Source organism: Clostridium neuense (assembly GCF_045310695.1).
Lineage (GTDB): Bacteria > Bacillota > Clostridia > Clostridiales > Clostridiaceae > Clostridium_S > Clostridium_S neuense.
On record NZ_JBJIAA010000003.1, the window covers coordinates 179239 to 294581 of the forward strand.

General features: G+C 30.7%; 89 protein-coding genes, 1 tRNA gene, 1 other RNA gene, 1 pseudogene, 1 riboswitch and 1 other annotated feature (1 of these 94 running past the window's edge). Of the genes and pseudogenes, 84 read left to right on the top strand and 8 right to left on the bottom strand.

Annotated elements, in window-relative coordinates:
- Positions 1–245: 245 nt before the first annotated feature.
- Complete coding sequence (locus ACJDT4_RS04655) at positions 246–968, top strand: lysophospholipid acyltransferase family protein (RefSeq protein ID WP_406786371.1); 723 nt, start codon at positions 246–248, stop codon at positions 966–968.
- A gap of 313 nt (positions 969–1281) precedes the next feature.
- Complete coding sequence (nth, locus tag ACJDT4_RS04660) at positions 1282–1914, top strand: endonuclease III (RefSeq protein ID WP_406786372.1); 633 nt, start codon at positions 1282–1284, stop codon at positions 1912–1914.
- 86 nt (positions 1915–2000) lie between these two features.
- On the opposite strand, the gene ACJDT4_RS04665 is transcribed toward nth, so the two are convergent.
- Positions 2001–2453, bottom strand: coding sequence for a GNAT family N-acetyltransferase (locus tag ACJDT4_RS04665; RefSeq protein ID WP_406786373.1), 453 nt, complete (start codon positions 2451–2453; stop codon positions 2001–2003).
- A 356-nt stretch (positions 2454–2809) separates the two neighbouring features.
- Between ACJDT4_RS04665 and ACJDT4_RS04670 the strand changes: the two genes are divergently transcribed.
- From ACJDT4_RS04670 to ACJDT4_RS04680, 3 genes are read left to right on the top strand one after another with little or no spacing between them, the layout of a single operon-like run.
- Complete coding sequence (locus tag ACJDT4_RS04670) at positions 2810–3454, top strand: TetR/AcrR family transcriptional regulator (RefSeq protein WP_406786374.1); 645 nt, start codon at positions 2810–2812, stop codon at positions 3452–3454.
- A 6-nt stretch (positions 3455–3460) separates the two neighbouring features.
- Complete coding sequence (locus tag ACJDT4_RS04675; protein WP_406786375.1) at positions 3461–3862, top strand: FMN-binding protein; 402 nt, start codon at positions 3461–3463, stop codon at positions 3860–3862.
- A complete protein-coding gene (locus ACJDT4_RS04680) occupies positions 3859–4830 on the top strand; it encodes an FAD:protein FMN transferase (RefSeq protein ID WP_406786376.1) in 972 nt (323 codons plus the stop codon). The genes ACJDT4_RS04675 and ACJDT4_RS04680 overlap by 4 nt, the downstream gene beginning before the upstream one ends.
- Positions 4831–5488: 658 nt before the next feature.
- On the opposite strand, the gene ACJDT4_RS04685 is transcribed toward ACJDT4_RS04680, so the two are convergent.
- Positions 5489–6520 carry a M42 family metallopeptidase gene (locus tag ACJDT4_RS04685; RefSeq protein ID WP_406786377.1) on the bottom strand — a complete coding sequence of 344 codons (1032 nt, stop codon included), beginning with the start codon at positions 6518–6520 and terminating at the stop codon, positions 5489–5491.
- A 203-nt stretch (positions 6521–6723) separates the two neighbouring features.
- Here ACJDT4_RS04685 and ACJDT4_RS04690 point away from each other — a divergent pair, with 203 nt between their 5' ends.
- From ACJDT4_RS04690 to ACJDT4_RS04865, 36 genes are all read left to right on the top strand, one after another.
- Positions 6724–7668, top strand: a complete 945-nt coding sequence (locus ACJDT4_RS04690) for an AAA family ATPase (RefSeq protein ID WP_406786378.1) — start codon at positions 6724–6726, stop codon at positions 7666–7668.
- Positions 7668–8807: a DUF58 domain-containing protein gene (locus ACJDT4_RS04695; RefSeq protein WP_406786379.1), complete on the top strand. Its 1140-nt coding sequence runs from the start codon at positions 7668–7670 to the stop codon at positions 8805–8807. The genes ACJDT4_RS04690 and ACJDT4_RS04695 overlap by 1 nt, the downstream gene beginning before the upstream one ends.
- Before the next feature lie 4 nt (positions 8808–8811).
- Positions 8812–11097 (top strand): transglutaminase domain-containing protein, encoded by a 2286-nt coding sequence (locus tag ACJDT4_RS04700; RefSeq protein WP_406786380.1) that lies wholly within the window; start codon positions 8812–8814, stop codon positions 11095–11097.
- A gap of 136 nt (positions 11098–11233) precedes the next feature.
- Positions 11234–11315: transfer RNA gene (locus tag ACJDT4_RS04705), tRNA-Leu, on the top strand.
- 284 nt (positions 11316–11599) lie between these two features.
- Positions 11600–13624 (top strand): FAD-dependent oxidoreductase, encoded by a 2025-nt coding sequence (locus ACJDT4_RS04710; protein ID WP_406786381.1) that lies wholly within the window; start codon positions 11600–11602, stop codon positions 13622–13624.
- A 295-nt stretch (positions 13625–13919) separates the two neighbouring features.
- Positions 13920–14945: a branched-chain amino acid aminotransferase gene (locus tag ACJDT4_RS04715; protein ID WP_406786382.1), complete on the top strand. Its 1026-nt coding sequence runs from the start codon at positions 13920–13922 to the stop codon at positions 14943–14945.
- A 293-nt stretch (positions 14946–15238) separates the two neighbouring features.
- Positions 15239–16945 (top strand): methyl-accepting chemotaxis protein, encoded by a 1707-nt coding sequence (locus ACJDT4_RS04720; RefSeq protein ID WP_406786383.1) that lies wholly within the window; start codon positions 15239–15241, stop codon positions 16943–16945.
- 218 nt (positions 16946–17163) lie between these two features.
- Positions 17164–18570 carry a glucuronate isomerase gene (gene uxaC / locus ACJDT4_RS04725; RefSeq protein ID WP_406786384.1) on the top strand — a complete coding sequence of 469 codons (1407 nt, stop codon included), beginning with the start codon at positions 17164–17166 and terminating at the stop codon, positions 18568–18570.
- An 81-nt stretch (positions 18571–18651) separates the two neighbouring features.
- Complete coding sequence (locus tag ACJDT4_RS04730) at positions 18652–19656, top strand: LacI family DNA-binding transcriptional regulator (RefSeq protein WP_406786385.1); 1005 nt, start codon at positions 18652–18654, stop codon at positions 19654–19656.
- A gap of 84 nt (positions 19657–19740) precedes the next feature.
- Positions 19741–21102 (top strand): glycoside-pentoside-hexuronide (GPH):cation symporter, encoded by a 1362-nt coding sequence (locus ACJDT4_RS04735; protein WP_406786386.1) that lies wholly within the window; start codon positions 19741–19743, stop codon positions 21100–21102.
- Positions 21103–21188: 86 nt separating this feature from the next.
- Entirely contained in the window at positions 21189–22637 is a 1449-nt protein-coding gene (locus ACJDT4_RS04740) for a tagaturonate reductase (RefSeq protein WP_406786387.1), read from the top strand.
- Between the two features lie 495 nt (positions 22638–23132).
- The gene (locus ACJDT4_RS04745; RefSeq protein ID WP_406786388.1) at positions 23133–24611 is read left to right on the top strand and encodes a UxaA family hydrolase; all 1479 of its coding nucleotides are present in this window, start codon (positions 23133–23135) and stop codon (positions 24609–24611) included.
- 54 nt (positions 24612–24665) lie between these two features.
- Complete coding sequence (locus tag ACJDT4_RS04750) at positions 24666–25700, top strand: aldose 1-epimerase (RefSeq protein ID WP_406786474.1); 1035 nt, start codon at positions 24666–24668, stop codon at positions 25698–25700.
- 279 nt (positions 25701–25979) lie between these two features.
- Complete coding sequence (locus ACJDT4_RS04755) at positions 25980–26828, top strand: Cof-type HAD-IIB family hydrolase (protein WP_406786389.1); 849 nt, start codon at positions 25980–25982, stop codon at positions 26826–26828.
- A gap of 156 nt (positions 26829–26984) precedes the next feature.
- Positions 26985–27467, top strand: coding sequence for a tRNA (cytidine(34)-2'-O)-methyltransferase (locus ACJDT4_RS04760; RefSeq protein WP_406786390.1), 483 nt, complete (start codon positions 26985–26987; stop codon positions 27465–27467).
- Positions 27468–27481: 14 nt separating this feature from the next.
- A complete protein-coding gene (locus tag ACJDT4_RS04765; protein ID WP_406786391.1) occupies positions 27482–28321 on the top strand; it encodes a DegV family protein in 840 nt (279 codons plus the stop codon).
- A gap of 185 nt (positions 28322–28506) precedes the next feature.
- The gene (rpoN, locus tag ACJDT4_RS04770; RefSeq protein WP_406786475.1) at positions 28507–29898 is read left to right on the top strand and encodes an RNA polymerase factor sigma-54; all 1392 of its coding nucleotides are present in this window, start codon (positions 28507–28509) and stop codon (positions 29896–29898) included.
- A gap of 194 nt (positions 29899–30092) precedes the next feature.
- Positions 30093–31124 (top strand): sugar-binding transcriptional regulator, encoded by a 1032-nt coding sequence (locus ACJDT4_RS04775; RefSeq protein WP_406786392.1) that lies wholly within the window; start codon positions 30093–30095, stop codon positions 31122–31124.
- 72 nt (positions 31125–31196) lie between these two features.
- Entirely contained in the window at positions 31197–32201 is a 1005-nt protein-coding gene (gene gap, locus ACJDT4_RS04780; protein WP_406786393.1) for a type I glyceraldehyde-3-phosphate dehydrogenase, read from the top strand.
- A 125-nt stretch (positions 32202–32326) separates the two neighbouring features.
- Positions 32327–33520, top strand: a complete 1194-nt coding sequence (locus tag ACJDT4_RS04785) for a phosphoglycerate kinase (RefSeq protein ID WP_406786394.1) — start codon at positions 32327–32329, stop codon at positions 33518–33520.
- A gap of 101 nt (positions 33521–33621) precedes the next feature.
- The gene (tpiA, locus tag ACJDT4_RS04790; protein WP_406786395.1) at positions 33622–34368 is read left to right on the top strand and encodes a triose-phosphate isomerase; all 747 of its coding nucleotides are present in this window, start codon (positions 33622–33624) and stop codon (positions 34366–34368) included.
- 195 nt (positions 34369–34563) lie between these two features.
- A complete protein-coding gene (gpmI, locus tag ACJDT4_RS04795; RefSeq protein ID WP_406786396.1) occupies positions 34564–36093 on the top strand; it encodes a 2,3-bisphosphoglycerate-independent phosphoglycerate mutase in 1530 nt (509 codons plus the stop codon).
- Between the two features lie 165 nt (positions 36094–36258).
- Positions 36259–37554 carry a phosphopyruvate hydratase gene (gene eno, locus ACJDT4_RS04800; RefSeq protein WP_406786397.1) on the top strand — a complete coding sequence of 432 codons (1296 nt, stop codon included), beginning with the start codon at positions 36259–36261 and terminating at the stop codon, positions 37552–37554.
- A 149-nt stretch (positions 37555–37703) separates the two neighbouring features.
- Positions 37704–37940 (top strand): preprotein translocase subunit SecG, encoded by a 237-nt coding sequence (gene secG / locus ACJDT4_RS04805; RefSeq protein ID WP_406786398.1) that lies wholly within the window; start codon positions 37704–37706, stop codon positions 37938–37940.
- A 117-nt stretch (positions 37941–38057) separates the two neighbouring features.
- Positions 38058–40301 (top strand): ribonuclease R, encoded by a 2244-nt coding sequence (gene rnr, locus ACJDT4_RS04810; RefSeq protein WP_406786399.1) that lies wholly within the window; start codon positions 38058–38060, stop codon positions 40299–40301.
- A gap of 269 nt (positions 40302–40570) precedes the next feature.
- The gene (gene smpB, locus ACJDT4_RS04815) at positions 40571–41035 is read left to right on the top strand and encodes an SsrA-binding protein SmpB (protein WP_406786400.1); all 465 of its coding nucleotides are present in this window, start codon (positions 40571–40573) and stop codon (positions 41033–41035) included.
- 294 nt (positions 41036–41329) lie between these two features.
- Positions 41330–41687: a transfer-messenger RNA gene (ssrA, locus tag ACJDT4_RS04820) on the top strand.
- A 547-nt stretch (positions 41688–42234) separates the two neighbouring features.
- On the top strand, positions 42235–43668 hold the full coding sequence (locus ACJDT4_RS04825; RefSeq protein WP_479723302.1) for a 6-phospho-beta-glucosidase: 1434 nt from the start codon (positions 42235–42237) through the stop codon (positions 43666–43668).
- A gap of 86 nt (positions 43669–43754) precedes the next feature.
- The gene (locus ACJDT4_RS04830; protein ID WP_406786401.1) at positions 43755–44072 is read left to right on the top strand and encodes a PTS cellobiose transporter subunit IIB; all 318 of its coding nucleotides are present in this window, start codon (positions 43755–43757) and stop codon (positions 44070–44072) included.
- Positions 44073–44100: 28 nt separating this feature from the next.
- A complete protein-coding gene (locus tag ACJDT4_RS04835; RefSeq protein ID WP_406786402.1) occupies positions 44101–46095 on the top strand; it encodes a BglG family transcription antiterminator in 1995 nt (664 codons plus the stop codon).
- 21 nt (positions 46096–46116) lie between these two features.
- Complete coding sequence (locus tag ACJDT4_RS04840) at positions 46117–46458, top strand: PTS cellobiose transporter subunit IIA (RefSeq protein ID WP_406786403.1); 342 nt, start codon at positions 46117–46119, stop codon at positions 46456–46458.
- On the top strand, positions 46451–46951 hold the full coding sequence (locus ACJDT4_RS04845) for a hypothetical protein (RefSeq protein ID WP_406786404.1): 501 nt from the start codon (positions 46451–46453) through the stop codon (positions 46949–46951). Before ACJDT4_RS04840 ends, ACJDT4_RS04845 begins: the two co-directional genes overlap by 8 nt.
- Before the next feature lie 18 nt (positions 46952–46969).
- Positions 46970–48352: a PTS cellobiose transporter subunit IIC gene (celB, locus tag ACJDT4_RS04850; protein WP_406786405.1), complete on the top strand. Its 1383-nt coding sequence runs from the start codon at positions 46970–46972 to the stop codon at positions 48350–48352.
- Positions 48353–48636: 284 nt separating this feature from the next.
- The gene (locus tag ACJDT4_RS04855) at positions 48637–49986 is read left to right on the top strand and encodes an MATE family efflux transporter (protein WP_406786406.1); all 1350 of its coding nucleotides are present in this window, start codon (positions 48637–48639) and stop codon (positions 49984–49986) included.
- Between the two features lie 393 nt (positions 49987–50379).
- Positions 50380–51783 carry an amino acid permease gene (locus ACJDT4_RS04860; protein ID WP_406786407.1) on the top strand — a complete coding sequence of 468 codons (1404 nt, stop codon included), beginning with the start codon at positions 50380–50382 and terminating at the stop codon, positions 51781–51783.
- A 133-nt stretch (positions 51784–51916) separates the two neighbouring features.
- Positions 51917–52348, top strand: coding sequence for a hypothetical protein (locus ACJDT4_RS04865; protein WP_406786408.1), 432 nt, complete (start codon positions 51917–51919; stop codon positions 52346–52348).
- 68 nt (positions 52349–52416) lie between these two features.
- Here ACJDT4_RS04865 and ACJDT4_RS04870 read toward each other — a convergent pair whose 3' ends face one another.
- On the bottom strand, positions 52417–53223 hold the full coding sequence (locus ACJDT4_RS04870; protein ID WP_406786409.1) for an AraC family transcriptional regulator: 807 nt from the start codon (positions 53221–53223) through the stop codon (positions 52417–52419).
- Between the two features lie 209 nt (positions 53224–53432).
- Here ACJDT4_RS04870 and ACJDT4_RS04875 point away from each other — a divergent pair, with 209 nt between their 5' ends.
- From ACJDT4_RS04875 to ACJDT4_RS04925, 11 genes are all read left to right on the top strand, one after another.
- A complete protein-coding gene (locus tag ACJDT4_RS04875) occupies positions 53433–54791 on the top strand; it encodes an MATE family efflux transporter (RefSeq protein WP_406786410.1) in 1359 nt (452 codons plus the stop codon).
- A gap of 28 nt (positions 54792–54819) precedes the next feature.
- Positions 54820–57693, top strand: coding sequence for a glycosyl hydrolase 115 family protein (locus tag ACJDT4_RS04880; protein ID WP_406786477.1), 2874 nt, complete (start codon positions 54820–54822; stop codon positions 57691–57693).
- Positions 57694–58121: 428 nt separating this feature from the next.
- A complete protein-coding gene (locus ACJDT4_RS04885; RefSeq protein WP_406786411.1) occupies positions 58122–58637 on the top strand; it encodes a QueT transporter family protein in 516 nt (171 codons plus the stop codon).
- 301 nt (positions 58638–58938) lie between these two features.
- A complete protein-coding gene (locus tag ACJDT4_RS04890; protein ID WP_406786412.1) occupies positions 58939–60090 on the top strand; it encodes an AI-2E family transporter in 1152 nt (383 codons plus the stop codon).
- A gap of 167 nt (positions 60091–60257) precedes the next feature.
- Complete coding sequence (locus ACJDT4_RS04895) at positions 60258–60689, top strand: MarR family winged helix-turn-helix transcriptional regulator (protein ID WP_406786413.1); 432 nt, start codon at positions 60258–60260, stop codon at positions 60687–60689.
- Positions 60690–60784: 95 nt separating this feature from the next.
- The gene (locus ACJDT4_RS04900) at positions 60785–61258 is read left to right on the top strand and encodes a glutathione peroxidase (protein ID WP_406786414.1); all 474 of its coding nucleotides are present in this window, start codon (positions 60785–60787) and stop codon (positions 61256–61258) included.
- 19 nt (positions 61259–61277) lie between these two features.
- Entirely contained in the window at positions 61278–61829 is a 552-nt protein-coding gene (locus tag ACJDT4_RS04905) for a glutathione peroxidase (protein WP_406786415.1), read from the top strand.
- Positions 61830–62194: 365 nt separating this feature from the next.
- On the top strand, positions 62195–62722 hold the full coding sequence (locus ACJDT4_RS04910; protein WP_406786416.1) for a sigma-70 family RNA polymerase sigma factor: 528 nt from the start codon (positions 62195–62197) through the stop codon (positions 62720–62722).
- Between the two features lies 1 nt (position 62723).
- Positions 62724–64130 (top strand): DUF4179 domain-containing protein, encoded by a 1407-nt coding sequence (locus ACJDT4_RS04915; RefSeq protein ID WP_406786417.1) that lies wholly within the window; start codon positions 62724–62726, stop codon positions 64128–64130.
- A gap of 108 nt (positions 64131–64238) precedes the next feature.
- Positions 64239–65204, top strand: coding sequence for a tRNA dihydrouridine synthase (locus ACJDT4_RS04920; RefSeq protein ID WP_406786418.1), 966 nt, complete (start codon positions 64239–64241; stop codon positions 65202–65204).
- Between the two features lie 74 nt (positions 65205–65278).
- On the top strand, positions 65279–66007 hold the full coding sequence (locus tag ACJDT4_RS04925; protein ID WP_406786419.1) for a VCBS repeat-containing protein: 729 nt from the start codon (positions 65279–65281) through the stop codon (positions 66005–66007).
- 164 nt (positions 66008–66171) lie between these two features.
- On the opposite strand, the gene ACJDT4_RS04930 is transcribed toward ACJDT4_RS04925, so the two are convergent.
- Positions 66172–67770, bottom strand: a complete 1599-nt coding sequence (locus ACJDT4_RS04930) for a xylulokinase (protein ID WP_406786420.1) — start codon at positions 67768–67770, stop codon at positions 66172–66174.
- Between the two features lie 669 nt (positions 67771–68439).
- On the opposite strand from ACJDT4_RS04930, the gene ACJDT4_RS04935 reads away from it, so the two are divergent.
- The 8 genes and pseudogenes from ACJDT4_RS04935 to ACJDT4_RS04970 all read left to right on the top strand — a co-directional run bounded on the left by ACJDT4_RS04935 (position 68440) and on the right by ACJDT4_RS04970 (position 79516).
- Positions 68440–68667 carry a hypothetical protein gene (locus tag ACJDT4_RS04935; RefSeq protein WP_406786421.1) on the top strand — a complete coding sequence of 76 codons (228 nt, stop codon included), beginning with the start codon at positions 68440–68442 and terminating at the stop codon, positions 68665–68667.
- 12 nt (positions 68668–68679) lie between these two features.
- Positions 68680–69678: pseudogene (locus ACJDT4_RS04940) on the top strand (ABC transporter substrate-binding protein); the annotation flags it as partial.
- Position 69679: 1 nt separating this feature from the next.
- On the top strand, positions 69680–71446 hold the full coding sequence (locus tag ACJDT4_RS04945; RefSeq protein WP_406786422.1) for a sensor histidine kinase: 1767 nt from the start codon (positions 69680–69682) through the stop codon (positions 71444–71446).
- The gene (locus ACJDT4_RS04950; protein WP_406786423.1) at positions 71443–72984 is read left to right on the top strand and encodes a response regulator transcription factor; all 1542 of its coding nucleotides are present in this window, start codon (positions 71443–71445) and stop codon (positions 72982–72984) included. The genes ACJDT4_RS04945 and ACJDT4_RS04950 overlap by 4 nt, the downstream gene beginning before the upstream one ends.
- Positions 72985–73180: 196 nt before the next feature.
- Positions 73181–74548 (top strand): sugar porter family MFS transporter, encoded by a 1368-nt coding sequence (locus ACJDT4_RS04955; protein ID WP_406786424.1) that lies wholly within the window; start codon positions 73181–73183, stop codon positions 74546–74548.
- Between the two features lie 195 nt (positions 74549–74743).
- Positions 74744–76777: a Na+/H+ antiporter gene (locus ACJDT4_RS04960; protein WP_406786425.1), complete on the top strand. Its 2034-nt coding sequence runs from the start codon at positions 74744–74746 to the stop codon at positions 76775–76777.
- A gap of 148 nt (positions 76778–76925) precedes the next feature.
- A complete protein-coding gene (locus ACJDT4_RS04965; RefSeq protein ID WP_406786426.1) occupies positions 76926–78059 on the top strand; it encodes a hypothetical protein in 1134 nt (377 codons plus the stop codon).
- A 308-nt stretch (positions 78060–78367) separates the two neighbouring features.
- Positions 78368–79516, top strand: coding sequence for a methyl-accepting chemotaxis protein (locus ACJDT4_RS04970; RefSeq protein WP_406786427.1), 1149 nt, complete (start codon positions 78368–78370; stop codon positions 79514–79516).
- Between the two features lie 238 nt (positions 79517–79754).
- Here the strand turns inward: ACJDT4_RS04970 and ACJDT4_RS04975 are convergent, their stop codons facing one another.
- Positions 79755–80438, bottom strand: coding sequence for a phosphatase PAP2 family protein (locus ACJDT4_RS04975; protein ID WP_406786428.1), 684 nt, complete (start codon positions 80436–80438; stop codon positions 79755–79757).
- An 84-nt stretch (positions 80439–80522) separates the two neighbouring features.
- Positions 80523–80987 carry a transcription elongation factor GreA gene (greA, locus tag ACJDT4_RS04980; RefSeq protein WP_406786429.1) on the bottom strand — a complete coding sequence of 155 codons (465 nt, stop codon included), beginning with the start codon at positions 80985–80987 and terminating at the stop codon, positions 80523–80525.
- A gap of 438 nt (positions 80988–81425) precedes the next feature.
- On the opposite strand from greA, the gene ACJDT4_RS04985 reads away from it, so the two are divergent.
- The 11 genes from ACJDT4_RS04985 (at position 81426) to ACJDT4_RS05035 (ending at position 93084) form a co-directional block, all read left to right on the top strand.
- Positions 81426–82028 carry an FMN-dependent NADH-azoreductase gene (locus ACJDT4_RS04985; protein WP_406786430.1) on the top strand — a complete coding sequence of 201 codons (603 nt, stop codon included), beginning with the start codon at positions 81426–81428 and terminating at the stop codon, positions 82026–82028.
- A 52-nt stretch (positions 82029–82080) separates the two neighbouring features.
- Positions 82081–82983, top strand: coding sequence for an HD domain-containing protein (locus tag ACJDT4_RS04990; RefSeq protein WP_406786431.1), 903 nt, complete (start codon positions 82081–82083; stop codon positions 82981–82983).
- A gap of 183 nt (positions 82984–83166) precedes the next feature.
- Entirely contained in the window at positions 83167–83574 is a 408-nt protein-coding gene (locus tag ACJDT4_RS04995; RefSeq protein WP_406786432.1) for a MarR family winged helix-turn-helix transcriptional regulator, read from the top strand.
- A 12-nt stretch (positions 83575–83586) separates the two neighbouring features.
- Positions 83587–84084: a GNAT family N-acetyltransferase gene (locus tag ACJDT4_RS05000; protein WP_406786433.1), complete on the top strand. Its 498-nt coding sequence runs from the start codon at positions 83587–83589 to the stop codon at positions 84082–84084.
- A 164-nt stretch (positions 84085–84248) separates the two neighbouring features.
- Positions 84249–85970, top strand: a complete 1722-nt coding sequence (locus ACJDT4_RS05005; protein ID WP_406786434.1) for an ABC transporter ATP-binding protein — start codon at positions 84249–84251, stop codon at positions 85968–85970.
- The gene (locus ACJDT4_RS05010) at positions 85971–87809 is read left to right on the top strand and encodes an ABC transporter ATP-binding protein (protein WP_406786435.1); all 1839 of its coding nucleotides are present in this window, start codon (positions 85971–85973) and stop codon (positions 87807–87809) included. It begins immediately after the preceding gene.
- Positions 87810–87951: 142 nt separating this feature from the next.
- The gene (locus tag ACJDT4_RS05015; RefSeq protein ID WP_406786436.1) at positions 87952–88179 is read left to right on the top strand and encodes an AbrB/MazE/SpoVT family DNA-binding domain-containing protein; all 228 of its coding nucleotides are present in this window, start codon (positions 87952–87954) and stop codon (positions 88177–88179) included.
- Positions 88179–89021 (top strand): ABC transporter ATP-binding protein, encoded by an 843-nt coding sequence (locus tag ACJDT4_RS05020; protein WP_406786437.1) that lies wholly within the window; start codon positions 88179–88181, stop codon positions 89019–89021. Before ACJDT4_RS05015 ends, ACJDT4_RS05020 begins: the two co-directional genes overlap by 1 nt.
- Positions 89021–89668: an ABC-2 transporter permease gene (locus tag ACJDT4_RS05025; RefSeq protein WP_406786438.1), complete on the top strand. Its 648-nt coding sequence runs from the start codon at positions 89021–89023 to the stop codon at positions 89666–89668. Before ACJDT4_RS05020 ends, ACJDT4_RS05025 begins: the two co-directional genes overlap by 1 nt.
- 132 nt (positions 89669–89800) lie before the next feature.
- On the top strand, positions 89801–91666 hold the full coding sequence (locus ACJDT4_RS05030; protein WP_406786439.1) for an APC family permease: 1866 nt from the start codon (positions 89801–89803) through the stop codon (positions 91664–91666).
- Between the two features lie 257 nt (positions 91667–91923).
- The gene (locus tag ACJDT4_RS05035; protein WP_406786440.1) at positions 91924–93084 is read left to right on the top strand and encodes an iron-containing alcohol dehydrogenase; all 1161 of its coding nucleotides are present in this window, start codon (positions 91924–91926) and stop codon (positions 93082–93084) included.
- Positions 93085–93168: 84 nt separating this feature from the next.
- Here ACJDT4_RS05035 and ACJDT4_RS05040 read toward each other — a convergent pair whose 3' ends face one another.
- A complete protein-coding gene (locus ACJDT4_RS05040; RefSeq protein ID WP_406786441.1) occupies positions 93169–94887 on the bottom strand; it encodes a methyl-accepting chemotaxis protein in 1719 nt (572 codons plus the stop codon).
- Between the two features lie 173 nt (positions 94888–95060).
- Between ACJDT4_RS05040 and ACJDT4_RS05045 the strand changes: the two genes are divergently transcribed.
- From ACJDT4_RS05045 to ACJDT4_RS05060, 4 genes are all read left to right on the top strand, one after another.
- Positions 95061–95906: a lecithin retinol acyltransferase family protein gene (locus ACJDT4_RS05045; RefSeq protein ID WP_406786442.1), complete on the top strand. Its 846-nt coding sequence runs from the start codon at positions 95061–95063 to the stop codon at positions 95904–95906.
- A 126-nt stretch (positions 95907–96032) separates the two neighbouring features.
- Positions 96033–96288 (top strand) — a binding site (T-box leader).
- A 138-nt stretch (positions 96289–96426) separates the two neighbouring features.
- On the top strand, positions 96427–97506 hold the full coding sequence (locus tag ACJDT4_RS05050; protein WP_406786443.1) for an iron-containing alcohol dehydrogenase family protein: 1080 nt from the start codon (positions 96427–96429) through the stop codon (positions 97504–97506).
- A 138-nt stretch (positions 97507–97644) separates the two neighbouring features.
- A riboswitch (cyclic di-GMP riboswitch) is annotated at positions 97645–97729 on the top strand.
- A 198-nt stretch (positions 97730–97927) separates the two neighbouring features.
- Positions 97928–100135: a methyl-accepting chemotaxis protein gene (locus ACJDT4_RS05055; protein ID WP_406786444.1), complete on the top strand. Its 2208-nt coding sequence runs from the start codon at positions 97928–97930 to the stop codon at positions 100133–100135.
- Positions 100136–100428: 293 nt separating this feature from the next.
- Positions 100429–101085 (top strand): hypothetical protein, encoded by a 657-nt coding sequence (locus ACJDT4_RS05060; protein ID WP_406786445.1) that lies wholly within the window; start codon positions 100429–100431, stop codon positions 101083–101085.
- A gap of 413 nt (positions 101086–101498) precedes the next feature.
- Here the strand turns inward: ACJDT4_RS05060 and ACJDT4_RS05065 are convergent, their stop codons facing one another.
- Positions 101499–103514, bottom strand: a complete 2016-nt coding sequence (locus ACJDT4_RS05065; RefSeq protein ID WP_406786446.1) for a methyl-accepting chemotaxis protein — start codon at positions 103512–103514, stop codon at positions 101499–101501.
- 355 nt (positions 103515–103869) lie between these two features.
- Here ACJDT4_RS05065 and ACJDT4_RS05070 point away from each other — a divergent pair, with 355 nt between their 5' ends.
- From ACJDT4_RS05070 to ACJDT4_RS05110, 9 genes are all read left to right on the top strand, one after another.
- Positions 103870–104991, top strand: a complete 1122-nt coding sequence (locus tag ACJDT4_RS05070) for a ribose-phosphate pyrophosphokinase (RefSeq protein ID WP_406786447.1) — start codon at positions 103870–103872, stop codon at positions 104989–104991.
- 174 nt (positions 104992–105165) lie between these two features.
- Positions 105166–106134, top strand: coding sequence for a Gfo/Idh/MocA family protein (locus tag ACJDT4_RS05075; RefSeq protein ID WP_406786448.1), 969 nt, complete (start codon positions 105166–105168; stop codon positions 106132–106134).
- A gap of 148 nt (positions 106135–106282) precedes the next feature.
- The gene (locus ACJDT4_RS05080; protein WP_406786449.1) at positions 106283–107947 is read left to right on the top strand and encodes a ribonuclease J; all 1665 of its coding nucleotides are present in this window, start codon (positions 106283–106285) and stop codon (positions 107945–107947) included.
- Between the two features lie 267 nt (positions 107948–108214).
- The gene (locus tag ACJDT4_RS05085) at positions 108215–109597 is read left to right on the top strand and encodes a glycoside hydrolase family 32 protein (RefSeq protein ID WP_406786450.1); all 1383 of its coding nucleotides are present in this window, start codon (positions 108215–108217) and stop codon (positions 109595–109597) included.
- A gap of 87 nt (positions 109598–109684) precedes the next feature.
- Positions 109685–110512 (top strand): aldo/keto reductase, encoded by an 828-nt coding sequence (locus tag ACJDT4_RS05090; protein WP_406786451.1) that lies wholly within the window; start codon positions 109685–109687, stop codon positions 110510–110512.
- Positions 110513–110642: 130 nt separating this feature from the next.
- Positions 110643–111503, top strand: coding sequence for a putative ABC transporter permease (locus ACJDT4_RS05095; protein WP_406786452.1), 861 nt, complete (start codon positions 110643–110645; stop codon positions 111501–111503).
- A 102-nt stretch (positions 111504–111605) separates the two neighbouring features.
- Positions 111606–112208: a TetR/AcrR family transcriptional regulator gene (locus ACJDT4_RS05100; protein ID WP_406786453.1), complete on the top strand. Its 603-nt coding sequence runs from the start codon at positions 111606–111608 to the stop codon at positions 112206–112208.
- Between the two features lie 51 nt (positions 112209–112259).
- Positions 112260–112964, top strand: a complete 705-nt coding sequence (locus tag ACJDT4_RS05105) for an ABC transporter ATP-binding protein (protein ID WP_406786454.1) — start codon at positions 112260–112262, stop codon at positions 112962–112964.
- A 2-nt stretch (positions 112965–112966) separates the two neighbouring features.
- Positions 112967–115343, top strand: the 5' portion of a protein-coding gene (locus ACJDT4_RS05110; protein ID WP_406786455.1) for an FtsX-like permease family protein. It continues 974 nt past the right edge of the window; 2377 of the gene's 3351 nt are visible here — the first part of the coding sequence; it begins with the start codon at positions 112967–112969; the stop codon falls past the right edge of the window.

Genomic DNA, 115343 nt, shown 5'->3' on the forward strand with positions numbered 1-115343 from the left:
TTGGGCGGCAGCCCATGTGGTTCTATAACCATAATGAATTGCTCTTTAATTAGAGGCAGATACTCAAGAACAAAACCAAAGTAGATATGGGGTTTGGGCTTTTTCCCAAGCCTTATTTTAATATGTAAAATACTTTACTTACAAGGTACTGATTATAAACAATTAGACTTTTGACTTTTTTTCAACTATAATAAGGTTATATTTAGCATATTTTATATTACAAAGTTTTGAAAGGTGGAATTAATGTGCTTTCTCCTAAGCTAGCTAGAATAATAGAAATATTTCCAGCATCTTTTGCCGGTTATATAGGTAAAAAAATTTTGAACTCATATTTAAATAAATATGCAAATATAAGTGTTCAAGGTATAGATGAATTAAAAAAAGTACAAAAGCCAATAATATTTATATGCAATCATTTAAGTAATTCTGATGGACTTGTATTAAATAAAATTTTAAACGTATCTGATGATTTTGATGTGACTTTTGTTGCAGGTGTTAAACTTAAACACGATGCTATAACACAACTAGGTACATATTGTGTTAAAACTACACCGATTAAACCCAATACAGCGGATAAGGAAGGACTATCAAAAATAATAAAGATTTTGAAAAGCAATCATAACATATTGATTTTTCCAGAAGGAACTAGAAGTAGAACTGGGGCCATGATAGAAGCAACAAAGGGTCTTGCTTTAATTGCAAAACTAAGTAAGGCAATAATAGTACCAATAGGTATCCATGGAAGTGAAAAGCTTCTACCAATAAACAAGGAAGGCAATATGTATAAAGAAGACTTTCAACATGCAGATGTAGAAGTGAAAATTGGAAAAGCTTTTTATTTGGATAAGAAGTACCAAGATGAGAATAGAAAAGACTATGAAAAAAGAGTTGTTGATGAAGCAATGTATAGGATTGCCGAATTATTGCCCGAGAAATACAGAGGAGTCTATAGCAAGAAAGGTATGTAATTCATACAAACTTTAGATTAGCAAGGATTTTTAGATGGCATTAAATTTTATGAAGAGTAGAGAGTACAGTTAAGGTAGATTTACCTTTTGCTTTGTTTAGGTAAATCTTAAAAAATATAAGTTCAGCTGCGCTGAGTGATATTTATGATATTATTGCGTGAGCATTAAGTTTTAGATTTTTCGCAGCGATAGCGGAGAAAATTCATCCTTTACTGTAATCTTTACTCTTAATATATAAAGATTACTTTGATAAAATATTATTAAAAGAACTTCAAAGATTTCGTGTATCCATATAATATGAGGGGTGGTAACAGTGCTAAAAGAAGATGTTGAAAAAGTTGTAGATATACTTGAAGAAACATATCCAGAAGCTGAATGTGCACTGCATTTTAATAGTCCTTATGAGCTTCTTATAGCAACCATATTAAGTGCACAATGTACGGATGAAAGAGTCAATATTGTGACAAAAGAACTTTTTAAGAAATATAATACTCCTGAAAAAATGATAACCTTGGATGAAGCAAAGCTTCAAGATATTATAAAGACTTGTGGACTTTATAAAAATAAAAGTAAAAATATACTTGAAGCATCTAAAAGTATTGTAGAAAAGTTTCATGGTATAGTTCCAAAGACATTAGAAGAATTAACTAGTCTTTCTGGAGTTGGCAGAAAAACAGCTAATGTTGTTATGGCAAATGCATTTGGAACACCTGCATTTGCAGTTGATACTCATGTTTTTAGAGTTTCTAATAGAATTGGAATAGCTAAGGGAAAAAATGTTCAAGAAGTTGAAAATAAGCTTATGGAAAACATAGAAAAAGAAAATTGGATTAAAATGCATCACTGTCTAATATGGCATGGTAGAAAGATTTGTAAGGCAAGGAATCCAAAATGTAGTGAATGTCCGGTAAATGTGGTATGTGAATTTTTTAAAGAACAGCATTGATATATTATATAATTTAAGGGGACCTATTAAAAGGTCCCTTAAATTATATTTTCAAAATTATGTTTTAATACAACTAATGGTTATGATTATTTTTCTAATGCATTTATAACATCATATTTCATTAAATAATAAGGTTCCTTTTCTTTAACTTCTTCTTCGATTGTCCAGCCTTGAGATAAATAAAAATTTAAGGCATTTTCATTTAACTTTACGCATTTCAATGTTAATGGTAATCCAACTGCTTTTACAGCTTCACTTATCAATGCTTTCCCTACTCCACACCTTTGAAAATTTGACGAAACAAATAAATTGTGAATAAATTTGTCTTCTTCCCAAATTGAAATGAACCCTGCAATCTTATTGCTTATTTTTGCTGTTAATATTAATTCTCCTTTTGTACTACTATCAAAATCGTCTAATTTTATGTTATCATATTCCATCCAATTGAAATTTTCTTGTCTTGATTTAAAAAAAATATTTCGTAGGGCATCGTATTCTTCTTTTTGAGCTTTTTCTATATAGATATAATTTTTATCCATTATATTTTCTCCTTTAAGGCAGGTTAGTTAGTATTTCTTATTATTATTATATTCCTACGGTCTCTATATTCCTATAGTTTGTATAATAAAGTATATTATTATACTCAATTTTACAGGTAGTAATCAACTTTCAACATTGTTTTTTTTAGATAAACTACCTTGAAACTTATTTGTATCAAAATCTGTCCTCTTGGCATTATGGTGCACATGAATTTCAATAGTTTCACTATATAAGAGCTTAATTTAAAATATAAAAAATATGTTAATTAATAATTTTTAATATTGACTTTGCAAAACCATAAGGTATACTTAGAGTATAGTTTGTATACTTAAAGTATAATTATGTGGAGGGAATTATGCAAATAAATAATCGTAAAGCTAGGGAAAGACTAAATAGAAAATCAGACATATTGGATGCGGCAGAAAGGATATTTTTTAAAAAAGGATTTGAAAATTCAACTATGGATGATATTGCACTGGAAGCTGAATTTACTAAAAAAACAGTATATTCATACTTTAAAAGTAAGGAGGATATATATTATGAAATAATGCTTAGGGGATATAAGATACTTAATTCTATAAGTAGGAGCATGTTAGAAGAAGCAAAAAGTGATAGTGAGATTTATAATATAAAAACTTTAGGAAAAGCATTCATTAAATTTAGTGTTGAGTACAAGGGATATTTTAAGGCTATTGTAGATTATGAAAATAAATATTATTCCAGTAATGTAAGTGAGGAATTGTATAAGGAATGTGATAAAGAAGGAGAATATACATTTAATACTCTAAAGGAAAGTATAGAAAATGGTATAAAAAAAGGTGAAATAACAGAAAAATTTGATTCATTGGATATTTCACTTACACTTTGGTCATGCGTCTTAGGTTTTGCTAACCTTATAGATAAAAAAGAAGAATATATAAATAAAGTATATGACAGAACATCACTAGATGTGCTTGAAAATGGATTCGAAATAATTTTAAATTCAATACGGAAGGATTGATTTTATATGATGAAAAAAATTTTTATAATATCAATATGTGTTTTAATTGTAGTTTGTATTGGTTTTGGTGTAAAGTATCTTGTTTCTGTAAATGAGTATAAAAAAGAAGTTAAAAACATTAGTATTAAGAATGTGGATTTAGAAAAAGTTAAAGATGGTAAGTATACAGGTTCTTGTGATGTCGGTTACATAAAAGCGGTAGTCAAGGTGCAGGTTAAAGATAATAAAATTATGTCTATAAAGCTTCTTGAGCATAAAAACGAAAGAGGTAAAAAAGCCGAAACTATTTTAGGAAAAGTTATAAAAGCTCAAAGCATTAAAGTAGATACTGTAACCGGTGCAACAAATAGCAGTAAGGTTATTTTGAGAGCTATTGAAAGTGCATTACAAAACGGTGAAAAGGCATGAGCAGTGAATACCTTGAAAGTGAAATTTTTTGCATGGGAACAAATATAATTCAGAGAGTGTACGGATCTAATGCAAGAAAAACTATAAAGAAAGTTGAAAATGAAATGAAAAGACTTGAAGCTTCAATGAACTTTTATAAAGCTTCAAGTGAAATTGGAATACTTAATAATTGTGGATTTCAAAAAAAAGTTAAACTTAGTAGAGATGTATTTAAAATAATAAAAAAAGCTAAATATTTTTCTGAAATAAGCCAGGGGGCTTTTGATATATCATTAGCACCTGTCATAGAACTATGGGGTGTTTTTACAAAACATGAGAGAGTACCACTTGAAAAAGAAATAAAAGAAACACTTTCTCTTGTTAATTATAATAATTTAATTCTAGATGAAAGTGAAAATACAGTTAAATTTTATAAGGAAAATATGCAAATAGATTTAGGAGGAATTGCTAAAGGTTATGCAGCAGATATAGCAATTAAAATCTACAAACAAAATAATATTAGAGCTGCTTTTATAAATTTGGGTGGAAATGTTATGGTTTTTGGAGAAAAGCCTGATAATAGTAATTGGAGTATAGGTGTACAAGAACCTTTTAAAAGTAGGGGTGACATAATTGGCGTTGTTAATGTGAGCAATAAGTCCGTGGTTACATCCGGAAATTATGTTAGGTATTTTGAGGACAAGGGTGTAAAGTATCATCATATAATTGATCCAAGAACAGGATATCCGGCAGATTCTAATTTGATGAGCGTTACTGTCATTTCCCAAAATTCCATGGAAGGAGATGCACTATCTACAGCTGCATTTGTGCTTGGTGATAAAGAAGGAATGCAGTTTATAAAAAATTATGGTGCAAAGGCTATATTCATAACAAAAGATAAAAAGGTGAAAATAACAAGCAATATGAGACAAGACTTTTATTTAATAGAAGATAGTGGGTTTGAGTATTGCAGTGAGGATGTATTATGAATATGAATCATTTATTAGGCATAATTGCTTTTATATTTGCAATTTTAAGTATAAGTTATTTTGTACTTAAAAGAATGAAAATAAAATTTCTTAAATTTCATTGCTATTTTGCTTTAATTGGAACTGTGTTTGCAATTATTCATGCTCACAATAGTTTATTTACATTGGATTTAACTTTTGGAAAAGCTGCTCTATTAATTTTTATTTGTCTAGACATTTCGGGATTAATGATGAAATATTTAAAAAACATAAATAAAAGATATTTAAGATATACACACATAGTCTTGTCAATATTCTTTGTTCTCATGCTAATATTCCATATAATTTACTATACTTTTTTAAATTAATATAATAAAAGAATTTAATTGGTTACAAAAATTCATGCCTAAAATTCCGTAGGTACGGAGGAATTTTTTCCTTGCACTACTGTGGGAGAGAAGTAACAATGCTGAAGGAACAGTTTAAAAAAATCCTAATAAATCTTGGTGAAAAAATTGTAAAATACTTAGATATTTCAATCTGTTTGAGCATTTTTTAAGCGAGTATAAACATACATGAGGCTTGGGCTTGCCCATTATCCTTCTTGAACTCAAAGCAAGCACTATTTTAAAATAGCCACCTTAGATTTATAGGATTCTTTTAATGTGACGAAGCATTGTTACTTAGCTTCACAATATTTAAGGAGTAAGTCTAAAGTTGCTTCTATTCCATCCATATGAGTTCTTTCATATCCATGAGAAGCAAAAACTCCAGTTCCAATAAGCGCTGTTTTTATATCCCATCCTGCACGTAGAGCTGCAGAAGCATCAGAACCATAGTGGGGATAAGTGTCTATTTTATAAGATATATCGTTAGAACGGCAAAGTTCAACAAGCTTTTTTCTAAAAGAGTAATCATAAGGACCGGACGAATCCTTAGCACATATGCACACACTGTATTCAGAAGAATTCTGTCCTGTTCCAGGAGCACCCATATCTACTGAAAGAAATTCTTTTGTATTAGGTGGAATATAGGATGCACCGTGACCTACTTCTTCATAATTACTAAAATAAAAATTAGTAGTGTAAGGTAAAGTTATATTATTTTCTTTTATGTATTTTATTGCATATAGTAATATTGCTGCACTTGCCTTGTCATCAAGATGCCTGCTTTTTACAAATCCACTTTCAGTAAAACGCGTTCTTGAATCAAGGCATATAAAATCTCCAACATCAATTCCTAGTTTTAAAACATCTTCCTTAGATGAAATCTTTTCATCTATAACAACTTCCATATTTTTAGGTTCTCTTTTTAAAGCTTTAGGATCATCGTATATATGAACAGAAGGTTCTATTGTTTGAATTGTTCCAGAGAAACTTTTGCCATCAATAGTTTCTATTGTGCAGTTTTCACCCTCAATGGAACTCATCATGTATCCTCCAAGTGGAGTGATAGCTAAAGTTCCTTTTTCTTTTATTTCTTTTACCATTGCTCCCAAAGTATCAATATGAGCTGAAATAGTCCTCTCATATTCAGTGTTTTCTCCAGGTAAGGTTATTATTAATGCACCTTTATTTGTAGTATCAAAGCTTATGTCAATAATATGTAATTCTTCACTTACATAATCAATTAAATTTTCTGTGTATCCAGTTGGACTTGCAATTTCAAGTATATTTTTTAGATAGTATTTTAATTTATCAAGATTATACATTTTATATCAGCTCCTTATAATTATTTTAACATAATATAAAAATAATTTTCAAATTAAATACATATTTAGTTACTTGTTTTTATGCTATAATTTTAAAATGTAGATATATTATAAAAAATAACAAAATTGATACTTAAAATACAGTTTGTTAGTATTAATTTGTTATTATTCTTAAACAAAATATTAGGATTAAAGGTGTTTATATGGACAATAAAAATAAATTAATAGATAGTATCATGGAGAATTGTAAAAAAGCAGTTGTAGGAAAAGACAATGAAATAAGAAATATACTCATGGGTATAATTGCGGGTGGAAATGTTTTGATAGAGGACGTGCCTGGAGTTGGAAAGACTACTATTGTAAAGGCGATTGTAAAATCTTTTGACTTGAGCTACAAGAGAATACAATTTACACCAGATATAATGCCATCAGATGTGACAGGAGTTTCAATATATAACCAAAAGAATATGGAATTTGAATTTAAAAAGGGACCTGTATTTTGTAATATTCTTCTGGCAGATGAGATAAATAGAACTTCCCCCAAAACTCAATCGGCTTTACTTCAGGCAATGGAAGAGGGACAAGTTTCTGATGGCAATGTAACCTATGATATAGAAGAACCCTTTTGTGTATTGGCTACTGAAAATCCAATAGAACAGGATGGAACCTTTGAATTGCCAGAGGCACAGTTAGACAGATTTGTAATAAAAGTAAATATAGGATATCCAGTAAAGGAGCATGAGATGAAAATATTAAAATTATACAAAGAAAGTAAGCCAATTGAAGAGCTTAGACCTATGGCATCTAAAAATGATATAATTTATCTTCAGGAAATGGTTAAAAAGGTGAATATAAAGGATGAACTTATATCTTATATTTTAGATATAGTTGAGAAAACAAGGAACAATGAAAATGTAAGCTTGGGAGTAAGTACGAGGGGAGCTCTAGCAATCCTAAGAATAGCTCAAGCGTCCGCATTTATGGATGGAAGAGATTATGTCATACCAGAAGATATAAGAAAAAATGTTTATATGGTTCTTTGTCATAGAATAAAATTATCTTATAATGCTAATATCAATAATTTAACTCCCAAAAATATTATAGAAGACATAATAAATTCAACATATGTACCAAGGATTTTTAAGTAATGAAAGTAAATAAGCTATATATAGCTTTTGCAATAATTATTTCTTTTTTATATTTTATAGAAGGAGAAATTATTTTAAATTTGGCATTTTATTGTGTGATTTTATGTTTGGTTATAGGTTTGATTTCATTAATATTTTTTTATTTTGGATTGAATATGGAATTAGAGTTTAATCAGGTTAATTATAACACTTCCTATAAGTATGAGTTTTATTTAAAGTTAAAAAATAGTCTCTACTTCTTCATTCCATATGTAGGCGTAAGTTATATAAGTAGAGATAAATTAATACACAAAGTACTTCATATGAATTTTAGTGAAACAAAAAAAATTAAAAACAAAATTGTTTTTCAATACAGAGGTGTATATGATTTTAGCAAATTTAGACTGGAAGTAAAAGATATTATGTTTATATTTACAAAATATAAGAGGTTAAAGAACAATCCAATAATAAGAGTTTATCCTAGAGTATGGAGTATAAAAGAACAGGAAATAAATAAATTGAATTATATTTTTAGGAAAAGCGTAAACAAATATTTAATTGAAAATGACTATTTAAATGTAAAGGATATAAGAAAATATAACTATAATGATAGTTATAAAAAAATACATTGGAAAGCAACATCAAAAACAGGACAGTTATATGTAAAGAATTATGAAAACTTTGACAAAGGAAAAATGAAAATTTTTGTAGATATGAATGAAGAAATACTGAATAAGGGAAAGGATATTGAAGAAAGTTATATAGAATATGTTGTATCAATATTAAATTATATAATGGATGATCATATTGAATTTGAGGTTCATTTTGCTAATGATATAGAAAAAATAATTTTTTCTAATGGTAAGGCTTCATTTGATGATATTATGGAATATTTAGTTGATAATAGTTGTGTTGCAAGACAAAAGCTATTTGATAGTATAGCAGCAATTAAAAGTTTATCTAAAAAAGATTTCTTTTGTATTATTGTATTTGAAATGAATGAAAGTGTAATTGATAAGATTATCCAATTAAAAAGGAATGGAACTGAATGTAGTGTGTTTTACTTTAAAGAAAATTTTGAAAAAAAATCTGATGGCAAGTATTTGGATGCATTGAAAATTAAATGCTTTTCTATGTCCAAGCTTGTTAGAAACGGGTGAAAATGTGAAAGCAGTTCAAATTTTAATATCATATGTTAATCTAATATTTATACTTATTATGTTAAAGCTTTGTTTTAAAATAGGTAGTACTAATGAATATTTAGTATATTCAACGCTTCTATTTGCTTCGGGTTTTATAGTCTATATTCTTTTGAAAAAGTTTTTTCTAAAAAAAGGTTTGCTTTTAACTGTAATTTTGCTTATATGCTTTATAGTAATGCTTTTTATTGGGGCAGACTTTTTTATTTATGGAGACACCTTAAGTAAATTATTTAATGAAATACCAGAACAATTTATTTATTTATATTATAACCTTGAAACTATAAGTATACATTTAGTAGTTCCATATATGATTATAATAGTTCCAATTGTGGGATTTTTATATACTCATTGTGCACTTAAAGGAAGAAATTTTATAGACGTTATTGTTAATATTATCTTAATGATAGTACTTTGGTTTTGGCACTATGAAAATATTTTGATAAAGTATGCATATATATACTGTTGTATTGGAATTTTTTCTTTTATGTTTGATGGATACTATAGGGCTTTTAAAAATTATAAGGGAAGAAGAAAAGAAAGGATAAATAGTTTTGTGTCTTTCATTATTATTAGTTTACTTGCAGCGGGCTTTTCTTATGAATTAATTAGTAGGATATCTAGTCAGCATTCAGGTGTATATTCTGATTTGATATATACAAAGTTAAATGATTTTGATGATGGACAATTTACTAGTTCATCTAATATAAATCACAAGTTTTCTGGAATAGATAGCATCACTGAGGCTAGTAAGGAAAAAATAGGTGGAAGCCTTGATGTTGATAATACTCCTCAGTTTGAAGTAAAAGCTAAAAGACCAATTTATTTGAAAGCATCTTCTAAAAATAAGTATGATGATGATAATAATACATGGGATAATGATTATAATAAACTAGTTAAAATACCAAAGAAACAATTTATATATGATGATAGATATGTAAAGGAAGATAAGTATTATCTTGAAAAAAAATTGTATTCTAGTTTAAAAAGCTTAAATATAAGTAAGTCAGATATTGAAATAAATTATGATAAAAGCATGTTATTTCATCCTTATTTGATTTATGATGTAAATAATGTAGATACATTTTTAAGCCCTCAAAATTCTATATTTAAGGATGATAATACAGGGGGTTATAATATATCTTACTATGATTATGGAGAAGATGTAACTTTGGATAAAGCGTACAGTGATGGTGATGGAGCAGGTAAGCTATTCAAGGATGATAAAGGAAAAACCACCTTTACTAATAGCGAATATAAGGACTATAAAAAATATAATGAACAATTTATCGGGGGATACAATAATATTGATGGCAGAATAATAAAGCTTGTAAATAAAATAGTAAAAGGATCTAAATCTGATGCAGAAAAAGCTTATAGAATTGAACAGTATTTAAAAAATAATTATACGTATTCTCTTGAAGTTAAAAATATAGATAGAAATTTATTATATAATTTTTTGTTTAATGAAAAAAAAGGATATTGTGTTTACTTTGCTACTGCTATGACAGTTATGTGTAAAATTGCTAACGTGCCAGCAAGATATGCAGAAGGCGTTAAAATGATAAATAGAAAAAATTCTGATGGAAATTATGTTGTTACAAATGCAGATGCTCATGCTTGGACAGAAGTGCTGATTAATCCAGAGCTTAATATGTGGTATATTGCAGATGCAACTCCATCAGCAGCACAATATCTTTATGAAAACGATAGTGAATATAATAAGAATGCTCATGCTTCAACTAGTCAAAAAATTAATCAAAATTTAAATGAAGGAAGCAAACAAGGTATAAAAAATACTAATAAAAGTTCTTATAGTAGCACTAAAAAGAAAAGTACAACCGTGAAAAAAAGTGCTTCAGGTGAAAAAAAGATAAACTATAATCTTGAATCAGTAATTAGTTTGCTTATTTTGATTTTGTTACTAAGGGTTGCCTACAAAAAGTTTTCTCAAGAGCAAGCTATAAAATATAAAAATATACTTAAGCTTTATAGCCTTTGTTTAAAGAGACTTAAAAGTATAGGTATATATAAACCTCTTAATATTGGAGAGATTGAATTTGCAGAAAATATAGAGGATGCTGAAGTTAGAGCTATTATTAAATGTCTTGCAGCTAAGGTTTATAGTGAGTATTATGGAGGAGATAATGAAGAAAAATTTGATAAAAGAAGTTTTTATGATAGATTTGAAGCAGCGATAAGAAAAAAACAGGGAGTAATAAGGTACTATTTTTTTAGGTATTTATGGTGATGTGCTTAAATAATAATGAAGTATGCTTTTGGGAAAAAGCATACTTCATTATTATTTATACAACTGCAGCATTTTTAATTTTGAGTTTCTAGGTTGAATATTTTAAACGTGGGTGGTATAATAATTTTTGTATCTTGCGGATATGGCGGAACGGCAGACGCGCTAGATTCAGGTTCTAGTGAGAAATCGTGCAGGTTCAAATCCTGTTATCCGCACCATAGAAATAAATGGTTTACGAGATTTTTATTAATTATTAATAACAAAAAACACACTAGATTTTTCATTATTTTATGATTATTCTAGTGTGTTTTTGTTTTTCAATAATAAATTGCAAGACAAGAAGCGTATGTTCAGTAACAATGCAGTATTATAAAGGATTAACAGCTATAAAAGCAGATCAATTAAGTGGAGTAATAAGGACTATGCTATTACTATTGCACTCCATTTTTAGTTGTGATAAGCTAAATTTATAAAGTAAATAATTAGAATACGAGGGATTTATATGAAAAATAAATATGAAGCATTATTTAAGCCTATGAAAATAGGAAATGTAACAATTAAAAACAGAATTGTTTTGTGTGCCATGGGGGGTACAAGCCCTTTCGGTATGAATGGCCTCTTTAATGATGGAATACGCAAATATTATTTAGAGCGTGCAAAAGCAAATGTTGGACTTATTATTCCAGGCGTAACAGGTGTAAAAAATATGATGGGTGATGGATATCTATATGAGAAAGAGGATATTTTTATGGGACCTGTTAAAAGTCTTATGGATGAACTACATGCTTATGGTTCTAAATTCTTTTTACAACTTGGTGCAGGGTTTGGACGTTCACAGCTAATTTTTCCAAACATGCCTGGAAACGATTCTAATAGTGCTCCTATTGCAGCATCTGATGGAATGCCTAATGTTTGGAATCCATCAATTAAGCATAGAGGAATGACTAAGGAAGAAATTAAAGAAACTGTTGATGCATATGCAAAAGCTGCTGTTTTGTGTAAAAGGGCAGGTATAGATGGTATTGAAATTCATGCAATTCACGAAGGGTATCTTCTTGACCAGTTTGCAATTTCAAACACTAATAATCGTACAGATGAATATGGTGGCTCACTTGAAAACCGCTTCCGTTTTGTTACTGATATTATTAAGGCAATTAAGGCTGCGTGTGGCAGCGATTATCCAATATCTGTTCGCTACAGTGTAACGAGTAAAATGCGTGGTTTTAATAAGGGGGCATTACCAGGAGAAGATTATGTGGAGTTTGGCAGAAGTATGGAGGAAAGCCCAGCAGCTGCTAGACTGCTTGAAGTGGCTGGTGCTGATATGCTTAATGCAGATAATGGTTCTTACGATGCTTGGTACTGGGCACATCCACCTGTTTATATGCCATCAGCATGTAATTTGCCAGAGGTTTCTTATATAAAGCAGTTTGTAAATATTCCAGTGGTTTGTGCAGGGCGCATGAATGATCCAGATATTGCAGAGCATGCTGTTGAGAGTGGAATGATTGACGGTATTGGGATAGCGAGACAGCTGCTTGCAGATCCTCAGTGGTGTGACAAGGTCCGTGAAGGAAGATTAGAAGATATTCGCCCTTGTATAGCTTGTCACAATGGCTGCTTCGCATTTAGTCATTTTAAAGGTCTTCCATGCGGTTTTTCAGGGAAAATGGGAAACTGTGCACTTAATCCAGTAACTTTGCATGAAGAGGAGATGGCACTTAAACCTGCAGCTATTAAAAAGAAAGTAGCTGTAATTGGCGGTGGAATTGGAGGCATGGAGGTTGCTCGTTTATGTAAAATGCGTGGACATGATGTAACACTTTATGAAAAGAGCGATAAATTAGGTGGAGTGTTTATAGCTGCTGCAGCTCCAGACTTTAAGAAAAAAGACAAAGAACTTATAAAGTGGTATATTAAGCAGCTTAGTGATCTTGGCGTTACAATCAAGTTGAATACTGAAATTACAAAAGAAATGCTTGGCACACTTAATGCAGATGAAATTGTAGTTGCTACAGGATCTATTCCTAAAAAGCTTCCTATTACAGGGTTTGATGGAGATAATACAATAGAAGCAGTAGAATACCTACTTGGTAAAAAGCAGGTTGGCGACAACGTAGTTATAATTGGTGGTGGGCTTACAGGCTGCGAGATTGCATATGATCTGTCACTAAAGGGGAAAAAGGCAAGCATAGTTGAAATGCAGGATGATATTTTAAAAATTATGGGATTAAGCTCGGCTAATTCTAATATGCTGCGTGAAATTATTCGTTACTATAAGGTTGATGTTTTTACCTCTACAGCTTTGTCTGAAATTAAGGATAATGGAGTATTAGTAAAAACGCAAGAAGGCGATAAGTTTATACCAGCCGATTCTGTTATTCTTTCTGTTGGATATGATTCTTATGTACCATTCGACAATGAAACTATTACAAATAATAAAGTCCATATAATTGGTGATGCTAGTAAGGTTGGCAATTTGCTGACGGTTATTAAAGAAGCTTACGATTTAGCTTATAAAATGTAATGATTTTTATGGGGTCAATGCAGGCTAAAATGTAATTGTTTTAATGAAAAACAATTACATTTTACTATTGTTTAATAAATGGCGCACTAAATTAACATTTTATAAAAAAATATCAATTTAATATTTATTTTAGAAATCATATATGATAGTATGTAATGTAAAGTAATTAAATTTTAAATACGCTAATAATTGTAAACATGCTTCATTTGATTAGAAGAGTTATATTAACAGTTAGCTATTAATAACACGAAGAATCAATGGAACATAATTAATATATATAAGGAGATGTAGGAGTATGGAAAAGAAAAATATAGATTGGGCAAATCTTGGCTTTGGATACATGCCAACAGATAAAAGATTTGTTGCTAACTATAAAGATGGTAAATGGGACGAGGGTGTATTAGTTTCGGATGCAGCTGTTGTAATTAGCGAATGTGCAGGTGTACTTCAATATTCTCAGTCATGCTTTGAAGGTATGAAGGCATACACAACTGAGGATGGTCATATTGTTACATTCCGTCCTGATTTAAACGGAGAACGTATGGAAGATTCTTGTAGGAGACTAGAAATGCCAGTTTTCCCAAAAGAAAAGTTTGTAGAAGCTATAGCAAAGACTATAGAAGCAAATGCAGCATGGGTACCTCCATATGGAAGCGGAGCTACTTTTTATGTTCGCCCATATATGTTTGCAACAGGACCAGTTATTGGCGTTAAGCCAGCAGATGAATATCAGTTCAGAGTATTTGGAACACCAGTTGGACCATATTTTAAAGGAGGAGTTAAGCCTTTAACTTTACGTGTTTGTGATTTTGACCGTGCTGCACCACATGGTACCGGACATATCAAAGCTGGACTTAACTATGCAATGAGCCTTCATGCAATTGTTACTGCACATGCAGAAGGATTCGATGAAAATATGTATTTGGATGCAGCAACTAGAACAAAGGTAGAAGAAACTGGAGGAGCTAACTTCTTATTTGTAACAAAGGACAATAAGGTTGTTACACCAAAATCAAGTACTATTCTTCCTTCAATTACACGTCGTTCTTTATTAACAGTTGCAAAGGACTATCTTGGCTTAGAAGTAGAAGAAAGAACTGTTTATTTTGATGAAGTAAAAGATTTTGCAGAGTGTGGACTTTGTGGAACAGCAGCTGTTATTTCACCAGTAGGAAAGATTGTAGATCACGGCAAAGAAATTTGCTTCCCAAGCGGTATGACAGAAATGGGACCTGTTATTACAAAGTTACGTGATACATTAACAGGAATTCAGATGGGAAGCATTAAAGCACCTGATGGATGGATAAAAGTAATTAAATAAATTATTTATATTAGAGTAAAAGGACTTTCAGCTTAATTGTTGAAAGTCCTTTTATAATAGTCCTGTGTCTGTTTTTATCACATAATAGAGTGTAAAGCCAGTTCATATAATTTGATTATTTGTGTGTAGATTAAAAATGTGGTAATATGTTCAAGAATTATATATAAATATTTTATATAGTGAAACTAGCTAAACTGTAAACTATATATGCACCATAGTGCTCAGAAGCTGACGTTTTGGTATAAATAAGTTTTGAGTTTCAAAGTGGTTTGTCTTTAATCTAGGAGGAGATTATGAAGATTAATTTTAAAAATTTAAAAATTACGAGGAGTATTATTATTGTATGGTTAATATCTTTAGTAGCAATGGTAACTTTTGGTGTAGTTGCTTTTATTAATACAGCTAGAATGTATAAAATAACAAATAATATTAATTCAGATACAATTCCTAAGCTTAAAAGTTGGGGCGATGTCAATGCAGATATGGGAGTTTTAAGAAATACTTTGACGAAGATAATAGATAGAAAATTCGACGAAAAAAATGAAGAGCAAATGATTGAGCTGAATAAAGATATAATGAAAAATATAAATAAAAGTATATCCATATCCAAAAATGATAAGGAAGAATTGAATTTAGCTAACAAAGCAAAAAGTTCATTTGTAAGTTATTATTCTTATATACCTAATATAATAGCTCAAAGAAAAGATGGTATTGTACCAGATCCCCAAATAACAAATGTAGAGATGGGTGCATATGGAACAGAACTTCAAAAGAAGACAGAGGCTATGCTAAACTATGAGAAAAGTCAGGCTGATAGGAAAGCGAGTATTGAAAAAGCTTTACATGAAGAGACTAATGTGGTTTTTACTGTGATTTTTTTAATATCAATAATTTTGATAAGTGGTATATCAATAGCAGTGGTTATACTTATAAAGAATTCTATTAAAGAGTTTGATAACAAACTAAAAACTATATCTAAAGGAAATTTAAAGGTGCAAAAGAACACTTTACTTACAAATGAATTTGGTGTTATGCACAACTCACTTGATAAAACTGCAGAGGCAATTTCACAGATATTAAGTATAGTTAAGAAGGAATGTTCAGAGGTTGAGAAAGAAGCTGGAAATTTGGAAGCTATATCTGGAGAGATGAATTCATCGGTAACACAATCTTCTTATGCTATTCAAACTGTTACTGAGGAAACTACAGAACAGGCGGAGGAGCTTATTTTTATAAATAAGACTATGGAATCTTTTGGACAAGCATTAGAAGAGACTGCAGCAGAAATTAAAGAGGTTGATAATAAAGCTAAAGATATAACGAGTATGTCTCAGGATGGAAATTCAAGGATATCAGAACTTGCAAAAGCTGCAGATGATATAAATGAATTGTTTTTAGCAGTAAGTGAGAAAATATCCAAGTTAGTTGAAGGTATAAATGAGATATCAAGTATGATAAATGTAATTAATGATGTGTCAGAACAGACAAATTTATTGGCATTAAATGCGGCTATTGAAGCAGCTAGAGCAGGTGAAGCTGGCAAAGGTTTTGCAGTTGTGGCAGAAGAAATAAGAAATTTATCAGAGCAGTCTAAAAAATCTTCTGAAAGCATAACTAATAAGTTAAGCGCTATTAATAGTGAAGCGTTAAAGGTAACAAATACAACGGATGATGCAAGTAGTAAACTTAAAGAACAAGTTGAGACTATATATGATACAATGGATTTGTTTAAGACAATAGTAACTTCAATTAGAAATATTTTCCCACAAATAAACAATATAAGCACTGCTGTAGGTAAAATTAATACTGATAAGAATGATATTTTGATTTCAATTGAAAAATCATCAAGATTGGCAGAGCAAAATTCAGCAGCATCGGAGGAAATTGCAGCATCTACAGAAGAAATGAGGTCATCTTCGGATAGTGTTGAAAAATCATCTAAATTATTAAAGAGCAAAACTAATAATATGGTGAAGGCAATAGGAAAATTTAAATTATAATTAAGAGGGTAAAGTTTATATTATCATTAAATACATAGGTAAACCACTGTGAAACTTAAGCTCAAACAATTAAAAACAGTATAACTCTCAGCAGTTTTGCTATATAAAATAATGTTCACGTAAACAAAAAACTATTGATAAATAATATAAAAAGTTTATAATAGAAACATAAGTATCTGTTAACGTTAACAAACATGTTTTGGAAAGAGGGATATTTTATGAAAAATTTTATGGATGAAGAATTTTTATTAAACACTGAAATGTCAAAGAAACTATTTCATAACTATGCTGAGAAAATGCCTATAATAGATTACCACTGCCACATAAGTCCTAAAGAAATATGTGAAAATAAAAAATTTAAAAACATAACAGAGGCTTGGCTTTATGGTGATCATTATAAATGGAGACTTATGAGAAGTTTTGGAGTTGATGAAAAGTACATCACTGGGGGTTCAACAGATTATGAAAAGTTCTTGGCCTATGTAAAATCACTTGAAACAGCTATAGGAAACCCATTATATCATTGGACACACTTAGAGCTTCAGAGGTATTTTGGGATTTATGATGTTGTAAATGAAAAAAATGCAAAAACTATATGGGACAAGGCAAATAAAGTACTGCAGGAAGAGGGACTTACTGTTAGAGAAATTATAAAAAAATCTAATGTTAAAGTAATTTGTACAACAGATGATCCGACGGATTCGCTGGAATATCATTTGAAGCTTAAAGAGGATAAGACTTTTAACGTAAAAGTGCTCCCAGCATTTAGACCAGATAAGGCACTTGGAATTAATAAGAATGGCTTTGCTGAATGGGCTGCTAAGCTAGGACAAGTTTCAAATAAAAAAGTAGACAGTTATGATGCATTTTTAGAAGCTATGGAAAGTAGAATTGATTTCTTCCATTCTGTTGGAGGACGAGTTTCGGATCACGCTTTAGACTATGTTCCATATATGGAAGCTTCTAAAGAAGAAGTTGAAAAAATATTTAAAAAATCTTTGCAAGGTGAAAAAGTAAGTTTTGAAGATGAAACCAAATATAGAACATATACTTTGAAGTTCTTAGCAAAAAATTATGCGAAACGCGGTTGGGCAATGGAATTTCATATGAATGCATATAGGGATAATAACAGCAGGATGTTTGAAAAAATAGGACCAGATACTGGCTTCGATTCTGTTAATGACAGCAAGGTTGCAGTACCACTTTCAAAATTACTTAATTCTTTGGAAAAAGAAAAGTCTCTTCCTAAAACAATAATATATAGCTTAAATCCTAATGATAATTATGTAATTGGATCACTTATGGGATGTTTCCAAGGAAGTGGAGCTTTAGGAAAAATTCAGTTTGGAGCTGCATGGTGGTTTAACGATAATAAAGATGGAATGCTTGAACAAATGAAGGCTTTGGCCAACCTTGGATTGTTTTCTAGTTTTATAGGAATGCTTACTGATTCAAGAAGCTTCTTATCATATACAAGACATGAATATTTTAGAAGAATACTATGTCAGTTTATTGGAAACATGGTTGAGGCAGGAGAAGTTCCTAATGATGAAGAATTACTTGGCAAAATAGTAGAAAATATATGCTATAACAATGCAAAAAATTACTTTGGGATGGATATATAATTAAATTAGTAGTTTATATGGAGCTATGTATGATATTATATGAATATATGAAGTTTGTTACTTGAAAGGTATGAGGTAAATATGAGCGTTACTATAAAAGACATAGCAAAACTAGCCAATGTTTCACATACAACTGTTTCAAGGGCACTAAATGATAGCCCCTTTATAAAAGAAAAGACAAAGAAAAGAATACTTGAAATAGCAAATCAGCTTAATTATGTTCCAAATTATAATGCTAAAAGCTTGGTTTTAAATAAATCTTACAATATAGGAGTGTTTTTTTCTACAATTAGTAGAGGTACATCGCCTAACTTTTTTCATGAAATAATAGATGGAGTAAATAGTGCAATAGACAAAAAGTATAATTTAGTTATAAAAGGAATGGATGATTGTAAAAGTTTAAACTACGTATCAAAGGATAGATTTGATGGAATTATATTAGTAAGCCAAAGTGAAAGTGATAACATATTTATATATGACATTATAGGCAAAGACATTCCAATAGTTGTACTTAATAGGAAGATTGAGATTGATAATGTTATAAATATACTTTCATCGGAAAAAGAAGGAGCTTATGAAGCAACTGATTACTTGATTAAAAATGGGCATAAAGACATTGCTATAATTGAAGGAAAAGAAAACTTTAAATCAAGCGTATTTAGACGTGAAGGATACATTAATGCGCTTATAAACAATAAGATAAAAATCAATAATGAATACATGGTAAGAGGAGAATATGATATAGAAAGCGGATTTAAGGCGATGCAGAAGCTTTTGGAACTTAAGAAGATACCAACGGCAGTATTTTGCTCCAATGATGATATGGCTGTTGGAGCTATTAGAGCAATACAAAAACACGGATTAAGGGTCCCAGATGATATTTCTTTAGTTGGATTTGATGATAGTGCATTTTGTGATTATGTTTCTCCAGCACTTACTACTGTAAGAAAGCCATCCCGCAAGATTGCTTCTGTTGGATGTGAAAAGCTGCTTGGAATAATTGAAGAGCCGGATAAAACTATAAATGAAAAGCTGTATATTAGTACTAAATTGATAATAAGAGATTCAGTAAAAAAGATAATATAATTTAAAATAACTATATTATCTTTTTAAAAGAAATGTTAACGTGTGAATTTTAAATAATACTTTAATATAAAGGAGTATATGTATATGAGTAATAGTGAAAATAAGAAATTAACGTTAAAAGAAAAAATATCTTATGGTCTCGGTGATTTTGGAAATGGTTTTATGTTTGATTTGGGTCAAGCATATCTTCTTCAGTTTTATACCGATGTTGTTGGAATAGCATCAGCAGCGGCTGGAAGTATATTTCTCGTAACGAAGTTGTTTGATGCTATTATGGATCCAATAGCTGGTACTGTAATCGATTCAAAAAAGCCAAGCAAAAATGGAAAGTTTAAATCTACAATGTTTGTATCAAGTATATTATTAGCAATAATGACAGTTATAACGTTTACTAATCCTGGTAATACGGCCGGATCAAAACTAGTTTTTGCGTATGTAACTTATATGTTATGGGGAGTGATGTATTCGTTTACTAATGTTCCATATGGATCACTTGGTTCTGTTATTACTCAGGATACGCAGGATAGAACATCTTTGTCTACATTTAGGCAAATAGGCTCATCAGGAGCATTATTAATAACAGGAGTAATTTTTATGCCACTTGTAACTTTATTTGGTAAGGGCAGAGCTGCATATGCATTTGTTACTGCAATTATGGGGGTTATTGGTGTAATATCATTTTATGCTACTTATAAAAATACAACAGAAGTTGTTGTTCATGATCCTAAAAAAGAAGAAAAAATTACAGCCCATACCATTATAAATGCCATATTTCATAATAGAGCACTGCTCGCTTTAATTCTTATGACTTTATTTTCAATATCAGCATATAATATAAAAACTCAAATAGTTGTATATTATTGCAAGTATAATTTGGGTAATACGAATTTAGTTGCATATGTTAATTTCTTTACAATAGGTTGTTCTGTAATAGGAGTTTCTTTTCTTCCTAAGTTAGTTAAATTGTTTGGGAAGAAAAAGACAGCTGTTATGGCATTTTTAGTAAGTGCTATTTCAGATGCGGTAAACTTTTTTATTCCAGGAACACATTTTCCTGTATTCATAGTGCTTGCAACAATTTCTTTCATGGGGCTTAGCATAATAAATGGTGTTACATGGGCATTTGTTTCAGATACAATTGATTATGGTGAGTGGAAAAATGGTGAAAGAAGAGAAGGAATTACTTACTCGGTATTTAATTTGTCAAGAAAAATTGCTCAAGCTATAGCAGGAAGTATAGCTGGATTTGGTTTGAATTTAGTAGGTTATGTTGCAAATGCTCATCAAAGTTCAAGCACCTTACTTGGAATAAAAGGATTATTGTTATTGTATCCTGCCTGTGCAGCCTGTATGGCAGCAGTTATGATAGGTTTTGTATATAATCTTTCAGATAATAAATTTGCTAAGGTTATTACTGAATTGCATTCAAGAAATATAAGAGGTTAACAAGTAGGCAATATGTTTTAGCAACGTTATGTTCACGTGTGCAAAAACGTGATATAATAATTTTATAATATATGGAGGAATAAACTATGAGATTAAATAAAAACAATTTTAAAGATTACAAAAGATATCCAGAAAGAATTATACAATTTGGAGAAGGAAATTTTCTTAGAGCTTTTGTTGATTGGCAAGTTCATGAGATGAATAAAAAAGCTGGTTTTAATGGAAGTGTAGTAGTTGTACAGCCTATAGAAAGAGGACTTATTGATAGGCTAAATGATCAAGACGGACTTTATACATTGTACTTACAAGGAGTAAAAGATGGAAAGCCTATCAAAAAGCATGAGGTAATAAACAGTGTAAGCAGGGGTATAAATCCCTATAGAGATTATGAAGAGTATTTAAAACTTGCAGAACAGCCTGAAATAAGATTTGTAATTTCAAATACTACTGAAGCAGGAATAGCCTTTGATGAAAATGATAAATTTGATGACAAATGTCCAAGTAGTTACCCCGCTAAATTAACGACCTTATTATATAGAAGATTTAAATTTTTTAAAGGGGATAGGAATAAAGGCCTAATTATTATACCATGTGAGCTTATTGATAGAAATGGTGAAAAGCTTGAAAAAATCATATTTAAATATGCAGAACTTTGGAATTTAGAAGCTGACTTTATAGCTTGGTTAAAAGAGGCAAATACCTTTTGTTGTACACTGGTAGATAGAATTGTTCCAGGATACCCTAAAGACACTATAGATGAAGTCATAAAGGAATTAGGGTATGAGGATAATTTAGTTGATGTTGGAGAGTATTTTCACTTGTGGGTAATTGAAGGCCCAATGTGTCTTGAAAAAGAACTACCATTTAAGGAAGCAGGCTTGAATGTAAAAATCGTCGATGATGTTACACCATATAGAACAAGAAAAGTTAGAATACTTAATGGGGCACATACAGCTCTGGTTCCAGTAGCTTATCTTTATGGATTGGATACGGTCGGTGAGTCAGTTGAGGATAAATTAATAGGAAAATATCTGCATGAAGTAGTATATGATGAAATAATTCCAACATTAGATTTACCAGAAGATGAACTTAAGTACTTTGCAGGTGCTGTTTTGGAGAGATTTACAAACCCTTTTGTAAAACATTATCTTATGAGCATAGCACTAAACTCTATGTCTAAGTTTGAAACTAGAGATTTGCCATCTTTATTAGAATATAAAAACAGAAAGGGAATACTTCCCCAAAAACTTGTATTCTCATTGGCAGCCTTAATAGAATTCTATAAAGGTAAAAGAGGGAATGAAGCTATAAAGCTTGCCGATAATGAAGATATATTAAAGTTATATTCTGATTTGTGGTCAAAATGTGATGGAACAGATAGTGGATATAAAACTTTGGTAAGCACTGTACTAAGCTATGAAAAGAATTGGAAAATGGATTTAAACAAAGTAGAAGGACTTACAGAAGCTGTAACTGAAAATCTTATAAAAATAGAGAAACAAGGAATTGCTGAAGCGATTAAAAGTGTGATGTAAAAAATTGCTAAGTAACATCATCTTGGAATATTAAATAAAATTAATAAATCTAAGCGTCAAATTGTTAAAATCTTAAGAGCTTTCAATAACTCGCTGAAAAAATGCTCAAACAGATTGAAAGCTCTAAAGCTTTTAACAATTTGCCACCAAGATTTATAGAATTTTATTTAAACTATTCCTTCAATGATCTTACTTCGCAGGGCGCAAAATCAAGGAAAATTTTTCTCCGTTTCCCTACGAAAAATTTGTTGTAAACATGCTTGATTAATAGAAATTAAGGCCAATAAATATATAGTATAAAAATTTAATTGGTTACAAAGGTTGATACTTAAAATTCCGTAGGTACGGAGGAATTTTTTCATTGCACTACCGTGGAAGAAAAGTAACAATGCTGAAGGAACGATTTAAAAAATTCTAATAGATTTTTGAACCTTAGATTTATAGAATCTTTTTAACGTGACGAAGTATTGTTACTTTATTTAAGGAGGTAAATTCATGAAAAACTTTTTTAAAATTAATGAAAAGGATAATGTTGTTATAGCTTTAAAGAATTTAAATAAATCTGATGTACTAGAAGTTGATGGCAAAAAAATCGTACTTAAGGAAGCTATTAAACGAGGGCATAAGTTTGCAATTTGTAATATAAAAAAAGGTGAAAATGTTAACAAGTATGGATTTCCGATAGGACATGCTATAAAGGAAATCAAGGAAGGCCAGTGGATTCATTCGCATAATCTTAAAACAAATCTTGATGGAATTAAGGATTATGTTTACAGTAAAAAGAAAATTTTAAATGATATTAAAGATAGAAGTCTAACCTTTAAGGGATACAAACGAGAGGATGGAAATGTTGGAATAAGAAATGAACTGTGGATAGTGCCAACCGTTGGATGTGTAAATGGAATAGCAGATTTGATTGCTAAAAAATTTCAAGAGGAAACAGCATTTAAAGATGTACATGTTTTTAAGCATAATTATGGATGTTCTCAACTTGGAGAGGATCATATTAATACTAGAACTATACTAGGAGACATAGCAAAGCATCCTAATGCTGGGGGTGTTTTGGTGCTTGGACTTGGTTGTGAAAACAATACAATGTCCGATTTCATAAAGTCATTAGGAGATTACAATAAAAGAAGAATTAGATTTCTAGTTTCACAAGAGGTAGAAGATGAAATAGAAGAGGGAAATAAACTATTAAAAGAGCTTTACGAAGTGATTAGTTTAGATAAGAGAGAAGATATACCACTATCCGAATTGAAGGTGGGACTTAAATGTGGAGGTTCAGATGGCTTTTCTGGAATAACAGCAAATCCTCTTTTGGGTAAATTCTCAGACTTTTTGGTTGCGCAAGGGGGGACAACTATATTAACTGAAGTCCCGGAAATGTTTGGAGCAGAAACTATTTTAATGAGTAGAGCTAAAAATGAAGAAGTGTTTAATAAGATAGTCAGCTTAATAAATGACTTTAAAAAATATTTTATGAACTATAACCAACCGGTATATGAAAATCCATCGCCAGGAAATAAAGAAGGCGGAATAACCACATTAGAAGATAAAGCACTTGGATGTACACAAAAGTCTGGAAGTAGTGAAGTAGTAGGTGTACTTAAATACGGAGAAACTTTAAAGGAAAAAGGGCTTAACTTATTAAGTGCACCAGGTAATGATTTGGTGGCTTCCACAGCTCTTGCTTCGGCTGGATGTCATATTATACTATTTACTACAGGTAGAGGAACGCCTTTTGGTACTTTTATTCCAACTGTTAAGGTGTCAACTAATAATGATATATTTAATAGGAAGAAACACTGGATAGATTTTAATGCAGGAAGTTTAGTTATAAACGATAATATAGATGATTTAGCAGAACAATTTATTAAATATGTGATTAGCATAGCAAATGGTGAGCTTGCTAACAATGAAAAGAATAACATAAGAGAAATAGCTATATTTAAAAACGGAGTAACTTTATAAAACTTGCTTTATGTGATAGATTCCTTTAAATTATTAGTATACTATAATTTGGAGATGATAAAATTGGCTGGTAATAAAAATACATGGATTAAGGAAGAGGCTTTATGGGAAGAATATAAATGTATTCGTTTTGCAGCAGGCGGCTATGAAGCACTTATAGTCCAGGATATTGGAGCAAATGTAATAGAACTTAAGGATAGAACTAGAGGAATAGATATTCTTAGGACTCCAAGTAAGAAAGACTCTGACCTTTTTAAAAATGTTCCTCAAGTTTTTGGACTGCCGCTTCTATTTCCACCAAATAGAATAGAAGATGGCACTTTTAAGCTTGGAAATAAGGTTTATAAATTTCCTATAAATGAACCAAATAGAAATAATTATATACATGGGTTTATAAAAAATGAAAAGTGGGATATAACTAAAAAAGAAATCTTGAATGAAGAAGTTTTAATAGAGGCAACTTTTAGTTTTGATGAAAATCATGATTTTTATAAATATTTTCCTCACAAATTTAAGTTTACTCTTCTTTATAACCTTTCTAAGGAAGGCTTAAAGCAGACTACAAGTATTGTTAATTTAAGTGATGAAGAAATGCCAATAGCAGTTGGTTTTCATACTGCATTTAATGTTCCGTTTTATACTAAGAGCAAGGAAGAAAATTATAGAGTAGTAGCTTCAATTGATAAACGTTTAGAGCAGAACGATAGACTTTTACCAACGGGTAAAATTTGTGAGCTGTCAGGGTATGAAACAGATTACCTTAATAATGGAATAATTCCTTTAGAAAGGCCTATTGAAAAGCATTACTTATTAAAACATATTAAATTCAAAGAAAATGATTTCAAAGGAGCAATTATAGAGGATATATCTAATAAAGTAAGAGTAGTGTACAGCATGGGAGAGGAATATACTCATATAGTTATATGGAATGATAATGGAGATAAAAACTATATTTGTTTAGAACCTCAAACTAGTGCAATTAATGCTCCAAATTTAAAACTTGATAAAAGTATAACAGGATTTAAAACTCTTATGCCTAAAAAAGAGTGGAGTGAGGTTTGTAAAATATTTGTTGAAAATATAAAGTAAATATAGATAAACAACCTGAAAGATTAAAATAACCAAGTCAGCTGATATATGTTCATATAACCAACATATTCCAAAATAGAATTCAGCTAATTTTAATATTCTAAGGTGTTTATCTTTAGATAGTTTTATAATACAGAAAGAAAGGTAGTTAGTTAAGATTGCTAATTACCTTTTGTTATTTTTATTTGTAGGGAATTAAACCTTTTGGATATAATTTATACGTACATACATTTTATGATAAAATGTATAAGTAACTAATGAATTTTAAGGAGCGATTTTATGAAGTATAAATTGTTATGTCTTGATATGGATGGAACAGTGCTGAGTGATGAAAAAAAGGTAACCAAAGAAAATTTAGATGCAATAAAGGCTGCACATAGTCTTGGGGTAAAGATAGCTATATGTACAGGAAGATTGTTTGCAAATGCAAGGGTTTATGCTGATATGTTTGGAATTAAAGCGCCTATTATAGCTTCTAATGGAGCATACATAAGAGATAAGGATAGTGACGAGGTTATATATAAATCAGTGCTTGGAAAGGAAAAATCTAAACAGCTTTATTCCATAGTTGAGAAATATGGTTTTTTACTATTCTTCAATGAGTGTGATTGCGTAATATCTACTAAAAAATTTGATGATAATAAAAATATATATGTAAAAATGAATAAGGAACTTCCAGAGGATAGACGTGTTAGACTTGTATATACTGAAAATATGCAGGATACCATTGAAAAAGAGGGCGATGAGATATTAAAGTGTATATGTATAGATAGGGAAGCAATTAAAAATAATAATTATGATAAGCTAAATGCAGCAAGAGAAGAAATAAAAAAAGTTGGTGGTTTTGAAATTGCAAGTTCTTTTAGAGATAACTTTGAAGTAATGTGTAGTGGAGTATCAAAGGGGAGTGCAGTTAAGGTGCTTGCAGATTTTTATGGTATAAAACAGGAAGAAGTAATGTGTATAGGTGATAATGAAAATGATTTGTCCATGATAGAGTATGCGGGCATGGGAGTAGCAATGGGAAATGCAGAAGAAAGCGTAAAAAAAGTTTCAAATTATATTACTGATACAAATAATAATTCTGGCGTTGCAAAGGCAATTAATAAATTTATTGTGAATGAGTGATTTTAAATTTATACATACAAAATCTTTTATTTAATAAGGTTATATAATTTAAAATGTAATTATAAACTTTACTGTATACATTTATTAAGGTAATATATACTTATTGGCATTTTAGAAGTTATACTTTTTATTATTTAGTTTACGGGGGTAACGTGAATGATTATAGGACAGGAAAATTTAAATATAGTATTATTTCAGCCAGAAATTCCGCAAAATACTGGAAATATAGCAAGGACATGTGTTCTTACAAATTGCAAATTGCATTTAGTTAAGCCACTAGGCTTTAGCATTGATGAAAAGCATGTAAGAAGAGCTGGACTTGATTACTGGAAGGATCTCGACATGACTTTATACGATTCCTATGAAGAACTAAGAGAAAAATATAAAGATTCTACATTTTATTTTTCAACTACTCATGGCGATAATTACTATGATGATGTAAAATTTAAAGCAGGTGATTTTATAGTCTTTGGTAGAGAATCCTGTGGACTTCCTGATTATATAAGGGAAAGCAATGCAGAAAGATGTATAAGAGTACCCATGGTAAAAACAACAACAAGGTCGCTTAACTTATCAAATACTGTTGCTATTGTTGCTTATGAAGGTATAAGACAGCTTGGATTTCCAAATATGAAATAGGAAGGAGGGATTCCATGGAAAAAATAAAAATAATAACTGACAGCACAGCGGATTTACCACAATATATTATTGATAAATACGATATAGAAGTGATGCCATTAGTAGTTAATATAAAAGGAAAAATGTATCTTGACATTGAAGAAATAAGGCTTCCAGAACTACTTAAGGTTATGGATGAAGAAAATATATTTCCAACTACTTCTCAAGTTAACCCACAAAGATTTTATGATTGTTTTAAAAAATATTTGGACAAGGGATACAAAATTATTAGTATAATAATGTCTTCTAAAATGAGTGGAACATATCAGTCAGCATGCATAGCTAAGGATATGCTTGAAAGCGATGACATAATTGTTATTGATAGTCTTAATGTAACTTCAGGACTTGGTCTTCTTGTAATAAAAGCATGTAAGCTAAGAGAACAGAAGATGAGTTTTAAAGATATAGAAGCTAAAATCATGGAAACAATACCACATGTTAAAAGTGCCTTAGCTTTTGAACGCTTAGATAATCTTGTTAAAGGTGGCAGACTTTCAAGAACAGCGGGAGCTATAGGCAATATTCTTGGGATAAAGCTTATTCTTGAAGTGAAAGACGGGGAAATGGCAATAATGGACAAGGTTCGTGGCAGTAAAAAGGCTGTAAAGGTTATTTTTGATTATTTAAATGAAAAAGGAATTTTAAATAATGAAACATCTATTTTGCTTCATGTAGGAAACAATGAAATCTTGCCTGCTTTAAGAGAAAAATTAAGAGAAGAAGAAAATGATTTTATAGAATGTGAAGTTGGTTGTGTTGTTGGAACCCATTCAGGCTCAGGAGCTTGCGGAGTATTTTTTATTGAAAATTACTAAACTATGAATAATTTAGAACTTATTTTTATTATATTTTTAGTCGTAATATTAAAGAAGAATAAATATATAACATAAAATTAGTGGGTATGATATTATATGGAATATCATACTCACTTTTGATATTTATATGTTATAATAAAATCATTGAGTTTTAAGATTAATTGATTAGGGTGAAAAATATGAATTTGGATTTTGAATTGAACTTAAGTCAACAACAAAAGCTTGTAATGACACAGCAGATGCAGATGTCTATAAAAATGCTTCAAATGTCGAGTATTGAACTAAATGAATATGTTGAAAAAGAAATGGAGGAAAATCCACTTCTTGAGAAGGAGTATGCTGAAAAAAGCCAAGAAATAAGTATCAATAAAGAAAATGACTTCACTGATAAAATCGATTATGACAAATTTATGAAATATTTAGACTTTGAAAATTATAGCCATGAAAACAATTACAAGCCAGAAGATGAAGTATCACCATTTAACTTTATAAGTAGAGAAGAGTCTCTAAGGGAATATCTTATTAATCAGCTCGGAGAAATTCAAATAAAAGCTTCTCAAAAGAAAATATGTAAGTATATAATTGAAAATTTAGATGGAAAAGGGTATTTACCAGATTCTATTTTAGATATCGCTGGTCAATTAAATGTAAGCGAGGATAAGGTTTTAAATGCCCTTAAGATAGTTCAGTCCTTTGAACCGGATGGCATAGGCGCTAGAAGTTTGGAGGAGTGCCTTAAACTGCAGCTTGAGAAGAAAAATATTCATGATGAAAATTTATTTTATATAGTAGATAAGCACCTTAATAGTATTGCGGAAAATAAGTATACTATCATAGCAAAAGACTTAAATATAACTCCTAAGCAGGCACAGGAATATGGTGACATCATAAAAAAACTTGAGCCTAAGCCATCAAGAGGCTTCTATACAGGTGATGAAACTAAATTTATAGTTCCTGATGCTTTTATTAAGAAGCTTGATGGAGAATTTTTTATAATTATGAATGATAATTCTATTCCTAGGCTTTCAATTAATAATGCCTATAAAACAATAATAAATAATGCAGAAGGCAAGGATAAAGATGCAGAAGAATACGTAAAGAATAAAATAAACAGTGCTGTATTTTTAATTAAAAGTATAGAGCAAAGAAAGAGTACACTTTATTCTGTTTTAAAGGAGATAATTGATTATCAAAAGGAGTATTTTGATAAAGGAGTAAAGTATTTAAAACCAATGACTTTAAAGGATATAGCCGATAAGATAGAAATGCATGAATCAACTGTAAGCAGAGCTATAAGAGAAAAGTATATTTATACAGATAGAGGAATCGTAAAAATTAAGGATTTATTTACCACAGGAATATCCAGTGAAAATACATCATCTGATTCAATGTCTTCTTCAAGTGTTAAAGGAAAAATTAAAGAGTTAGTTGAAAATGAAGACGCAAGAAATCCACTTTCAGATCAAAAAATTTGTGATCTTTTAAATTCACAAGGCATGAATATTTCACGCAGAACCGTAGCAAAATATAGAGAAGAAATGAATATAAAGTCTTCTAGCAAAAGAAAACGTTATTAATACTTGATGTTATAGTTAAACTCTCAAACATATTTGTAGGTTATTATAATAAATTGTGTTAATATAGTAAAATTAAATGAAAAAATAATTTTTTTTTATAAATACTATTTAAAAAAATGGATTTTTATTTTATAATACTAAGTGGGACATGAATTAAATTACTGGGACGCATTAGGACCAGTGGGGTGATTGAATTGCATGAAATTTTAAAATTACAGCAAAAGATTGTTCCCGAACTTATGACATTACTTGAAAAAAGATATAATATTCTAAGAACCATATATTACAACCAGCCTATTGGAAGAAGAATACTTGCCAAGAAGCTTGAAATAGGTGAAAGGGTTGTAAGGACTGAAATAAATTTTTTAAAAGAACAAAATTTAATCAGTATAGGTACTCCAGGAATGTTAGTGACACGTGAAGGTGAAGAAATTATAGATAAACTTAAAGGTTTCATACGTGAAATAAAGGGTTTAACTGAAGTTGAAGACTATTTACGTGAAAAGCTTAAAATAAAGAAGGTAATTATAGTTCCGGGAAGTATAGATGAGGATGAAACGGTTCTAGATGAACTGGGAAGAACCGCTGCAAAGTATTTGGAAAGTGTAATTGTAGATGGAAATACAATTGCAATTACTGGCGGAACTACTATAAAAAAGGTCATTGATAATTTTTCTACTTCCTTACGTTATAGAAATACTATTGTTGTTCCTGCAAGGGGTGGAATGTCAAGAAAAGTTGAAACAGAAGCAAATACTTTAGCTGCAAATTTTGCAGATAAACTTGGTGCTACGTATAAACTATTGCATGTTCCAGATAATTTAAGCAGCGAAATTATGAATGTAATTATAAATGAAAAAGGAATAAAGGATATTATAGATACAATAAGAAAAGCAGATATAATAATTTATGGAATAGGCAGAGCTGATGAAATGAGTAGAAGAAGAGGGTTAAGTTCTGAAGAAACTTCTCGCATACTCAAAGGAGGCTCTGTGGGCGAAGCTTTTGGTTATTTTTTTAACAATGAAGGTAAAGTTATTTGTTCAACACCTTCAGTTGGACTTAAAAGTGACGATATAAGAAATGCTAAGAAGCTTATAGCAGTAGCTGGGCAAAAGTCAAAAGCAGAAGCTATTATATCAACTCAAATTAACAATAACAATAATGTACTCATTACAGATGAAGGTGCAGCAAATGAAATTGTTAGGATTTTAAACACTAAGTAAATGTTAGTTGCTAATAATTATATGTTACATATAATTTTAGAATATTAAAAAATTTTTTTGGAGGTAGTTAGAATGGCAAAAATAGCTATTAATGGTTTTGGAAGAATAGGAAGATTAGCTTTAAGAAGAATTCTTGAAGTTCCTGGATTAGAGGTTGTTGCAATAAACGACTTAACTGATGCAAAAATGTTAGCACACTTATTCAAATATGATTCATCACAAGGAAGATTTAAAGGCGAAATCGAAGTTAAAGAAGATGCTTTCGTAGTTAACGGAAAAGAAATCAAAGTTTTCGCTGAAAAAGATCCTGAAAAATTACCTTGGGGAAAACTAGGAATAGACGTTGTTCTTGAATGTACTGGTTTCTTCACAAAGAAAGAAAAAGCAGAAGCTCATGTTAGAGCAGGTGCTAAAAAAGTTGTTATATCAGCTCCAGCTGGAAATGACTTAAAGACAATAGTATTTAATGTTAATAATGAAACTCTTGATGGAACAGAAACAGTTGTATCAGGTGCATCATGCACAACTAACTGCTTAGCTCCAATGGCTAAAGTTTTAAATGATAAATTTGGAATAGAAAAAGGATTCATGACTACAATCCATGCTTATACTAATGATCAAAACACATTAGATGGCCCACACAGAAAAGGAGACTTAAGAAGAGCTAGAGCTGCTGCTGTAAGTATCATCCCTAACTCAACTGGTGCTGCTAAAGCAATCAGCCAAGTTATCCCTGATTTAACTGGAAAATTAGACGGAAACGCTCAGAGAGTTCCAGTTCCAACTGGTTCAATCACTGAATTAGTTTCAGTTCTTAAGAAGAAAGTTACAGTTGAAGAAGTTAACGCTGCTATGAAAGAAGCTGCTAATGAATCATTTGGATACACTGAAGATCCAATCGTTTCAGCTGATGTTGTAGGAATTAACTACGGATCATTATTTGATGCAACTTTAACTAAAATAGTTGATGTTAATGGATCACAATTAGTTAAAACAGCTGCTTGGTATGATAATGAAATGTCATACACTTCACAATTAGTTAGAACTTTAGAGTACTTTGCAAAAATCGCAAAATAGTTTAAAATTCAATAATTAATTTTATTAAATAATGTGAATTAAAAACATAGTAGAAAGGTCTGGTTTTATAGTTAAGGCTATGAGGCCGGACCTTTTATAAAATATATGATTATGAGGTGAATAGTATGCAATTCAATAAAAAGACTATTGAAGATGTAGATGTAAAAGGCAAAAGAGTATTAGTTAGATGCGATTTTAACGTTCCACTAAAGGATGGCGTTATAACTGATGAAAATAGACTTAACGGAGCACTTCCAACTATAAAATACCTTTCAGAACATGGTGCAAAAGTTGTACTTTGCTCACACCTTGGAAAACCAAAGGGAGTAGATAAAAGCTTCACATTAGCTCCAGTTGCTAAAAGATTAAGTGAGATGCTTGGACGTGAAGTTAAATTTGCTGCAGATGATACAGTTGTTGGAGAAAACGCAAAGGCTGCTGCTGCTGCAATGAAAGACGGAGACGTAATACTTCTTGAAAACACAAGATTTAGAAAAGAAGAAAAGAAAAATGAAGAAGCATTTTCAAAGGAATTAGCTTCACTTGCAGATGTATATGTAAATGATGCTTTTGGAACTGCACATAGAGCACACTGCTCAACAGTTGGTGTAACTGAGTTTGTTCCTACAGCAGTATGTGGATACTTAATCCAAAAAGAATTAAAATTCTTAGGATCAGCTGTTGAAGCTCCAGTTAGACCTTTTGTTGCTATACTTGGAGGAGCAAAGGTTTCTGATAAAATTAATGTTATAAACAACTTACTTGAAAAAGTAAATACATTAATAATCGGAGGCGGAATGGCCTATACTTTCTTAAAAGCTCAAGGATATACAATAGGAACATCACTTCTTGAAGCAGATAAAGTTGATTATGCTAAAGAAATGATAGAAAAAGCAAAAGCTAAAGGAGTTAAATTACTTCTTCCTGTAGATAACATAGTTGGAGCTGAGTTTAAAGCTGATACAAAGGCAGTTACAACTGAAGATGCTAATATTCCAGAAGGATACATGGGTCTTGATATAGGACCAAAAACTCAAAAGCTTTATACAGATGCAGTAAAAGAAGCTAAGACAGTTGTTTGGAACGGACCAATGGGAGTATTCGAATTCGAAAGCTTTGCAGAAGGAACAAAAGCTGTTGCAAGAGCTATGGCTGATTCTGATGCTACAACAGTTATTGGCGGTGGAGATAGTGCTGCTGCTGTTAACCAATTAGGCTTTGGAGATAAAATGACTCACATTTCAACTGGAGGCGGAGCTTCTCTTGAATTCTTAGAAGGAAAAGAACTTCCAGGAATTGCAGCACTTAACGATAAATAATAATAATTATTATTAAATAATATTTACAAATTATAAATTAGTGCTATAATGTAATTAAAGATAAATAAAAGCTATTTATCCATAAATAAGGAGTGTATTTAATGAGAACACCAATAATCGCTGGAAACTGGAAAATGAATAACACAATTAGTGAATCTTTAAAATTAATTGAAGAACTAAAGCCACTTGTAAAAGATGCAAAGGCTGAAGTTGTAGTAGCACCAACTGCTGTTTCTTTAGAAACTGTTGTTAAGGCAGTAAAAGGAACAAACATTAAAGTTGCTGCACAAAATGCACACTTTGAAGAAAGTGGAGCTTTCACTGGAGAAATATCACTAAAAGCACTTAAAGAATTAGGTGTAAACTATGTAATATTAGGTCACAGTGAGAGAAGACAATATTTTAATGAAACAGATTGTGCTTTAAATAAAAAAGTAAAAGCAGCATTTGCTCATAACATAACTCCAATATTATGTTGTGGAGAAACTCTTGAAGAGAGAGAAGCAAACGTAACAAACGAAGTTACAGGAAAACAAATAAAATTAGATTTAGCTGGCTTAACTAAAGAAGAAGCTGCTAAAGTTGTAATAGCTTATGAACCAATTTGGGCTATAGGAACAGGAAAGACTGCTACCGATGAACAAGCAAACGAAACAATCGGAGCTATTAGAAAAACTGTAGAAGAAATCTTTGGAAAAGAAGTTTCTGAAAAAGTAAGAATTCAATACGGTGGATCAGTTAAACCAGGAACAATAAAAGCTCAAATGGCTCAGCCAGAAATAGATGGAGCATTAGTTGGAGGCGCAAGCCTTAAAGCAGCTGATTTTGCTGCAATAGTGAACTTTTAATTGTAGAAGTTTAAATTAAATGAATTTAGAGTGGACATTTTAATGAAAATGTTCATTCTAGAATTCATTAACAAATATATATTAAATTAAACTTATATGAAAAGATTGATAATTGACAATTGAGAATTGACAATGAGATAATAAAAAAGTTGTCTACTGTCAATTGTCAATTAAAGAATAAATGGAGGAAATGAAATGGCTAAGAAACCTGTAATGTTAATGATTTTGGATGGATTTGGATTAACTGATAAAACAGAAGGAAATGCAGTAGCTGCTGCATATAAACCTAATTTTGATAAATGCTTTAATAATTACCCACATACACATCTTGGTGCAAGTGGATTAAGCGTTGGTCTTCCAGATGGACAAATGGGAAACTCAGAAGTTGGACATCTAAATATTGGAGCTGGAAGGGTGGTTTACCAATCACTTACAAAAATAACTAAAGCAATACAAGATGGAGATTTTGCTGAGAATACAGCACTTAATAAAGCTGTAGATAATGCACTTAAAAATGATTCAACTCTTCACTTAATGGGACTTTTGTCACCAGGTGGAGTTCATTCACATATAGATCACTTAAAAGGATTATTAGACCTTGCAAATGAAAAAGGAGTTAAGAAAGTATTTGTTCATGCTTTCCTTGATGGAAGAGATGTTCCACCATCTTCTGCAAAAGAGTATATAGAAGATATAGAAAACTACATGGCTGAAATTGGAGTTGGAAAAATAGCTACTGTTTCAGGAAGATACTATGCAATGGATAGGGACAAGAGATGGGAAAGAGTACAGCTTGCATACAATGCTATTGTACTTGGAAAAGGTGAAACAGCAGATAGTGCTCTTGATGCTTTAAATAAATCTTATCATGATAACAAGACAGATGAATTTGTCCTTCCAACTGTTGTAATGAAAGATGGAAAACCTCTTGCAGAGGTTAAGAATAATGATTCAGTTATCTTCTTTAACTTTAGACCAGATAGAGCAAGGGAAATAACAAGAGCGATAAATGATAAAGAATTTGATGGATTTAAAAGAGAAACTTTAAAACTTCAATTTGTTACAATGACAGAATATGATTCAACTCTTGAAGGGGTAGATGTAGCTTTTGGACCAGAAGTTCTCACAAATACTTTTGGAGAATATATAAGCCAAAAAGGATTAAATCAGCTTAGAATTGCTGAAACTGAGAAATATGCTCATGTAACTTTCTTCTTTAATGGAGGAGTTGAAGAACCAAATAAAAATGAGGACAGAGCCTTAATACCTTCACCAAAGGTTGCAACTTATGATTTACAGCCAGAAATGAGTGCATATTTAGTTACAGATGAACTTTTAAAGAGACTTGATGAAGATAAATATGATGCAGTAATATTAAATTTTGCAAACCCTGATATGGTTGGACATACAGGAGTATTTGAAGCAGCTAAAAAAGCTGTTGAAGCTGTTGATGAGTGCCTTGGAAAAATCGTAAATAAAGTACTTGAACTTGATGGTACTGTATTTATAACTGCTGACCATGGAAACTCAGAACAAATGATAGAGTATTCTGATGGAAAGCCAATGACTGCACACACTACAAACCCAGTTCCTTTTGTATATGTAAGCAATCATTCAAAGGAAATGAGGGAAGATGGAGTTTTGGCAGACATAGCACCTACAATGCTTCAAGAGCTTGGCCTTGAAAAACCTAATGAAATGACAGGTAAAACTTTAGTAAAATAATGTAAAGCAATAGGATTTTAGGACAATAAATAAATTTAACATAAGCTGTTCTTCAATATTATTGCTTGGCTGATGTAAAAATCAAGGAATAATAACGCTGCTTTTAGATAAAAATAGATAGAGTTAAGTAAATTTGGTTAAAATTAAAAAGGAGAGGTGTTTTATATGAAATCATATGTTGAAATTGTTGATGTATTAGCAAGACAAATTTTAGATTCGAGGGCCAATCCTACCGTTGAAGTTGAGATAACTCTTGAAGATGGAACTGTTGGTAGAGCAGCTGTGCCTTCAGGAGCATCAACAGGTATGTTTGAAGCAGTTGAACTTAGAGATGGAGATAAGTCAAAATATAATGGAACAGGTGTATTAAAAGCTGTTGAAAATGTAAATGAAATTATAGCAGAAGAACTTATAGGAATGAATATCTTTGATCAACCGTTAATAGATAAGGTAATGCTTGAACTTGATGGAACAGAAAACAAGTCAAAGCTTGGCGCAAATGCAATGCTTGGAGTTTCACTTGCGGCAGCAAAAGCAGCGGCAGCATACCTTGGCATAAGCTTATATCAATATATAGGCGGAGTTAACGCAAAAGTTCTTCCTGTACCTATGATGAACATAATAAATGGTGGAAAACATGCAGATAACAATGTTGACCTTCAAGAGTTTATGATAATGCCAGCAGGGGCACCAAGCTTTAGTGAAGCCCTTAGAATGAGTTCAGAAGTGTACCATGCTTTGAAGTCACTTTTGAAGGAAAAAGGTCTTGATACAGCTGTTGGTGATGAGGGTGGTTTTGCACCAAACTTAAACAGCAATGAAGAGGCAATACAAATTATAGTTGAAGCTATTAAGAAAGCAAATTATGAGCCAGGAAAAGACATATTTATAGCTCTTGATCCTGCTTCATCTGAGTTTTATGAGAATGGTAAATATAACTTAAAAGGTGAAGGGAAAGTTTTAACTTCAGAAGAAATGGCAAGTTTCTATGAAAACTTAGTTAATAAATACCCTATAATTTCAATCGAAGATGGTCTTGCAGAGGAAGATTGGGAAGGTTGGAAGATACTAACTGATAAGCTTGGAGGAAAAATTCAATTAGTTGGTGATGATTTATTTGTTACTAATACTAAGAGACTTGAAAAGGGAATCCAAAAGGGTGTTGCAAATTCAATATTAATTAAGTTAAATCAAATTGGAACATTAACTGAAACATTAAATGCTATAGAAATGGCAGAAAGAGCTGGATATACAGCAGTTGTGTCCCACAGATCAGGAGAAACTGAAGATACTACTATTGCAGATCTTGTTGTAGCTGTAAATGCTGGTCAGATCAAAACAGGAGCTCCTGCAAGAACTGAAAGAGTTGCAAAGTACAATCAACTTTTAAGAATAGAAGAAGAACTTGGAGAAGTAGCAGAATTTAGAGGATTAAAGGCCTTCTATAATATAAAAAAATAGTAATTTAGCTTTACTTTAAATCAAGGTAGTCTTGTACTATCTTGATTTTTAGGTTGTAATATAATTTTGTTTATGATAAAATGAAAGCTAAGATGATATTTATGTATTTGCAGGCATAATTTTAAAATCATAGGAGGTCTAGTACTGATATGCACAATGTTTTAGTGGTATTGCAAGTAATTCTCTGTGTAATTATTATAGGAGTTGTCCTTGTACAACCAGGAAAAATGGATGGTTTCACAAATTTTTCAGCAGGCGCAACTGATACTTTCTTTGCAAAAAATAAATCTAAGACACATGAATCGTTCTTAAAAAAGGTTACAGTTGTAGCAGCATTGTTATTTGCGATAGTAACTATTTTGATGAATTTACCAGCATTCAAGTAAATAATGATTATTAAAAGATATAATTCAGTACTATTTGGATTGTATCTTTTTTATTTATAGTGTATTCTGAATAATATATGAGAAAAATGATAAAATATAGTAAGAAGGTGATTAAAAATGAGTTTAAGAGAAAACATACTTGATTTTATGAGAGAACAGGCCTATAAACCTTGTAATATACAAGAACTTGCTGAAGCTTTTGGAGTATCAAAGGTTGAATATAAATCCTTTAAAAAACTTTTAAATGAAATGGAGAAAAATGGTGATGTTGTAAAGAACAGAACAAGTCATTATGGAGTTCCAGAAAGAATGGGGCTTATAATAGGAAAGCTTCAAGGAAATGCAAAGGGCTTTGGTTTTGTAATTTGTGAAGACGATTTACCAGATATATTTATACCATCCTCCTACATGAATGGAGCCTTAAATGGAGACAGAGTTGTAGCCAAAATATCAAGAGAAGTAAAAGGTACCAAAAAATGTGAAGGTGAAATAATAAGGATACTTGAAAGAGCAAACAAAACTGTAATAGGAGTTTATGAGGACAGTAGAAATTTTGGATTTGTCGTAGCAGATGATGTTAGAATATCTCAGGACATATTTATTCCTAAAAGTCAAAAAAGCACAGCAAAATCTGGAGATGTAGTTGTTGCGGAAATAACCTTGTGGCCAGAAAAGAGAAGAAATCCAGAAGGTAAAATAATAGAAGTGCTTGGCAATAAGAGAGAAGCAGGAATTGACATATTAACTATAATCAAAAAGTTTAAGCTTCCAGAAAAGTTCCCAGAAAAAGTAGAAACTTTTGCAGCTAATATTCCAGATGAAATACCACAGGAAGAGTATGAAAGAAGAGAAGATTTAAGAAACATAAAAATGGTTACTATAGACGGGGAAGATGCTAAGGATCTTGATGATGCGGTATCAATAGAGAGGCTTCCAAATGGCAATTTTAAGCTGGGAGTTCACATAGCAGATGTTTCAAATTATGTTACTCAAAATAACCCACTGGATAAAGAAGCACTTAAGAGAGCTACTTCTGTATATTTAATAGATAGGGTTATACCAATGCTTCCAAGAAAGCTTTCCAACGGAATATGCAGCTTGAATCCAAAAGTTGATAGACTTGCATTGTCTTGCTTTATGGAAATAGATCACACAGGAAAGGTTCTTGATCACAAGATATTTGAAAGTGTAATAAAGACCAACGAAAGAATGACTTACACAGATGTTACTAAAATTCTTAGAGATAAAGATGCGGAAACCATAAAAAAATATGATTATCTCTATGAAGATTTTAAGGCTATGGAGGAACTTGAGCAAATTTTACATGACAAGAGAATCAAAAGAGGAGCAATAGATTTTGATTTTCAGGAGAGTAAAATAATACTGGATGAAAAAGGTAAGCCAATTGAGATAAAACCATATGAAAGAGCAGTAGCCAATAGGATAATAGAGGAGTTTATGCTTGTTTGTAATGAAACTATAGCAGAACATTTCTTTTGGGCAAATGTTCCTTTTGTGTATAGAATACATGAAGACCCGGATAGTGAAAAGCTTGAAAGATTTAATGATTTTGTTCATAATCTTGGATATATAGTAAGATGGAGTGCAGAGGTTCATCCAAAACAGCTTCAAGAGGTGCTTGAAAAGATAAAAGGCAAGAAAGAAGAAACTGTTGTAAGTACTCTTCTTTTGCGTTCATTAAAACAGGCAAGGTATGCACCGGAATGTTCAGGTCACTTTGGATTAGCAGCAAGATATTACTGTCATTTTACATCTCCAATAAGAAGATATCCAGATTTAATGATCCATAGAGTTATAAAAGATTATTTAAATGGCAGATTAGATGATAAATCCTGCAAGAAACTAATAGGAGTAGTAGACTATGCAGCGGTCCAATCATCAGAAATGGAAAGAGTTGCACAGGAGGCAGAAAGAGAAGTTGATGATTTAAAGAAAGCTGAGTATATGGCAGATAGAATTGGAGAAGAGTATGATGGTATAATATCATCAGTAACAAGCTTTGGAATGTTTGTTGAACTTGAAAACACCATTGAAGGTCTTGTTCATATAAGTGCTCTTACAGACGATTATTATGTTTATGATGAAAAATACCTAAGCTTAATAGGAGAAAGAACAAAGAAAATATATAAACTTGGTGATGAGGTTAGAATAAGAGTAGAAAGAGTAGATCTTGATTCTCATGAAATATATTTTCAATTATGTGCAATGAAACCAATTCTAGAGTCTGAAGAAATTGAAAATGGTGATACTGAAGTTGAAGATAGTGGTGTAGAAGCCATACACGAGATTAGAAAAAACAATGTTATAAATGAAGTGGTTTCGCCGGAACACTTGAAATAGAGTAGAGAGTAGAGAGCAAAGAGTAGAGAGAAGGATGATTTATCTTCCTACCGTCAGATAAATCTAAAATTATATAAAAATAGATGATGTTCAGAGTGTTACACAAAGGCAAGTATGCATTATCTTAAAAATGGCGTCAGCATTAAGTTTTAAAATTTTCTGCGACTAGCAGAAAATTAACCTTTGCTCTACTCTCTACTCTTTACTCTCTGCTCTAATATGTTATAATAAGTGTAGTTTAAATTTAATTACAAGCGTGGTGATATTTTATGGCTAAAAAGAATACTGCAGACAATACGTTAGCGGATAATAAAAAGGCGTGGCATGACTATTTTATAGAGGAAACTTATGAATGTGGTATAGAACTTGTTGGAACTGAGGTTAAGTCCATAAGAGGGGGAAGAGCCAACTTAAAGGACAGTTACGCTGAAGTTAGAAATAGTGAGATTTATGCCTGCAACATACACATAAGTCCCTATGAACATGGAAATATATATAATGTAGATCCTTTGAGAAAAAGAAGGCTTCTTCTTCATAAATCTGAAATATCAAAGCTTATTGGTTACACAGCACAGCAAGGATATACTCTTGTTCCTATAGCAATGTATCTTAAAAACAGACGTGTAAAGGTAAAACTTGCAGTTGCTAAAGGTAAAAAAGACTATGATAAGAGAGATTCTCTAAAGGAAAAGGCAGCAAAGCGTGATATAGAAAGAAGTATGAAAGTAAGATAATTTTTTATAAATTTCCAAAAAGTAAATATTGAAGTTATAATGCTTTTAGAGTATTATAATACATGCAGCAGGTGAGAAGGTATAAGTTTAAGCCATTTAAATTTATTGCAATTTATAAAGCTTACTTGCAAATATAAAAATTTGTGCTATAATCTTAGTACAATGTAATTTAAAAACTTAATATATTTATTTTCGTTAAAAGCACCAAACCCCTGTGTTTATACACAGATTTGTGCCATATTATTTTTAGTTTGTGGATAAGTTAACTCTTTATTTCAAACTTAACAATACTATGGGGGTGCATTTTGGTTTCGACGGGGTTGTGTTGCATTTAGGAAGCGAGTCGAGGGAACCTGTGGGCCCGCGTTAAAAAACTATAGGATAAAAATTAAACGATAACGAAAATAATTTAGCTTTAGCTGCGTAGTCAGCTAACGTCAGCCTAAGAGTCCCACGACTTAGGACCTGGCGTCGATAGTGGGGAACCGAGCCTTACAAAGCTTTGAGTAAGGAACGGAATTTATGAAGCTACTGAAGTCAGAAGCCTGTCCGTAGGCGTCTGATAGAGGGAATGTAAAACTACGGAATGCACTCGGAGATGCCTACATGTTACCAGTTTCGGACAAGGGTTCGACTCCCTTCACCTCCACTTCTGACCTGCGATGGAATATCGTGGGTTTTTATATTTTAAGGAGTTAATTAATATAGTAGTAAGAAAAAAAGTGCTAATCTTTTAGGGATGAAGCACTTTTTTATTTGCTTTTAGATACCATGATTTCTATGTTAATACTGAGAAATTTTATCTCAATAATTAGATCAGAAATAAAAAGATTAAGTTTTTTTCATTTGTATATTACCTGCAGGACATATCTTTTTGCATGAAGTACATCCTGTCACTTATTATTTATATTAAAGTTTTCTTTTATAGCAATAGAAATTAATTATTTGGAATTTATATTTTCTTTTTTAGTAGCTTTAGTATCTATGGTTTTATTATATGTGCATTATATGCACATGTTAAGAAAATGTCGAATATCTTATCTTTGCTTTTATATAATGTTTTTCCTTTGAAATACGGAAAAAGATGCTATTCAAATATATAGGAATTATATGTATTATATATGTATAAGAGATGTTGATTAACTTTTGAAAACGTATAATTAATATTTATAGAGTAAATATAAAAGGAGGAGATCACAGTGACAAAGTTACCGGATAATTTTCTTTGGGGAGGAGCAGTAGCAGCTCATCAACTTGAAGGCGCCTATAGAGAAGGGGGCAAAGGAATCAGTGTAGCTGATGTAATGACAGCAGGAGCAAATGGAGTAGATCGTAAGATTACAGAAGGAATCTTAGAAGGAGAATATTATCCTAATCATGAAGCTATTGATTTCTATCATCATTATAAAGAAGATATTGCTCTTTTTGCAGAAATGGGATTTAAGTGTTTCAGAACATCGATAGCATGGACAAGAATTTTTCCAAATGGTGATGAATTAGAGCCAAATGAGGAAGGATTGAAATTTTATGATGATTTATTTGATGAATGTCTAAAGTATGGTATAGAACCAGTTATTACTTTATCGCATTTTGAATTACCATATCATCTTGTCACAGAATACGGAGGTTTTCGTAATAGAAAATTAATTGAGTTCTTTGAAAGATTTGCTAAAGTATGCTTTGAGCGTTACAAGAACAAAGTAAAATATTGGATGACTTTTAATGAAATAAATAACCAGGCAAATTATAAGAGAGATTTTGCACCATTTACAAATTCGGGTGTTTTATATAAAGCTGGTGAAGATCGTGAAGCAATAATGTATCAAGCTGCTCACTATGAACTTGTAGCAAGTGCACGTGCAGTAAAAATTGGACATGAAATAAACCCAGATTTAAAAATTGGATGTATGATTGCAATGTGTCCTATTTATCCAGCAACATGTGCTCCAAAAGATATTTTGATGGCTCAAAAAGCAATGCAGAAGAGATACTATTTTGCAGATGTACATGTACATGGTGAATATCCAGAGCACATTAATAAATATCTTAAACGCAAGGGAATAAATTTAGATTTTACTAAGCAAGATGCAATAGATCTTAAAGAAGGATGCGTTGATTATATAGGATTTAGTTATTACATGTCATTTGCAGCTAAGTACCACGAAGGAAATGAATCATTTGAATATGATGAAACAAGAGACTTAGTGAGAAATGAATATGTAAAGGCATCTGAATGGGGATGGCAGATTGATCCAGAAGGACTTAGATATGCATTAAATTGGTTTACTGATATGTATCATCTTCCATTATTCATAGTAGAAAATGGATTTGGAGCTATAGATGAAATTGGTGAGGATGGAATGGTACATGATACTTACCGTATTGAATACCTGAAGGCTCATATAAAAGAAATGATAAAGGCAGTAGATGAAGATGGCGTTGATTTAATGGGATATACTCCATGGGGCTGTATAGATTTAGTATCAGCAGGAACTGGTGAAATGAAAAAACGTTATGGATTTATATATGTTGATAAAGACAATGAAGGAAATGGAACATTAAAAAGATCAAAGAAAGAATCATTTGATTGGTATAAAAAGGTCATTGAATCGAATGGTGAAAAACTAGATTAAAAGTAGAAGTATTTGTAAATATAAAAAATAATTAATAATAAAAATATTGAATTTTATAATATAATTTAAAAAATGGAGTGATTATTATGAAAAAAGTGTTAATAATTTGTGCAGCAGGGATGTCATCATCTTTAATGGCAAAAAAAACAACAGAATTTTTTAAGAGTAAAGGTAAAGAAGTTACAGTAGATGCAGTATCAGCAACAGAAGGACAAGGAATGATAGAAACTAGTGATTTTGATTTATTTTTAATAAGTCCACAAACTAAAATGTATTATGCTAAGTTTGCAGAAGCTGGTAAAAAAGTGAATAAGCCAGTTGTAAGTATTCCACCACAAGCATATGTACCAATCCCAATGGGCATACAAAAAATGGCTAAACTTATTGTTGAAAATTTAAAATAAAATTAATTCTTTAAGGAGAGGTTTTTAATTGTTAAGCAATAAAGAAAAAGCAATTTTAGAATTTTTCATAAAAAATAAAGGTAATATAATAACTAGCAAAATGGCAGCAAGTAGTTTGAATTTATCAGATCGTACTATACGTAATTACATTAAAGGGTTGCAGGAAATATTATCAGAAAATGGTGCGGAAATTATTGCAAGACCAGGTTATGGTTATACGCTTAAAATTAATCATGAATCTGAATTTGACACTTTCCTTGGGAAAAATGAAAGTAATTCAATGAAAAAAAATCAACATAAATTAGATGAATCAAAAGATAGGCAGTATCATATTTTAAATAAATTACTATTCAAAGATGAATATGTTTTATTTGAAGATTTATGCGATGAATTATATGTATCACGTTCAACATTATCAAATGATTTTTCAGAGATAAGGAAGGGATTAAAAGCCTATAATTTATCTGTAGTAAGTAAAGTAAAAAAGGGAGTCTATATTGAAGGTGATGAAAGAGATAAAAGACATTTTATAATGGATTATTTCTTTAGTAACAGTTTCAGTATTTCAATTAATAAATATGTTGGAAATACATTGTTTTTAGGGGATATAAGTTTTGAAGAAATAACAATAATAGTTTTAGATGAATGTCGTGGAGCTGGACTTAGACTTTCGGATTATATAATACAAAATCTAGTACTTCATATTGTTTTAGCAATTAAGCGAATAAGAGATGGATTTAATTTGCAAATAGGTGAAGTTGATACTTCTATGGAAGGCAAGCGGGAATTTGAAGTGGCTAAAAACATCTTAAAACGTATAACATTATCTAGCAATATTAAATTCCCAAAAGAAGAAGTTTATTATGTAGCCCTTCATTTAAAAGTAAAGTCTACTTCTAAAAATGCAAATGATATTGAAGTGAGCAATAATAAAAAGAAATATGGTGAATTACTAAAGATTTTACAAAATATTGAACATGATACAGGATATCTTATAAAAAATGATCAGCAGCTTATTAATGGGCTTATGGCACATTTTTATCCTTTGCAGATGAGGCTTGAACATGGAGTTATATTGGAAAATCCATTACTTGATGAAATAAGAGAAAAGTATAGCTACATTTTACTTCTTACCAAGCATTATCTTTCAAATATGTCATTTTTGAAGGGGTATAAAGTATCTGATAGTGAATGGGCCTATATTTGTCTGCATTTTATGGCGGCTATAGAAAGATATAAGGATAATGAAAAGCTGAATGTACTGGTAATATGTGCAACAGGATATGGTAGTGGCCAGATGCTTAGTGTAAGACTAAAGAAAGAATTTGGACAACATATTAATATTGTCGATGTAATTGGTTACTATGAAATTAATGATGAAAAACTTAATGGAATTGATATGATTATTTCATCTATTGATTTATATACAGTTGTATTTAATATACCTGTTATAAATGTGAGTGTTTTTTTAAATGATGAAGAAATAAATAAAATTAAATTATTTATTGAAAGAAGAACATCTCAAAGTAAAAATAATGAAAAGATAAGTTCAACTATTTTATCTGAAAAGAAAGCTATGTTTAAAAAGTTTTTTAAGGAAGATTGTTTTACTATTTTAGATAAATCAACTTCAAAAGAGAAGATAGTTGAAGAGTTAGTGAACTTATTACAAAAATACGAAGAACCTGGGTATTCTAAAATTATGATGAAACAGATTGTTCAAAGGGAACTCATGAGTTCAGTCGTATTTAGTAATCAGATAGCAGTGCCTCATCCAGCTAAATCACTAGGGAAAAGTGCACATGTTGCTGTAGCTATAGTAAGGGATGGAGTAAAATGGAGTGATGGCTTTTCAAAAATAAAATTTGTATTTTTATTATCTCCATCTAAAATAGAAAATGCTGATTTAAAATATATTACTAGAGCTATTGTTTCATTAACAGAAGATGATGACATGCAGAAAAAATTATTAGCGTGTGAAAACTTTAAGCAATTTGAAGATATATTTACAGAATTAATTTAAGAATGAAAGGAAGTAATAGTTATGACAAAAGACGATTTACAAGAAGTAGCATTTGAAATTATACTTCATAGTGGTGATGCAAGAACTGTAGTTCATGAAGGACTTGATCTAATGAATAAGGGAAAATTTGAAGAAGCAGAAAAGAAAATGGAAGATGCAAATAATAAACTTCTAGAAGCACATAAATCACAAACAAAGTTACTTCAAGATTATGCAAATGGTGATGAAATAACTATGGAAATTATCATGGTTCATGCTCAAGATCATTTAATGACAACAATGGCAATTAAAGAAATGGCAATTGAATTCTTGAAAATGTATAAGCAAATCTATGAATTGAAAAATGGAGAAGTTAATGCATAGGGATGCAAAAGAGAAACTTGAAAAGAGACAGAAAGAAACAAGTTTAAAGACAATGTACTTTAACAGATTTCTGTTAGTTCGATATGTCACAGCAGGTTTCTTCTTTGCAAATTTATATTGGTTCTGTTCTCTTTTAATGAGCTACAAAGCATGGGCCTTAGTACCAGGATTTAATTTAATATTTATAATAAGAGCTATATGGGAACAATGTACGATGTTTAGTTCACCTATTGATAATGCCAAGAAAACAATTTTAGCATATAAAGTAATATTGAGCATTAATGTAATACTTTTAGCAGCTTTATTCACACCATTGTTTGGTAAGTTATTTCCGTTTTTAACAAACAGCACTAAATCACATGCATTTATTTTAGGAATTATTTTTGTTGAATTGCTTTTTTGTGGAGTTATGTTGAAACGATTACACCAAATAAATAACCGTACTGATAGACAATTTCAATATATAAAACAATACGAAAAAAGTATTAATTAAGAAAAGGGGAGAAATACTATGGAAAACACAAATAAGGGTTTTCAATTCTTAGAGAAATATCTAATGGGACCTATGGGAAAAGTATCACAGTTACGTCTTGTTCGTGCAGTTATGGCTGCAGGTATGGCATCTATTCCGTTTACAATTGTAGGATCGATGTTCCTTGTACTGAACATATTACCTCAAACAATGACTTTCTTAACAGATATTTTTAACAACACATTTTTCCGTATAAGTGATTTGTACATGTTAGCAAATAAATGTACAATGGGAATTTTAGCTCTTTACTTCTGTCTTGTCATTGGATATGAGTATACAAAGATTATTGTAGATGAAGAAGGTTTAAATCTTAATCCATTAAATGGAGCACTTCTTTCTATGTTTGCATTTTTTATGACTATTCCAGAATTAGTTTTATCAGATGGTAAAATAAAATTAATCAATGAAATTACTAAGGATACTAAAATAATCAATGGTTGGGATATTGGTGGAGATGGTGTAACTCGTCTGGGTACTACTGGAATATTTACCGCAATTATTATGGCTGTTGTAGCCGTAAATTTATACCGTGCATGTGTAAAGCATAATTTAATTATCAAAATGCCAGATGCCGTTCCAGAAGGAGTAGCACGTTCATTTACTGCATTAATTCCAGCATTCTTTGTGGCATTTGTTGTATTATTTATCAATGGTGTATTTGTTGCTTTGGGAACAGATATATTTAAGGTTATAGCAGTACCATTTAGTTTTGTAACAAAGCTTGCAAATAGCTGGATTGGAATATTAGTAATTTACTTCTTAATTCATGCTTTATGGATTGTAGGTATTCATGGTGCAAATATTATAAGTTCATTCTTAACTCCAATTGTATTATCAAATATGACATTGAATATGAAAGGTGCAAACATTCCATTTGCAGGTGAATTCCAAAACTCATTTGTTATCATGGGAGGTTCTGGTGCTACACTCGGACTTACAATATTTGTTGCATTCTTAGCAAGATCAGAACAATTAAAAGTTTTAGGTCGTGCAGGTGTTGTACCTTCAATATTTAACATTAACGAACCGATGATATTTGGATTACCAATAATCTATAACCCATATCTTGCAATTCCATTTTTCTTAGCACCAATGGTATGTGCATCAACTGCTTACTGGGCTATTACATTACACTTGGTTAGGCCAATAATCGCACAAGTTCCATGGCCATCACCAATTGGTATTGGAGCATTCATAGGAACAGCAGGAGATTTTAGAGCAATATTATTAGCATTATTAAACGGTGTACTTGCATTCTTAATTTACTTCCCATTTATCAAAATGTATGATGCTAAATTAGTAAAAGAGGAACAAACAAATGCTGAAGGATCATTAGATGAAGAATTAAATTTAGATTTATAATTAGAATAGAAATATAAATTGTTTACTAGATGGTAAGGATGTGCCGTATTAGTGTAAAAAATATGCTAATACGGCACCTTTATTTATTTTTTTCCTATATTATATAATTTACCGTTTACAATTCAAGTATTGTATTAATAAATAGCTTGTATTAAAATAAACAAGGGAAAATCATGAATTTATTTTATATGCTAGCGTATATATTTAATAAATAAATTTGGTTAAAAATAACAAATGAAAAGGAAGCGAATATAATAATGAGTTCTCAAAATCGTAACGTAGATATGTGTAACGGCCCGTTGTTCAAGAAGATATTTATTTTTGCTTTGCCTATTATGGCAATGTATATATTGCAGTTGATGTTCAATACTGCCGATATGGTGGTGGTAGGACATTTTTCAGGAAGAAAGGCATTAGCTGCAGTTGGAGCAACCGGTTCACTTATTAATCTTATTATAGCTTTATTTATGGGATTATCAGTAGGTACCACTGTCGTTGTAGCTAGGGATTGTGGTGCGGAGCGTAAAGCTGATGTAAGTAGATCCGTTCATACGTCTATTGCAATTAGCATCATTGGTGGATTCATTGTTATGGTCATAGGTATTATATTTTGTAGGCCACTTCTTAAGATGATGGGTACGCCAGAGGATATTATCGGGCTGTCCACAATATATATGAAAATATATTTTATTAGTACACCTGCTAACATGGTATACAATTTTGCAGCAGCTATTTTACGTGCTGTAGGTGATAGCCGTCGTCCAATGTATTATCTTATTATTGCAGGTACAATACATGTAATATTTAATCTTTTTTTTGTGATTGTACTCCATATGGGGGTAGCTGGCGTGGCATCTGCTACAGTAATTTCAGAGTATATCTCGGTGGGGCTTATTATTATTTGTCTATGCAGATATGAGGGAGCTATACGTTTTATACCACGTAAAATGTGCATTGATAAGCATAAGCTAAAGGACATTGTGAGAATTGGTTTGCCAGCAGGAATGCAGGGATTATTGTTTTCTATTTCCAATGTATTAATCCAATCAGCAGTTAATTCCTTTGGATCAATTATGGTGGCTGCTAGTGCAGCTGCAAGCAATGTTGAAAACTATGTCGGTACTACAATGAATGCTTATTATAATGCAGCAATTTCTTTTGCTGGACAGAATATGGGAGCGAAGAAATATGATAGAATTGATACCATTGCAAAAGTGTGTACAGTGTTAATTTTTACTACATGGATTATTTTAGGTGGTGCCACGGTGATTTTTGGAAAACAACTGCTTGGGATTTTCACATCTGATCCACAGGTCATTAAGCTTGGATATTTGCGTATTGGTATAATGATGGTTGCATACTTCACCTGCGGCATGATGAACGTGTACCCAGGGCTTACCCGTGCCATGGGCTATTCTATATCGCCTATGATTTCAACACTAGTGGGTGCTTGTATTATGCGAATTATTTGGCTAGCTACAATTTTTACTTGGCATCATACGGAGATTATGCTTTTTGCTTGCTACCCGGTTACTTGGGCACTGGCGGGAATTGGGCAGGTAGGTATTTTCTTTTATGCTAGACGAAAGATTCGAAAATCCAATATGCCAAAGATTAAGAGTGCAGATATATAGATAAGATAGAAGTTGTGAAGTAACAATGCTTCATCGCGTTAAAAAAATCCTATAAATCTAAGGTTCAAAAATCATAAAATACTAAAATATTTCAATAACTCGCTATCGCTCAAACAGATTGAAATATCTAAGCATTTTACAATTATCATCTTAGATTTATTAGCTTTATTTAATATCTGAAATTAATATCACCTCGATAAATTTCAGTTTATTGAGATGAATTTGGTAGTTCTAATCTTAATATTCCGAGTTATCTATAGAGATTTTTTTATAAATGTCTCCGGTAAAAAGACAAAAGTCTAAAATTGTGCTATTATATTATTAGAACGATAAACAAGTGTCTATGTATAGGAAACAATTTGTTAATGGACATTTTTGAGGGGAGACGTTTTGATGGAAGAAAAAGAGTTGTCACGAGGATTAAAGGCACGTCATATTGAATTGATTGCCTTGGGTGGAACAATTGGTGTTGGTTTGTTTATGGGGTCAGCTAGCACAATTAAATGGGCTGGACCGTCAGTGTTGCTTGCGTATGGAGTAGCTGGAATTGCTATGTACATAATTATGAGAATTATGGGAGAAATGCTTTATCTGGAACCACTGGCAGGATCTTTTGCAAATTATGCTAATAAATATATATCTCATTTAGCTGGATATATGACAGCTTGGTGTTATTGGTTTATGTGGGTAGCTATTGGTATGTCAGAAATCACTGCTATAGGAATCTATGTGAATTATTGGTTTCCGCACTTACCATCTTGGATTCCTGCTTTAATCGGTTTGGCTATTATATCTGCTGCCAATATGGCTTCAGTTAAATTTTATGGAGAATTTGAATTTTGGTTTTCTTTGGTTAAGGTTGTTACTATTATAGCTATGCTTATAATTGGATTTGGTTTGATTTTCTTTGGTTTTGGAAACCATGGCGTAGCTATAGGTTTGAAAAATCTTACAGCACATGGAGGATTCTTTGCTGGAGGCCTAAAGGGCTGGCTATTTGCATTATGTATGGTAACAGCATCATATCAAGGGGTAGAACTCATAGGTATAACTGCCGGCGAAGCACAAGATCCTAAAAATACCTTAATGAAAGCAACGAAAAATATAATTTGGCGTATACTCATTTTCTATGTTGGTGCTATATTTGTAATTGTAACTATATATCCATGGAATAAAATTGGTACACTTGGAAGTCCATTTGTTTTGACTTTCTCTAAGATTGGGATTACTGCCGCTGCTGGTATTGTTAATTTTGTAGTACTTACAGCTGCAATGTCAGGTTGTAACAGCGGAATTTACAGCTGTGGTCGTATGCTTTATACTTTATCTAAGAATGGGCAAGCACCTAAATTTCTTGGTAAATTAAACAAAGATGGTGTTCCAGCTAATGCTATTAGGACAACTTTGATTTGTTTACTTATTGGTGTGATTTTAAATTATATTTATCCAAATTCTAAATTATTTGTTTATATTTATAGTGCTAGTGTTTTTCCAGGTATGATTCCTTGGATTGTTTTGTGTATTAGCCAAATAAAATTTAGAAAAGAACATGCAGATGAAATGGCAGCGCATCCTTTTAAATCAAAGTTATTTCCATATGCTAATTATGTTGTAGTTGCATACCTTTGCTTAGTTTTAATTGGTATGTGCATTAACAGTACAACACAGGTATCTCTATTTATTGGAATTGTGTTTTGTGTAATTATTACTATAGGATATTTTGCCTTTGGTATTTATAAGGGGAATAATCTTAAAGAAGAATTTGAAGATAAAAAAGTATTGAGTGAGGAAAGATAATTTGAGTTTGTGAAAATATTAAAATTTATGTTTATTTTTATAGAAATTTTATCTCGATAATTAATCTAGAAATAAAAACGCAAAAGTATAGAATTAGTAGTAAATAAATTTTGTGATTATAGGAGACTTTATTATGAAACAAATTGCAGAATTACTTGGCTGGATTGGTGTCTGGGGATATGTATTGGCTTTGATTAATTTCTTTGTAAAATATGTAAATAAAAAGTTTATAAACAAATTTCCTAAAGATAAACAAAATTTTATTAAAATGTATAGAACTATTATGAGATATATAGTGAAATATCATAAAATAATTGGTGCGGTTGCTTCGGTGGCAATAATAGGGCATTTATATCTCATGTATAAACGTATTGGATTATCTGTACCAGGATTAATTGCCGCATTATTAATGTGGAGTATTTTTGCATTAGGTTTTTATGGAGCTGTTATTAATAAAAATTTTAAGGGGAAATGGCTTAAGCTTCATAGAGTGTTAGCGTTTTTATTGATATTTGTGGTGATTTTTCATGTTATGTTTAAAAGGGTGCTATTAATTCATAAATAATTTTACCAGTGATGAAGCAATTTATTCGTTAATAAAAAGCATAAGTGAAAAAAATCCATGTGCAGTGGTTAAAGCTTGCACATGGATTTACCCATCCTGAACTCTGTAGGAGTAAGTAAAGTGAGTTTTTTGAAAATTCTGTTGAAATTTCTTTGACTTTCAAATCCGCATTCTAAAGCTATAGTTGTTATAGAAAGGTCTGTTTCACTAAGCAATTTCTGAGCTTTATTTATACGCAGTCTATTTATATAATCATTAAACTGATAGCCAATCTTCTTTGAAAAAATTCTTGAAATATAGAATTTACTAAAACCCAAATCTTTAGCTATACTTTCAAGCGAAATATTATCTTGATAATGAACCTCAATATATTTAAGTAGATTTTGTGTTGCGTTGCTGTAGGAAGAACTGCTATTTTTTAGGATGAAATACTTATCAAGTTTTCCAAGTATTGTATATAGAAGCCCTTTGATAACATATTTATTATTACATTTTGTAAATTCATCATGCAGCATAAAGAAGAGGTTTTTTATTTCATTATTAATTATGTTTTTTGGCATAAAAGGATTTTCTAGTGTCTTATCCATTCTCATACTAAAAAAGCTTCGGGTAATATCAGGTGAAAAAATGAACATCAAAGTTTTTGAAAAGGTTTTATTATTATATCCATGTATATCATTAGGAAAGCATATAGCGGCCTCGTTAGTATTTAAACGGCGTGAAACATTGTTTATTGTAACTTCTATAGAACCGTCAATAACGTAAACGACTTCAACGTATGGGTGAAGATGAGGCGGAAAGCTTAAATTTGAAAAAATATTTGAAGTAAAGAAGTTTTGATCTCCGGATTTATTTGCTTGAAAAAAAGGATACATAAGTGACCTCCCAATAATTGAATATGCAATATGAAAGCGGCTATTTTTAAGCAAGCTAATATAAAAAATATATCATGCATAGCAATATATGTCTATATTGGGTTAATATATTGCCAGACTAATTTATTAAATGCATGTAATATGTTAATAAGAAAATTAAAACTTATGATAAAGTTTATGAATAAATAAAGTAGGGAGAGAGTTAAAATATGTCAGCTAAGTATGTACAAGATATGACAGAAGGAAATGAAGTTTCGCTTCTAATAAAATTTACTTTGCCGATGCTTGTTGGTAATGTATTTCAGCAATTTTATAATTTAATCGATTCCATTGTTGTAGGAAAGTATGTAGGTGCTAATGCTTTAGCGGCAGTAGGTGCTTGTGGTTCGTTAAACTTTCTTTTTTTCTCTGTATGTATGGGATTATCTATTGGAGTTGGCATTATTATTTCACAGTACTTTGGTGCTAAGAGGGAAACGCAAGTAAAAAGGGCTATTGCAAATTCAATTTATGTTATTGGTGCAGCAGGAATGCTTATGAGTATATTAGCAGCTATCTTTGCACGACCAGCTTTGCAGCTTATGGGCACACCGCCTCAAATTTTAAATGCTTCTGTTAGATTTTTTAGAATAGTATCTGGAGGTATGATAGCTGTAGCAGCTTATAATGCTGTAGCTGCAATACTTAGGGCATTAGGGGATTCAAAAACACCCCTGATTTTTTTAATTGTTTCTTGCGCAATTAATGTTGTTTTGGATTTAATTTTTGTTCTTAAATTTGGGCTTGGTGTATCAGGAACAGCTTTTGCAACAGTTATTTCCCAGGGATTTGCTGCTTTGGGCTGCGCAGTTTTTTCGTGGCTTAAAAATCCATATTTTAAATTAAAAAAGGAACACTGGAAGGTTAATCGCTCAATTATTATTAAATGCATAAAAATTGGTATTCCTGTAGCTACACAAAATTCAATGATTGCAGTATCTTTAGTGGCACTGCAGAGCGTTGTAAATAGCTTTGGGGAGACAGCTGTTGCGGCATATACTGCTACGAGCAGAGTAGAACAGCTTGTGCATCAGCCGCTTAGTTCTTTAGGTGCGGCCATGTCTACATTTTCAGGACAGAATATGGGAGCTAGCAAATTGGACAGGGTTAAAAAAGGGTATCATAAAAGTATTTTGCTAGTGGCTGGATTTAGTTTCTTAGCCCTGTTGACAGCTCAATTTGGTGGCAGGACTATTATGGAAATATTTGTTAAGGAACAAGCAGTAATAAGCCTTGGGGCTAAGGCAATAAAAATTACCGCCTGTGCATATTTTCCACTTGGTATGATTTATCTTACAAGAGGATTACTAAATGGTACAGGAGATGCATTTTATGCCATGATTAATGGTTTTGTGGAAGTAGCAGGAAGGATTGGGTTTTCAAGCGGCCTTGCTATGCTTCCTTTCTTAGGAGTTTGGAGTGTATGGGCTACAAGCGGACTTACTTGGACTATTACAGCTGTAGCAAGTATAGTACGTTATAAACAAGGTAAATGGCAGACAAAGTCATTAACTAAGATTGCTACATAAAAAGTTTGTGGAGGAGGAGTACTTGAAGATGGTACAAGAATGTGGTAAGGATACAAATTCAAAGGTAATAATTGCGGCAGCAGGAAGAACTTCTGCAATATACGTAGATCCAGAAGCAAAAGACTATGATGGCTTAAAACTTGTGGTAAATTCTTTTGCAGAAGATGTTAGCTTAGTTACAGGAACAATGCCTATGGTTGTAACGAATCTGGAAGGAATAAAGGAAACAGCAATAATAGCAGGATCAATTGGAAATAATGGCATTATAGATTCACTAGTTAAAGATGGCATAATAGATTTATTGGATATTAAGAATAAAAGAGAGTGTTATAAGATACAGGTTGTTCAAAATGTTACTCCTAAAATAAACAAAGCAATTGTTATTGCAGGAAGTGATAAGAGAGGAACTATATATGGTATTTATCATATATCTGAACTTATTGGAGTGAGTCCATGGGTTTATTTTGGAGATGTTGCTCCTCACAAGCATTCTGAACTTGTTTTTTCAGAAAATGAACTAAACATTACCTCCAAAGAACCATCTGTAAAATATAGAGGATTTTTCTTAAATGATGAGTGGCCATCTTTGGGTTCATGGGTAACAGGTAGTTTTGGGGATTTTAATGAAGAGTTTTACAATAAAGTGTTTCAACTGCTTTTGAGGTTAAAGGGGAATTTTATGTGGCCTGCTATGTGGAGTGCTGTTTTCAGTGAAAATGGTAAAAGTAGTCCAATAGCTAACGCTAAACTTGCTGATGCATATGGCATTGTAATGGGTACTTCTCATCATGAACCAATGTTTCGTGCTGGGGAAGAGTGGAAACAGATTAACCATAGATATGGTACAGACCGAGCATGGGACTTTTCTACTAATGCAGAGGCTATAACCAAGTTTTGGGAAGATGGTTTGATGCGTAATAAAGATTTTGAAAGTTTGATTACTATCGGTATGAGAGGTGAACAGGATTCTGCATTAAAAGGAGCTGAAGAAGAAAACATAGAACTTCTAAAAAATGTAATTAGAACTCAAAAAAGTTTATTAAAGAAACATGGACTTGAAGATGCTCCTCAGGTTTTAACTATATATAAGGAAGTAGAAAAATATTGGTATGGATCAGATGCAGTAGAGGGACTTAGAAGCTGGAAAGTACTTGATGATGTAACTATTATGCTGGCTGACGATAATTTTGCAAATGTCCGTACACTTCCTTCTGAAAAAGAGCGTAATCGTAAAGGTGGTTGGGGAATGTACTATCATTTTGATTATCATGGAGGACCACGTTCTTATGAATGGGTGAATGTCACCCCAATTGAAAAAACTTGGGAGCAAATGTCTATGGCCTATGATTATGGTGTGAGAGATATATGGATTGTCAATATTGGAGATTTAAAACCAATGGAATTTCCAGTTTCGTATTTCTTGGATTTGGCTTATGACTTTGATACTTGGGGTACAGATGGACTGAATAAGACAAAAGAATATACTATAAAATGGGCTGCACAGCAATTTGGAGATGCTGTAGGAAAAGAAGCAACTTATGAAATTGCGGGTATACTATCAGATTACACGAAAATGAATGGAAGCAAAAAGCCTGAGGTTACTTGTGTTTCTACATATAGTTATACAAATTATAACGAAGCACATAGAGTAATTATGAAAGCAATTAATTTAGAAAATAAAGCTGAGGAATATTACAATCAAATGCCAGAGACGTATAGGGATTCGTATTATCAGCTTGTATATTATCCAGCCGCGGCATCTGCAAATGTTGTTAAAATGCAAATCTATGCAGGATTAAATAATTTGTATTATAAACGAAAGAGTGTACTTGCAAATTTATATGCTGAACTAGTGGAAAAATGTAAAAAGAAAGATATTGATATGCAGAATTACTACAATGATAGTATGTCTGATGGTAAATGGAAGGGCATGATGAGTTCTCCACATATAGGATACACAAAGTGGAGTCCAGATGGTTGGAAGTATCCAGAAATTTTTAGAGTCATTCCGGAAAATGGCAGCCAGATGATTGTAGATGTAGAAGGGACTGAAAAAGAATATAGATTTGGTACAGCAGCTTTACCTGTATTTACGAATTTAAGTAAAGAATGCTATTCTGTTACAATAAGTAATGGTGGAAATACAGAATTTATTTACGAAGTTGAAACTAGTGCTTGTTGGATAAAAGTAGATAATACAAAAGAATGGGTTAAGAATGGAGACACAATTAAGATTTCAATAGATTGGAATAAGATTTTAAGAACATCACATGGTTTTATAATTATTTCTGGTGCAGGAGAAACAGTAAAAGTAAATATTACTGCTGAAGTGATAGATATTAAAGACTTACCGGAAATGACTTTTGTTGAAACTCATGGCATGATATCTATTGAAGCAGAGCATGTGTCTTCTAATGTAGCAAAATCTAATGTAAAATGGAAAGTAATCGAAAACTATGGACGTACGCTGTCTTCAGTAAAAATGATTCCTACAACAGTATCCTTTGAAAAACCAGAAAATGCACCATATTTAGAATATATAGTAAAAGTAAATAAAGCTTTGGAGTATACATTAACAGCCTATGTTGCACCGACGAATAATTTACAAGAGAATAGCAGGCTTAAATATGCTGTTGGTTTTGATGGAGAAACTCCGGTTGTAGCTGATGCTTTGCCTAAAAATTTTATGGCTGGTGATTACGATAATGAACTTTGGTGCAGTGCAGTTTTAGATAATATACATGTTACTAATACTACGCACAGATTAAAGAAAGGAATACATAAGCTGCGTTTCTATGGTTTGGATGCTGGAGTGGTATTACAAAAGCTAGTTTTATCTAAAGATAGGCTTCCAGAATCTTATTTTGGACCAGAGGAAAGCTTTTTTGTCGGAAAAAACTAAACTATAAGGTTTTAAAGTGTTAATAAATAAAAGACTGTATATATAGTCTTTTATTTGGAGTTTGTAATAATTTTATTTATTTGATATAATTTTAATGTGAAAATTAGTGCTTATAGATAAATCATTTCAACTATTAAAATTCATGTGAGCCATAATGCCAAGAAGACGGCATTTTGGTACAAATAAATTTAAAGTTTCGAGTGTTTTATCTTTAGTCAGTTCGAAAGCCTCCTGACTTAAAACAAAACTACGGTTAAATAAATTAAGTAAGATAAAGATTCAAATTAAATTTTATTAATGTGAGCTTTGTTTTGTTGACTTCATTTATCGTAGGATTATTCCTGCGATTTTTTGTTTTGTGATTTTTAAAAAATTTTATATTTGGTGTTGATTTGAAAAAAGAATATTAATAAAATGGAGGGGTTTTTATGAGTAATAATACAGTAGAAAGATTAGTTAAATCAGCTATTATAGCAGCGCTTTATGCAGCTGTAACATTTCTTCTAGCTCCAATAAGCTATGGGCCTATACAATTTAGAGTATCAGAGATAATGGTGCTTCTAGCATTTTTTGATCCATTTTATATTGGTGGACTTACAATTGGATGTTTTATTGCAAATATTCTTGGTCCAAACGGATTGACGGATATCATATTTGGCACACTGGCAACCTTTGTTAGTGTTTATGCTATTTCACTTACGGGAAAACTTGCAAAAGACAAAAAAGGCTCATTAATAATAGCATCACTTTGGCCTACCATTTTTAATGGTCTTATAATTGGAGGAATGCTTACGTATCTCTATAAAATTCCACTGCTTTTATCTATTGGTGAAGTTGCACTTGGTGAATTTGTGGTGGTTACAATAGTTGGGGTACCAATTGTGAAATTTGTACAAAATAAGTATCATAACTTTCCATTATTTAAAAGAGGAAACTCATATTAAAGATAAATGGATAACATAAATAATATACCAAAAGTCGTATATATGTTTTCCAAAGGTTAGAGTGGGTAAAAAGTTTTAGAATTGTATTTAGAAATCGAAAAATTTTTTTCAGCAGCATATTATATAGTCTTAATTAGCAAAGAGCTAACTGTTTTTGTAAGTTTTACAAAAACAGTTAGCTAATTTGTTTTTTGTGAAAAAATTAATATTATTTTTAAACTTTTGTATACATAAAAAATAAACAATGATATAGTTATTAATATGTTAGATATAGTTAATTGAGGAAAGCGAGTGTAGTATTATGAATTTAGAAGAGAAAATTAGAAGTAAGACTGCAGTATTATTAGTTGCAGCATTTTTAATATATATTTTACTTAACTATGGTAAAGATGTTATGGGAATACTAAATAGGGTATATGGGTTATTTTCACCTTTCATTCTAGGTGCATGTATTGCATTTATCCTCAATATACCGGTTACTTTTTTCTCGAAAAGGTTATTAAATTGCAAGGATAAGGGGTTAGGAAAAATAATTAGAAAGCATCATATAGCCATTAGCATACTTGTTTCTTGTTTCCTTATATTAGGTGCACTTGTTTTAATTTTATTTATAATAATACCTAATATTATTGATACTATTAAGATATTGCCAAAGACCTTTAATGATTCAGAGTTAGCCTTTCAAAGGTTTTTAGAGAGTAATACCTGGTTGTCTAAGAACATTGTCAGTTTAGTTAATAGCATGAATTTAGATTGGAATGGAATTTTAGATAGGGTAAAGTCTATTGTTTTTAGTGGAATTAGTTCAGTTCTTATGTCAACTTTAGGAGCAGCTACCAGCTTAGCTAGTACTACAGTGGAATTTGTAATAGCATTTGTGTTTTCTATATACATATTAGCTCAAAAGAATAAGTTAGGTACACAAGTTAAAAAAGTGCTATATGCTTTCTTCAAAGAGAAAAGAGTAGATTCAATGCTGGAAATATTGAAACTTACAAGTATTACTTTTTCAAATTTCGTTACAGGTCAATGTACTGTGTCTTCAATTTTAGGAATTATATTTTTTATTGTAATGTCAATTTTACAGCTTCCATATGCTATCGTGGTTAGTATAATAATTGGAGTTTTTTCAGTTATACCTATGATAGGCTCAGTTATTGGATTTGTGTTAAGTGTCCTGTTAATTGTAATAGCTGATCCCATAAAAGCAGTTATTTTTATAGTGGTTTATATAATAATTAAACAGCTAGAGGATAATTTAATTTATCCTAAGATTGTAGGAAACTCCGTTGGATTACCATCTGTTTTGGTATTGGTAGCAATAATTTTAGGAGATAAAACTTTAGGGGTTCCAGGTATGCTTATATCTATTCCTTTATGTTCAGTAGTTTATGTTTTGCTACGCAAAGAAGTAAATGCTAGATTAAAAGAAAAGTCTCTAAATATAGAATAGACTAGAAATGGTTATAGTCTATTTTATGATTTTTATATTGGAGAAATTTAGTGTGTTAAAAAAATTAAAAATGTATTGACAAAGTATAAAGTTATAAATATAATGATAATATAAATTTGATTGAGTTAAATTAAATTTATAAAAATGAATCTTAAAGTAGGGATACTATGGACAAATATGATAAAATAAAATTAGAAAATCAACTATGTTTCCCAATATATGCACTATCAAGGGAAATAATAAAATTATATAAACCGCTTCTTGATAAATTTAATCTTACCTATACTCAGTATATTACTATGCTTGTAATGTGGGAGGATGAGAAAATAACCTTTAAAAATTTAGGAAAAAGGCTTCATTTAGATTCTGGAACGCTTACTCCTGTTTTGAAAAAGCTAGAGGCTATGGAGTTAATAATAAAATACAGAACAAAAGAGGATGACAGGGTTGTTGTTGCTGAATTAACTGAAAAGGGAAGAGCATTAAAGGAGGATATTCTTGAAGTGCCAGAAAAGATGTTTTGTAACTCTGGAATGAATGCAAGAGAGGCATTAGAACTTAAAGCTAAACTAGATAAAATGCTTAAACTGTTTGAATAATCAAACTATGTTTGAGCAAAATTTTTAAGACTATTAATTTAACAAAATTAAATTTTACAAAACCATATATAAAGTTAGAAAAGAGGGATATGATTATGGATTTTTATGATTTTAGTGCAAGAAATATGAATGGAAAAGAAGTAAAAATGGAGGAATACAAGGGCAAGGTTACTTTGGTAGTAAATACGGCAAGTAAATGCGGATTAACACCTCAGTTAGAAGGACTTGAAAACTTGTACAAGGAATACAAGGATAGAGGTTTCGAGATATTGGGATTCCCATGCAATCAATTTGCACACCAAGACCCAGGTACAAATAAAGAAATTAGTCAATTTTGTCTTTTAAATTATGGAGTTACTTTTACAATGTTTGAGAAAATAGATGTTAATGGTGAGGGAGCGCATCCATTGTATAAATTTTTAAAGGAGGAAGCAAAAGGAGCTTTGGGTAATGCAATTAAATGGAATTTTACTAAATTTCTTATAGATAGAGAAGGTAAGGTTATAAAAAGATATGCACCTGTAGTAACTCCAGATAAAATAAAAGAAGATATAGAAAAGTTATTATGAATTTTAGGAGGAAAAAAGAATGAATATATATGATTATAAATTTATAGACATTAATGGAAAGGAAGTAGCTTTTAAAGATTATGAAAATAAAGTATTATTAATTGTAAATATAGCAAGCAAATGTGGCTTTACACCTCAATTAGAGGATTTGGAGAAAATATATAAAAAGTACAATAAAGACGGTCTTGAGGTAATTGGCTTTCCATGCAATCAATTTTTAAGTCAATCTCCAGAAAATAATGAGGGGATAAATAAATTTTGTAAATTAAATTATGGTGTAACCTTTATGATTTCAGAAAAAGTAGAGGTTAATGGTGTTAATGCACATCCTGTATTCAATTATTTGGTTAGAGAATGTCCTTTTATGGGATTTAATAAAGAGAATAATTCAGTTAAAATTGTATATTCAGTTTTAGAAGAGCGCTATCCGGAATATTTGGTTGGTGATAGTATAAAGTGGAATTTTACTAAATTTTTAATAGATAAAAGTGGAAAACCTATAAAAAGATTTGAACCTGATGTAGAGCCTATGGATATGGTAGAGGATATAGAAAAGGCAATTTATGTATAATAAAAAGAAGAACTGTTGTACTAAAAAATTAGTGCAGCAGTCCTTTTTTTTTAGATAATTAACTTTAAAATTAGTGCTATTAAATTCATCTTTACAAATTGGAAGTTGTGAAGCAATATTGATTTGGAATATTAAATAAAGCTAAATAAATCTAAGACTTTTACGATTTATAATCTAACATTTTTAAAGCTTTATGCCTCAAATTTCGTAGGAACGGAGGAGCTTTTTCTATTATTTCAAGTTTTCTATCCATAGGTATGGTATAATCTTTCTCAAAAATTATTATTTTAATAGAACCAAAGGTGATGTTAACTTATCTAATATACGAATATAAAATGTGATCATATTTTAAGATGGAGGATAAGATGGAAAATGTGGACTTAATAAAACTGGCCAAGCTATCTAAAAGAGGAAATAAAGAGGCTTTTAGTAAGCTTATAAAAATTTATGAAAAAGATTTATATAGAGTGGCTATTGCTATACTTAAAAATGATAATGATGCTTTAGATGGAATACAAGATGCTATACTTAAGGCATTCCAAAGCATAGAAAAATTAAAAAAACCACAGTATTTTAAAACTTGGCTAATAAAAATTCTTATTAACAGTTGTAATGCCATTATTAGTAGGAAAAGAAAAATCGTTTCATATGAAGATTATGTAGGAAGAACATGTGAAGAAGAAGGTTTCAGAAAGGTTGACATAAAAACTGTAGTAGATAAGCTTGATTATGAACTTAGAATACTTATTGTACTTTATTACTATGAGGATATGCCTTTGAAAAATATAAGTGAAGTTTTAAATATCCCAGAGGGGACTGTAAAATCAAGATTATCTAAAGCTAGGGGATGTTTAAAGGAGTATTTAAGTGATAATGTAAGGAGTGTGCTTTAGTATGGAAGATAAGTTTGAAAAGGAATTAAAAGAAATTTTAAAAACCAGCAGTGAGTATATAGAAGTTCCTGAAAAAATATCAATAGGAATAGATGAAACTTTAGCAAAGCTAAAACCTAAGAATAGAAAGAAAATTTTAATAAAAAAAATAAGTATAGTAGCTGCATTGGCGTTTGTGTTATTAACGGGTTTTGTAACTACTTGTCCTACATTAGCAGCTGAAATACCAATTATTAATAAACTTACAGGGATTAACTCTTTGTTTAATAAACTAACGTCTAGTGAATATGGAGATGAATTTAAAAATTTATCTAAATTAAGTAATGTATCGGTTGCGATAAATAAAGGAGTTTCGGATAAAGGTGTTACTGTAACAATAAAAGAAATAGCATATGATGAAGCTGCTTTTTATGTAATTTATGATGTTAATTTAGATAAGAATGTAACAAACAAAAAATACTTGGAGCATGGAATTATGGCTTCTACAGAAGTAAATGGCAAAAAATATGAAGCAAATGCAAGTGTTCCTATTTATTCTGATGCTACAAGGGCTGAATTTACAGATGTATTTCCTGTAACTGGGGGAGATACAATTCCAGATAAATTTGATTTTAACATGATTTTTACTGGAATTGATAATTTAAAAGGAAGCTGGAATTTTAAAATACCATTAGTAAAAGAAAAATTAAAAGATAAGGTTAATGTTTTTAAACTAAATAAGGTCATAAAAGATGGCTCTAATTCCATAAAAATAGAAAGAGTGACAAGTTCTCCTGCGTACTTATCAATGCTTGCAGAATTTAAAAAATATGAACCAGATAAATATGATTATGCAATGATGGATTCAAATGGAGATGAATATGAGGGGGTTGATATGGGTGGAATAGTAAAAAACCTTTTTTCAACAGATGTCACATTTTTTTACAAACAAATTGAAGGAAGTAAACTTAGCAGTATTAGCATACTTAGGCCAAAGAGCAAAAGTATTTTTGCTGATGATTTCAAGCTTAAAAAGGTACAATACTTGCCGCTGAATTCCAAACTTCCAGTTGATTTTTCAGTAGGTAATAATAAAAAAATTACTATTAAGTCCATAGGCGAAAAAAATGATAAAATTGAAATTATATTCACTGCAAAGGGATTTCCCGCATATACTTTTGCTTTTGGCGGAGGAATAAGGATTTATGATGAAAGTATGGATAAGGATAGTAAAAAAGCTTATGATTTTGTACGCCCAGAGACTTTAGGAAATAGTGAGTACAAAGTAACGTTACCTAAAGAAAGGATGGTACTTAAAGATAGTACAACTATGGTGAAGTACAACGTAGATATTAATAAATTTGATATATGCATAGGAAATTATGATGAAATGTATGATGAAGTTGGAAGAATAAGTTTAATAAAATAGTTTTAAGATAAATTACAGGCGCCTTAGTATAAGTTGAGGTGCCTGTAATTTATTTTACTATGCTATAATATAAGAAGTACAATAATATCATATACGAGAGGTTATTAAATGAAATATTATTTAGCACCAATGGAAGGAATAACAGGATATATATATAGAAATTGTTATAAAAAATTTTTTAATGATATTGATAAGTATTTTACACCTTTTATTACTCCTAATGAGAGCACAAGTCTTAGAACTAAAGAATTGAGGGACCTTTTACCTGAAAATAATAAGGGGATAAACGTAGTACCTCAAATACTTACTAATTCTTCAGAAGGTTTTATTTTTACTTGCAAAAAATTGCGAGAATTAGGTTATAATGAGGTTAACTTAAATTTAGGGTGTCCTTCTGGAACAGTTGTATCGAAAAATAGAGGGTCAGGTTTTCTTGCTAAAAGGGAAGAGCTTGATGTATTTTTAGATGAAATATTTAAAATGGATTTTATGAAAATTTCTATAAAAACGAGGATAGGAAAAGATAAACCAGAAGAATTTTATGAACTAATAAAAATTTTTAATAAATATCCTTTAGAAGAATTAATTATTCATCCTAGAACACAAAAAGACTTTTATAAAAATAAACCTAATTTAGAGGTGTTTAAAGCTGCAGTGGCATTAAGTAATAATTCTGTGTGTTATAATGGTGATATTTTTACTGTGAGCGATTATAAAGAATTAATGAAAGCTTTTCCTAGTTTGGAGGAAGTTATGCTTGGGAGAGGGATCATAGCAAATCCAGGCTTAGTTGGTTCCATAAAAGATGACATTTATATAGATAAAAAAATATTAAAAGATTTTCACGACGAGATTTTAAATACATATATAGATGTATATAAAGATAAAAGAAATGCAATGCTTAGAATGAAAGAGCTATGGGGATATATGATTTATATATTTTCAAATAATAAAAAATATATTAAAAACATTAAGAAGGCACAAGGGCTAAATGCTTACAAGGCAGCTGTTTCAAGTTTATTTGCAGAGAGTGAAATTATACAGGGGGCTGGATTATTCTATAATGAATATTAATGTAAAGAATGTAGCAAGCTCTTCTTTTGCTTCATAGTATATCCTTATAAGAAATAGTATAAAGAGGAGCTTTTATGTTTAATTGTGGTTTTAGGGAAAATAATATGATATGTCCTAGAATTGTTTCTTATAAGCGAGGAGATGTAAATGGTGATGGTATACCTGATAATGTTTATCTAACTGGTACAAAGAAGCCGGATAGCCCGTTTATTCAAGATATAACACTTATAATTCAAGATGGGGCTTCAGGAAGGTTAAACAAAGTACAATTAAGTGAAAATGCAGGGTATGATCCAGCACTTTTTTTGGGAGATTTTACTGGGGATGGTGTGAAGGATATACTCATAAGTATTTTTTCAGGTGGTAGTGGTGCGTTTATGTATGATTATATATATACCTTTACAAAAAATGTACCTAAATTGATCTTCGATTTTAATGAATATAATGAAGAATATAAATATGAGATTACTTATAAAGACAATTACAAGGTTGAAGCTATTAGTAGAAAAAATAATGAAAAGTATATTATAGATATATCTACTAGAGATTCGGGTTACTTAAGTGAGATATATTATGATAATGGAGTTTTAAAGCAGCCAATTAGCGGATTTGTAAATCCATTAAGCGGTTTATATCCTGTGGATTATGATTTAGATGGGGTGTATGAGTTACTGGCTTATCAAAAAATAGCTGGAAGATACAATGCAGATGCTTTAGGGTATTTCCTAAATGTTTTAAAGTGGAAAGACAATAAGTTTGATTTGTACAACCAGAATGTAGCAATTTTTGGAGTTCAAGTATAGAAACAAAATGCTATGCAATTTCTGTAATCTGTTTCTCTACGAAAATGATAAATCACCTTTGAACTATGCAGGAGCGAAGTAGCAATGCTGAAGGAATGCTTAAAAAAGTCCTATAAATCTAAGATTTATAGGACTTTTTTAAGCATTGAGCATTGTGCTTTGCACTATTTAAGATTATCTACAGCAGCTCTTTCAATTGAAAGTCCATTAGTGTAACGCTTCATGAATTCATCAAAGCCTTTAACATCCGTAGGATCTGGATTCATCTTCGTACCAACTTTTCCTGCAAATATTTTTTGTGATAGATAATCGTCTAATGTTTCATTTTCAGTTTTATTAATCATGTAAGCAGCAAGTAGTGCAATTCCCCATGCACCGCCTTCTCCGGCATTTTCCATAACAGTGACAGGAGCATTTATAGCGGCAGCCATGATTTTTTGACCTATACCTCTAGTTTTAAACAATCCTCCATGACCTAACATTTCATCAACTTTAACATTCTCATCTTTGAGAAGAATGTCTAAACCAGTTTTTAATGCACCTAAAGCAGTAAATAAGTTTACACGGATGAAATTAGCTAAGTTGAAATTGCTTTCAGGTTTACGCACAAATAAAGGACGACCTTCTTCAAAATTAGTTATATGTTCACCTGAGAAATAATTGTAAGCAAGCAAGCCACCGCAGTCTGGATCTCCAAAAAGTGCTTTAGTATATAAAACTGAGAACAACTTATCCATAGTAACGTTTTCTAGTCCCATTGCTTCAGCAAATTCCTTAAATATGTTAACCCATGCGTTAAGATCAGATGTACAATTGTTACAATGCACCATGGCAACTAGGTTTCCAGTTGGAGTGGTAACTAAATCAATTGCATCATATACTTTTGATAATTCTTTTTCAAGCACAATCATTGCAAAAACTGAAGTGCCAGCTGAAACATTACCTGTACGCTTTGCTACACTGTTAGTTGCAACCATACCTGTTCCTGCATCACCTTCTGGTGGACAAAATGGAATACCAGGTTTAAGATTTCCTGTAACATCTAAAAGTTTTGCTCCTTTCTCAGTAAGAACACCAGCATTTTGACCGGCTAGTAAAACCTTTGGCATAATATTCTCGAGTTTCCATGAGAAGTTTTTGGAAGCAACTAATTCATCAAATTGTTCAATCATCTTTGCATTATAATTTTTTGTATTTATATCGATAGGGAACATTCCTGATGCTTCACCAATACCTAGAACTTTTTGATCTGTTAATTTCCAATGTACATATCCGGCTAAGGTTGTTTGAAAACTGATATCAGAAACATGCTTCTCACCATTTAGAATAGCCTGATAAAGATGAGCAATACTCCATCTTTGAGGAACATGATAGTTAAAAAGCTTGGTTAATTCTTCTGAAGCTTTTTCAGTAATAGTGTTACGCCATGTACGGAATGGTACTAAAAGTTCATCATTTTTGTCGAAAACCATATAACCATGCATCATTGCGCTAAAACCGATTGCACCAATAGTCTCAAGGGTTACTCCGTATTTTTCTTTTATGTCATTTGCCATTTTACTATAACTATCTTGTATACCTTTCCAAACATCTTCTAAGCTGTATGTCCAGATATTATCTATATATCCGTTTTCCCAGTCGTGACTTCCTGAAGCAATAGGTGTATTATCTTCACCAATCAAAACTGCTTTAATTCTGGTTGAACCAAGTTCAATACCAAGTGTTGTTTTTCCGCTTATAATAGAATTTTTAATATCATTCATGTATTTATTCCTCCATAAAATATTTTGATTTTAGGCTTTAATACTATACATCTTTGTTAGCATTTTTTATCATGGTATTTAGCGTATATGTAATTTGGATTTATAGAATTTTAAAGTACTTGTAAACAATTTCCTAATAAATACAAAGCTAAGTATCATGTAGCATGTACGTATAACTTTTTGTATCAATATTGCTGTTGATTAGTATTAAATTCTATTTCAAATTATAGCTTTGCTTATTTAGAATAAAAATAAGTACTTTAATAAATATTCATACAAAACAAATCTTGTACGTACAACCTATAGTGTTATTGTACTATCAAAATAAAATTTAATCAATATAATTTTATCTTAAACTTAAAATTTTAAATTGTTATAACAAGAGAAAGACGATTTGCATTTTCTAAATATAAGTAATAGCTAAGGATTAGCATTTGGATTGATAAAGTAAGATGGTTAGTAAAAGTATGAAAATATTATTTATATTCTCTTTTACTTTTACTAATGTTTTATTTATCTGAGTAGCTGAATCTTTACTATTTGCGTACATGATATTAATTTTATTTTAAGTTGTTGATTATAATGAAATTATTGACTTTTTAATATGACATAAACATATGCTATAATTAATAATAAGCATGAAAAGACCATAGCAAAGGAGGAATATGGATGAAAGGTTCTATAAAAAAGGCGTTTTGCATAGTGATGATAACGTTTATCCTTACTAGTTGTTCTATAATTCCTGATCAAAATACAGCTGTTAGTAAGAAACAAAGTAGTAAAATACAGCTTACTTTGTGGTATTATTGGGATATTGCTAAAAATCAGCAGGAACTTAGTAATTTAATTAATCAATTTAATAAGTCTCAGAATAAAATAGAGGTAAAAGCTAGTTAAGTTCCAGATGAAGATTTTAAAAAGCAGTTATCCTTAAGTGTGATAAAAAAGGATACCCCAGATTTAGTTTTAATAGATTCAGCAGATCATGCTTATTATAACGGAATGAATTTGTTTGAAGATTTAACTGATAAGATGGACGATTGGGCTTCTTATGATCAAACAGTTTTAAATTCGTGTAAAATGAACGGTAGAATATATGGAGTACCATTTGGAGCTAACTGTTTAGCCTTGTTCTATAATGAAGATATGCTCAAGGAAGCTGGATGTGAAGTGCCTAAGACTTGGGAAGAATTTGAGGAAACTGCAGAAAAACTAACCAATGGAAGCACTTATGGCTTTGGTATGACAGCGCTTCAAAGTGAAGAAAGCCTTTATGAGTTTCTCCCAATTTTATGGTCATATGGTGGTGAAATAGATAATATTAATAGTTCAGAAGGGAAGCAAGCTTTTTCAATATTGCAGAATTTAGTTAGAGATGGTTCAATGAGTAAAGCTACTACTAATTTAACCTTGGTTGACTTAATGAATCAATTTGTAAATAAAAAAATTGCGATGATGTTTAATTCACCAATGATAGTGCAAACTATTCGTGAAAAAGGTAAAGGTTTAAATTGGAATGTAACATTTCTTCCTAAGGTAGGAGAAAACGTTTCTATAATAGGAGGAGAAAATTGGGCTGTGCTAAAGGGAAAGAACAAGAATGAGGCAGTTAAGTTTATAAAATATGTTACTCAGAAGGATCGTGTAAAGTCTTATATTAGCAAGTTTGGATTTTTAGCAGCAAGAACAGATATTATGAAGGATCAATATCTAGATGATGAGGTTATGAGAAAGTTTTATGAAATTTATAAGTATTCAAGGCAAAGAGAAATTACTAAAGAATGGCCGCTTAAATCTGAAGTCATTTCTAATGCTATGAATGAGATCATAATGGGTGGCAAAGATTTAGACAAAATTTTAGAAGAAGCGCAGCAAAGTATGAATAATATTTCAAAAGAGGAACAATGAAATGAATAATATGAAAAAAAGAAACAGTTTAGTTTACCAATTAATCTCAGCTTTCTTAGTATTGTCTATTATTCCAGTTACATTAGCAATGATTATATTTAACTTCCGTATGAAAAACTATATTGAGAAAAATATGAATCAATTGATTAAAAGCAATGTATATAAGACACAGCAGTACTTAGAACTTTCTTTAAATGTTTATGAAAGTTTAATTTATGACGTTTATACAAGTGAGGATATTATTCCAATAGTTGAAGACATGAATGAACAAAAAGGAGATACGGATGTTCTTTATAGCCAGCTTCGTAGGAGGTTAAATAGGATAGTGAATAAGAACACATATGTACAAGGACTAACTATTATAACTAGCAGCGGAAGAATTATTTATTATGATAAGTTATCGTCCTCCTCGGAAAATAGTCAGTGGATTAAATTTAATAAGAGCTTCAATAACACTATGAAGAATGAAGATCCTATACTGTATCTTCCAACTCAATTTGAGACCAAAATTGGTGATGAAAAATACTATATGTTTCACATGGCCCATAAGATGATAGATTATAGAGATATTTATAAGAATATTGGTACGGTTATTATAAGCATTGACTCATCTGTACTGGAGGAAGTGTGTAAGCAGCAGTATCAGGGCAATGATCAAAATGAAAATTTGGGCGTGAATATGATTTGTGATAAAGATGGTAAATTGGTTTATTATGAGGATAAGAATAAAATTGGGGAAAAAGAAAAAAATGAGTTTAGTTCTCAATATAAAATAACTGAAATTAAGGATAATAAATCTGGGTGGATAATTAAAAATTTGTACGATGAAAAGCAATATATGGAGGTTATACGCCAGCAAGAAGAAACCACTATAATCATGATGGTTTGTATTGTAGTTATACTAGTACTAGTTGTATTTAAATGGACTAGTAAGCTTACAAGCTCTATTAGAACAGTAGTTAATGCCATGAAAGTAGTAGAAAAGGGGGAATTAAAAGTTAAAATTGAGGAGGATAAAAATATGCCTAATGAGATTTTTACTATAGCAGATGGCTTTAACAGAATGGTGGAACGTGTTGAAGAGTTGATGCAAAATGTTACACAAGCAACTCTAAAACAAAAGGATGCTGAAATAAAGGCATTAGAAGCTCAAATAAATCCTCATTTTTTGTATAATACTTTAGATACTATTAACTGGAAGGCTATTGAAAATGAAGAATTTGAAATTAGTAACATGATTAATTCTTTAGGAAAAATATTGCGCTATGCAGTACTAAACAGTAATGGAATTGTCACAGTAAAAGATGAACTAGAATGGTTAAAGCCATATATTTATTTGCAGGAAGCCAGATTAGAAAATAAATTTGAGTTTTTTGTAAATATAAGTGAAGAGTTACAGAATTGTGAAACACACAAATTACTATTGCAGCCTTTTATAGAAAATTCAATTCGTCATGGTTTCTCTGAAAAAAATAAAACTTATATTTTGATTATAACCTGCAAGGAAAAAGGAGCTTCCATTGAGTTTTGCATTGAGGATAACGGTAAAGGTATGGATGAAGAAATTATGCATAAAATAAATAATAATCAGCTAAAGCATGAATATTCAAAAGACCACATAGGAATTGGAAATGTTCTTGGAAGATTGGAAATGTATTATGGAAAAGAAGCAGCAATTCATGTTGAAAGTGAAAAAAATAAGTACACAAGAGTATATATAAGAATACCAAAGAGGTTAAAGAAAAAAAGTGAGGAGGTAACTGTATGACAATTGCAATCATCGAAGATGAGTATGTAATTAGAAAAGGAATTTCTAGGACGCTAGAAAAAATCAATAGTAAATATGAAATTGTTGGACAAGCGGAAGATGGAGTTGAAGGATTAAATTTAGTTAAAGCAAAAAAACCAGATTTAATTATAACAGATATTAAAATGCCTAAAATGGATGGTTTAGAACTGTTGCATGCATTAAGAAGTGATGGGATTCAAGTAAAGGCTATTGTATTAAGTGCTTATTCAGAGTTCGAGTATGCCCAAAAAGCCATTTCTTTAGGGGTTAGTGAGTATATTTTAAAACCAATATCAATTTTAGATTTATCATCGGCATTAGAACATATAGAAAATCAGCTTAATGAGGAAAGAAAGGTTAGGGCAGAGCATCCAAAAGAGCTTTATGAGCTAGATAGTATTTTATCGAGAAGTGTTTTGGGAAATTTAAATATGTCAGAGGATTTAAATAAATTTTTAGAGGAACAGTATAATTTAGTAGCTACAGATGACATGGGGATTTTTCAAATATACCTAGGTGAATTATTTTCTGATAAAATAGATAAATTAAAAGCTCAGCTAAAATTGCTAAATAAACAAGAATTTAATTTTAATATTTTAGAATTTAGTCAATGGAATATTGTAATTTTAGTCATTTATAACATGAAAAATAAAGATATGGTTAAGACTTATTTTGAAAAAAGCGTTATATCAGTTATTAGAAGTAATATTTCAACGAAATTTGTTTATGGATGGAATTTTAGTTATGGTTTACTGAAGATGAATGAGAGTGTAGAAGCTTTGAAAAATAAACTTCAGTTTAATCTAACCATGGGAGAAGGCGCGCTCATAGATTATGGTGTTGTAAGTAATATGAGGACGAAGCAGTTTTTATATCCAATAGATATTGAAAATAAAATTAAAGTTGCCATCATAAAAAAGGATGTGAAAAATGTAAAAGAAATTTTTACTGCTTTTGAAGCTTACTGTAGAAGTGAAATTTATGAACCTAAAGATATTAAGGAAGCTTGCGTTAATTTTTGCTGGGCTGTAATTAATACATCAAAAGAGTTGAATAGTTTACTATATCAAAATTTGGATGTTCAAACACTTTTGAAGAATATCATGTTATCCATTACCTGGGAAGAAATTGAACAAGTATTGTATAAATTATTTGAAGAAATTTTAGCGTCAAATATTGGGGAAGAAAATAAAACAGTAAGTTTAGTTGTTAAAAGGGCACAGAGCTTAATTCACGAGTATTACAATCAAGGAATTAATTTGGATGAAATTGCAGCAAAATTGAATATTACAGCTGATTATTTGGGAAAGCAGTTTAAAAAGGAAATTGGAGAATCCTTTAATACCTATGCTAGAAATTATAGAATTAATAAAGTTAAAGCACTGCTACTAGGAACAGAATTAAAGGTGTATCAAATTGCTGAATTAACTGGATATTCAGATTCAAAATATATGAGTAAGGTTTTTAAGGAAACAACAGGATATTTGCCCAATGATTACAGAAAGTTATACAAGTAATATAAAATGATTTAAATAAGTGTTCGGATTTTTTCTCCTTTTACAGTTTTTTCGAGTATGAAACGTATACAAAGTTGTATAAAATGTAATCGAGTACAAGGTGTATAACGATTTTTAATTTGATTTTTTTTACAACGTTTACTCAATTGTTAAATTAAATAAATATTATTTATTAACTGTTTAAGGAGGAATTATAATGAATAAAAAAGTATCTCCAGCATTAATTTATTTCTTTGGAGCTTTTGGCGGTTTTATGTTTGGATATGATATAGGAATAATCAATGGTGCGTTGCCAGGAATTAAAGCAACCTGGAATGTTAATCCTTGGTTAGAAGGTATGATTACTTCGGGATTGTTTTTAGGGGCTATGGTTGGTGCCTCATTAATGGCTTACTTAGCAGATCGTTTTGGTCGTCGTCGAATGATTATGTGGAGTGCAATTGTATTTGCAATTGGTGCTTTAGGTTCTGGTTTCTCTAAGAGTACAAGTCTTTTGATTGCGGCTCGTCTTATTTTAGGTGTAGCTGTAGGTGGTGCTTCCGCTTTAGTTCCAATGTATATGGGTGAAATTAGTCCTGCGGAAACACGTGGAAAACTATCAGGTTTGAATCAATTAATGATAACTGTAGGAATGCTTATTGCTTATGGTGTAAATTATGCATTTGTACATGTATTTGAAGGTTGGCGTTGGATGCTTGGTGGAGCAGCTGTTCCAGCATTAGTGTTGTTATTTGGGACATTTATCTTACCAGAATCACCAAGGTTTTTGTCTAGAATTGGTAAAAATGATGAAGCATTAAAGGTGTTACAGGCATTGCGTTCTCCTGAGGAAGCTGCAAGTGAGTATGATGCAATCGTTAACGCTAAGCATAGCGCTAATGGAACATTTAAGGACTTATTTGGAAAGACAGCTTTACCTGCTGTAATTGCAGGTTGTGGTTTGACATTTTTACAACAAGTACAGGGAGCAAACACAATTTTTTATTACTCTTCTCAAATTTTATCTAAGGTATTTGGTTCATCAATTGGTGGTGTCATTAGTACTGTTGGTATTGGTATCGTTTTTGTAGTAGCAACAGCTATAACTTTACTAGTTGTAGATAAATTTAAGCGTCGTACTTTATTTATGACAGGTTCTATTGGAATGGGAGCATCTTTATTATTGGTTGGATTAATTTATCCTGCTGCTAAAGCTAATCATGCTTGGGCAACTTGGACTGTGTTCTTATTCATATGTATATATGTTATTTTCTATGCATATTCTTGGGCTGCTGCTACTTGGATCGTAGTCGGAGAATTATTCCCAAGTAACGTTAGAGGCCTTGCAACTGGTATTGCATCAGCAGTTAACTGGTTTGGAAACATTGTTGTTGCTTTATTCTTCCCAGTGTTACTTGAAACAGTAGGATTATCTATAATCTTCTTTGGTTTTGCTGCAATTTGTGTAATAGGATTTTTATTTGCAAAATTTGTTCTATATGAAACAAAAGGAAAATCATTGGAAGAAATCGAAACATATTTATATAATCGTTCTATTGGTAAAGCTGTTGGATTAGATGATTAATTTGACTTGGTTTAGATTATAAAAGTGAATAAATCTAAATTTACCGCATTGGAGAAGTTCAATGCGGTTTTTATTTCTATTTTTATTTTTAAAATGGTTATAATATATATAGATATACCAGTTAAAGTTTCAAGGTGATTTGTTTTTATTTAAGGTATTAAAATATATGGAATACTGCAGAGAAAGGATTTTTTAATGAATTTGTTAATGATAATATTGCTTCTTATGGTATGCTTGTTAATTTCTAATATTATTAGTCACTATATACCATTTATTCCTACAGCATTAATTCAAATAGCTTTAGGCGTAATTCTTGCAATTACTTTTAAACAGAATTCATTTGAAATAAAAGAACAGTGGTTTTTTCTTTTATTTGTGGCACCAATTTTATATAATGATGGCAAGTATTTTCCTAGAAATGAATTGTGGAAAATGAAGTGGTCTATATTTGGAAATTCTCTTGTATTAGTTATTTTAACAACTATTGGAGGAGGATATTTTATTCATTGGATGATACCAGATATCCCTCTTGCTGCAGCGTTTGCATTAGCAGCTATTTTATCTCCAACTGATCCAGTAGCTGTAAATGGGATTGAAAAGCGTATTCATATACCAGAAAAGATATTAAATCTTGTTAGAGGAGAATCTTTAATAAATGATGCATCTGGTATAGTAGCCTTTAATTATGCAATAACTGCTGTGGTAACTAGTAATTTTTCATTAGGAAAAGCAATTTTAAATTTTGCATATGTATTTTTAGTAGGTGCAGCTGTGGGATTAATTTTCACCTTACTCATAACAGTTATAAGATTTACTTTACGTAAAGAAGGAATAAATGATGTCATATTTCATTCTTTGCTGCAAATATTGACGCCATTTGGCATTTTTGCCATCACAGAAGAATTTTTGCATGCATCAGGAGTAATTGCAGTGGTAGCGGCCGGAATAGTTCATTCATTAATAAAAGAAAGAATAGAAATTAGAATAGCTGAAGAGCAGGTTCTTACAGAAAACATATGGTCAATTATTTTATTTGTTTTAAATGGAAGTGTATTTTTATTATTGGGACTAAATATACCTTTATCAATGGTAGAAACAATAGCTAATCCAGATATAGGAAATTGGAGAGCTGTAGGATATGCGGCTTCTATTTGTGGAGCTGTTTTAACAATTCGTTTTGCTTGGGCATATTTTTCTTCTTATTGTGAATATCATTTTGGTAAGGCAAAGAATATTGAAAAACCAAATATAAAAGTTGCTTTGTTAACTAGTTTAACTGGTGTTAGAGGTACGGTTACAATGGCAGGAGTTTTATCAATCCCATTTTTTTTAAACAGTGGGAGGGCATTTCCACAAAGGTCACTTATATTATTTTTGACTGCGGCTGTAATATTATTTACATTAGTAGCTGCAACAGTGTTCTTGCCATTTCTAAGCAAAGATGGATTAGTAGAAGGTGAAAAAACTTATAATAATGATTTAAATGTGGCGAAGAATAAACTTTTATTAGCTAGTATTAAATCAATTGAAGCGGAAGTAGATGAGAATAATGAGGCTGCAGCCTATGAATTGATTAATGAATATAGAAGGATATTTCAGAAGCATAGATTTAAGCAGGATTCATTTGTACAGGGGGCAGATGTTGAACAAAGGAAAGTAATAGAAGTACGATTGTTAGCATTGGAGGCAGAGAGAAGATATGTATATGAATTAATAGATAAGAATGAAATAAATGAAGAACTTTTTATGAATTTTGATAAAGCTTTTGATTATAGGGAAGAAGCTTTTTTAAGAAATACTCGTCAGGATACTATGTATCTTATAAGAAAACTAATAAGATGGTGGAAGCGCCTTTATAGAAATTACCATAAGCGAAAATGTACTACGTTAAATAATTTACAGCTAGTAAAAGATATTCAGCTAAGGGCAGCTCGAACTGCAGTTAAAACTCTGAAGGAATGTGAAAAGAAGCATGGAAGGTCTAAAGCGCTTAATACAGTGATTTTTGATTATAAAAGCATGATTAATAGACTAAAGGGAACGATGGTGAAATACAATGAAAAGAGTATAGAACAAAAAGAAGAGTTAAGAATAAAGGCAATGGATGTGGAACGCTCGGAGATCCGCAGAATGTATGAACTTGGAGAAATTACTAGAGAACAATCAAATGAGTTAAGAAGATACATAAACTATATTGAAAGTGTGATTTTATATAAGCCTAATGAATGAAATGATAAATTTTGTAATAAACAAAAGGTATGTGGAATATTGATAAATAGTGAATTATAAGCTGCATGTATGTTTAGTTTGACACAGATACCCATCTACTTTATAATTTATTAAGAAATCGGAAAAAAGTAAGGAAGCGAAGATTAGTATGATGAATGTTATTAAAACTGCAATTGTAACTATAATAATATCAATTATATCGGGATTATTGGTAGAGCATTTTAAAAATTTAGCACCTAGAATATTATGCAGCATAGGAAATGGTGTACCTACAGAAAAAAACAACAGGAAGGTTTATGCGTATGTTATTACTATAAGTAACTTATCAAAAAAAATAATTCACGAATTAACTTTAAATATACAAAGTTCACGAAGTAACTTAGAAATTGCAGATGCTAAAATAACAAAGGGTTTAAGATTTGATTCCTCAGTAAAGGGGAATATTTTAGATATTGATATACCTTTTTTAAGTAAAGGTGATAAGTTTTCAGTTACAGTATATATAGAGAAACGTACTAAACCTGTAATTGTAATGAGATCACCTGAAAATTTTAAGAGAATAGATTCTGAAGAACAAAATGGAATTTTATCTGCATTATTTAATACACAAAAAAGTACAAATGGAGGAACCTCGGATTCAGCAAAAAGAAATAAGGCAGCGGTTCCTAGTAAGAATGATGATTTTACAATGGTTATGAATAAGGCACCAAGCAGCAAGAAATCAATAGGTAAAGAAATAATGAATATAAGTAATAGAAAAAAAGCGATTATAGCTGTTACCTCAATTGTCTTACTTATAATTGCTGCAGGTTTAGTTAAATTTTGCTTTAAGAGTACACCTAATAGTGCGCAAGCTTCAACTACAAAAACGGATGTTAGTAAACAGTCTACAGACTTAAAGAAATCTGGAGATGGATCAACTAGAGGTGGAAGTGAATCATCAAGTGGACAAACTAAAAATACAAATGCAAGGCCATATTCACAGAAACCGAATAAAAATGGAGGCGTAAATTCATCATCAAATGATGAGAATAAAAATGGAGGTGCAAAGACACCAACTACTGGAAGTCAAAATGTAGATACAAAAGGGACTTCGGGTGGGGCAAACGAAAATAAGGATGAAAAATCACCAACCAATACAACGCCTTCAAATACAGATACAAAGGACTCAGGAAATGGGACAAATTCAAACACCAATACAAATAATTCAACAGGAGGAACAAATCAAAATACAAATACGAACCAATCAACAAATACAGCATCAGGAAATACAGGCAAGTAGTTTGTTGCTATTTAAGTATTAATGTGAATTGATTAATTATATTGCTTAATAAAAAGCTAGTTGTTAAAATTTTTATATAAAAGAACTCTCGAGTGTTATATCGGGAGTTCTTTTATATAAAAAATAATTTTATTAAAGATAAATCATCTAAAAATTTAGAAATAATTTACATAGAAGTGCTTTAGCATCAGTATTTTAATAGATATTATAAATACTGATGTTAAATTATATCTAAAATTATAGAAAAGCATATTAATTTAGTATATAATTCTATCATATATTAAGCTTACGCTGAGAGGAGAATGTTTATGATTTCTACAAATGGAGTAGAGCATATAAAAAATATGTGCGAAACACAAGCAAACGTAATACCTGGAGGTGTTATATATTTAACTAGCGATGGAGTTACTTATACTTGGAGAAAAGCATCTGCTGAATTTGACTTAGATATATTTCAAGTGGGAGAGAAATTAAACCCTAATAGTATAACTGGTAAAGCCATGAGGGAAAATAGAACACTTATAGAAAATGTTCCTCGTTCACTATATGGAATGAGGCTTAAGATTGTTGCAGAGCCAATAGTAAACGATGAGGGACAAGCAGTTGGAGTATTCTCTACTGTATTTCCATTATTACATCCATTAATGAAGGCATTTGATGATTTTGCACCAATATTATCTGAGATGTTTTCTGATGGTGCTGTACTGTTTATTACAGACTTAAATAAATTTTTAGACATACAAAATTCAAAGCATTTTCAATTGCCTCAGCTAAAAGTTGGAGATAGTTTTACTGAAGACACAACAGCTGCTAAAGTAATAAAAACTAAAAAGTCTTTTTCATCAGAGTACGATGCTTCATTATATGGTGTGCCAGTTTTATCAATTTGTGAACCTCTTTTCAGTAATGATACAAATGAATTAATTGGAACTTTTGGAATGATTATACCTAAAATAGCAGCAGTTGAATTAAGGGAAATGTCAAGAAACATGGAAGAAAGCCTTTCAGAAATATCTGCTACTATTGAAGAATTGGCAACCTCAGCATCTACTATCCATGTAAATGAACAGAGTCTTAATAACAGCATAGGTGATATAATAAGTTTATCGCAACAAATAAGTGAAGTATCTTCATTTATAAAAGAAATAGCAGATCAAACTAAGATGCTTGGATTGAATGCTGCTATAGAAGCAGCAAGGGTAGGCGAAGCAGGAAAAGGATTCGGGGTTGTAGCGGATCAAATTAGAAAGTTATCTGAAGAGTCTAAGAGTACAGTTCCTAAAATTCAAAAGTTAACTAAAGAAATTATAGCAAAAGTGAACGAATCAAGTGAGAAAAGTCAAAGTTCTTTATCTGCAAGTCAAGAACAAGCAGCTGCTACTGAGGAAATAACATCAAGTATAGAAGAAGTTACATCTATGTCCGAAAAATTAAATGAAATTGCAATTAAATTGTAGATAGTATGAACTACAGGAAGTCTGGACTCTAGAATTTGCATGTAATCTGTGAGTTCAAGCAAGATTATTTTAAAAGGAAATATATTTCTAGAGGGTGAAGTTATAAAGTATGCTGTGTACCATATAGGAAAGATAAAAGTTTTTAAAGATAGGACACCTAAAACTCCAAATTTATTTGTACCAAAATGCCATCTTCTAGGCATTTTGGTACAAATAAATTTCAATAGCTGTAACTATATTAAAAGTTATCATTTTTATAGTGTAATTCTTGTGGCGTGACCTCTTTTGCATGTTTTAAGACTGAATTTTCATTAAAATATACTTTATATACAAAAATATAAGAAGCAAAGCCTAATATTAGGCCGAAAGCAACGTCTATTGCAGAATGTTGTTTTATAAATAGTGTTGAAATGCATATAAAAAAAGTGAGAATTGCTGCAAAAATCTTTATGCCAAATCTATTTTTAAAGAAAAAGGAATCTATAATTCCTGTGTAAAGTGATATGGAGATTGCAACGTGAAGACTGGGACATACACTTGCTGGTGAATCACCTTCTTGAAGAAGTTTTACAGCTTGTGAAAAAATATCTTTACCATAAGTTTTCGGTCTAATTGTTATATAACTTGGATATATAAAATAAGTTAATAATCCAATTCCCATACAAATATTAATTGATAAAAAAGTTTTTTCAAGATCAATTTTTGATTTTAAAAGAAAAATAATGCCCGTACCTACAATAAATAAAAACCACAAACAATAGGGGACTATAAATGCAGGTATAAAAGGAATTATATCATCTAATTTACAATAAATTTTATGTCCTCCAAGGTTAATATTATTTTCTATTAAGAAGATTGTAACAAGCATTAAGTAAATGAAAACTTGAAGTATTGCTTTATTATTTTTTATTTTGTTAAACACTAAGTAATCCTCTCTTTTTCTATATTATTCAGTATGTATTTAATTTTTGTATTATTTTATTAAAGAAAAATTAGGTATTAGTAATTATAGTATTTCTAGTATTTTTACTGTATACTTTTCTCCTGGAGCGTCAACTTCAACTATATCGCCAACTTTTTTACCAAGTAGGACCTTCCCTAAATCTGATTCTATGCTTATACACATGTTTTCAGGAGCTACATCCAAAGTAGTTACTAATGTTACAATAGCTTCTTCATTATCTTCTATAAATTTAATTTTAGCTTTGCAATTAACGCCTAATGAAGTCTTATCTATATTTTTGTCATCTATTATAGTTGCAGTTGAAATCATAGTCATTAAATATTGAATTCTGTTATCATTTTCTCTATAGTTTGCACAAGCTTCTTTATACTCTGCGTTTTCAGACCTATCGCCATGTGCAGCTGCTATTAATTTTTCCTTAGCTATTTCAGCTCTTTTTACTGTCATTCTATAATCTAGTTCTTCCTTTAATTTTCTTATATTTTCTTGAGTTAGTTTATTATTCATAAAACCGTGACCTCCTAAAATGCATTATATAAATATTATACAATATAATTCAATAGTTTTCTTTTAATCATTAATTTTAATATTCCACGTTGTCTATCTATATATAATATGCTATTTGTGTGGAATATAGAAATATGTACAAGTATTTTAGACTATAAAACCAGTCTTAAATTGTATAGCAACTGATAAGTTATATAGGGGATTTTTTAATTTAGGTAAATAAATGCCATTCATAAAAAACAGTGTTATATTCTCTAGTTTCACCTGTATATAATAAACTTCACAATATGTTGCAGATAATATGGCAATGCAATTATTTTAAAGCTGCTAGTAAGAGGAATGATGTTACAAAGATAAAAAGCAATACATTTAAATTTAGAAAATGATAATAATATTATTATAGCGTAAAATTAAAAGTATAAAGTGAGGTAAGTTAATATGAGTAAAGTGCTATATATTAAAGCCAATGCAAAAAAGCCAGGAGAATCAAGAACCTTTAGAATTTCAGATAGTTTTGTTGAGGAATATAAAAAGATTAATACTAATGATGAAATTATAACTTTAGATTTGTACAAAGAGGGTATAGACTTTTTAACAGAAGAGGGAATTAATCTTCACGTTACAAAGCCGGGAGAAGGTAAGGATCATCCAATTCTAAAATATGCATATCAATTTGTAGAGGCAGATAAATATATAATTGCTGCACCATTTTGGAATTTAAGTTTTCCTGCAATATTAAAAGCTTATATAGATTATATATGTGTTACAGGAATTACCTTTAAATATACCGCAGAAGGACCGGTTGGGTTGTGTCAAGGGAAAAAGGTTGTTTATATTGTGGCAAGAGGTGGCGAATATTCCGAAGAACCAGCTAATGAATATGAAATGGGAGAAAGGTATTTGAGAACTATATTAGGATTTTTGGGGATAACTGATTTTACTACTATAGCGGCAGAAAAATTAGATGTAATTGGCCAAAACGTAGAGGCAATTGTTCAAGCTGCAATTAAAAATGCTCAAAGTACAGCAAAAAAATTCTAAATTTTATTTAATACCAGTGTATAAACTAAAGGTTGATTTTTGGAGGGAGTATATGAATACAAAAGAAAAATTCTTATCGGATTTTAAAATTGGAGAAGATGTAAAGGTATCATTAATGGTAATGAAAGTGCTATTTAGAGATACAGATAGAAGTGTTTGTATATTAGCAGATAAAAGTGGAGAAGCAAAAGTTAGTCTCCCTAATAAATATGGTGATATTAAGCAGGGAGTAGTTATAGAGCTTCAAGGAACTAAAGGTACAAATTTAAGTGTAGAAAGTTATACTGTGCTTTCAGAGTATGATATAGCAGATTATCTTCCAACAGTAAAGAGACCTATTGAAGCTATTATGGCGAAGCTTCAAGAATATACAAACCAATATATCATTTCAAAGGAAGCAAAAGCTTTAGACGATTATTTTTTTAAAAATGAAGCTTTTTTAGATAAATTTAAAAGGGGAATAGGCGGAGTATCTATGCACCATAACTATATAGGAGGACTTGCAGAACATACGCTAAATGTTATGGAATTAACTATTAAGCTTTGTGAAAAATATGAGTGTAGAAGAACGGAAATAGCAGTGCTTGCAGCAAAGCTTCATGATATTGGAAAAGTATATGAATATGATTATGATGGTCCTTTTACTTATACGATGAGGGGTCAAATGGAAGGGCATATTGTTATTGGAGTGGAACTTGTAGATGAAGCTGTAAGAAAAAATCCAGACCTGTATTCAGAGGATTTTATTAATAGAATAAAAGGTTGTATTGTTCAACATCATGGGAAGCTTGAGTATGGATCTCCAAGGGAAATGAATATGGAAGAGGCTTTTATAATTAATTATGCAGATTCTGTAGATGCTACCATGAATAAAATTTTTCAAATTAAAGAAAAAACGGAACCAGGCAGCTGGTCAGAATTTGATAAGAGAATTGAAAGAAAATTATATTTGTAGTAGAAAAGTTGAGAGTTGTAAATAGAAGAAATCTATTTACAATTTTTTTATGCAAATTTTAGTTGAAACTTCAACTATACTGTGATAACATAAGAATAATTAGTTGAAATTTCAACTATATTTATAGGGGGGTGAAAAAATATTAACAGTTTAGATAGCTATATATTGAGGGAAGTAGGTACTTTGTCGCGATGTATTAATTACATAAGTGATTTGAAGTTTAAGGAATTAAAATTACAAAAAGGTCAGTTCACATTTTTAACAAGAATATGTGAAAATAATGGAATCAATCAAGTTGATTTATCAAATCTTTTAAAGGTAGATAAAACGACAACTGCAAAGGCTATACAAAAACTTATTGATGCAGGATATATATACAAAGAAAAGGATGAGAGTGATAAGCGAATGTGGAGGCTTTATCCAAAGAAAAAAGCATTAGAAGCATATTCGTTTATTATTGATGAGGAAAATAGAAATATTGGGGTCTGTTTTGATAAATTTAATCAAGAGGAAAAAGAATTAGTTTATGAATTAGTTAAAAAAATGAGAAAGAATATTGAAAGTGATTGGAAAGAAGTGAAAAAATTTTAGGGGGCTATTATTGTGAGAAAAGCAGCTAAAAAAGATATAAAAGATATTATGCAAATTATAAAAGAAACTATTGAAGAAATGAGGAGTTATAGTAACACTCAATGGGATGAAAATTATCCTAAGGAAGAAGATTTTACGAGTGATATTGAAAAAGGAGAACTGTTTGTAGTCGATAGAGATGGAAAATTGGCAGGGTTTGTGTGCATTAATAAGATAGAACCAGCTGAATATGGTGGATTAAGCTGGTCTTTTAATGGAGCTGCCATGGTTGTTCATAGAATGGCTGTTAATCCAAACTATAGAAGAAGTGGAGTTGGCACTGAATTAATGAAATTTGTTGATGACTTTGCATTAAAAAATAATATAAAGCATTTAAAAATTGATACATATTCAATAAATGCAAAAATGAATGATTTGATTGTAAAATGTAATTACAATTTTGTTGGGGAAATATATTTCCTGGGAAGGGAAAAACCTTTCTTTTGTTATGAAAAAATATTAAATTTATAATATGTATTTACTATTTTGCAATTTGATTTTAGTAAATTTGCTACTTGTTAATTTTTTAGGACATATGTATGTAGTATTTTTTCACAAATATAACTATAATATTTTTTATACTACTTTAGAACTAATAATTTTATGTATTGGCTATAGAAAGAGAGGATAAGACTATGTCCTATTTAAAAACTTATGTATATAAGTATTGGAAGGGATTTTTTACAGCAGTTTTTTTTGTTACCCTTGAAGCCTTGTGCGATTTAATGCAGCCTACTATAATGTCTAAAATTGTGGATAAAGGTGTTGCAAGCAGAAATCTTAATTATGTTTTGGAATTGGGAGGAGTCATGCTGCTTGTTACAGCTTTTGGTGCAGTGGCAGCTTCCATTAGAAATGTCATGGCTAGTAATGTTTCTCAAAAATTTGGAGCGGAGCTTAGAAGTGATTTATTTAAGAAAATACAAAATCTGTCTTTTGAGAATATCGACAAGTTTGAAGGTGCTTCTCTAGTTACGAGGCTCACAAATGATGTGACACAGGTGCAAAATTTTGTGAATGGGCTTATGAGAATATTTGTAAAAGCACCGCTTGTAGGGCTTGGAAGCATAATAATGGCAACTAGGCTTAATTTACGTCTCTCAATAATACTGTTTGTTATTGTACCAGTTGTAGGTGTTTTAATATACGTAAATATGAAATTTGCATACCCGTATTTTGTTAAAATGCAAAAAACACTCGATAATGTAAATTCAACTATGAGGGAATATTTATCAGGAGTAAGGGTTGTTAAAGCTTTTAATAGGTTTGATTATGAAGTGGAAAGGTTTCAAATTAAGAATGATGAATTTACCCAAACCTCAACTATAGCCATGAAGGTAACCTCTGTATTTACTCCTGCAATTGCTTTGATTGTAAACCTTGGTATTGTCATGGTTTTATGGATAGGAGGAATAAAGGTAAATAAAGGTAATATGCATGTTGGAGAAATAATAGCATTTACAAACTATATGACACAAATTTTATTTTCTCTAATGATGGTTACTAATGTATTTACTATGTTTGTAAGAGCAAAGGCATCTTCTCAGCGTATAGGAGAGGTATTCCTAGAAGAAAATTCTATGATGAATGGAAAAGAACTTACTATACCTTCTGAAAAGGAAACCCTTGAGTTTGAAGATGTATATTTTTCTTACAATAAAGATAAGGAACCAGTGTTAAAGGATATATCTTTTAGATTAGATAGGGGAGAGACAATTGGAGTAATAGGCTCCACTGGCTCAGGAAAGAGTACTCTTGTAAATTTAATACCAAGATTTTATGATTGTACAAATGGAAGGATAAAAATCCATGGGATGGATGTAAAAGACCTCAATTTTAAGTATTTGAGAGATAAGGTTGCTGTGGTTCCTCAAAAGGCTTTATTGTTTTCTGGTACTATAATGGAAAACCTGAAATGGGGAAATGAAAAGGCTAACTTTGAGGAAGTTAAAGAGGCTTCAAAGATTGCTATGGCACATGATTTTATTGAAAAACTCCCAGAAGGCTATGAAACTAAAATTGGACAGGGAGGAGTTAATCTTTCTGGAGGTCAAAAACAACGTGTTTCTATTGCAAGAGCCTTATTAAAAAGGTCTGAAATTCTTATTCTTGATGATTCTACTAGCGCAGTAGATACAGATACAGAGGTACAAATAAGGGAGGGGCTAAAGAAATATGCAAAGGATTTAAGCTGTATTTTGATAGCTCAAAGAATAACTTCTGTAATGAATGCAGATAAAATTATAGTTTTGGATAATGGACAAATAAAGGGCATTGGAAAACACGAAGAACTTCTTAAAAACTGTAGTATATACAAGGACATCTTTCTTTCACAAATAGGAAAGGAGATGATGTAAATGTCAGATGGCAAAAATACTAGTGTAAATGTACCTATCCCAGGCTTTAGAGGTAGAAGAAAAAATATGGGACCGGCTGAAAAACCCAAAAATTTTAAAAACACTTTAAAAAGATTGTGGGGTTACTTTGGATCTGAGAGGAAGACACTTATTATAATATTTCTTCTAACTATAGCAGATTCAACGGTGGTTCTTTTGGAACCGTATTTTATAGGACGCGCTGTTGATGCTATGTCAATAAGAAATGGAAAGGTAGATTTTAATCTTCTAACTATAATGATAGTAGCACTTACAGTATCATATCTTGGGGATGCAGTATTAGTATTAATTCAAGGCTTTTTAGTGTCAAGTTCTAGCCAGAGAATTGTTAAGAGTATGAGAAATAATCTATTTTTAAAACTTCAAAAGCTGCCTGTAATGTTTTTTGATACAAATTCTCATGGAGATATTATGAGTAGATTATCAAATGACATAGATAATGTAAGTACTACTATATCACAGTCTGCCATTCAACTTATGTCTGGAATCATAACCATAGTAGGTTCTCTTGTTATGATGATAATACTTAGTCCTTTACTTACTTTAGCCAGTTTAGTTACAGTTCCTTTGGTATTTTTACTTACAAAAAGCATTGCAAGGAAAACGGCAAAGCTTTTTAAAAGTCAGCAGATGGAGCTTGGAAAATTAAATGGTCATATAGAAGAAAACATATCTGGAATTCATGTGGTAAAAGCTTTTAATCATGAAGAAAAAACCATTAAAGAATTTGATAGTATAAATGATAGGCTATGTGAGATTGGATTAAAGGCACAGATATTTTCTGGATTTTTAATGCCAATAATGAATGTTATAAATAATATTGGCTTTGCAGCAGTTGCTGGTGTAGGTGGAATACTGGCAGTAGAAAATATGATTACTGTGGGCGTTATTGCAAGTTTTTTAAGCTATTCAAGACAGTTTGTAAGGCCTCTCAGCAATCTTGCTAATGTATTTAACACTCTTCAATCAGCAGTTGCTGGTGCTGAGAGAGTATTTGAGATACTGGATCAAAAAGAAGAAAAAGAGGATACAGTTGACGCTAAAAAAGTTGATAAAATTAATGGGCAAGTTAAATTTAAAAATGTGCATTTTGGTTATAGAAAAGATGTAGATATACTTAAAAATGTAAGTTTTGAGGCTAAGGCAGGTGAAACTATAGCTTTAGTAGGACCTACAGGAGCGGGTAAAACTACTATAGTAAATTTGCTTACAAGATTTTATGATGTAACTAAGGGTGAAATTTTCATAGATGGAATTAATATAAAAGATTTTACTCGTGATAGTCTTAGAAGATGTTTTGGGATAGTACTTCAAGACACTTACCTTTTTACAGGAACTATAAAAGAAAACATAAAGTATGGTAATTTATCAGCTTCTTATGAAAAGATAAAGCTGGCAGCTAAAATGGCTAATGCTCATGAATTTATAAAAAGACTTCCAAAGGGTTATGATACTGTTCTTTCTGAAAGTGGAGCAAATTTAAGTCAAGGTCAAAGGCAGCTTTTAGCTATTGCTAGAGCAATATTAACAGAACCATCTATATTGATATTAGATGAGGCTACCAGCAGTGTTGATACCAGAACGGAGTTAAAGATACAAGAAGCAATGCTCAAGCTTATGGAGGGAAGAACTAGTTTTATTATTGCTCATAGGCTAAGCACCATAAGAGATGCAGATAAGATAATGGTTATTGATGGCGGTAGAATAATTGAAATGGGAAGTCATGATGAACTTATAGCTAAAAAAGGTAAATATTATCATATGTATTTTAATCAATTTAAAAATAGCGAAGAGGAATAAAATTTATTAAAAAACGCATTGAGGAGACTTGATGCGTTTTTATGTATATTTACTTTATAATTTGATTTTTGTAAATAATATGATATAATTAAGTTATACAAATCATACTTTTCATACAAAACAAACAAGGTGGTGATGTAATATGAAACAACCAAAGGACAAGTATGCATGGACAGTAAAGATAGGTGAGAAAGGACAATTTGTTATTCCAAAAGAAGCTAGAGAGATTTTTGATATCAAACCAGGTGACACTATTATACTTCTTGGTGATAAAAATAAAGGAATCGCTATACCTCCAAAATCAATGATTACAGAATTATCGAAAAAAATTTTTGATAAAGATATCTCTAGAGAGGAGAAAGATGAATAATGAGTGTATTGGAAGTAAGAAATTTATGTAAGAAATATCCTGCCTTTGAGCTTAAGAATGTATCCTTTTCTCTTGAAAAAGGAAAGATTACGGGTTTTATAGGAAGAAATGGGGCAGGGAAATCTACAACTATAAAATCATTGTTTAACTTTGTTCATCCGGATAGTGGGGAAATTTTATTTTTTAATACAAACTTTAAAGAAAATGAATTTGAAGCTAAACAGCGGGTAGGTTTGGTTTCAGGTGGAGTTGATTATTACTCAAAGAAAAAAATTAAAGTAATTACTGAGGTTACTAAATCCTTTTATGATAAATGGGATAAGGCTGCATATTCTAAATATATGAATATGTTCAAACTTGATGAAAACAAAACGCCTGCACAGCTATCTGCAGGAATGAAGGTGAAATATGCCCTCACTCTTGCCTTGTCGCATAACGCACAGTTGCTTATTTTAGATGAGCCTACAAGTGGTCTTGATCCAGTTTCAAGAGACGAGCTTCTTGGGGTGTTTATGGAGCTTTGCAATAACGGAATTACCATATTTTTTTCGACGCACATTACCTCTGATCTGGACAAATGTGCAGATAACATTATATATATTAAAAATGGTGAAATTCTTGCTGAAGCGGATATTAAATCCTTTGTAGATAGTTATAAGGTTTTAGGATTAAGTCAAGCTCAATTGAATTCAAATTTACAGTCAAAGCTCATTGGTTTAAAAAGAAGTAAAAATGGTTTTTCTGCACTTATAAAAACAGAAGATGCTTTAGGAAATGGCATAAATTGCACAAGTGCTGATTTGGAATCAATTATGGTTCATCTTGAAAAGGAGGGAGAATAATGATAAAACTTTTAAGAAAAGAATTACTGCTCTGTATGCATCCTACAGCTCCCATTTTTTTAATTCTTTCCATGATGTTAATCATACCAAACTATCCTTATTATGTTGTGTTCTTTTATACAGGTTTAGCTGTGTTTTTTACCTGCTTAAATGGAAGAGAAAATAATGATGTTTTTTATACCATGACACTTCCAATTGCTAAAAAGTATATTGTAAAATCACGATTTGTTTTTGTAGTTCTTTTAGAGCTGCTTCAGATGCTTGTAGCGGTACCATTTGCTATTATTAGGCAGCTTATGCCTTTGCCAGGTAATCAAGTTGGTATGGATGCCAATATTGCTTTATTTGGATTATCCTTTATAATGTTTGCATTATTTAATTATATCTTCTTTGGAATTTACTATAAGAATGTTGACAAAGTAGGGAAAGCCTTTGGATTATCGAGTATTGCCGTATTTATTTATATTGCGGTTGCTGAGACCTGTGCTCATGTTATACCCTTTGTAAGAGATTATTTGGATACAAAAGATCCAAAGTATATAACTTATAAGCTTATTGTACTTGCAGTTGGAATAGTGATTTATGCACTTATAACATATAGTACCTATAAAAAGTCAGTTAGATCTTTTGAAGTGCTGGACTTGTAGAATATAGTTCTCCTTGTAATTATTTTTGCGTATTGAAAAGTATAAATAATAAAAGTGGAGTGATAATAATAATATAAAAATCCAACGATTTTATTATATGTACTTGAGAAAATATTACAGGGAGATTAACTAATGGTTAAAAAGTTTTTAGATGTTTTATTAGGAGAAGCCTTGACTAATGAGCAAGGAAGCCATGAAAAATACAATATTCCTTTTGGGCTGGCGATTATGGCTAGTGATGCAATATCATCTGTAGCTTATGCTGCTCAAGAGATTCTTTTTGTACTTATAGTTTTAGGAGCAGCTGCATATAAGTGGCTAACTTGGACTTCTTTTATGATTATTGGTCTATTAGTAATACTTACAATTTCGTATATACAAATCATAAGAGCTTATCCCCAAGGAGGAGGAGCTTATAAGGTGGCAAGAGAAAATTTAGGTACTAGAGCTGGTTTGTCTGCTGGCGCAGGTTTGATAATAAGCTATATACTTACGGTTGCAGTTAGTGCCAGTGCCGGTGCAGATGCTATTATTTCTGCATTTAGTGTACTTTCGCAGTATAAGATTGCTTTTGTTGTAGGAATAATTATTATTTTGACTATATTAAATTTAAGAGGTATAAGCGAATCATCTAAAATATTTGCTATACCTACATATATATTCATTTTAAGTATGCTTTTAATGATAATTTACGGACTTTTTAAATACTTTGTCTTAGGCATTCACCCTGCACCTATATATGCTATTCCTAAGGGAACTGTAGGAAATTTATCAATATTTCTTATTTTAAGAGCTTTTTCCTCTGGATGTTCTGCATTAACTGGGGTGGAGGCAGTGAGTAATTCTGTACCAAATTTCCAGGAACCTAGTCAAAAAAATGCTAAGATTGTTATGATATTGTTAGCAATTTTGATATTTTTCATATTTGGAGGTACTTCAATTCTTGCAATATTTTATACAGCTGTTCCAATTGAAAATGGACCTACAGTTGTGTCACAAATAGCTTTTGGAATTTTTAATAAAGGTATAATGTATTACGTAATACAATTCAGTACAGCTGTAATTTTGCTTATGGCATGTAATACGGCATATACAGGCTTTCCAATGCTTATGTACATAGTGGGGAAGGATGGTTTTGCTCCAAGACAATTTACTATAAGAGGGAAAAGACTAAGTTTCTCATTTGGAATTGGTGCATTATCCTTTATAGCCTGCTTACTAGTTATTTTATTTAAAGCAGATACTCATAGGCTAATTCCACTATATGCTATTGGAGTTTTTATATCATTTACTTTAGGGCAATTTGGCATGGTAAATCACTGGATAAAAGAAAAAAATAAAGGTTGGAAGAAGAGTGCTGTTATTAATGGAATTGGCGCTTTAGTTACTTTATTTACGACAATAGTAATTTTGATTGAAAAATTTAGTCAAGGTGCTTATGTAGTTGTAATTTTAATTCCAATTATAATTATAATTCAGACAAGAATTAAAGTTCATTACAATAGGGTTGCATTGGGATTAAGCATTAGTAATTTAAATTTAAAGAAGATAAATTTAAGAGTAAAGTATAAGCATTTAATTATAGTTCCAATTGCAAGCTTAAATAAGGCTGCTATAGGTGCACTTCAATATGCGCAAAGTGTAAGTGAAAATGTTATTGCAATTAATATTTCCACTGATAAAGAAGCTATGGAAAAATTAAAGCGTAAGTGGGGTGAATTAGATACTAATATAATGCTTGTTACAAAATATTCTCCTTTTAGAACTGTAATTAATCCTTTGATAAAGAATATTGAATTAATTGCAGCAACAACTGATAAAAATGAAAAGATAACGGTAATAGTACCTCAATTTGTTACTAAAGAAAAATGGGGAGAGATTTTACATAACCATACAAGTTTTTTTATAAGAGAAACTTTGCTGAACAATGATAATATAATTGTATCTACTTTTCCTTATCATTTATCGGATGAAGAGGATAAATCTAATAATCATTAATTATTGATTTTGCAACTTTTATGTGTCTGGTTAAATATTTTAAAAACCTCAAAATAAATTTTAAATAATTAAGTATAGTGTATTTTTGATATTGACTTAGAGTTAACTGTATGGTGTATACTTTAAATGAAAAGTAAATGTCTTTCTGAATTGAGTTATAAATATAATTAACAAGGATAAGACAAATAACTTTTAAAATACTTGTATAATAATAATTTTATAACATAAAATTATTATATTTGTAGGGAGGAAGAAGTATGGAGAATTTTAAGTTTAATGCTTACACAGAAATGTTATTTGGAAAAGGTCAAATAGCGCAGTTGTCAGAGGTTTTAAAGAGATATGGCAAAAATGTATTACTTGCATATGGTGGAGGAAGTATTAAAAAAAATGGAATTTATGATAAAGTTCAAAGCCTGTTAAAAGATTTTACTATTGTAGAATTAAGTGGTATTGAACCAAATCCGAGGATTGAAACAGTAAGACGCGGAGTAGAGCTTTGCAGAGAAAATAAAATTGATGTTATTTTAGCTGTTGGTGGAGGAAGTACAATTGATTGTGCAAAGGTTGTAGGAGCTGCCTATTATTATGATGGAGATGCATGGGATGTAGTTGCTGATCCATCTAAGATAGATAAAGTTTTACCTATTGTAACAATTTTAACAATGGCTGCAACTGGTTCTGAAATGAATAAAAATGCAGTGATTTCAAAAATGGATACTAACGAAAAGCTTGGAACAGCATCTTGGAATATGATACCTCAAACATCTATTTTGGACCCGGAATATTTATACACGGTACCAGCAATTCAAACTGCAGCAGGCTGTGCAGATATTATGTCACATGTAATTGAAGGATATTTTAGCAAGACAACAGATGCATTTGTTCAAGATAAATTTGCAGAAGGATTACTACAAACTTGTATAAAATATTGTCCTATTGCACTAAAGGAACCAAGAAATTATGAAGCACGTGCTAACATAATGTGGGCAAGTTCTATGGCACTTAATGGACTTTGTGGAAGTGGTAAGGTTGGAGGATGGACTTGTCATCCAATCGAGCATGAACTAAGTGCATATTACGATATTACACATGGAGTAGGTTTAGCAATTGTAACACCAAGGTGGATGAGATATATTTTAAGTGAAGCAACAGTAGATAAGTTTGTAGATTATGCTGTTAATGTATGGCATTTACAGCCTAGCAATGATAAATTTGCACTTGCAAATGCAGGAATAGATGCAACAGAAAAATTCTTTAAAGATTGCAATATTCCAATGACTTTAAGTGAACTTGGAATAGATAAATCAAATTTGAGGAAGATGGCAGAAGCAGCAGTTAAACATGGTAGATTAGAATATGCTTATGTTGCATTGAACTCAGATGATGTATATAAAATTTTAGAAATGTGTATTTAGAATTTGTAATTTAAAATGAAGGGGCTGTGTCACTAAAAAATTGTTGAATAATGATTCATAAATTTTTAGTGACACAGCCCCTTTTTAGATTTTAAACTTTGATACTTCTTTACTTAAATTGGAGGCACTATCTTTAGATTTTTTAATTTTTGTAACTATTTCGTTAGAGCTTTCTGTGATGCTTATGGTTTTTTGAGCAATATTTGTTGCTCCATCAGCACCTTCATTAGAAGCTATAGATACTTGCTCTATTGTTTTTGATAATTCATGAATTGATGCTAAAAGTTCTTCAGAGGCGGAACTAAAACTTAATATTATGCTATTTAGAAAGTCTGCATCCTTACTATATTTATTAGCCACGTCAAGCATTGAGGTATAATCTTTTTGTATGTCTACTGATACAAAATTTAGTAAAGCGTTTGAACTTGAGGCTAAATCATTTACCGAACTAGTAACTTTTTCGGCAGTATTCTGTATTTTTATAATTGTATTTTTGGTTTCTTCTGCAAGTTTTCTTATTTCCTCTGCAACAACTGCAAAACCTTTTCCAGCTTCTCCAGCTCTTGCTGCTTCAATAGCTGCATTTAATGCTAAAAGGTTGGTTTGCGAAGAAATTTCTATAATATCATCAGATAGTATTTTGATTTCATCTACTACTTTTGAGTTTCTTATAGAAGCTTCTAATTTGCTTTTGGTTGATGAAAGCATATCTAGTGATTTTTGCTGTGACATTATAACATTATTTTTTGTGGTGGTAGCTCTTTCGTTTATTCCTTGAACTTGTACAGTGCTCTCTCTAGATTTTTCTGATATAGACTTAATAACTTTTTCTATTTCATCACCTGATGCATGCATTTCTTCAGCAGAAGCTGCTGTTTCTTCCATTGCTGCGGATAACTCTTCGGTAGTTGCAGATACATCCTCTATATTGTTATTTAAAATGTGAGTATTATCTAAAATATCATCTACAACTGATTTAACGATATTAGATTCCTGCTTTACATTATTGCTTAGAAGCTTCAGTGAGTTTTGCATAATGGTAATTGCATTTACAATATCGCCTATTTCATCCCTTCGCTTTTTTAATTTTTCGGGAGAATCTTCTGAAAAATCACCTTTTGCTGCGAGTTTTAGATGTTTTATAGATAAAATTAGTGGTGTTGCAATTGCATTTGATATAATAATAGTTAATATACAACCAGCAACTATAGATACAATAAATATTAATATCATTAGCTTAAGGGAATTACGTGCATCATTGCTATTTGCGATTTTTAAATTGTTTGCTTTCTTTATACTGTATAGTGCAATGTTTTTTAAGTTTTCATTAAAAGTCTCGTTGTTCTTTTTAACAGAATTTAAACTTTTTTTGGCCTCATCTGTTTTCCCAGCTTCAGCTAGTTTTATCGCTTCATTTCTTACCTTTGTATATTCTTCGTAATTTTTTTCAACAATAGGAAGCTTATCATTTTCATACTTATCTAAGCCTATATTTTTAAAATTTTTTAAATTTTCTGAAAATATTTTCTCTCTTGATTCAATATCCTTTATTAATTTCTCACTTTGTTCAGATTTATTGTTTGAATTTAGTAGAATGTAATAAGTATCTGCCTCCATGGCTCTTGCTTGATTTCTGTTATCGTTTAACCATTCAATAGCTAATAGGCTTTGATTGTACATTGTTTCCATACCTTTATTAGCTTTAGAGATGTAGTGGTATCCTGTAAAACACATAATAGCAATCAGCGTCGACATAATTGTCGAAAAAAATACTAATTTCCATTTTACTTTTAAATTATTCATAATACACCTCACAATATTATAATTATATTTTAATGAAATTATACATAATAAATATAATTTTATCAACTAAAAGTGAATAAAAATAAAAAAGTATTTATTAGACTATTTTATAGACAAGTTAATTGAAAAAGGTTAAACTTTAATAAGTACATTTTAATAAAAGGAGAATTTTGATGAAAGGTAATAGGTTACTAAAATGGACATGTTTGATTATGATGGCTTTGATTGCAGTAATAGCATATTTTTCATTAAATCATAAGGAAAAATTGGTGGTATATATTCAGAATAATCAAACGATAAACAGTAACAAATTGATAAAAATTCAGTTCAATAAACAAATATCTTTTGATGGTGATACCAAACAAGGAATTACCGTGAAGGATGATAAAGGACATATAATTAATGTGACGCTTGATTTTGAAAATGATAGAAGAAGTATTTTTATTAATCCACCAGTACAAGGTTATGTTCCAGGTGAAAAGTATACCTTAAATATTTCAAAAAATGTTCATAGCAATAATTTAAGATTAAACAAAAGTTTAAATGCTAATTTTAATGTGAGCAATCAAAATATTCCTAAACCAATAAAAGTAAATAGAGAAGCTAAGTATGGAGATATAGTTGGGATTACTTATAATATTGACGTATATAAATATGAACATTATGGTATTTATATTGGCGATAACAAGGTAATTCATTATAATAGTCCAGATGGTACTATGAAAAATGCTAAAATTGAAATAGGAGATATGAAAGGCAATTTTCCAAAAGGTAGGTATTTTGTTCTTGACTTTGGGTCTAATGCCAAATATTCAGCAAAAGATACAATTGAAAGGGCTAAATCAAGAATCGGAGAAAAAAGCTATAATTTACTTACTAATAATTGTGAACACTTTGCTGTATGGTGTAAAACGGGTAATGCTAAGTCTTATCAAATTGATAATTTAAGTGAATCTCAGCTGCGGCTCATTAAAGCTTATGTAGATACAGGTATAATACCCTATAAAGTTCCTTATTAATTCAAACTATATTTATAATAACGGTTTTAATAATAGTTAAGTAACTAATAGATAAAATTGCATAATATATATAAAAAATCTTGACAGTATAAAAATTAGGTAATATAATTATTAAAAAGTTAAGGAATAAATACGTAGATTGAGAAAAGTAGATTCTGTGGCATCTAGTAAGAGACCTATCATTTGCTGGGAGGTAGGATTTGCGAAGGAATTGAAAATCACTCATGAGTAGTTCACTGAAGATATTATTTATTGTGTAAGTGTTATCGGTAGCAACCGTTATATTGCCGAATATTAAAGGAAATTTCCGTAGATATTTTGAGGGGTTACTTTTTAAGTAGCAAATAGAGTGGTACCGCAAGTTTAAGACTTTGTCTCTAAGAAATTGAGACAAGGTCTTTTTTATTTTTTTAAATAGCCAAATGTAATAAAGAAAGCTATGTTTTAAATAAGTGTAAAAATCAGCGCTATTTAAAACAGAGCCTATAAAAATAATAAAAATATTTAGGGGGCAAATTAAATGAGTAGTTATAGCGTATTTTTACCAAGTTATAGTATAGGAGACGATGTATATAAGGAGATTGCCAAGATTTGTGGACCTTATGGAAAGAAAGCAGTAGTGGTTGGCGGGAAAACAGCGATGACAAAAGCAAAAGAGGCACTTTTAGAAGGAGTTAAAGGTTCAAATATAGAAATATTGGACTTCATATGGTTTGGTGGGGACTCATCATACGAAAATGTTGAAATGCTAAAGAAAAATCCAGTTGTTGCAGCTGCAGATATGATATTTGCAGTTGGTGGTGGAAGGAGTGTGGATACAAGTAAGACAATGTGTGATCAAACTGGGCAAGCATTATTTGTATTTCCAACAATAGCTTCAAATTGTGCTGCTATAACTGCAACAACGGTAATATACGATGCAAATCATGTGTTTAAGGAGTTGTATTTTACTAAAAAACCAGCAGTACATTGCTTTATTAATACAAAAATAATAGCAGAAGCACCGGATCATTTTATTTGGGCAGGTATAGGAGATGCATTGTCGAAAGAATATGAATGTACATTTTCCTCAAGAGGAGATGAATTAGATCATACAAATCTCTTAGGAGTTGATATAAGCCGAAACTGTGTAGAACCACTTTTAAAATATGGTAAAAAAGCTTATGAAGATGTTAAGAGTAACAAAGTATCATATGAATTAGAACAGGTTGTTCTTAATATAATAATTACTACAGGACTTGTATCGGTTTTTGTAATAAATGATTACAATAGTTGTCTTGCACATTCCGTATACTATGGATGCACAACATTAGAAAATATAGAGAAAAATCATTTTCATGGTGAGGTAGTGTCTTATGGAGTTTTAGTTATGCTAACATGTGACAAGCAGTATCAAGAACGTGATAGAATTTATAAATTTAATAAGAGTATAGGACTTCCAACTAAACTTGAGGATATAGAGGTTGAAGAAAAAGATATGGATAAAGTACTAGATAAGGCAATGGAAACAGGTGATATAAAGCATGTTCCATATAAAATAACAAGGGAAATGATATATGAGGCAATGATGGAATTAGAAAAGTTAAATTGTAACTTATAATTATGTTTATAACACTATTTGTGTTAAATAAATATATTTTAAATTTGCTTAGAAAAGATAATGTAATAATATACGAAAGCTTGTTAAAATATGTAGACAAACCATGATATATATAATACAATGAAAACATAGAATATTTTAGTTAAAAAGCAAATTCATTGAAAAATGAAGACGCAAAGCCATGAGTCTAAGGTAATAATGCTATGATTGTCAGGTTGCTATAAATTAATAAGTATTTGCTGTCCAATAATTAAATTATGTTTTTATAGTAAACATTATGTATTGTGGGATGGGAAATTATGCATTTAGTAAGAGTAAGCAACTTGTTTTGCTTACTTTTTTTATAATATAAAAAGAAGGGGGTTTATAGGGGGGAAATATTAATTGTTTTAAATATAAATATAAAGGTGGTTGATATGTTATGGAATCTTTTAAAAATATTAAAACCAGTCTGAAATTGTTATTATACTTTACAATTATGATTTTGATTTCAACTTTTTTAGGGTACTTTTCTAATATAATTTTTAAAGAAAAAACTGTTAATTCAATTTTGTTAGTTATATTCACTGTTATTATTCTTGTAATAATCTCATATTTTTTAATAAATAATGAAGTTACAAAACCTATAGAAGAGGCAAATGAAGTTCTTAACAAAATGGCAAACAATGATTATACTGTTGAGGTCAAAGGAAATTATTCTGGTACAATGCGGGAGTTAGCTTTAAACGTTAATGATGTTAGACTAAGATTTTTAAGTATACAAGGCATATGTACTAATATCTCTAATGGAGATATTAGTGATTTGGAGAAGCTAGAAAAGATAGGAAAAAGATCGGAAAAGGATAAGATGATACCTGATCTTATTAAGATGATAAAAAGTATCAAGGATATTTGTGAAGAAATAGAAGTAATAACTAACTCTGCTATGAATGGAGACATTCATATTCATGGACAAGAAGATAACTTTAAGGGAAATTACAAAACAATAGTTAGAGGTATAAATAATCTTTTAGATACTTTGGTGGCACCATTACAAGAAGCTATCACCATTTTAGATAGAATGGCAGTAAATGATTTTACCTTGGAAATGGAAGGTGAATATAAAGGCTCTATAAAAAAATTTGCACAGTCTATTAATGATGTTAAAACAAGATTATTAAGCGTGCAGGATGGATTTGTAAGAGTTGCTAAAGGGGACACAAGTAGGCTTGAAGAATTTAAAAGTGTAGGTAAAAGATCTGAAAATGATAAGCTTGTTCCTGCTTGTATAGCAACAATGCAGGCTATACATAGTTTAATTAATGAATCGAAAATGCTTGCAAGTAGTGCAATAAATGGACAATTAGATGTTAGAGGTAATGATGATCAATTTGAAGGTAGTTATAAAGAGATAATTTTAGGGATAAATAACATGCTTGATTCTGCGATTGCACCTGTAAAGGAAGCTTCAAATGTACTTGGAGAAATGGAAAAGGGTAATTTTAAAGCAAGGATGAATGGTAACTACAAAGGAGATCATGCTGTTATTAAAAATGCACTTAATAATACCATGGATTCTATTGGTTCATATATAGATGAAATTTCTAGTGTGCTTATAAAAATGGCAGAAGGAAATATTGATGTAACTATATCAAGGGATTATGTAGGAGATTTTATTGAAATTAAAAACTCATTGAATGAAATTATAAATTCTTTTAATAAGATTCTAAATGATATGAATACTTCTTCACAACAAGTTGCATCTGGAGCTAGGCAAGTATCAGATTCAGCGCAAGCTTTATCGCAAGGTTCTACAGAGCAGGCAAGCTCCGTAGAAGAATTAACAGCCTCCTTAGAGGAAATAGCTGCACAAACAAAGCAAAATGCTGAAAATGCTGAGCAGGCTAATAAAATGGCGTTAGCTGCTAAGGACAATGCACTTAATGGTAATATTCATATGCAAGAGATGCTAAAATCGATAAATGAAATAAATGAAGCTTCGAGTAATATTTCAAAAATTATAAAGGTTATAGATGATATTGCATTTCAAACAAATATTCTTGCACTTAATGCAGCAGTAGAAGCTGCTAGAGCAGGTCAGCAAGGAAAAGGATTTGCCGTAGTAGCAGAAGAAGTTAGAAATTTAGCAGCAAGAAGTGCAAATGCGGCTAAAGAAACTACAGCACTAATTGAAAGTTCAATTAAAAAAGCAGAAAATGGCACCCAAATAGCTGATGATACTGCAGAGGCTTTAAATAAAATTGTTGATGCTGTTTCGGATGCTACTAGTCTTGTAAGCGAAATAGCAAGAGCATCTAATGAACAGGCGGCAGGTATTTCTCAAATAAATGATGGCATTATGCAGGTGTCACAAGTTGTGCAGACTAATTCTGCGACTGCTGAAGAGAGTGCAGCTGCAAGTGAAGAATTATCAAGTCAGGCAGAGATTCTTAAAGGCTTGGTTAATGGTTTTAAGCTAAAAAAAGGCAATTTAGATAAATATGAAGTTGATAAGATAAATCCTCAAGTGTTAAAAATGCTTGAAAATATGTCTGTTAAGCAAAATGAAGATGTAGATGATATTAACTCTGAATTCGATAAGCATAAGTTTAAGATTGATTTAAGTGATGGAGAATTTGGGAAATACTAATGCAATATGAGATATGCTTTATAGTGAAACTAAAGGTAAATTTATTGAAATGAGTTATTTTACTTACCATACGTTATAAGTATGGTAAGTTTTATATATATTTTTTATGGTATCAATATAAGTGGAAAGATGTTTATAGCATCAGTGAATTAGGAGGCTCCATTACAACTGTAGCTATTGCTTACAATAAAATTAATTTTGGTAATTAAACATTGATCGCTTTTTAGTGGTATAATAAGAATGTATGTTTGGCGATTAAATTAGGATAATAAATAGTGAAGGAGAGGTGCAATTTGGAAAGTAATGTTTTTAGTTATTTAAATAAGAACTATAGATATTTAAATAATTATTTAAGAGAATTAGATGAAATAGTATTTACATCCCCATATAAAGCAATTATTAAAGGTAGAAGTTTTACTGAAAATTTAACTAAAGAAGTATGTAAACTAGAGGGGTATTCTTTATTAAATACGACAACTCAAGCTGGAAGATTAAGAAAGTTAGAGAGTGAAGGGATACTTAAAGGCAAGATATATAGAACATTTAATAAAGTCAGAAGAATGGGGACTAGAGGAGAATATAATGATAAAGAAAAGGAATTAGAAGCAAGTTTAAATATGCATAGATATGCTTATAATATAGCATGCTGGTTTATTAAAAATTATATTGATCATGAATTTGAAGTGGTTACATATAAATATCCAACTCCACCTAAAGATAGCAATGTAGAAATGGCATCAAATTTAATAAAAAAAATGATTAAAGAAACACAAAAATCCCAAGAAATTAATAAAAGTTATGAGAAAATGATTGATTATTTAGATACAAATGAAAAGGCACAAGATATCTTTGAAAATTTTCTAATTGAAAGTATTATTGATAATAAGGAAATCGATAAAAAATGCTTAGTGCAAGAATTCTCTAAAATACAAGAAGCATTAGATAAGTAGGCACATCTAAAATATTAGAATTTTGAAGTAAAGTGTGTTGTTAGAGATAAACCGCTTGAAACTTCTTTTTTCTAATACCAATTCTTTCTTCGTCAAAGAAAATTTCAAAATTCTTCTTTTATTAAAGTATCTAAGTGATGAAAACTTGAAAATATTATAAGAATTTAACTATATCTCTTTAACTTTTAAAACTTTATAAGGAAAAAAAGCAGAAATCAAAATATTCCAGGTTTAGGACTTGGATTTTCGATTTCTAAATATAAGTTAAGGCTCATGGAGTATTTGTAAAATGCACTGAATCTTCATCAAAATGGACAATTATTGCTTTAGTCTTACAATATAAGTATCATGAAGTAACAATGCTTCGTCACATTAAAAAAGCTCATTCATGTCTACGAAATTTCTATAAACAGTTAGATTTTAAATTTATTTACTTCATCATTAAGTTTATTTACAATCTCATTGAGATTACTAGCAAAATTATATACGCTTTCAGAAGATGCATACAATTCTTCTGAGGATGCGGATATTTCCTCAGAGGATGCAGAGGTTTCCTCCGATATTGCTGTTAAAGCGTCAAGCTTATTTAAAATATTTTCTTTTGATTTTATAATCACAGCTATAGATTTATAGGTATCGTCAATTAAAGGAGTTACATTTTTTATTGCAGATAACATACCCTCAAAAGATGAGATTGTGTTTGTTACAGTATGAGATTGATTTTTAAATACCTTTTTAACGTTATTTGAGGTTAATATTACATTTTGTGTTTCTCTACTTATGCTTGTAATAAGGCTGTGTATTTGTTCAGTAGAATTTTTCGATTGCTCGGCTAATTCCCTAACTTCATCGGCAACTACTGCAAATCCTTTTCCAGCTTCACCTGCTCGTGCAGCTTCTATTGCAGCATTTAAAGCTAATAAATTTGTTTGCTCTGATATTTCATTTATTACATCTGTTATTTCCCCAACTTTTGAAACGCTGGAGTTTAGAGTTTCTATTTTTTCTGCTACCATTTCAAAAGATTTATTAACATCATTTATAGAATTAAGAAGTATGTTTATCTCATTTTTACCTTCACTTGCCTTGTCTCTTGTAATGTTTGAGCTTTCATTGACTTTTGAAAGTTTATTATTCATAGTATCTAGTTCCTTAGCAAAATCAGATACTATATTAGAAATATCGACAAGATTATTAGCTTGTTCGGTTGCACCGCTAGCTACATCCTGTATGGACATTGCAACTTCATTTGAAGCATTTTTCATATTATCTGAATTAGAGCTCAATTCAGATGACATGCTGCTAACAGTTGTGGTCTCATTTTTTATTGTATAAATGGTGGATTTTAGGCTTTTAGCCATATTTTTAAATGAACTTGCAAGTAAGCCTATTTCATCTGAAGTATAAACTGTTATTTCATTATTTAATTCTCCATTAGCTATTCGCTTTGAAGCCTTAACTAGATCAGTTAAAGGGGCAGTTATTCCCTTTGATATTTTTATAAGTATAAGTGAAAACAAAACAAAGGCCGCCATTGATATTAAAACTATTATAATAACAGTGGCATAAACTGTTGCTTCTACATTTTTCATTGACATGCCAATGTCTACAGCACCAATAATATTTCCATCATCATATACTGGTACAATTATGTCATAAACATGAACGCCATAGTCTGTGTATTGGGATGAATATATTTTCCCAGTTGATATTGCAGTTTTACTTCCAATATCACTTAAAGTTTTTCCTATTTCTTTTTTATTACTATCTGCTTCAACACTTAAATCTTTGTTCATATATAATGCGTATACTATAGATTTATTCTTAACTATATCATCTATTAAATTTTGAGATTTTAGGTCATTTGTTAATTTTTCTACTTTGTTTGCTAAAATTCCTATTTGAACTAAACCACCATTAGGATTTCTTATATATCCATATTTATAGTAATTATTATTATCAACACTCTTTCTTATATTTTCCATAAGCTCATCTTTTTCACCTTTGAGAACAGGATAGCATATATCTTTGTTTCCAAAAGGACTTGAAGTTAAACTGCTTTCCAGATTAGAATATATTATTGTACCCGATGCGTCTGTAAAGTTTATTTCATCTACATTAAATTGCTTTGCTAAAGTTTTTAAATAATCATTGGTTACACTGGTTTTATTGGCAATTATGAAAGTTCCAAGTGTTCTTATTCTTTCATCAATAGATTCATTCAGAGAATCAGTTGATGCTTTATTTTTACCCATGTCCTTAGATATTTGATTTGCCATATTAATTCCATCAGACTTCATTTGAGAAAGTATTTTATTTCGTGATATTCCTATTGATGTAGAGGCTATAATTGCTATAATTATGAACATTATAATAATAGGTATGAATAAAATTCTTACCTTTATAGAGTTACTTATTTTTTTCTTCATTATTAATATCTCCTTTTGTTAATTATAATACTAAAATTTTATATGATGACATTATAATTATACTACATTTATAACTACAAAACATTGTAAATAATACAAAAAGCATCAAAATATGCATGATTTTATATACACAATTAAACATATTTTGATGTTTTTTTACTAAAATATATCTTTTTATTTATGCAGATATTATTTATAATAATATTATTAAACACAATATAAAATTATAAAATAAACAAAAAGTATAAATATTGAGGTATTAACCATTGACATAATTGAATTGTATATCTAGAATTAATTAAGGAAAATACTCAAAAGATGTGTAATAAATTTAAGTGATGTATGGAGGAAAAAAATGAGTAATAGTCAAATGTTTACCCATATTAATGGTGAATTGGGTTTAATTGTATTGGAGAGTTGCAAGGAACTAGGAGAAAAAATTAATGAACACATTAAAGCAAGAAGAAAAGTAGAGGGAAATTTCTTATTACCAGCTAGGGAAATTCGTTTTTCTAATGGTGAGGGAAAAGTAAAGCTTACTGAATCAGTTAGAGGAAAGGACATTTACATACTTTGTGATATAGGAAATTATAGTTGTACATATAGCATGTTTGGAATAGAAAATCACAAAGGACCAGATGAACATTTCCAGGACATTAAAAGAACTGTTTCTGCTATAAGGGGAAAGGCTAGGAGAATAACAGTTATAATGCCACTTTTATATGAATCAAGACAGCATAGGAGAAAAGGAAGAGAGTCCTTGGATTGTGCGTTAGCATTGCAAGAATTAGAAAGGTTAGGTGTACAAGAAATATTAACCTTCGATGCTCATGATCCAAATGTTCAAAATGCAATTCCATTATTGTCATTTGAAAACTTATATCCAACATATGATATTTTAAAAACTATTATAACAGAAGAAAAAAATATAGAAATACATAAAGATAATATGCTTGTTATAAGCCCAGATACAGGTGCAATGGATAGAGCTATATACTATTCAAGTGTACTTGGAGTAGATGTAGGATTATTTTATAAAAGAAGAGATCATTCTACTATTGTTAATGGAAAAAATCCTATTGTTAAGCACGAATATATGGGAAGAGATGTTGAAAATCAAGATGTTTTAATAGTTGATGATATGATTGCATCTGGAGAATCTGTTCTTGATATAGCAAAGGAATTAAAATCAAGAAAAGCAGGGAATGTTTATATTGCCACTACTTTTGCATTCTTTACTGAAGGTCTTAAAAAGTTTCAGGAATATTATGATAATGGAATAATAACTAGAGTTTATTCTACAAATTTAACATATATATCACCAGAACTTGAAAAGGCTGAGTGGTTTAAGAGAGTTGATATGTCAGAATTTATAGCAAGGATAATAAATAGATTGAACAAGGATCAATCTATTGCTAAGTTTATGGATGCTACTTATGTTATACAGGAGCTTCTAGAAAACAAGGTAAGTAAGTAGATATATAATTCTAATAAAAGTAAAGTTAATTCGATAAAAATCCAAGTAATTTAATTGCTTGGATTTTTATTTACAGTAAATGGCATTGACTCTAATATAAACTTGAATTATTATGTAATATAATGAATTGAATTTTTTGAATAGTTAACAAATTTAATTAATGGGGTGAAAAATATGGGGAAAATAAAATGGGCCATACTGGGACCTGGGAATATTGCAGAAGAGTTTACTAAAGCTTTAATGGAAAGTGATTCAGAAGTATATGCAGTTGGATCGCGATCATATGAACGGGCAAAAAAGTTTGCTGATACTTATAATATTAAAAAGGCTTATGGTAATTATGAACAAATGTTACGAGATGAGGACATAGATGCAGTTTATATTTCAACTCCTCATTGTAATCATTATTACTACATAATGGAGAGCCTTAAAAATAATAAGCATGTATTATGTGAAAAAGCAATAACTGTAAATGAAAAACAGTTGAAAAAGCTAGTTAATTTAGCAGTAGAAAAAAACTTAGTTCTTGCAGAAGCTATGACAATATATCATATGCCTCTATATAAAAAGCTTCATAATATTGTTGCTTCGGGACAAATAGGAAAACTCAAGATGATTGAAGTTTCATTTGGAAGCTGCAAAGAATACGATGTTAAAAGTAGATTTTTTGATAAAGAATTAGCTGGAGGTGCACTTTTAGATATAGGGACTTATGCACTGTCATTTGCAAGATATTTTCTTTCAAGCAATCCTAATGAAATTTTAACTTCAGTTAAGAAATTTGAAACTGGGGTAGATGAACAAGCTGGAATAGTACTTAAAAACTCCATGGATGAAATGGCAGTTATTTCACTTACTATGAGAGCTAAGATGCCTAAAGTAGGAATTATTGCAGGAGAACTTGGATATATAATGGTAGAGGATTTTCCAAGAGCAGATAGAGCGGTTATAAATTATACAGATGGAAGGACAGATGTTCTTCAAATTGGTGAGAGACCAAAGGCACTAAATTATGAAATTGAGTATATGAATAGTTGTATTACGGCTAAATTTGATGAAAGTACATTGAATTTATCTATTGATGTAATGAGCATGATGGATACGATTAGAAAGCAGTGGAAAATAAAATATCCTTTTGAATAATTGGAATAATCATTTTTTTATAAAGTGTAGGTGGATTAATAAAAATATAAATCCGCCTACTTTTTTTATAGAGAAGAATTAAATTTATAATAAACAGCCAAAATATAATAAATAAAATATTAATTATATTGTGCTAGGAGGAATTTAAGTGGCGGATAAAAATGTTGTAAGAATTATTCCATTAGGTGGGCTTGGAGAAATAGGAAAAAATATAACAGCAATTGAGTATAAGGACGAGATAATAGTAATAGATTGTGGAGTAGCCTTTCCAGATGAAGAAATGTATGGTGTAGATATGGTTATTCCAGATGTAAGCTATTTAATTGATAACAAAGAAAAAGTAAAAGGTATTTTTCTTACCCATGGGCATGAGGACCATATTGGATCTCTACCATATATTCTAAAGGAAATAAATGTTCCTGTTTATGGTACTAGATTGACCTTAGGGCTAGTGGAAAACAAATTAAAAGAACATAATATGGTTTCAGACTGTACTTTAAATTGTGTAGAAGCTGGAGATATAGTAAAACTAGATAATTTGAAAATAGAGTTTATAAGAAATACTCATAGTATAGCTGATTCCTGCTGCCTTGCAATTCACACTCCTGTTGGTGTGATATTCCATACTGGAGATTTTAAAATTGATTATACACCAATTGATGGACTTGGTACAGATTTAGAACGTATTGCAACACTTGGCAAAAAAAAGGTTTTGCTCCTTATGGCAGATAGTACTAATGTAGAACGTAAAGGTCACTCAATTTCTGAAAAGTCTATAGGAGTGAAGCTTCAAAGAATTTTTTCGGAAGCTAGAGGTAGGGTTATTGTAGCTACATTTGCATCAAATATACATAGGATGCAGCAAATAATTAATGCTTCTTTGAAATATGAAAGAAAAATAGCTTTTAGTGGAAGAAGTATGGAAAATGTATCGGAGGTAGCAACATCCCTTGAATATCTACACATACCTGAGGGAGCATCTATAAGTGTTGACGAAATAAATAATTATCCCAATGAAAAAGTAACTATAATAACTACAGGTAGTCAGGGAGAAGCTATGTCGGCGCTTGCAAGAATAGCGTTTGGAAATCATAGAAAAATAAAAATAGAACCAAATGATTTATTTATTATTTCAGCATCTCCAATCCCAGGAAATGAAAAATTAATATCTAGGGTAATAAATAAACTTCTTAAGGGTGGTGCTAAAGTAATATATAAGGCTTTAGAAGAGGTGCATGTATCAGGTCACGCATATCAAGAAGAGTTAAAATTAATGCATACTCTGGTTCATCCTAAATATTTTATGCCAGTTCATGGAGAGTACAGACATTTGAAATTCCATGCAGAACTTGCAGAGAGCATGGGCATGAAAAAGGAAAATATATTTATTATGGAAACAGGCCAAGTTTTAGAATTGTCTAGTAAGAAGGCAGCTATTTCTGGTAAGGTTCGTACAGGAGATGTTTTTGTTGATGGACTTGGTGTAGGTGATGTAGGGAGTTTAGTGCTTAGAGATAGAAAGCATTTAGCTAAGGATGGAATTTTGACAATAGTTGTTACTATAGAAAGGGATACACATAGCATTATAGCAGGACCGGATATAATTACTAGAGGCTTTGTATATGTAAAGGAATCGGAAGATTTAATCAGTGAGGCTAAAGAAATATCAAGAAGAGAATTAGATAATTGTCTTAAAAATGAGATTATTGAGTGGTATATTTTAAAGGATAGCACGAAAAGAGCTGTAGAAAAATTTTTATATGGAAAGACGAAAAGAAGGCCAATAGTACTTCCAATAATTATGGAAATCTAAAATATTAATTATACGTAATTTGAAAAAGTTTTGTAAGCATCAGATGAGAAATTATAAAATTCTAAGTGTTTTATGATTTCTCATCAGGATTTATTATTTCAAAGGAATTAGCATAGCGTAAAATAATAGAAAAGAGCAGGCTTCTATTTACCTTATTATTTTTGTATGTTATAATTATCATTATAGCTGAATACGTATACACAATTATGCTAACCGGTTAGCATACGCAATTAGTTTACGATACATTAATATAATGGAGGAATATATATGAATCTATACAGACCTAGCTATCATTTTTTGCCAGAAAAAAATTGGATGAACGATCCTAATGGAGTTATTTACTATAAAGGTGAGTACCATCTTTTTTATCAGTATAATCCATATGGAAGTCAGTGGGGAAATATGCATTGGGGACATGCAAAAAGTAAAGATTTAGTTCATTGGAAGCATTTACCCTTAGCATTATATCCATCTAAAGAGCAAGGAGAAGTTCACTGTTTTTCAGGTTGTACAGTAATTGATGGAGAAAAGCCTACAATTTTTTATACAAGCATAGGAGAAGGCGAAAGAAATCCAGAAATAGGGGCGGAACAGTGGGCTGCTGTAAGTGAAGATGATATGCTTACATGGAAAAAGTGCAAGGAAAATCCAGTTATAACAAGTAAAATTCATGGTGATATTGAGATTAAACATTGGAGAGATCCTTTTGTATGGAAGGAAAACGAAGAATGGTTTATGGTTTTAGGTGGGAGCCATAATAATAAAGGCTGCACATTGATATATAAATCAAAGGATTTAAAAAGTTGGGAGTTTTTAAACATACTTTGCGAAGGAGAACATATTCTTTGGGAATGTCCAAACTTCTTTAAATTGGGAAATAAGTATGTTTTAATTATATCACCTGATGGCCAGGTTGAGTATTATATTGGAACATTAAGCAGTGATTATAAGTTTATACCCGAATTTAAAGGAATATTAGATTATGGTGGCTGGGATGGTTTCTATGCTCCAAATTCATTGGTAGATGACACTGGAAGGCGTATAATGATTGGTTGGATGCCGGAACATTCAAGAGAAAGCTTCGACGAATGTGGCGATTGGGCTGGTGTTCAGTCTCTGCCAAGAACACTTGAAATTGAAAATAACATACTTCACATTAAACCAGTAAAAGAGCTTGAAAGTTTGAGAAAAACACACGAGAAATATGAAAACTTTGCTTTAGAGTCCACCTTGGTTCCTAAGATAAAAGGAAAAGCACTTGAATTAATTATTGAAGCAGAGGTAGAAAATGACACGTGTTTTTCTATAGATGTATTAAGTTCACAGGATGGAGAGGAAAAGACATCTATAAAATATGAATATGCTGATAAAAGCTTTTACATTGATAGAAGTAAATCTAGTGTCTCTGATAAGTGCCGTAAATCTCCAGTTAAAGGTAACGTTGAGCTTAGAGAAGGTAATATGTTAAAGCTGCAAATTTTTGTTGATTACTCTACTATAGAGGTATTTGCAAATGATGAAAAAGTTATATCAGGAAGAGTATACCCAGTTAGGGAAGAAAGTGAAAATGTCAAGATTTCACTGTTAAAAGGAAAAAAGCTAAAGGTTAAGTCTTTTGATATTTGGAATGTGGCTTCAATTTTAGAATAATATGCTTTTATTTTGCAATAATAATGTGTTATTATATACCCATATAGGGTAGTTAATAATATATTGTTATGATTGGAGGAAATAGTAATGGATATTAATAGTTATACAATATTGAATAATGGTGTGAAAATGCCATGGGTTGGTTTTGGAACTTTTAAAATTAAGGATAAGAATACGGCAGTTAGTTCCGTTAAAGAGGCTTTAAGATTAGGATATAGGCATATAGACACAGCAGCTATATATGGTAATGAAGAAGCAGTTGGAGAAGCTATAAAAGAAAGCAATGTTAAAAGGGAAGATATATTTTTAACAAGTAAGCTTTGGAATACTGAACATGATTACGATAGAGCTTTAAAAGCTTTTGATGAATCTTTAAGAAAATTAGGAACAGATTATCTTGATCTTTACTTAATTCACTGGCCACAAAGATCAAATACAGAGCCATGGAAAGCACTAGAAAAGCTATACAAAGAGGGAAGAATAAAGGCTATAGGAGTAAGTAATTTCAAAGTTCATCATCTAGAGGAGCTTATAAATGAATGTGATGTTGTTCCAACAGTAAATCAAGTTGAATATCATCCAGAGTTCCCGCAAACAGAAGTTCATGAATTTTGTAAAAAACATAAAATTCAACTTGAGGCATGGGGACCGTTAATGCAAGGAAAAATATTTGAAATTCCACTTATGAAGGAGTTGTCAGTAAAGTATGGAAAGACAATTTCACAAATAGCATTAAAGTGGGATTTACAAATGGGGGTCGTAACTATTCCTAAGTCTTCAACAAAGGCTAGAATAAAAGAAAATATGGATTTATATGACTTTGAAATATCTGCTGAAGATATGGCGAGAATAGCTGAATTAAATACTGGTAAAAGAATAGGGCCAGATCCAGATGTAGTTGCAGAAGAAGTATAAAATTTTTAAGCTTTAAGATAGAAAACAGAGTACAGAGATTTTTTGTAATGAAATTAGAGAAAATCTCTGTACTTTGTCTTTTAAATTAATTTTGCTAGTTGAAGAAGCTTATCTATATAAGGGGGTCAAAATGAAAAATGTAATTATTTTTAATTTGTCTTTATACAACATAATATTTTATTTTACAATCTATGCTTTTCTTGGATGGTGCATTGAGGTAGCATATTCAGCTTTAAATACTGGGAAATTTGTAAATAGAGGATTTTTAAATGGACCAGTTTGCCCTATATATGGATTTGGAGTTGTTTTTATTATAATAATACTTAGTCCCATAAAAAATAATATTTTTATGTTATTTGTTGGATCAATTTTTATAACATCATTTATTGAGTATATAACTGGTTTTGTTTTGGAAAGAATATTCAATAATAGATGGTGGGATTATTCTAATATGCCATTTAATATTAATGGATATATATGTCTTAAGTTTTCATTGGGATGGGGAATTGCAAGTGTTTTTGTTATTGAAGTTGTACATGCAATAGTATATGCTTTAGTAAAGCTTATACCAAGTCTATTAGGAATTATATTTATAATAATAGTAATAACTTGTTTTATAGTAGATATTATATCAACTGTCCAAGCTATTCTTAAGTTGAATATTAGAATTAGAAAAATAGAGGAAGTATCAGTGAAGATGAGAAATAAATCGGATGCTTTAGCAAAAGAAATAGCAAAAAATACAATAGAATTAAAGAAAATATATAATGAAAATTCGGTTGAATTTAAAGAAAAATATGAGGCTAATATATCTCAAATTAAAAGCAAATATGAGACAGAGTTTAGTGAACTTAGATGCAATTACAATAAGCTTATGGAAAGAAAACACATACTTCAAAGAAGAATTCTTAAGGCTTTTCCTAACATTAAGTCAAACAAGCACTTTGAAGCACTTGAGCAATTAAAGAGTAGGATTGATTTGAGAAAGTAAAATACGCATGGATGAATTATATAAAACTTTAGCTAAATATACATGTCTGTTGACACCATAAAGTATGAGGCGTAAAATATAAAAGAGAACGGGGGTTTTCTAATGCAGTATTTAAAGGATGAAGTAAGAAAAAAAATACTTGAAGAGGCTCTAAAGGAATTTGGTAAAAGTGGGTATGAAGGAGCTTCTATAAGAAATATAGTTAAAAACGCCTCTACGTCAGTTGGAAATTTTTATAAATATTTTGAAAGCAAAGATGATTTATATGAAAAACTTATAGGTTCTGTGTATTATCAGCTTATAAGTTATTTAAAGAAATTTGATGAAGTTAAATTTGATGATAACACACAGAATATTTTTTGCTGGCTTATGGAAAAGTTGATGGACATAGTTAAGAACAACAGTGTAGAACTTTCGGTGCTTTTGAATAAAAGCTCGGGTTCTAAATATGAAAACTGTAAAATTACATTTGTAGAATATGTAACCAATACAGTTACTAAAAATATAAAATATCAATTAAGTTTAATCAATAGAAGGCTTAAGGATAATTTTATTATATATATTCTTTCTTGGAGTCTTATAAAAGGTATTACTGTAATTCTGCAAGAAAAAGAGGATGGAGCAGAGGTGAGAAAACATATACTGAAGCTTATAGAAGTACTTTACAGTGATATCATAAATAAAGTTGAAAGCGAGGAGATATAATTTTTATTTGAATTAAAAGAGAACAATGGTTCACAAAAATGGAGGCGAGCAATGAGTAGTTTTATAGAATTAAAAAATGTAAAAAAAACTTATACCATGGGTGAAGTTGTAATCAAGGCAGTAGATGATGTTTCTTTTTCAATTGATAAAGGTGAATTTGTTATTGTTCTTGGAGCAAGTGGTGCAGGAAAATCTACAATATTAAATTTGTTAGGTGGAATGGATCAGGTTACTAGTGGAAGCATATATGTTGATGGCAGTGAAATAAGCAAATACAACAAAAAAATGCTTACAAAATACAGGCGTGAAGATATTGGATTTGTATTTCAATTTTATAATTTGGTTCAAAACTTAAATGCAATTGAGAATGTTGAACTGGCAGTTGAAATATGTAAAGATTCAATTAATCCGAAACAAGTACTAAAAAATGTTGGACTTGAAGATAGAATGAAAAACTTTCCTGCACAGCTTTCAGGAGGAGAACAGCAAAGGGTATCCATAGCTAGAGCATTAGCTAAAAAACCAAAACTTCTCTTATGTGATGAACCAACAGGTGCATTAGATTACAATACTGGAAAATCAATATTAAAACTTCTCTCAGATACATCAAGAGAATATAATATGACAGTAGTAGTTATAACTCATAACTCTGCAATAGCCCCAATTGCAGATAAAATAATAACTGTAAAAAGTGGAAAAGTAGAAAGTGTAAAGAAAAATCTTAATCCAGTTTCTATAGAGAGTATAGAGTGGTAATCATGAAGAAGACATTTTTAAAGAATTTATTTAGAGATATATATAAGACTCTTTCTAGATTTTTATCTATAGTTATAATTATAGCAGTTGGTGTAGCTTTTTATGCAGGAGTTAGGGCAACTAGTCCTGATATGAAAAAGTCTGGGGATTATTACTTTAATTCAACTAATTTTATGGATTTTAAACTTACTTCTACCCTTGGAATAACAAAAGATAATATATCCAAAATAAAAAATCTAAGTGGTATAAAAAGTATTTATGGTTCAAAGTCAGTAGATGGTATAGTAGTGAAAGATAAACACTCTCTTGTGGTTAATGTTAATTCTCTTCCAGAAGAAAATATGAATAAGATTCTTATAACTAGTGGAAGAAAGCCGAGTAGTGATAAGGAAGCTATAGTTGAAGATAAATTTTTAAAGGAAAATAAGTTTAAAATAGGCGATAAAATAATAATTAAATCTGGAAATGACACAAATATAAAAGATAGTTTAAAGGAAGATGAATTTAAAATAGTTGGAACTGCTAAATCACCATTATATCTTTCAGCTCAAAGGCAGCTTAGTTCTGTTGGAGATGGATCTGTAAAAGGATTTATTTATTTACTTCCAGGGGTTTTTAAAAGTGAAGTTTACACAGAAGCATATGTTACTACTAATAATAGTGAAGCAAAAAATAGCCTACTTTATAACGATCAATATAAAGATGCTAATAGTAGTATAGAAAATTCTCTTAAAAAACTTGGGAAGGAACTAAATAAGGAAAGGTATAAAGAAGTATTTGATGATGCAAATGATAAAATAAAAAATGCTGAAGATAAGCTAAAGAAGGCTGAAAAGGAAGCAGAAGATAAGTTTAAAGATGGATATAAAAAACTTTCAGATGCTCAAAAGAACATATCTGATGGTAAAAATGAGCTTAGCAGAAATGAAGCTATTTTTAATAGTAAGATAGCAGATGGTCAAAAGCAAATATCAGATGGAGAAAAACAAATTGAAACTGCTGAGGAAGAAATAAATTCAAAAGCAAAAGATATGGAAAATGGTAGGAGTAGTATTGAAGCAGCTAAAAAGCAAATAGATTACGGTGAGGTGCAGCTAGGTTTAGGAAAGAACCAAGCAGCAAATTCAATAGATGGTGCAGTTAAGAATAAACTATCGGATATTAAAAAGCAGTTACAGAATGATCCAAGCAATCCAGTATATAATTATCAATATAATGCTTTAAATGCAATTTACGAAAAAGACTTAAATGGAAAAAGCTTTGATGATATGTATAATGCATTAAAGAGCGATGGGCTGCTGCCACAGATTAAAAGTTATGTTGATATTGAAGGAATTAAAAATAATTTTGACAGCAAGGAAGCTCAATTAAATAGTGGAAAACAACAAATTACAGCAAATGAAAATGCTATTTATGATGGTGAAGCTAGATTAGAAGCAGGAAAAAGAGAAATAGAAGCAAACAAGTCAAAGATATCAAATGCAGAACTTCAGCTTGAAGCTTCAAAAAAAGATGGGCAGGCAAAGCTTGATGATGCTAGAAGTAAAATTGAAACTGGACAAAGGGAAATTGATGATAATACTAAAAAATTAAAGGAAGAGGAAGCTAAAGCAAATAAAAAATTTAAGGATGCTGAAGAAGATATAGCTGACAATAAAGATAAGTTAAAAGATATTAAAAAGCCAGATTTTTATGTGCTTGGAAGAAGTCAAAATATTGGATATGAAGGTTACAGGCAGGATAGTAATAGAATAGATAATATAGGGAAAGCATTCCCACTAATATTTTTTCTTGTTGCGGCATTAGTAAGTCTTACAACTATGACTAGAATGGTTCAAGAAAATAGAATAGAAATTGGAACCTTTAAAGCATTGGGCTATTCTAGGAAGGCAATAATATCACACTATCTTATATATTCATTATTAGCAAGTTTAATTGGAAGCTTAGTAGGTATTTCCTTTGGATTTAGATTATTTCCACCACTTATAATTACAGCTTATGGTTCTCTTTATGCTATACCAAAAGCTATAACGCCATTTAATGTTGTGCTTGCTGTTGAGGCTTCTATTATAGCTATATTTTTTACTACAATTGCAGCAGTAGCTTCAACAATGGAAGAGTTAAGAGAGGTTCCAGCATCACTTATGAGACCAAAGCCTCCTAAGGCAGGAAAATTAATATTACTGGAAAGAGTTACCTTCATATGGAACAGGTTAAAGTTTACAAGAAAAGTTACAGCAAGAAATATATTTAGATACAAGCAAAGACTTTTTATGACGGTTATAGGTATTGCAGCATGTACTGGGCTTATGATAACAGGATTTGGGCTTAAAAGTGGAATAAAAGGTGCAGTAGAGAAACAATTTAGTCAAATTTATA

Bases quoted from the DNA above. Each gene is read 5' to 3' on its own strand.
- ACJDT4_RS04945 (WP_406786422.1), top strand. From the start codon at position 69,680: ATGAATAATATGAAAAAAAGAAACAGTTTAGTTTACCAATTAATCTCA.
- gap (WP_406786393.1), top strand. From the start codon at position 31,197: ATGGCAAAAATAGCTATTAATGGTTTTGGAAGAATAGGAAGATTAGCT.
- ACJDT4_RS04900 (WP_406786414.1), top strand. From the start codon at position 60,785: ATGGATTTTTATGATTTTAGTGCAAGAAATATGAATGGAAAAGAAGTA.
- secG (WP_406786398.1), top strand. From the start codon at position 37,704: ATGCACAATGTTTTAGTGGTATTGCAAGTAATTCTCTGTGTAATTATT.
- ACJDT4_RS04720 (WP_406786383.1), top strand. From the start codon at position 15,239: ATGAAGATTAATTTTAAAAATTTAAAAATTACGAGGAGTATTATTATT.
- gpmI (WP_406786396.1), top strand. From the start codon at position 34,564: ATGGCTAAGAAACCTGTAATGTTAATGATTTTGGATGGATTTGGATTA.
- ACJDT4_RS04935 (WP_406786421.1), top strand. From the start codon at position 68,440: ATGAAAGGTTCTATAAAAAAGGCGTTTTGCATAGTGATGATAACGTTT.
- ACJDT4_RS04840 (WP_406786403.1), top strand. From the start codon at position 46,117: ATGACAAAAGACGATTTACAAGAAGTAGCATTTGAAATTATACTTCAT.
- ACJDT4_RS04750 (WP_406786474.1), top strand. From the start codon at position 24,666: ATGATAAAATTGGCTGGTAATAAAAATACATGGATTAAGGAAGAGGCT.
- ACJDT4_RS05055 (WP_406786444.1), top strand. From the start codon at position 97,928: ATGGAATCTTTTAAAAATATTAAAACCAGTCTGAAATTGTTATTATAC.
- ACJDT4_RS04765 (WP_406786391.1), top strand. From the start codon at position 27,482: ATGGAAAAAATAAAAATAATAACTGACAGCACAGCGGATTTACCACAA.
- ACJDT4_RS04665 (WP_406786373.1), bottom strand. From the start codon at position 2,453: ATGGATAAAAATTATATCTATATAGAAAAAGCTCAAAAAGAAGAATAC.
- ACJDT4_RS04865 (WP_406786408.1), top strand. From the start codon at position 51,917: ATGAAACAAATTGCAGAATTACTTGGCTGGATTGGTGTCTGGGGATAT.
- ACJDT4_RS04985 (WP_406786430.1), top strand. From the start codon at position 81,426: ATGAGTAAAGTGCTATATATTAAAGCCAATGCAAAAAAGCCAGGAGAA.
- ACJDT4_RS04735 (WP_406786386.1), top strand. From the start codon at position 19,741: ATGAGTAATAGTGAAAATAAGAAATTAACGTTAAAAGAAAAAATATCT.
- ACJDT4_RS04745 (WP_406786388.1), top strand. From the start codon at position 23,133: ATGAAAAACTTTTTTAAAATTAATGAAAAGGATAATGTTGTTATAGCT.
- ACJDT4_RS05095 (WP_406786452.1), top strand. From the start codon at position 110,643: ATGAAAAATGTAATTATTTTTAATTTGTCTTTATACAACATAATATTT.
- celB (WP_406786405.1), top strand. From the start codon at position 46,970: ATGGAAAACACAAATAAGGGTTTTCAATTCTTAGAGAAATATCTAATG.
- greA (WP_406786429.1), bottom strand. From the start codon at position 80,987: ATGAATAATAAACTAACTCAAGAAAATATAAGAAAATTAAAGGAAGAA.
- ACJDT4_RS04690 (WP_406786378.1), top strand. From the start codon at position 6,724: ATGGACAATAAAAATAAATTAATAGATAGTATCATGGAGAATTGTAAA.
- ACJDT4_RS05105 (WP_406786454.1), top strand. From the start codon at position 112,260: ATGAGTAGTTTTATAGAATTAAAAAATGTAAAAAAAACTTATACCATG.
- ACJDT4_RS04915 (WP_406786417.1), top strand. From the start codon at position 62,724: ATGGAAGATAAGTTTGAAAAGGAATTAAAAGAAATTTTAAAAACCAGC.
- ACJDT4_RS05040 (WP_406786441.1), bottom strand. From the start codon at position 94,887: ATGAATAATTTAAAAGTAAAATGGAAATTAGTATTTTTTTCGACAATT.
- ACJDT4_RS05050 (WP_406786443.1), top strand. From the start codon at position 96,427: ATGAGTAGTTATAGCGTATTTTTACCAAGTTATAGTATAGGAGACGAT.
- ACJDT4_RS05045 (WP_406786442.1), top strand. From the start codon at position 95,061: ATGAAAGGTAATAGGTTACTAAAATGGACATGTTTGATTATGATGGCT.
- ACJDT4_RS04880 (WP_406786477.1), top strand. From the start codon at position 54,820: ATGGTACAAGAATGTGGTAAGGATACAAATTCAAAGGTAATAATTGCG.
- ACJDT4_RS04695 (WP_406786379.1), top strand. From the start codon at position 7,668: ATGAAAGTAAATAAGCTATATATAGCTTTTGCAATAATTATTTCTTTT.
- ACJDT4_RS05085 (WP_406786450.1), top strand. From the start codon at position 108,215: ATGAATCTATACAGACCTAGCTATCATTTTTTGCCAGAAAAAAATTGG.
- ACJDT4_RS05075 (WP_406786448.1), top strand. From the start codon at position 105,166: ATGGGGAAAATAAAATGGGCCATACTGGGACCTGGGAATATTGCAGAA.
- uxaC (WP_406786384.1), top strand. From the start codon at position 17,164: ATGAAAAATTTTATGGATGAAGAATTTTTATTAAACACTGAAATGTCA.
- ACJDT4_RS05020 (WP_406786437.1), top strand. From the start codon at position 88,179: ATGAGTGTATTGGAAGTAAGAAATTTATGTAAGAAATATCCTGCCTTT.
- ACJDT4_RS05065 (WP_406786446.1), bottom strand. From the start codon at position 103,514: ATGAAGAAAAAAATAAGTAACTCTATAAAGGTAAGAATTTTATTCATA.
- ACJDT4_RS04890 (WP_406786412.1), top strand. From the start codon at position 58,939: ATGAATTTAGAAGAGAAAATTAGAAGTAAGACTGCAGTATTATTAGTT.
- ACJDT4_RS05030 (WP_406786439.1), top strand. From the start codon at position 89,801: ATGGTTAAAAAGTTTTTAGATGTTTTATTAGGAGAAGCCTTGACTAAT.
- ACJDT4_RS04905 (WP_406786415.1), top strand. From the start codon at position 61,278: ATGAATATATATGATTATAAATTTATAGACATTAATGGAAAGGAAGTA.
- tpiA (WP_406786395.1), top strand. From the start codon at position 33,622: ATGAGAACACCAATAATCGCTGGAAACTGGAAAATGAATAACACAATT.
- ACJDT4_RS05070 (WP_406786447.1), top strand. From the start codon at position 103,870: ATGAGTAATAGTCAAATGTTTACCCATATTAATGGTGAATTGGGTTTA.
- ACJDT4_RS04895 (WP_406786413.1), top strand. From the start codon at position 60,258: ATGGACAAATATGATAAAATAAAATTAGAAAATCAACTATGTTTCCCA.
- ACJDT4_RS04830 (WP_406786401.1), top strand. From the start codon at position 43,755: ATGAAAAAAGTGTTAATAATTTGTGCAGCAGGGATGTCATCATCTTTA.
- ACJDT4_RS04755 (WP_406786389.1), top strand. From the start codon at position 25,980: ATGAAGTATAAATTGTTATGTCTTGATATGGATGGAACAGTGCTGAGT.
- ACJDT4_RS04730 (WP_406786385.1), top strand. From the start codon at position 18,652: ATGAGCGTTACTATAAAAGACATAGCAAAACTAGCCAATGTTTCACAT.
- ACJDT4_RS05015 (WP_406786436.1), top strand. From the start codon at position 87,952: ATGAAACAACCAAAGGACAAGTATGCATGGACAGTAAAGATAGGTGAG.
- ACJDT4_RS04910 (WP_406786416.1), top strand. From the start codon at position 62,195: ATGGAAAATGTGGACTTAATAAAACTGGCCAAGCTATCTAAAAGAGGA.
- ACJDT4_RS04760 (WP_406786390.1), top strand. From the start codon at position 26,985: ATGATTATAGGACAGGAAAATTTAAATATAGTATTATTTCAGCCAGAA.
- ACJDT4_RS04960 (WP_406786425.1), top strand. From the start codon at position 74,744: ATGAATTTGTTAATGATAATATTGCTTCTTATGGTATGCTTGTTAATT.
- ACJDT4_RS04715 (WP_406786382.1), top strand. From the start codon at position 13,920: ATGGAAAAGAAAAATATAGATTGGGCAAATCTTGGCTTTGGATACATG.
- ACJDT4_RS04685 (WP_406786377.1), bottom strand. From the start codon at position 6,520: ATGTATAATCTTGATAAATTAAAATACTATCTAAAAAATATACTTGAA.
- ACJDT4_RS04860 (WP_406786407.1), top strand. From the start codon at position 50,380: ATGGAAGAAAAAGAGTTGTCACGAGGATTAAAGGCACGTCATATTGAA.
- ACJDT4_RS04710 (WP_406786381.1), top strand. From the start codon at position 11,600: ATGAAAAATAAATATGAAGCATTATTTAAGCCTATGAAAATAGGAAAT.
- ACJDT4_RS05025 (WP_406786438.1), top strand. From the start codon at position 89,021: ATGATAAAACTTTTAAGAAAAGAATTACTGCTCTGTATGCATCCTACA.
- ACJDT4_RS04970 (WP_406786427.1), top strand. From the start codon at position 78,368: ATGATTTCTACAAATGGAGTAGAGCATATAAAAAATATGTGCGAAACA.
- ACJDT4_RS04925 (WP_406786419.1), top strand. From the start codon at position 65,279: ATGTTTAATTGTGGTTTTAGGGAAAATAATATGATATGTCCTAGAATT.
- smpB (WP_406786400.1), top strand. From the start codon at position 40,571: ATGGCTAAAAAGAATACTGCAGACAATACGTTAGCGGATAATAAAAAG.
- ACJDT4_RS04855 (WP_406786406.1), top strand. From the start codon at position 48,637: ATGTGTAACGGCCCGTTGTTCAAGAAGATATTTATTTTTGCTTTGCCT.
- ACJDT4_RS04875 (WP_406786410.1), top strand. From the start codon at position 53,433: ATGTCAGCTAAGTATGTACAAGATATGACAGAAGGAAATGAAGTTTCG.
- ACJDT4_RS04885 (WP_406786411.1), top strand. From the start codon at position 58,122: ATGAGTAATAATACAGTAGAAAGATTAGTTAAATCAGCTATTATAGCA.
- ACJDT4_RS05010 (WP_406786435.1), top strand. From the start codon at position 85,971: ATGTCAGATGGCAAAAATACTAGTGTAAATGTACCTATCCCAGGCTTT.
- ACJDT4_RS04955 (WP_406786424.1), top strand. From the start codon at position 73,181: ATGAATAAAAAAGTATCTCCAGCATTAATTTATTTCTTTGGAGCTTTT.
- ACJDT4_RS04785 (WP_406786394.1), top strand. From the start codon at position 32,327: ATGCAATTCAATAAAAAGACTATTGAAGATGTAGATGTAAAAGGCAAA.
- eno (WP_406786397.1), top strand. From the start codon at position 36,259: ATGAAATCATATGTTGAAATTGTTGATGTATTAGCAAGACAAATTTTA.
- ACJDT4_RS04920 (WP_406786418.1), top strand. From the start codon at position 64,239: ATGAAATATTATTTAGCACCAATGGAAGGAATAACAGGATATATATAT.
- ACJDT4_RS04675 (WP_406786375.1), top strand. From the start codon at position 3,461: ATGATGAAAAAAATTTTTATAATATCAATATGTGTTTTAATTGTAGTT.
- ACJDT4_RS04845 (WP_406786404.1), top strand. From the start codon at position 46,451: ATGCATAGGGATGCAAAAGAGAAACTTGAAAAGAGACAGAAAGAAACA.
- ACJDT4_RS05100 (WP_406786453.1), top strand. From the start codon at position 111,606: ATGCAGTATTTAAAGGATGAAGTAAGAAAAAAAATACTTGAAGAGGCT.
- ACJDT4_RS05090 (WP_406786451.1), top strand. From the start codon at position 109,685: ATGGATATTAATAGTTATACAATATTGAATAATGGTGTGAAAATGCCA.
- ACJDT4_RS04930 (WP_406786420.1), bottom strand. From the start codon at position 67,770: ATGAATGATATTAAAAATTCTATTATAAGCGGAAAAACAACACTTGGT.
- ACJDT4_RS05005 (WP_406786434.1), top strand. From the start codon at position 84,249: ATGTCCTATTTAAAAACTTATGTATATAAGTATTGGAAGGGATTTTTT.
- ACJDT4_RS04950 (WP_406786423.1), top strand. From the start codon at position 71,443: ATGACAATTGCAATCATCGAAGATGAGTATGTAATTAGAAAAGGAATT.
- rnr (WP_406786399.1), top strand. From the start codon at position 38,058: ATGAGTTTAAGAGAAAACATACTTGATTTTATGAGAGAACAGGCCTAT.
- ACJDT4_RS04870 (WP_406786409.1), bottom strand. From the start codon at position 53,223: ATGTATCCTTTTTTTCAAGCAAATAAATCCGGAGATCAAAACTTCTTT.
- ACJDT4_RS04965 (WP_406786426.1), top strand. From the start codon at position 76,926: ATGATGAATGTTATTAAAACTGCAATTGTAACTATAATAATATCAATT.
- ACJDT4_RS05035 (WP_406786440.1), top strand. From the start codon at position 91,924: ATGGAGAATTTTAAGTTTAATGCTTACACAGAAATGTTATTTGGAAAA.
- ACJDT4_RS04740 (WP_406786387.1), top strand. From the start codon at position 21,189: ATGAGATTAAATAAAAACAATTTTAAAGATTACAAAAGATATCCAGAA.
- ACJDT4_RS04990 (WP_406786431.1), top strand. From the start codon at position 82,081: ATGAATACAAAAGAAAAATTCTTATCGGATTTTAAAATTGGAGAAGAT.
- ACJDT4_RS04680 (WP_406786376.1), top strand. From the start codon at position 3,859: ATGAGCAGTGAATACCTTGAAAGTGAAATTTTTTGCATGGGAACAAAT.
- ACJDT4_RS04670 (WP_406786374.1), top strand. From the start codon at position 2,810: ATGCAAATAAATAATCGTAAAGCTAGGGAAAGACTAAATAGAAAATCA.